This is a genomic window from Lactobacillus sp. M0396 (assembly GCF_016101625.1).
Classification (GTDB): domain Bacteria; phylum Bacillota; class Bacilli; order Lactobacillales; family Lactobacillaceae; genus Lactobacillus; species Lactobacillus huangpiensis.
The window spans coordinates 230,686-346,028 of record NZ_JACFQE010000002.1 but is presented as its reverse complement, the minus strand read 5'-3'; the positions used below and the strand labels follow the sequence as shown (position 1 = coordinate 346,028).

General features: G+C 35.0%; 98 protein-coding genes, 1 tRNA gene and 2 pseudogenes (2 of these 101 only partly in view). 44 read left to right on the top strand and 57 right to left on the bottom strand.

The features are described from left to right. On the bottom strand, nucleotides 1-624 hold the 5' portion of the coding sequence (locus H3T43_RS04105; protein WP_198212817.1) for an ABC transporter permease. 495 nt of this gene lie to the left of the window's left edge; 624 of the gene's 1,119 nt are visible here — the first part of the coding sequence; the start codon lies at nucleotides 622-624; its stop codon lies off the left edge, out of view. 157 nt (nucleotides 625-781) lie between these two features. Here H3T43_RS04105 and H3T43_RS04100 point away from each other — a divergent pair, with 157 nt between their 5' ends. After that, a complete protein-coding gene (locus H3T43_RS04100; RefSeq protein WP_198212816.1) occupies nucleotides 782-1,021 on the top strand; it encodes a hypothetical protein in 240 nt (79 codons plus the stop codon). A gap of 254 nt (nucleotides 1,022-1,275) precedes the next feature. Next, entirely contained in the window at nucleotides 1,276-3,513 is a 2,238-nt protein-coding gene (locus H3T43_RS04095) for a BspA family leucine-rich repeat surface protein (RefSeq protein WP_198212814.1), read from the top strand. 151 nt (nucleotides 3,514-3,664) lie between these two features. Here H3T43_RS04095 and H3T43_RS04090 read toward each other — a convergent pair whose 3' ends face one another. The 5 genes from H3T43_RS04090 to H3T43_RS04070 form a co-directional block, all read right to left on the bottom strand. Further along, nucleotides 3,665-5,236: an ABC transporter ATP-binding protein gene (locus H3T43_RS04090; RefSeq protein WP_198212812.1), complete on the bottom strand. Its 1,572-nt coding sequence runs from the start codon at nucleotides 5,234-5,236 to the stop codon at nucleotides 3,665-3,667. Nucleotides 5,237-5,413: 177 nt separating this feature from the next. Then, nucleotides 5,414-5,881 carry a hypothetical protein gene (locus H3T43_RS04085; RefSeq protein ID WP_198212810.1) on the bottom strand — a complete coding sequence of 156 codons (468 nt, stop codon included), beginning with the start codon at nucleotides 5,879-5,881 and terminating at the stop codon, nucleotides 5,414-5,416. After that, on the bottom strand, nucleotides 5,868-6,083 hold the full coding sequence (locus tag H3T43_RS04080) for a helix-turn-helix transcriptional regulator (protein ID WP_198212842.1): 216 nt from the start codon (nucleotides 6,081-6,083) through the stop codon (nucleotides 5,868-5,870). Before H3T43_RS04080 ends, H3T43_RS04085 begins: the two co-directional genes overlap by 14 nt. 126 nt (nucleotides 6,084-6,209) lie before the next feature. Then, entirely contained in the window at nucleotides 6,210-7,166 is a 957-nt protein-coding gene (locus H3T43_RS04075) for an NAD(P)-dependent oxidoreductase (RefSeq protein ID WP_198212808.1), read from the bottom strand. A gap of 518 nt (nucleotides 7,167-7,684) precedes the next feature. Then, a complete protein-coding gene (locus H3T43_RS04070; protein WP_198212806.1) occupies nucleotides 7,685-13,438 on the bottom strand; it encodes a S8 family serine peptidase in 5,754 nt (1,917 codons plus the stop codon). A gap of 294 nt (nucleotides 13,439-13,732) precedes the next feature. On the opposite strand from H3T43_RS04070, the gene H3T43_RS04065 reads away from it, so the two are divergent. Then, a complete protein-coding gene (locus H3T43_RS04065; protein WP_198212804.1) occupies nucleotides 13,733-14,638 on the top strand; it encodes a peptidylprolyl isomerase PrsA in 906 nt (301 codons plus the stop codon). A gap of 386 nt (nucleotides 14,639-15,024) precedes the next feature. On the opposite strand, the gene H3T43_RS04060 is transcribed toward H3T43_RS04065, so the two are convergent. Beyond that, on the bottom strand, nucleotides 15,025-15,297 hold the full coding sequence (locus tag H3T43_RS04060) for a hypothetical protein (protein WP_198212802.1): 273 nt from the start codon (nucleotides 15,295-15,297) through the stop codon (nucleotides 15,025-15,027). A gap of 607 nt (nucleotides 15,298-15,904) precedes the next feature. On the opposite strand from H3T43_RS04060, the gene H3T43_RS09590 reads away from it, so the two are divergent. Both H3T43_RS09590 and H3T43_RS04050 read left to right on the top strand, forming a co-directional pair. Beyond that, a complete protein-coding gene (locus H3T43_RS09590) occupies nucleotides 15,905-15,991 on the top strand; it encodes a hypothetical protein (RefSeq protein ID WP_198212840.1) in 87 nt (28 codons plus the stop codon). Between the two features lie 320 nt (nucleotides 15,992-16,311). Beyond that, nucleotides 16,312-16,428 (top strand): IS3 family transposase, encoded by a 117-nt coding sequence (locus H3T43_RS04050; RefSeq protein WP_198212800.1) that lies wholly within the window; start codon nucleotides 16,312-16,314, stop codon nucleotides 16,426-16,428. Between the two features lie 47 nt (nucleotides 16,429-16,475). Here H3T43_RS04050 and H3T43_RS04045 read toward each other — a convergent pair whose 3' ends face one another. Continuing rightward, nucleotides 16,476-17,147, bottom strand: coding sequence for a hypothetical protein (locus tag H3T43_RS04045; RefSeq protein WP_198212798.1), 672 nt, complete (start codon nucleotides 17,145-17,147; stop codon nucleotides 16,476-16,478). Between the two features lie 1,252 nt (nucleotides 17,148-18,399). Between H3T43_RS04045 and H3T43_RS09585 the strand changes: the two genes are divergently transcribed. Continuing rightward, a complete protein-coding gene (locus H3T43_RS09585; RefSeq protein ID WP_198212838.1) occupies nucleotides 18,400-18,624 on the top strand; it encodes a transposase in 225 nt (74 codons plus the stop codon). Between the two features lie 195 nt (nucleotides 18,625-18,819). Here H3T43_RS09585 and H3T43_RS04035 read toward each other — a convergent pair whose 3' ends face one another. Continuing rightward, entirely contained in the window at nucleotides 18,820-19,281 is a 462-nt protein-coding gene (locus H3T43_RS04035) for a type II toxin-antitoxin system PemK/MazF family toxin (RefSeq protein WP_198212796.1), read from the bottom strand. Between the two features lie 2 nt (nucleotides 19,282-19,283). Then, nucleotides 19,284-20,108, bottom strand: a complete 825-nt coding sequence (locus tag H3T43_RS04030) for a DUF3800 domain-containing protein (protein ID WP_198212794.1) — start codon at nucleotides 20,106-20,108, stop codon at nucleotides 19,284-19,286. Nucleotides 20,109-20,641: 533 nt separating this feature from the next. On the opposite strand from H3T43_RS04030, the gene H3T43_RS04025 reads away from it, so the two are divergent. Then, the gene (locus tag H3T43_RS04025; protein ID WP_198212792.1) at nucleotides 20,642-20,995 is read left to right on the top strand and encodes a hypothetical protein; all 354 of its coding nucleotides are present in this window, start codon (nucleotides 20,642-20,644) and stop codon (nucleotides 20,993-20,995) included. A gap of 187 nt (nucleotides 20,996-21,182) precedes the next feature. Here the strand turns inward: H3T43_RS04025 and H3T43_RS04020 are convergent. Then, nucleotides 21,183-22,321: pseudogene (locus H3T43_RS04020) on the bottom strand (ATP-binding cassette domain-containing protein). 1,627 nt (nucleotides 22,322-23,948) lie between these two features. Between H3T43_RS04020 and H3T43_RS04015 the strand changes: the two are divergent. After that, entirely contained in the window at nucleotides 23,949-24,137 is a 189-nt protein-coding gene (locus H3T43_RS04015) for a hypothetical protein (protein ID WP_198212790.1), read from the top strand. Next, nucleotides 24,127-24,362, top strand: a pseudogene (locus tag H3T43_RS04010) (IS3 family transposase); the annotation flags it as partial. The gene H3T43_RS04015 and the pseudogene H3T43_RS04010, both read left to right, overlap by 11 nt. Before the next feature lie 139 nt (nucleotides 24,363-24,501). Here H3T43_RS04010 and H3T43_RS04005 read toward each other — a convergent pair. From H3T43_RS04005 to H3T43_RS09375, 3 genes are all read right to left on the bottom strand, one after another. Next, nucleotides 24,502-26,025: a hypothetical protein gene (locus H3T43_RS04005; RefSeq protein WP_198212788.1), complete on the bottom strand. Its 1,524-nt coding sequence runs from the start codon at nucleotides 26,023-26,025 to the stop codon at nucleotides 24,502-24,504. 116 nt (nucleotides 26,026-26,141) lie between these two features. Beyond that, nucleotides 26,142-26,339, bottom strand: a complete 198-nt coding sequence (locus tag H3T43_RS09380) for a hypothetical protein (protein WP_370520776.1) — start codon at nucleotides 26,337-26,339, stop codon at nucleotides 26,142-26,144. A 1,313-nt stretch (nucleotides 26,340-27,652) separates the two neighbouring features. Next, complete coding sequence (locus tag H3T43_RS09375) at nucleotides 27,653-27,904, bottom strand: hypothetical protein (RefSeq protein WP_232350256.1); 252 nt, start codon at nucleotides 27,902-27,904, stop codon at nucleotides 27,653-27,655. Nucleotides 27,905-28,718: 814 nt separating this feature from the next. Here H3T43_RS09375 and H3T43_RS09370 point away from each other — a divergent pair. Next, the gene (locus H3T43_RS09370) at nucleotides 28,719-29,150 is read left to right on the top strand and encodes a hypothetical protein (RefSeq protein WP_232350255.1); all 432 of its coding nucleotides are present in this window, start codon (nucleotides 28,719-28,721) and stop codon (nucleotides 29,148-29,150) included. A 319-nt stretch (nucleotides 29,151-29,469) separates the two neighbouring features. Here the strand turns inward: H3T43_RS09370 and H3T43_RS03985 are convergent. Next, nucleotides 29,470-29,542 (bottom strand) — tRNA-Thr (locus H3T43_RS03985). A gap of 154 nt (nucleotides 29,543-29,696) precedes the next feature. On the opposite strand from H3T43_RS03985, the gene H3T43_RS03980 reads away from it, so the two are divergent. Beyond that, complete coding sequence (locus H3T43_RS03980; RefSeq protein ID WP_198212786.1) at nucleotides 29,697-30,398, top strand: MgtC/SapB family protein; 702 nt, start codon at nucleotides 29,697-29,699, stop codon at nucleotides 30,396-30,398. Nucleotides 30,399-30,515: 117 nt separating this feature from the next. Further along, nucleotides 30,516-31,715, top strand: a complete 1,200-nt coding sequence (locus tag H3T43_RS03975; protein ID WP_198212784.1) for a DUF2974 domain-containing protein — start codon at nucleotides 30,516-30,518, stop codon at nucleotides 31,713-31,715. Nucleotides 31,716-31,791: 76 nt separating this feature from the next. Here the strand turns inward: H3T43_RS03975 and H3T43_RS03970 are convergent, their stop codons facing one another. The 14 genes from H3T43_RS03970 to H3T43_RS03905 all read right to left on the bottom strand — a co-directional run bounded on the left by H3T43_RS03970 (nucleotide 31,792) and on the right by H3T43_RS03905 (nucleotide 48,764). Continuing rightward, complete coding sequence (locus H3T43_RS03970; RefSeq protein ID WP_109585634.1) at nucleotides 31,792-31,950, bottom strand: CsbD family protein; 159 nt, start codon at nucleotides 31,948-31,950, stop codon at nucleotides 31,792-31,794. Between the two features lie 168 nt (nucleotides 31,951-32,118). Further along, nucleotides 32,119-33,498 (bottom strand): replicative DNA helicase, encoded by a 1,380-nt coding sequence (gene dnaB, locus H3T43_RS03965; protein ID WP_034978646.1) that lies wholly within the window; start codon nucleotides 33,496-33,498, stop codon nucleotides 32,119-32,121. A 36-nt stretch (nucleotides 33,499-33,534) separates the two neighbouring features. Then, complete coding sequence (gene rplI / locus H3T43_RS03960; RefSeq protein ID WP_034978644.1) at nucleotides 33,535-33,990, bottom strand: 50S ribosomal protein L9; 456 nt, start codon at nucleotides 33,988-33,990, stop codon at nucleotides 33,535-33,537. A gap of 12 nt (nucleotides 33,991-34,002) precedes the next feature. Next, nucleotides 34,003-36,024: a DHH family phosphoesterase gene (locus H3T43_RS03955; protein ID WP_198212782.1), complete on the bottom strand. Its 2,022-nt coding sequence runs from the start codon at nucleotides 36,022-36,024 to the stop codon at nucleotides 34,003-34,005. Between the two features lie 253 nt (nucleotides 36,025-36,277). Beyond that, nucleotides 36,278-36,520: a 30S ribosomal protein S18 gene (rpsR, locus tag H3T43_RS03950; RefSeq protein ID WP_034978630.1), complete on the bottom strand. Its 243-nt coding sequence runs from the start codon at nucleotides 36,518-36,520 to the stop codon at nucleotides 36,278-36,280. Nucleotides 36,521-36,542: 22 nt separating this feature from the next. Beyond that, a complete protein-coding gene (gene ssb, locus H3T43_RS03945) occupies nucleotides 36,543-37,064 on the bottom strand; it encodes a single-stranded DNA-binding protein (RefSeq protein ID WP_198212780.1) in 522 nt (173 codons plus the stop codon). A gap of 54 nt (nucleotides 37,065-37,118) precedes the next feature. After that, nucleotides 37,119-37,412 (bottom strand): 30S ribosomal protein S6, encoded by a 294-nt coding sequence (gene rpsF, locus H3T43_RS03940; protein WP_034978626.1) that lies wholly within the window; start codon nucleotides 37,410-37,412, stop codon nucleotides 37,119-37,121. A gap of 201 nt (nucleotides 37,413-37,613) precedes the next feature. Beyond that, a complete protein-coding gene (gene gyrA / locus H3T43_RS03935) occupies nucleotides 37,614-40,100 on the bottom strand; it encodes a DNA gyrase subunit A (RefSeq protein ID WP_198212778.1) in 2,487 nt (828 codons plus the stop codon). A gap of 9 nt (nucleotides 40,101-40,109) precedes the next feature. Next, on the bottom strand, nucleotides 40,110-42,074 hold the full coding sequence (gyrB, locus tag H3T43_RS03930) for a DNA topoisomerase (ATP-hydrolyzing) subunit B (protein ID WP_034978623.1): 1,965 nt from the start codon (nucleotides 42,072-42,074) through the stop codon (nucleotides 40,110-40,112). Further along, nucleotides 42,064-43,203, bottom strand: coding sequence for a DNA replication/repair protein RecF (gene recF, locus H3T43_RS03925; protein ID WP_198212776.1), 1,140 nt, complete (start codon nucleotides 43,201-43,203; stop codon nucleotides 42,064-42,066). Before recF ends, gyrB begins: the two co-directional genes overlap by 11 nt. A 5-nt stretch (nucleotides 43,204-43,208) precedes the next feature. Further along, the gene (gene yaaA / locus H3T43_RS03920; protein WP_052060258.1) at nucleotides 43,209-43,418 is read right to left on the bottom strand and encodes a S4 domain-containing protein YaaA; all 210 of its coding nucleotides are present in this window, start codon (nucleotides 43,416-43,418) and stop codon (nucleotides 43,209-43,211) included. A gap of 227 nt (nucleotides 43,419-43,645) precedes the next feature. Then, nucleotides 43,646-44,776 carry a DNA polymerase III subunit beta gene (gene dnaN, locus H3T43_RS03915; protein ID WP_122051700.1) on the bottom strand — a complete coding sequence of 377 codons (1,131 nt, stop codon included), beginning with the start codon at nucleotides 44,774-44,776 and terminating at the stop codon, nucleotides 43,646-43,648. Nucleotides 44,777-44,948: 172 nt separating this feature from the next. After that, nucleotides 44,949-46,316, bottom strand: a complete 1,368-nt coding sequence (dnaA, locus tag H3T43_RS03910; RefSeq protein WP_198212774.1) for a chromosomal replication initiator protein DnaA — start codon at nucleotides 46,314-46,316, stop codon at nucleotides 44,949-44,951. A gap of 606 nt (nucleotides 46,317-46,922) precedes the next feature. Further along, a complete protein-coding gene (locus tag H3T43_RS03905) occupies nucleotides 46,923-48,764 on the bottom strand; it encodes an FAD-dependent oxidoreductase (RefSeq protein WP_198212772.1) in 1,842 nt (613 codons plus the stop codon). Nucleotides 48,765-49,170: 406 nt separating this feature from the next. Between H3T43_RS03905 and H3T43_RS03900 the strand changes: the two genes are divergently transcribed. From H3T43_RS03900 to H3T43_RS03860, 9 genes are all read left to right on the top strand, one after another. Continuing rightward, nucleotides 49,171-49,458 carry a hypothetical protein gene (locus H3T43_RS03900; protein WP_198212770.1) on the top strand — a complete coding sequence of 96 codons (288 nt, stop codon included), beginning with the start codon at nucleotides 49,171-49,173 and terminating at the stop codon, nucleotides 49,456-49,458. A 169-nt stretch (nucleotides 49,459-49,627) separates the two neighbouring features. Continuing rightward, nucleotides 49,628-49,768, top strand: coding sequence for a 50S ribosomal protein L34 (gene rpmH, locus H3T43_RS03895; protein WP_198212768.1), 141 nt, complete (start codon nucleotides 49,628-49,630; stop codon nucleotides 49,766-49,768). Nucleotides 49,769-49,820: 52 nt separating this feature from the next. Further along, entirely contained in the window at nucleotides 49,821-50,189 is a 369-nt protein-coding gene (gene rnpA / locus H3T43_RS03890) for a ribonuclease P protein component (protein ID WP_198212766.1), read from the top strand. Between the two features lies 1 nt (nucleotide 50,190). Then, nucleotides 50,191-51,054, top strand: a complete 864-nt coding sequence (locus H3T43_RS03885) for a membrane protein insertase YidC (RefSeq protein ID WP_198212764.1) — start codon at nucleotides 50,191-50,193, stop codon at nucleotides 51,052-51,054. 104 nt (nucleotides 51,055-51,158) lie between these two features. After that, nucleotides 51,159-52,544 (top strand): tRNA uridine-5-carboxymethylaminomethyl(34) synthesis GTPase MnmE, encoded by a 1,386-nt coding sequence (gene mnmE, locus H3T43_RS03880; RefSeq protein WP_198212762.1) that lies wholly within the window; start codon nucleotides 51,159-51,161, stop codon nucleotides 52,542-52,544. Between the two features lie 10 nt (nucleotides 52,545-52,554). Further along, nucleotides 52,555-54,453: a tRNA uridine-5-carboxymethylaminomethyl(34) synthesis enzyme MnmG gene (gene mnmG / locus H3T43_RS03875; RefSeq protein WP_198212760.1), complete on the top strand. Its 1,899-nt coding sequence runs from the start codon at nucleotides 52,555-52,557 to the stop codon at nucleotides 54,451-54,453. A gap of 276 nt (nucleotides 54,454-54,729) precedes the next feature. Further along, nucleotides 54,730-56,541: a pyruvate oxidase gene (spxB, locus tag H3T43_RS03870; RefSeq protein ID WP_198212758.1), complete on the top strand. Its 1,812-nt coding sequence runs from the start codon at nucleotides 54,730-54,732 to the stop codon at nucleotides 56,539-56,541. Between the two features lie 109 nt (nucleotides 56,542-56,650). Continuing rightward, the gene (gene gndA / locus H3T43_RS03865; RefSeq protein ID WP_198212756.1) at nucleotides 56,651-58,036 is read left to right on the top strand and encodes an NADP-dependent phosphogluconate dehydrogenase; all 1,386 of its coding nucleotides are present in this window, start codon (nucleotides 56,651-56,653) and stop codon (nucleotides 58,034-58,036) included. Between the two features lie 91 nt (nucleotides 58,037-58,127). Continuing rightward, entirely contained in the window at nucleotides 58,128-59,684 is a 1,557-nt protein-coding gene (locus tag H3T43_RS03860) for a ClC family H(+)/Cl(-) exchange transporter (RefSeq protein ID WP_198212754.1), read from the top strand. A 103-nt stretch (nucleotides 59,685-59,787) separates the two neighbouring features. On the opposite strand, the gene H3T43_RS03855 is transcribed toward H3T43_RS03860, so the two are convergent. The 5 genes from H3T43_RS03855 to H3T43_RS03835 form a co-directional block, all read right to left on the bottom strand. Continuing rightward, on the bottom strand, nucleotides 59,788-61,122 hold the full coding sequence (locus H3T43_RS03855; RefSeq protein ID WP_370520779.1) for an MFS transporter: 1,335 nt from the start codon (nucleotides 61,120-61,122) through the stop codon (nucleotides 59,788-59,790). Between the two features lie 195 nt (nucleotides 61,123-61,317). After that, entirely contained in the window at nucleotides 61,318-61,542 is a 225-nt protein-coding gene (locus H3T43_RS03850) for a hypothetical protein (RefSeq protein ID WP_198212750.1), read from the bottom strand. Between the two features lie 146 nt (nucleotides 61,543-61,688). Continuing rightward, nucleotides 61,689-62,999, bottom strand: a complete 1,311-nt coding sequence (locus H3T43_RS03845) for an NCS2 family permease (RefSeq protein WP_198212748.1) — start codon at nucleotides 62,997-62,999, stop codon at nucleotides 61,689-61,691. Between the two features lie 139 nt (nucleotides 63,000-63,138). After that, nucleotides 63,139-64,584 carry a DASS family sodium-coupled anion symporter gene (locus H3T43_RS03840; RefSeq protein ID WP_052060254.1) on the bottom strand — a complete coding sequence of 482 codons (1,446 nt, stop codon included), beginning with the start codon at nucleotides 64,582-64,584 and terminating at the stop codon, nucleotides 63,139-63,141. A gap of 100 nt (nucleotides 64,585-64,684) precedes the next feature. Further along, nucleotides 64,685-65,992, bottom strand: coding sequence for an NCS2 family permease (locus H3T43_RS03835; protein WP_198212746.1), 1,308 nt, complete (start codon nucleotides 65,990-65,992; stop codon nucleotides 64,685-64,687). Nucleotides 65,993-66,218: 226 nt separating this feature from the next. On the opposite strand from H3T43_RS03835, the gene H3T43_RS03830 reads away from it, so the two are divergent. Further along, a complete protein-coding gene (locus H3T43_RS03830) occupies nucleotides 66,219-67,010 on the top strand; it encodes a Cof-type HAD-IIB family hydrolase (protein WP_198212744.1) in 792 nt (263 codons plus the stop codon). On the opposite strand, the gene H3T43_RS03825 is transcribed toward H3T43_RS03830, so the two are convergent. From H3T43_RS03825 to H3T43_RS03805, 5 genes are all read right to left on the bottom strand, one after another. Beyond that, on the bottom strand, nucleotides 67,007-67,861 hold the full coding sequence (locus H3T43_RS03825; protein WP_198212742.1) for an amino acid ABC transporter substrate-binding protein: 855 nt from the start codon (nucleotides 67,859-67,861) through the stop codon (nucleotides 67,007-67,009). The genes H3T43_RS03830 and H3T43_RS03825 overlap by 4 nt on opposite strands. Beyond that, nucleotides 67,862-68,515 carry an amino acid ABC transporter ATP-binding protein gene (locus H3T43_RS03820; protein ID WP_034978572.1) on the bottom strand — a complete coding sequence of 218 codons (654 nt, stop codon included), beginning with the start codon at nucleotides 68,513-68,515 and terminating at the stop codon, nucleotides 67,862-67,864. 18 nt (nucleotides 68,516-68,533) lie between these two features. After that, the gene (locus tag H3T43_RS03815; protein WP_034978570.1) at nucleotides 68,534-69,175 is read right to left on the bottom strand and encodes an amino acid ABC transporter permease; all 642 of its coding nucleotides are present in this window, start codon (nucleotides 69,173-69,175) and stop codon (nucleotides 68,534-68,536) included. 240 nt (nucleotides 69,176-69,415) lie between these two features. After that, complete coding sequence (locus tag H3T43_RS03810) at nucleotides 69,416-70,105, bottom strand: deoxynucleoside kinase (protein WP_034978568.1); 690 nt, start codon at nucleotides 70,103-70,105, stop codon at nucleotides 69,416-69,418. Between the two features lie 12 nt (nucleotides 70,106-70,117). Further along, on the bottom strand, nucleotides 70,118-70,768 hold the full coding sequence (locus H3T43_RS03805; RefSeq protein WP_034978566.1) for a deoxynucleoside kinase: 651 nt from the start codon (nucleotides 70,766-70,768) through the stop codon (nucleotides 70,118-70,120). Between the two features lie 745 nt (nucleotides 70,769-71,513). Here H3T43_RS03805 and H3T43_RS03800 point away from each other — a divergent pair. Next, the gene (locus H3T43_RS03800) at nucleotides 71,514-73,142 is read left to right on the top strand and encodes an ABC transporter ATP-binding protein (RefSeq protein WP_198212739.1); all 1,629 of its coding nucleotides are present in this window, start codon (nucleotides 71,514-71,516) and stop codon (nucleotides 73,140-73,142) included. Nucleotides 73,143-73,387: 245 nt separating this feature from the next. Here the strand turns inward: H3T43_RS03800 and H3T43_RS03795 are convergent, their stop codons facing one another. From H3T43_RS03795 to H3T43_RS03770, 6 genes are all read right to left on the bottom strand, one after another. Beyond that, complete coding sequence (locus H3T43_RS03795; protein ID WP_369792478.1) at nucleotides 73,388-73,918, bottom strand: Asp23/Gls24 family envelope stress response protein; 531 nt, start codon at nucleotides 73,916-73,918, stop codon at nucleotides 73,388-73,390. 14 nt (nucleotides 73,919-73,932) lie between these two features. Beyond that, a complete protein-coding gene (locus H3T43_RS03790) occupies nucleotides 73,933-74,115 on the bottom strand; it encodes a DUF2273 domain-containing protein (protein ID WP_034978562.1) in 183 nt (60 codons plus the stop codon). A gap of 11 nt (nucleotides 74,116-74,126) precedes the next feature. Beyond that, nucleotides 74,127-74,681 carry an alkaline shock response membrane anchor protein AmaP gene (amaP, locus tag H3T43_RS03785; RefSeq protein WP_198212737.1) on the bottom strand — a complete coding sequence of 185 codons (555 nt, stop codon included), beginning with the start codon at nucleotides 74,679-74,681 and terminating at the stop codon, nucleotides 74,127-74,129. A gap of 155 nt (nucleotides 74,682-74,836) precedes the next feature. Beyond that, on the bottom strand, nucleotides 74,837-75,562 hold the full coding sequence (locus H3T43_RS03780; protein WP_198212735.1) for a glucosamine-6-phosphate deaminase: 726 nt from the start codon (nucleotides 75,560-75,562) through the stop codon (nucleotides 74,837-74,839). A 159-nt stretch (nucleotides 75,563-75,721) separates the two neighbouring features. Beyond that, nucleotides 75,722-78,067, bottom strand: coding sequence for an ABC transporter ATP-binding protein/permease (locus tag H3T43_RS03775; RefSeq protein WP_198212733.1), 2,346 nt, complete (start codon nucleotides 78,065-78,067; stop codon nucleotides 75,722-75,724). A 98-nt stretch (nucleotides 78,068-78,165) separates the two neighbouring features. After that, complete coding sequence (locus H3T43_RS03770; protein WP_198212731.1) at nucleotides 78,166-79,254, bottom strand: YdcF family protein; 1,089 nt, start codon at nucleotides 79,252-79,254, stop codon at nucleotides 78,166-78,168. Between the two features lie 205 nt (nucleotides 79,255-79,459). On the opposite strand from H3T43_RS03770, the gene H3T43_RS03765 reads away from it, so the two are divergent. Further along, nucleotides 79,460-80,137, top strand: coding sequence for a CPBP family intramembrane glutamic endopeptidase (locus H3T43_RS03765; protein ID WP_034978552.1), 678 nt, complete (start codon nucleotides 79,460-79,462; stop codon nucleotides 80,135-80,137). Between the two features lie 74 nt (nucleotides 80,138-80,211). Here H3T43_RS03765 and H3T43_RS03760 read toward each other — a convergent pair whose 3' ends face one another. The 3 genes from H3T43_RS03760 to cbpB all read right to left on the bottom strand — a co-directional run bounded on the left by H3T43_RS03760 (nucleotide 80,212) and on the right by cbpB (nucleotide 83,554). Next, nucleotides 80,212-82,080, bottom strand: a complete 1,869-nt coding sequence (locus tag H3T43_RS03760; protein ID WP_198212728.1) for a heavy metal translocating P-type ATPase — start codon at nucleotides 82,078-82,080, stop codon at nucleotides 80,212-80,214. A 137-nt stretch (nucleotides 82,081-82,217) separates the two neighbouring features. Beyond that, complete coding sequence (locus H3T43_RS03755) at nucleotides 82,218-82,790, bottom strand: hypothetical protein (protein WP_198212726.1); 573 nt, start codon at nucleotides 82,788-82,790, stop codon at nucleotides 82,218-82,220. Nucleotides 82,791-83,068: 278 nt separating this feature from the next. Then, nucleotides 83,069-83,554, bottom strand: a complete 486-nt coding sequence (gene cbpB / locus H3T43_RS03750) for a cyclic-di-AMP-binding protein CbpB (RefSeq protein WP_187154162.1) — start codon at nucleotides 83,552-83,554, stop codon at nucleotides 83,069-83,071. A gap of 570 nt (nucleotides 83,555-84,124) precedes the next feature. On the opposite strand from cbpB, the gene H3T43_RS03745 reads away from it, so the two are divergent. The 9 genes from H3T43_RS03745 to H3T43_RS03705 all read left to right on the top strand — a co-directional run bounded on the left by H3T43_RS03745 (nucleotide 84,125) and on the right by H3T43_RS03705 (nucleotide 91,269). After that, nucleotides 84,125-84,442, top strand: a complete 318-nt coding sequence (locus H3T43_RS03745) for a hypothetical protein (RefSeq protein WP_198212724.1) — start codon at nucleotides 84,125-84,127, stop codon at nucleotides 84,440-84,442. A 113-nt stretch (nucleotides 84,443-84,555) separates the two neighbouring features. Beyond that, nucleotides 84,556-84,708: a teichoic acid D-Ala incorporation-associated protein DltX gene (locus H3T43_RS03740; protein WP_198212722.1), complete on the top strand. Its 153-nt coding sequence runs from the start codon at nucleotides 84,556-84,558 to the stop codon at nucleotides 84,706-84,708. Nucleotides 84,709-84,723: 15 nt separating this feature from the next. After that, nucleotides 84,724-86,238: a D-alanine--poly(phosphoribitol) ligase subunit DltA gene (gene dltA, locus H3T43_RS03735; protein ID WP_198212720.1), complete on the top strand. Its 1,515-nt coding sequence runs from the start codon at nucleotides 84,724-84,726 to the stop codon at nucleotides 86,236-86,238. Continuing rightward, a complete protein-coding gene (dltB, locus tag H3T43_RS03730) occupies nucleotides 86,238-87,482 on the top strand; it encodes a D-alanyl-lipoteichoic acid biosynthesis protein DltB (protein ID WP_198212718.1) in 1,245 nt (414 codons plus the stop codon). The genes dltA and dltB overlap by 1 nt, the downstream gene beginning before the upstream one ends. 28 nt (nucleotides 87,483-87,510) lie before the next feature. Beyond that, a complete protein-coding gene (dltC, locus tag H3T43_RS03725) occupies nucleotides 87,511-87,750 on the top strand; it encodes a D-alanine--poly(phosphoribitol) ligase subunit DltC (RefSeq protein ID WP_198212716.1) in 240 nt (79 codons plus the stop codon). Next, a complete protein-coding gene (dltD, locus tag H3T43_RS03720) occupies nucleotides 87,743-89,050 on the top strand; it encodes a D-alanyl-lipoteichoic acid biosynthesis protein DltD (protein ID WP_198212714.1) in 1,308 nt (435 codons plus the stop codon). Before dltC ends, dltD begins: the two co-directional genes overlap by 8 nt. Further along, nucleotides 89,050-90,024 carry a serine hydrolase gene (locus H3T43_RS03715; RefSeq protein WP_198212712.1) on the top strand — a complete coding sequence of 325 codons (975 nt, stop codon included), beginning with the start codon at nucleotides 89,050-89,052 and terminating at the stop codon, nucleotides 90,022-90,024. Before dltD ends, H3T43_RS03715 begins: the two co-directional genes overlap by 1 nt. A gap of 235 nt (nucleotides 90,025-90,259) precedes the next feature. Next, nucleotides 90,260-90,403, top strand: coding sequence for a hypothetical protein (locus tag H3T43_RS03710; protein WP_198212710.1), 144 nt, complete (start codon nucleotides 90,260-90,262; stop codon nucleotides 90,401-90,403). A 158-nt stretch (nucleotides 90,404-90,561) separates the two neighbouring features. Beyond that, the gene (locus H3T43_RS03705; RefSeq protein ID WP_198212708.1) at nucleotides 90,562-91,269 is read left to right on the top strand and encodes a DUF975 family protein; all 708 of its coding nucleotides are present in this window, start codon (nucleotides 90,562-90,564) and stop codon (nucleotides 91,267-91,269) included. A 68-nt stretch (nucleotides 91,270-91,337) separates the two neighbouring features. On the opposite strand, the gene H3T43_RS03700 is transcribed toward H3T43_RS03705, so the two are convergent. Next, the gene (locus H3T43_RS03700; RefSeq protein ID WP_034978516.1) at nucleotides 91,338-91,571 is read right to left on the bottom strand and encodes a hypothetical protein; all 234 of its coding nucleotides are present in this window, start codon (nucleotides 91,569-91,571) and stop codon (nucleotides 91,338-91,340) included. A 149-nt stretch (nucleotides 91,572-91,720) separates the two neighbouring features. Between H3T43_RS03700 and H3T43_RS03695 the strand changes: the two genes are divergently transcribed. From H3T43_RS03695 to H3T43_RS03675, 5 genes are all read left to right on the top strand, one after another. Next, on the top strand, nucleotides 91,721-93,016 hold the full coding sequence (locus tag H3T43_RS03695) for a PTS sugar transporter subunit IIC (RefSeq protein ID WP_198212707.1): 1,296 nt from the start codon (nucleotides 91,721-91,723) through the stop codon (nucleotides 93,014-93,016). A 4-nt stretch (nucleotides 93,017-93,020) separates the two neighbouring features. Continuing rightward, nucleotides 93,021-93,887: an alpha/beta hydrolase gene (locus H3T43_RS03690; protein WP_198212706.1), complete on the top strand. Its 867-nt coding sequence runs from the start codon at nucleotides 93,021-93,023 to the stop codon at nucleotides 93,885-93,887. Further along, complete coding sequence (locus H3T43_RS03685) at nucleotides 93,887-96,418, top strand: excinuclease ABC subunit UvrA (protein WP_198212705.1); 2,532 nt, start codon at nucleotides 93,887-93,889, stop codon at nucleotides 96,416-96,418. Before H3T43_RS03690 ends, H3T43_RS03685 begins: the two co-directional genes overlap by 1 nt. Before the next feature lie 205 nt (nucleotides 96,419-96,623). Further along, on the top strand, nucleotides 96,624-98,720 hold the full coding sequence (locus H3T43_RS03680; RefSeq protein WP_198212704.1) for an ATP-dependent Clp protease ATP-binding subunit: 2,097 nt from the start codon (nucleotides 96,624-96,626) through the stop codon (nucleotides 98,718-98,720). Nucleotides 98,721-98,973: 253 nt separating this feature from the next. Further along, on the top strand, nucleotides 98,974-99,996 hold the full coding sequence (locus tag H3T43_RS03675) for a branched-chain amino acid aminotransferase (RefSeq protein WP_198212703.1): 1,023 nt from the start codon (nucleotides 98,974-98,976) through the stop codon (nucleotides 99,994-99,996). Between the two features lie 110 nt (nucleotides 99,997-100,106). Here H3T43_RS03675 and H3T43_RS03670 read toward each other — a convergent pair whose 3' ends face one another. Beyond that, nucleotides 100,107-100,664 (bottom strand): TetR/AcrR family transcriptional regulator, encoded by a 558-nt coding sequence (locus H3T43_RS03670; protein WP_198212701.1) that lies wholly within the window; start codon nucleotides 100,662-100,664, stop codon nucleotides 100,107-100,109. Nucleotides 100,665-100,765: 101 nt separating this feature from the next. Between H3T43_RS03670 and H3T43_RS03665 the strand changes: the two genes are divergently transcribed. Then, a complete protein-coding gene (locus H3T43_RS03665) occupies nucleotides 100,766-101,515 on the top strand; it encodes a sulfite exporter TauE/SafE family protein (protein ID WP_198212699.1) in 750 nt (249 codons plus the stop codon). A gap of 90 nt (nucleotides 101,516-101,605) precedes the next feature. On the opposite strand, the gene H3T43_RS03660 is transcribed toward H3T43_RS03665, so the two are convergent. Together H3T43_RS03660 and H3T43_RS03655 are read right to left on the bottom strand one after the other, a co-directional pair. Then, nucleotides 101,606-103,456, bottom strand: a complete 1,851-nt coding sequence (locus tag H3T43_RS03660; protein ID WP_198212697.1) for a glucose PTS transporter subunit IIA — start codon at nucleotides 103,454-103,456, stop codon at nucleotides 101,606-101,608. A gap of 30 nt (nucleotides 103,457-103,486) precedes the next feature. Continuing rightward, the gene (locus tag H3T43_RS03655) at nucleotides 103,487-104,950 is read right to left on the bottom strand and encodes a glycoside hydrolase family 1 protein (RefSeq protein WP_198212695.1); all 1,464 of its coding nucleotides are present in this window, start codon (nucleotides 104,948-104,950) and stop codon (nucleotides 103,487-103,489) included. A 274-nt stretch (nucleotides 104,951-105,224) separates the two neighbouring features. On the opposite strand from H3T43_RS03655, the gene H3T43_RS03650 reads away from it, so the two are divergent. After that, entirely contained in the window at nucleotides 105,225-106,115 is an 891-nt protein-coding gene (locus H3T43_RS03650) for a DUF3737 family protein (RefSeq protein WP_198212693.1), read from the top strand. 5 nt (nucleotides 106,116-106,120) lie between these two features. Further along, nucleotides 106,121-107,287, top strand: coding sequence for a MalY/PatB family protein (locus tag H3T43_RS03645; protein WP_198212691.1), 1,167 nt, complete (start codon nucleotides 106,121-106,123; stop codon nucleotides 107,285-107,287). A gap of 405 nt (nucleotides 107,288-107,692) precedes the next feature. Here H3T43_RS03645 and H3T43_RS03640 read toward each other — a convergent pair whose 3' ends face one another. The 4 genes from H3T43_RS03640 to H3T43_RS03625 form a co-directional block, all read right to left on the bottom strand. Continuing rightward, the gene (locus H3T43_RS03640; protein WP_045928807.1) at nucleotides 107,693-108,178 is read right to left on the bottom strand and encodes a hypothetical protein; all 486 of its coding nucleotides are present in this window, start codon (nucleotides 108,176-108,178) and stop codon (nucleotides 107,693-107,695) included. Further along, entirely contained in the window at nucleotides 108,171-108,989 is an 819-nt protein-coding gene (locus H3T43_RS03635) for a DUF3100 domain-containing protein (protein ID WP_034978475.1), read from the bottom strand. The genes H3T43_RS03640 and H3T43_RS03635 overlap by 8 nt, the downstream gene beginning before the upstream one ends. Before the next feature lies 1 nt (nucleotide 108,990). Next, complete coding sequence (locus H3T43_RS03630) at nucleotides 108,991-110,256, bottom strand: M20/M25/M40 family metallo-hydrolase (protein WP_198212689.1); 1,266 nt, start codon at nucleotides 110,254-110,256, stop codon at nucleotides 108,991-108,993. 1,732 nt (nucleotides 110,257-111,988) lie between these two features. Further along, complete coding sequence (locus tag H3T43_RS03625) at nucleotides 111,989-112,633, bottom strand: NAD(P)H-binding protein (RefSeq protein ID WP_198212687.1); 645 nt, start codon at nucleotides 112,631-112,633, stop codon at nucleotides 111,989-111,991. A gap of 156 nt (nucleotides 112,634-112,789) precedes the next feature. Here H3T43_RS03625 and H3T43_RS03620 point away from each other — a divergent pair, with 156 nt between their 5' ends. Further along, a complete protein-coding gene (locus tag H3T43_RS03620) occupies nucleotides 112,790-113,230 on the top strand; it encodes a MerR family transcriptional regulator (protein ID WP_034978461.1) in 441 nt (146 codons plus the stop codon). 93 nt (nucleotides 113,231-113,323) lie between these two features. On the opposite strand, the gene H3T43_RS03615 is transcribed toward H3T43_RS03620, so the two are convergent. Further along, on the bottom strand, nucleotides 113,324-113,689 hold the full coding sequence (locus H3T43_RS03615; protein ID WP_198212685.1) for a DUF805 domain-containing protein: 366 nt from the start codon (nucleotides 113,687-113,689) through the stop codon (nucleotides 113,324-113,326). A 160-nt stretch (nucleotides 113,690-113,849) separates the two neighbouring features. Here H3T43_RS03615 and H3T43_RS03610 point away from each other — a divergent pair, with 160 nt between their 5' ends. Continuing rightward, nucleotides 113,850-114,737 carry an SDR family oxidoreductase gene (locus H3T43_RS03610; protein ID WP_198212683.1) on the top strand — a complete coding sequence of 296 codons (888 nt, stop codon included), beginning with the start codon at nucleotides 113,850-113,852 and terminating at the stop codon, nucleotides 114,735-114,737. A gap of 145 nt (nucleotides 114,738-114,882) precedes the next feature. Beyond that, nucleotides 114,883-115,343, top strand: the 5' portion of a protein-coding gene (locus tag H3T43_RS03605; RefSeq protein ID WP_198212681.1) for a GNAT family N-acetyltransferase. The gene runs 25 nt beyond the window's last position; the window shows 461 of its 486 coding nt (coding positions 1-461); its start codon is at nucleotides 114,883-114,885; the stop codon falls past the right edge of the window.

The following is a 115,343-nucleotide window of genomic DNA, read 5'->3' as shown; positions in this document are numbered from 1 at the left end:
TTTAACCTCATCTTCTACACGATAAGGGATATTGCGTAAAACCGTATCATGATCCAACTTAACCATCCACACATCATTAGAAATAAGCAAAATATAAAAGAAAATAAAAATAGCCACAAAATTGAGAATATAGATTAAATACGTTGCTGATGCCTTTGAATTCATAACTGCAGGTATATGATGACGATATAGATATTTATACGTAACTAATCTTTGATGCAATTGATATTTGGGTGGAACATTCAATGTGCTGGCACCCAGATAATTATTGCGGTAGCCATCTAACATGGTTTGAAATAAAGTGATCGATCCGTCTAGATAAGTTTGCGGATCACTTAAAACTTCTCCATTTTGCAAACTGGCAATGCTGCCTTCCTGGGCGTTTAAATTGTCATAAGTCTCTTTATATTCTTGTTTGCGTAATAGACTGCTGTCAAAATAACTGATATTAACCTCAAGAGAATCATAGTATGAGCGCCACTGACGGTAGTTATCTCCCAAGTTTTGAGCTTTAACCACTAGTACAAAGAGAACCATGAATAAAACCAAAGCGCCCATTAACAGAATATTTTTCTTTGATTTGCGTGCAATATTAAAATTTGCCTTAAAATAAGTTCTCTTCATGGAAATGCCTACCTGATTTACAAAAATGAAAAGTAATTAACAATGATTTTATCATATTTTATTCAGCTTTATTATAGCTAAAAGCAAAGTTAGTTTCTTAAGCACCATTTATAATAAATTCGGCACAATTGCATCAACGATAATAGGGGTTAAGAAAGTGGTTAGCAACTTCACTTGGTTCAAGAGACAGCAATCCTCAATAGTAAAAGTAAATCATATTGTAAGTCAATACCTGGCTGATCATAAGGCTGCAATTAAAACTCCGGTTTTAAAAAAGTTACTAAAAATACCAATGCTGCTACTGTATTTGTTTAAAACTGTAGAAAAGCAAAAAGAAAGTCTATTTGTTATGTTTGCTAGACTATTACTGACAGCTATAGCAATTTTAACTAGTTAGCTTAACCATATGTGCAACGAAAAATGACGAAAGAGTGTTTCATTCAATACTTAGACATTAAAATAATTGTATTAATATATAATATATATAAATAGTTAGTAATTAAAAACACTCTAACTATTTTGCGTTGCTTTAAGTATTCTTACATCTGTTAAAATATATAAGTGCGTTTAATTATTAATTACTATAATAAATATGATAAACTCCATTTAGGTACATAATATACTGTTTTTAATACATGAAGGTTAAGTATAATGAATAAGAACAAGGAAAAATTGCTGCTGGGTGGGCTTGTGGTCAGTCTCGGCTTACTAGGTAACAGTCCACAAATAGTTAAGGCAGACCATCTTGCTGCTTCTCATCTTGTATCTGGAAATGATACAAAATCTAATATAGATTCACAAAATCCTATTGCTACAAATGAGGATAATGACCAAACAAATACTGCTGCTGATAGTAACTCAAAAGATCAGACAACTTCATTAATTAGTGTGCCGGTAATTTCTACGAAAAATAATGAGAATTCTGATGCAGATGCTAAAGCAGCCTATCAAAAAGACGTGCCTCCTGCAGTTACACATGGTGAAAATGAACAGCAAAAGATTGCTACAAAAGCCAACTTAATATCATCTGATAGTAATGGTGCTCATCTTACATATGATCCTGATCAAGAAGTTGCCACTATTTCTGGTAATATAACAGCTGATAGTAATGATGTACCTAGAACAATTAGCCAATTCTTTCTCACTAATAAACCCAAAAAGATTGTTATCGACGGACCTCTAGCTATCAAGGGATCTGCGGCTGGTCTCTTCAGTGATTTAAACGACTTAGAAGAGTTTGAGGGCTTATCTAACTTTGACACAAGCCAAGTTACGAATATGGCCTCTATGTTCTCTAATGATAAAAATTTAAAAAGTCTAGATTTGAGTAGCTTTAATACGAGTAATGTAACTGATATGAACAAGCTTTTTAAGTCTTGTTCTGCCTTAACAAATCTTGATGTTAGTTCGTTTAATACAGCAAAAGTTAAAGACATGAGTACTATGTTTAACCTTTGCACAAGTTTAACCAACTTAAATCTGAATAATTTTGATACTAAAAATGTTGAAAACATGAATTCTATGTTTTATGCCTGTCGAAACTTGTCGTCTCTGAGCATTAGTAACTTCAATACAGCAAAGGTAACGGACATGACTGCTATGTTTGGCATGTGCCTTAAGTTATCAAATTTAAATGTTGCTAGCTTTGATACCAGCAACGTTAAGCAAGCTGTGGGCATGTTTTTATATTGTATGAGTTTGAACCAATTAGATGTTAGCCACTTCAACACTAGTAATATTACTAGCACGAACGGAATGTTTGCCTTTTGCACCAATTTAGCAAAGATAGATGTTAGTCACTTTAACACGGACAAGGTAACTGACATGATGGAAATGTTTTTAGGAGATAGCAGCTTAACCAGTCTTGATATCAGTAATTTCAATATGAACTCTGTTACCAGTAGCGATAATATGCTAAATGGACTGACAGGTTTAAATTACTTAAAGCTAGGTGCTAAAAATTCTCTACCAAGTACTGGCTTAGACACGCCAGGAATTTGGGTTAATGTCGGTGATGGCTCAACAGGACATCCTCAAGCACTTAAAGACAAGCGCTGGACATCTCCACAACTTTTAACTAACTATAATCCAGCTAAAGACGCCGATACTTACGTGAGATACAATGCGGCTGTTATTACACATTATCAAGACCAAGACAGTAACCAACTAGCACCTAATGATGTGCAAACAGGTGGATTAAACACTCCATATACTACAAAGCCGAAAGATATTACTGGTTACACTTTAGCAGAAACTCCTGCCAATGCCAGTGGTAGCTTTGCTGATAATACTATAACTGATGTTGTTTATCTCTACAAAAAAGCTCCTACCAAGCTGCCAGTAAATCCTAATGTCCCAAGTAAAGCTGCTGATGTGATTGTTCACTACCAAGATGAAAATGGTAACGAACTTACTTCCGACATTGTTTTAAGCGGTAACGTTGGTGACGGGTATACTACTGGAGCCAAAGATCTTGCAGGCTATACTTTAAAGTCCAGACCGACGAATGCGACTGGATTCTTTAGTCCACAGACTCAAGATGTCACCTATATTTACACCAAAAACAATAATAATCCGAGTGGTAATAACCCGACTAATTCTTCTACCAAACCAGAAAAACCAAATAAACAGAAAAAGCCAACCAGGCCAAAGCCACAAAAAGCAGTTTCAAAACAGCATCATGTAAAGAAAACGGGTCGGCGATTCCAGATTATTCGGCATTCTACTATTAAAAGCCATAACTTAAGTAGTACTTCTAAACGCACTAATGTATTGGCCAAGACTGGTGAAAGTAAAGAAAGCAATTTCATGATAATGCTCACGGGCATAATTGTCACAGGAACAGTTGCTGTAATTGGCTGGTTTACACGTAAACGGAAAGGAAAATAAATATATTTAGTCAGTGGCAGTACTACTAAAGTCACTGTATTAAAAATAGCTGGAAATAATTTAGATATATACTTGGTGTCATAAAAAAGCTTACTTTATTTTTACAAAAAGTAAGCTTTTTATTTACCATACATTTATTTGAAACCATGTTTTAAATATAATTATTAAAGTCAATTACAGCATCATAACGCTTTAATTCTGCTGGCTCATAATGGTGAATAACCTCAATAAAAGTGAAGTCTGAATCAAACAAGTAATCATGAATCGCCTGAGAAGTTGCCTTATCTAATGAGGCATTGACTTCGTCCAGTAATAAAATTGGTCGTTTGGCTAAGATAGCCCTTGCCAGTTCAATTCGGGCTAACTGACCACCCGATAATTGGTCAGCATTATCACCTAATTGGTAGTCAAAACCTTTTTCTTTAACCAGCTGTCCCAGTTCTAAATGATCACAAACTGCTGTTACTTCTTCTAAGGGGATGTCTGCACCCAAAGTAAGATTAAACCACAATGAGTCGGCAAAGATGACCGCGCTTTGGCTTGAATATGCAAACAGGTTGGTAAAAGAGCCTGGTTGTACTGCTTTTTGATTAAGCAAATCTTCTTGTGCTTGGCCGTAATCACCATACATTAAATATTGGAGCATGGTGGATTTACCAGAGCCAGATGGTCCAATGACCGCAACTTTTTGTCCTTTTGCAACTGCAAAATTAATTTGACTAGCTAATTCTTTATCCTGCCGTTTTAAAGTCAGATTTTTCACTTCTAATTGCTTAAAGTCATCAGTAGCAACACCGTTTTGCGGTTTTTGCTCACCTTTAGCAATAAACTGATTGATCTTGTTAACGATACCCTTAGTGGTAGATAAATTGTTTCGTTCATTTAAAATTTGCAGGATAGGATTAACGAAAGAATTAGAAAGCTGAGTGATGGCAAATAATGCTCCTAATGTTATTTGACCATTGACTACCAATAATGTCCCAAAAGCAAATGGTAGTAAAAATGCACTGGCAATCGCAATAATATTAAGGTAGGTATTAGTATTATTATTCAGCACATTCATTTTGGCCAGTTTTTCTTCCAGACGTTCAACCGCACGCTTATTTTGTTTAACAGCATTGTCTTGCTTGCCGTATAAATTAAAAGTTCCAGTGCCAGCTAAAATATTTTTGGTTTGGCTGACATACTTGTCGTTAGCCTTAGTCCAATCACCTGAAGCCTTTTGAATTGGTTTTTGGAAAAAGTTGGACACAATTGTAGGGATCGCTGAGCCCACGAAATAAATCAAAGTAACAAACCAGTTTAAATATAAAGCATAACCCAGCGCCAAAATAACGGTATAAGTATAGATCAGAATTTCAATTTCAGCTTCATAACGATTAGTTTCTAATAACTTAAAGTCGTTAGTTAAAAAACCTAAATTAGCACTATCTTCTTCTTTATTTAGCAGCATTCCCTTTAACACTTTAGTTCTCAGCTTAGTGTTAATCTGCTTAACTGCATCGGTTTTTAAGTAATTAAATAATAAGCCTGAAATTAAGATTAAAGTCAGCGCTACTATGATCTGCGTCACTAAAGAAGGTAAGACTGAAAATTGTCTCTTAGTTGCCATATTGATCAAATTGCTAAGCATATAAGCAGCAAAGATATTTAAAGTACTGTATATCAAACCGAAAACATTGAGCCAAAAGAATTTTAAATGTGAATAGTTATGGTAAATCATTATTTTTCTCCCTCAGTTTTGTTAATAATTTTTTCATTCATTAAAGATGATAAATTAATTAAACTTGAGAAGAACCGAGATTACAATACTATTTAACTAAGAGGTCACTATCAGGAAAGCAAGTGGAAAAATTTTTATACTAAAATGCAAAGTCGCTTGGATATTATTTAGCAGTATTTATGTCTCATCAGTTTCTAAGTTCATTGGTAATACCTTAATCATTTCGATTAATAATAATAAGTTCCATAAGACGCTTAAAGTAGCGACAATGGTTGTCAATATTATGACCAGTGTCGTAAAGCCTTGAGCTTCAAACATGAACGCCGCCCCAGTCATAAAGATTAGGCTCAGAATATAAATTAACCAGTTAGCTATTTTATACATTTGGTGATCAGTTTTTACTGCAATAAACTCATCACGCTCGTCTTCATCATCTTTATCTGTGCCCACAGTTTTGGCTTTATAATAAAGATAAAAAGCAAAACTAATAGCAAAAACTGCATAAATAATATTTTTCGGTATATCGGTTTGCCTGCGGTGCTGCAGAACCTCTAAACTGATCAGCACTAACTCAAGAAGTGCTAAAAATGTAAAAAAGCATGCTGCGAAATAATATTTGATCTTTCTTTTCTTATTCTTCTTCATTTTCTACATATTCCTGTAAACAAAATAAGGTTTCAATATCGGTCCTAAAAACTTGCGCTAGTTTATACGCCAAGATGAGCGAGGGTTTGTATTTACCTTTTTCTACTGAGATAATCGTTCGTTCAGTAACACCCACTTTGACAGCAAGTTCACGTTGCGTTAAGTGCAGCTTTTTTCTATTTTCTTTAACTAAATTTGTGATAATCTCACCTTCTTAGTAATGTGAAGTATGCTTCATGTAGTTAGCTTCATATTATATTACTGTAAAAGAAAAAAAGCCAAGTAAAAACTTGGTTTTTATTCATGATTATTTTTACTAATTAAAAGATCACTTATTAACTTGGTTTAATGGCTTATGATCCCGCAAATATGAAATGAGATTTTGTGAAGCCTCAGCCGCAATATTCGTGCGGGCAGACAGTGTTCCTGAACCTGCATGAGGTGACAAAATCACATTATCTAGTTCACATAAAGCTTGTGGCACTTCTGGTTCAGTTTCATATACGTCTAAACCTGCTCCGGCAATATCACCGTTCTGCAATGCGGCAATTAAATCATTTTGTTTAATCAGCTTACCTCGAGCAACATTGATGATATAAGCTGTCTTTTTCATCTGCTTAAATACTTGAGCATCGAAAACGCCTGTTGTAGAAGGGGTTGCTGGGGCGTGCAGGGTAATCACATCTGCTGTTTTAACAAGAGTATCAAAATCTACATAATGAACATTCTTTTTTGCTTCTTCTTGAGAACTTAACTGATGTCTGTTATGGTAAATGACTTTCATGCCAAAGACTTGGGCGTACTTGGCTACTTCAGAGCCGATACGCCCCATACCGTAAATACCAAGCGTTTTTCCCTGGAGTCCCGTCCCCATATTTTCCGGTTTAGAAACATCAACCCATTTTTCAATGCGAATGGTTTTATCATAAAAATGCAAACGTCTCATAGTTGCTAGAATTAGGGCAAATGTCATTTCAGCGGTGGGAATAAGAACGCTTTTAGGACAATTGGCAACAACAATTCCTTTTTGCTTTGCATAGTCAATGTCAATTTTGTCATAGCCAACGCCACTAGCAGAAATAATTTTCAAGTTAGTTCCGGCATCAATTAATTCACGGTCAGCCTGTGTCCCCATGAGTATCAGACCTTCATACTCAGATAGATGTGCTAAAATCCAGGCTCTACCTTCTTTTTCTGGTTTACGGGTCACAGCAAAGTTTTTTCTTAACTCCGTTAAACCAGCTTCTGGCATTCTTCCTGTTACTAAAACTTTTATGTTACTCATATTCTAACCCTCCCTTAGTTTGTAAGCTTTTTTCTCTAGATTGATCATTATCTATAAAGCTTTAAATTGAATTTTCACGTTAATGTTAATTATACTTTAGTATTTGTCTTTCATCAAAAAAGCCTGACAATATTTAAATCTTGTCAGGTATTTTATCTTGTATATTTTCTGTTAGATTTATTAATTGCAGTGGCACTTTTTGGGAAATGCGCAAGATTTCTAAAAAAGACTACCAGTTGATTTATTATGCTAATTCAATATTCAATCTGACCTGATATGAATCCCGAAATTAAGACAAAATTTTTTTGGGGGTTAGTATTATTTGCTTAGTTAAGTCGCCTTTCTCAATACAGTCTGTTATCGAACGCCCAAAAATTATGAGATACATAGCAGATTTTCACGACAAAGAACAAGCAAAAAACGATCAAAATACTCAATTGAGAATTTTGATCGTCTTTTAAAATCTGGAAACTATTTTCTTATATAAGTTTTATATGATAAGACTAGTTATGGATCAACTATTTTACAAGATCAACTTTATAAAAGTTTACGCTCTTGATGTATTTACCTTCGCCAATTCTATAAGCTGTCTTCTTATATTTCTTTAAAGCCTTATATTGATCACCGTAGACGGTCACAGTAGTACCCTTCTTGAGAAGAATACGTGATGTCTTCTTACCATTAGACTTGTAAACGTAAGAGTTTCTCTTCAACTTAGCCTTGGTACCAGTAACATTTCTTACACGAACATATTCATCCTCATCTACTACCTTGTAGAAATGTTGACCATTAAATGTATAAACTTTTAGTTTATCATTTTCAACTACAAAGTTAAGGAAGCTATATGCCTTGGCAGTCTTAGAGGTCTTCTTAAGATCCTTAGTGTAAAGAACAGACTTGAACATTACCTTAGTTGATTTACCCTCTTCTTTGGCATCCTTCTTTTCCTCATTAGCCTTATTCTTATCTGAAGCAGTTGTATTTGCACTTGCTTGTGAACTAGAATTATTAGAGCTAGGAGTGGCATTAGTTGATGGAGTTGATTCAGTACTCTTAGCAGTTAAACCTTTTTCTGCTTTAGCTAATGCATCAGTTGCAGCTTGGACATCTTCCAGTGTAGCGTCTTTGTTTGCTAAAGTATCTTTCGCTTTGTCTAAAGCTTCTTCATAAGCCTTCTTAGAATCATCAGTATAGCCACTCAAATCTTTCTTTTCGCCAGCATCAACATTAGTTTGAAGTTTCTTCTTTGCTTTTAGCAGATTATCATCTGAAGTATCTTTTTCTTTATCAGTCAATGCCTTTTCTGCTTTAGCTAATGCATCGCTAGCAGCTTGTACATCTTTTAATGTAGCATTCTTATCTGCTAAAACATCTTTAGCCTTGTCTAAAGCTTCTTCATAGACCTTCTTAGAATCATCAGTGTAGCCACTCAAGTCTTTCTTTTCGCCAGCATCAAAATTGTCCTGAAGCTTTTCTTTAGCATCAGACAATTTCTCGTCATCTGCACTAGGCTTGGTTTTCTCATTAAGATCCTTGACCTCTACAGATTTAACATCAGATTCATTGCCATATTTATCAACAGTCTTGAATTCAACAGTTCCATTTTCAGTGACTTTGAGTCCGTCAGCTGGCACATCTTTGAATGTCTTGCCATCATCAACACTATAAACTACCGTTGCATCAGGTTCCTTGGTAGTAGCTTCAATGAGAGCAGACTCGCCATCTTTTGCTACAATTTGCTTTATATCAGGCTCATCTAAGACCTTTTCTGGTTCATAGTAAACGATTAAAGCTTGAGTAGTTTCATTCCCTTGAGAATCAGTTACTTTAATATTAAAAGTATTCTTACCCTGTTTCAATTCAGCTTCATACTTAAAGTTCTTCTTGAAGCCTTCCTCGCTGTGGAAGTCTACATCACCCCAAGCAGATTCAATATGATTATTATTGATTGATAGTTCATAGTAGTTGTAGTCATCAGTGACAGTACCAGAAATTGTGTATTTATCCTTGTTAGTGTAGACAGGACCATCATTATCCAGGGCTAAATCAGGTGATTCTGCATCTACATAGAAACTTAGTCTCTCTTGAGTAGTTTCTCTAACAGTTGAGTCACCAATCAAAGCAGATACAATCTTAGCACCGTGAGTACCAACATTTAAAGTTACTTCAAATGTCTGATCAGAATTGATCTTGACGTTCTTACCATCGATTTGCAAAGTAGTAGTTGGTCTCTTTACCTTACCAGTAATAGTCAACTCGCCAGTTTTAGGATCATAATTTTTGGTATCAGCGCTAACGTTGTTGGTACCCCACTTGATGCCGTCACCGAATGTAACGTCATTGCTCTCTACAGTTGTTTTACCACGATCACTAGACTTAATCTTTTGCTCAACACTGGATGAATTACCATCTTCATCAGTTGCTACAATATTAAAGTCATTTTCACCAAAGTGTACTGGTAATTCAATAGAGAAGGTATGATCAGCACCCAGATCAACTGATACGTCATCTTCGCCATTTTGCTTAATTACTAATGACTTAGTATCAGCACTGACCTTACCTGAAAGCTTAATGGTAGCTTCAGAGGTTTGTGCTAATTCAGCTGATGAATCCTTGCTTGCATCGTAAGTATCACTCTTATCAACGGTTAAGCTTTCAACCTTAGCTGGTATAAGACTAACTGTAATTTCTTTTTCTTTAAGGACGGTCTTATGGTCAGCATCAGCATAGAGAGTGACCGTTGTCTTGTAATCATCCTTAGTAAGTGGAAGATTAGCAACAAATGACTTGTCATCTTCACTTTCGATATCTAAGTCGTGAGTCTTGTCATACTTATCAGTATAAGTACCATATACCCTACTTGGATAAGTACCTGTGAATACAAAGAACTTAGTGTCAGGTTCGTATCTGTCAGTTGTTGAAGAGATCTTATCTGGTAACCCACCGCCTTTAAGAACCAAGCCATAGCCGGTTTCACCTGGTTTATTGCTTTCACCTGAAGCAGTTCCTGCATTTGAAGCATTATCAAATAGTGCTACAGCAAAGTCATTAGTACCTGCTTGTAAAGCTTTTACCTGCTCAGGAGATAAGTCGATTTCAATCTTTTGGAAACCATCTTTATCTGCCTTAGTAGTTGGATCGTATGTTAATTGACTTGAGACACCATTTATAGAAACATTAGCGTCACCACTTAAGCCACTAAGATCATCCTTGGCTTCGGCAGACAAGTAGTATCGAGTCTTTTCTTGGCCATTGTTATCCTTTTCTGTACTTGATTCTAGCTTTAAGTTCTTTAATAAAGGTTTAACACTATCCACCTTAACGGGAATATCGTAATGCTGTTCTGTATTTGTGCCATCAACGGTAGCAGAAATTCTGTAAGTATATGTTCCATCAGGCACTTTAACTGTCTTGTTAGCTTGTTGGTCAAAGTATGTACCGTCCCACTCAGGAGCTTCATCAAAGTAAGTGTATCTTTGAGCTTGTGCGTAATAGTAAGTCTTAGTAGCATTACTCAACGAAGCTAAAGTATTGATTACTTTGCCATCTTTATCCAAAATTTGAGCCTTAACGTTATTAGCATTTCTGTATAAATAATAAGTTGGTTTAAACCATTGGAATTGAACATTATTCGCAGTAGAAATTGCGAATTTTGAAGAATCAAATACATAATTACCGTTTTCATCAATGCTTAAACCTGGGTTACCATTAAAAGAGTCATTACCAGCGGTTACAATAGTACCCAAGATATTATTGTAAGGTTGGAATACATCTGGATCATTTAAGCTAGCAAAGATAGGTAGATCTGAACTTGCCCAGTCGCCAAAGAATCCCATGTATGGTAAACGTAATTGTGAACCGTCTGATCCATTAAAGTTCAAGAATCCTTCAACATACTGATTTTCTTTAAAATCAGTCGGCAGTGCTAATGTAATAGTAAGTTCCTTAGTTGAATTTGCAGGTACAACTACGTAATCATCAGTTTGAACTGAAGCATCATCAATTTTCTTGTCATACAAAACTGAACTACTATCAGTAGCAGAAGTATAAATATCCGATTCTTTACCATTATTGTTTAGCTTATAAGTTAAATCCTTATTTGTTCTATTGGTAAACTTAACTTGGAATTTAAGATTTCTATCTGTGAAGCTCTTAAGTTCAACACCTGGATAGCCGTTGCTACCAACAACGGTTGAAGGATTTTTAGCCAATGCCTGAATAGCAGCTTGTGCATTGATGAACCCAGCACCTTGTCTACGAGGTGAGACAATCACATTATCATGACTAACATCAGGTTGAATACTTGCAGTATTCATTTCCAAAGTTTTGATAAATGCTGTTCTTTCATCTGGACTCATCTTTTGATAAATTTCATAGAAAGAACCCTTTTTATCATTCATTGCTTGACTTACAAGTGCTTGTGTACCAGCAATAAATGGAGAAGCCATAGAAGTACCTGACATGTTAGTATAGCCATTATTATTTTGAGTTGACCAAAGATTTCCACCTGGTGCTGAGATATCTGGCTTAAATGCCAAATTAGAAACAGGACCATAGGAAGTAAAGTTAGACATTAAGTCCGTCTTAAGGGCTGAATTATCTAATGGCTGCACAGCAATGCTTACCTTTAATGCTTCATCAGGATGATTATCAACATATTCTACTAACTTGCTTCCAGCATCCCCTGATAATCCAACAGTAGGGAATCCAGCATTGAGCTGCATGTTAGTTAATGCACCAGCTTGATTATTAACAATGACTAAACCCGCAGCCCCTGCTTCCTGTGCAAATTTTTGTTTATCAGTAAAAGTAAGAGTCCCACGCTTAACGATAGCAATTTTACCCTTAACATCTGATGTATATTGATTTGCAGAGCCTATACCTAATTGTCCATTGTTATCTTTAACAACGTAGAACTGCTTGTCATTAAAGAATGAACGATCAGTACCTCCTGAAAGTTGAGTAGTTTCTGGGCCTAATATTACAGTTTTACCATCAGATGAAGTAAAAGTTATACCATCAGTAGTAACTTTATTATTCTCTGCTGATGCAACCGTTGTGGCAGTTCTGGCAGTACCCGGACTACCTAAAGTTCCCATATCTGGATTGCCATAATATGCCTTATTGTTTCCATCAGCTTTTGAGTTTGAGGTCCCAGAGTTACCAGCAGAAATTACAGCGGCAGTACCTGTCTTAGTAGCACGGTCAACAGCTACAATTTCTGGATCATCATCAGTTTGCTGACCAGAAGTAGAACCTAGGGACATGTTCAAAACATCAGCACCAAGTTTAGCTGAATCATCAATTGCTCCAATGATGTTAGTAGAATCAGTAGTAGCAGAACTAGCTGAATTAGAAAAGGCCTTCATTGCTAATAATTGCGCTTCTGGAGCAACACCTACAACCGAATTAACAGAATCTGAAGTACCATTGGCAGCTACGATACCTGCAACGTGCATACCGTGTTGCTCGCTAGGATTATTATCAGTAATATTGTCATTGTTATCTGAATAGTTATGACCATATGGGACCTTTTCAGTAAAGTAGCGCCCATAACCAGCTTGTTTTGTGAAGTCAGCAACCTTTTCTCTAGTTAATTTCGCTTTAGATTCATCACTCAACCGTAAATCCTTATGATTAGGATCAATACCTGTATCGATGATAGAAACTACAGTGCCTTCACCTTTGTATTTATAATTATTCCAAACTGCTGAAACATTAGCCATATCATCAGCTGAAGAGTCATTAGCATAGTAGACTTTTGCCAAAGTTACTGATTTAACGCCTGGAATGGCTCTTAATTTTTGAATATCTTTAACCTTTGCTTTAGTAGCAAAACCGTTAACTACATAACCATAGCTTTTGCCAATTGCTTGGTTGGTAATTGCCTTTACCTTTGCTTTAACTGAACCTTGTTGTGCAATTACTTGTTTTGTAGCCTGTTCAATTTCTGCACTACTTGAATTTGTGCTTACTGAACCATTTGTAGCTGCAGGTGCAATAGACAATTGAACAATTACATCAACATACACAGTTTGCTTTTCGTCAGAAGTTAAATGCTTAAGATTAACTCCTTTTGCAGCTAATTGTGCTTCAATTGCTTTGTTTGTTATGCCCACTGTAGCTGACTCTGCTGCTTTAGAGCTGTTTGCAACAGTTTTTGTTTGACTGTCAACAGTAGCTTTAACGTGCTGTTCAGCATTAGAGAATACAGATACGACAGATAGTGCAGCAGCACAAACTAGCACTCCCACATACTTATTTCTTTTCATAGCTAGTCCCCCAACTTAATTAACAATAGTGTGTTTGCCTGATTAAATTAATAACATTATCAATTAATTAAATATTATATAGGATAAAATTAAAAATAACAATTGTTTTAGTAAAAAATATTATTTTTAATTATTTTAATTTCTTATTTTTGTAATTTATGGACTGCTTTGCCCGCTATTTTGGTAATCTCTTGTTTATTGCTTGTTATTTTTTGTGATTTTATTGAATTAAAAGTTGCAATCTGTTTTAATATTTTTAATAATTAGATGAAAATCTTCATTGGAGGAGATAAAATGAACAAATTATTAAAAGGTGTAATAACTGCTGTAACTGGCATTTCCTTACTGAGTTTAGCAGGTTGTTCAAAATCAAATAATACAGAAGTTGCTCAATATGGAAAAGATAAAAAAATTACGCAACAAGAGTTTTATAAGGAACTTAAGTCAGCTCCTTCAAGTAAAAACGTTTTAGCTAATTTGTTGATTTATGACGCTCTAAAGGCCCAATATGGGGAAAAGTTGAATTCTAAAGAAGTTACTCAAGAATACAATAATTATAAAGAGCGCTATGGCTCACAATTTGATGAATTTTTAGCACAAAATTCATACACTAAGTCATCTTTTAAGAGAATGATTCAAATTAACCTACTTAGTGAAATTGCATTGAGGTCTCAAATAAAACCCACAAATAAAGAATTAAAAGCAGTGTGGAAAACATATCAACCAAAGATTACTGTGCAGCATATTTTAGTAACTAGTCAATCAACAGCTAAAGAAATTATCAATCAATTAAACAATGGGAAAAGCTTTGCAAGTTTAGCAAAAAAGTATTCTGTAGATAGTTCTACCAGCACTAATGGCGGAAAATTAGCACCTTTTAATCAAGAAAATAAGAATTGGGATTCTACTTTCAAAAATGCTGCATATAAGCTTAAAAATGGTGAATATACCAACACTCCAGTAAAAGTTACTAATGGCTATGAGATAATAAAAATGATTAATCATCCAGCTAAAGGGAGTTTTGAAAACAATAGAGCAGAACTAACAAATAACCTTTATGCCAAATGGGCTGCAAATTCTACTGTTATGAGAAATGTAATCAGCCAAGTTTTGAAAGACCAAAACGTCAAAATTACAGACAAAGATTTAAAATCTGCATTGAATCAATACAAAGGATCTACAAAATCAGGATTAAATTAGAGTTTTGTTGCTTATAAAATCTAGTTGAACACTTACCAACAATTCAAAGTTTCTTTAAATGTCTAATCAATCAGTTCAAGTAATAGTGAACTGATTTTTCTTTTTCAAATAACGGTCTTATTATTAGTCGTGTAGCATCTGTAAGTGATAACAATGTCAATCGGGGCTCATCTAAAATGTATAATTATAAATATCATTATAATCACAACTATATTTATAGTTTAAATGTAATTTACAATATTCACACAATAATGCATTTGGTAGTTCTGCTATTGATATTTACTAAAGCCGGCAATATCAAAACCACAGTATTCTTGGACAACAAAATGCAGGTAGTTCAATTGAACTACCTGTCTTCATCTTGCTATATTTATAATCAATACTACTTAACAAGGAACTTTATTTTTTCTTTTCTTCAAAAAACGAGTTATTGCTGTATACATAGCAATGACCATAACTACAGATACATAAACTGTACCCAACATGATTTCTGTGAACCAAAAATCCTTTATTGCGCTTGCCTCATGGACTCCAAAAATCATAGTACCAAAACTATAATATGCAGAAAAAAGTGTTATCAAAACTAGTCCGACCACTATAATCAGTAATAAACTTGTTAGCCAATCTAAAAACTTTTTAATAGAATTCAAACTTGTCACACCTTCCATTTCGCTAGAATACATAGCAAATATTTACTTAAAATAGTTTAATTTCAAAGTTTGTTGCTGCTCTTAATTTCGGCTTTGCTTACTAAAAGTATTTTTTGCTATCTGGACTAATTATTTTAATAGCCATACTTACTGATATGCTTAATCCTTTGTTTTAAGATATAAATATAATTTTAAAACTTTTTTATTATAGACACGTATCTTATGGTTAAAGACAACGATTTATAATCTGCACTGAATCAATACAAAGGATCTACAAAATCAAGGTCAATTTAGAGTTTAGTTGCTTATAAAATCAACTTAAACACTTACTAAAAGTTCAAAGTTTCTTTAAATATCTAATCAATCAGTTCACGTAATAATTAACTAATTTTTCTTCAAATAACTAACGATATTATTAGTAGTCGTGTAGCATCTGTAAATGACAGCAATGTCAATCACAGCTCATTTAAAATTATAAATATATTTATAATTTTAAATTTAATTTGCATATTCACCTATTTTTCACACAATAATGCATTTGCTATACTTAAAATAGAAATGTTTTATGGCCAAAAATATAGATACCATAATCTGCAAGAACTAATTAACAGAATACATTCGCTACTATAACGAAGAAAGAAATAAAGAGAGAGTAAAAGGTCTGACACCGAAAAAATATCTGGTTCAAGCCTTAAAGAAATGATATTAACTTTTTGTCCTCAGTATATCTCGTTGAGAAAGTTATTCTCTTTTTTCTTCGACATTTTATCTATTCCTACTATTTATTTACAATTACTTATATTAAAATATGTTTTCTTTGTTTCAAAAGGTAAATATATTTGTGAAACACATTTCATTTTTTCAGAAAAGCTATTAGTTCAGACAGAGAAGCCTATACTAAAGCCTACTTATCAGCATACCTTTAAATTACAGGGAAATACGAAAAAGAATGCGGCACAAGAATAATTCACTTGATAATGGTTTCATGGAGAACTTCTTTTAACTCTATAAACAAAACGCTCTATGACCATGAAAATTGCTATCATAATCAACACTACTTATTACAATCAAGAACGGATAAAACTTAGACTAAAAGACTTGACGCCGATTGAATATCGACATCAAGTCTCAACTAAGTAATTGAACTCATCAGTTCAGTTTATGGACACCACTTCAAATATTATAAATTATTTTTCTATATAATATTTATTTATGTACTCACTTAGATTCTTTTCTTTACACAAATTTACAATATTGTTCTTCTTCTCTCCTGTAAAAAATTGATCTATTATCATATTGTATTCTTCTACTTCCCAATCTTCTGGTTGAATTACTTCTTGAATTTCAGGTAGTTTATTTTTTAGTTCCTTTACTATTTTATTTTTCTGTTTTTCATCTTCAAATATTACAACATCTCTTAATAGTTGAGTTTTTTGTCCACTATCTGCAGCATAGCAAAAACCGTTATTCATATAAAAAAATAGTTCTTCAATATAATACTCTAATGAATTCCTCAATAGGAAACGAAAAGATAAATCATCTTCAATTGATTTTTGATCTAATGAATCTTCTAATGGACGAACAGTAAGGAATCTTGAATCATCTAAAAATGCTACTGGAATTTTTTTCATTAGGGAATTTCTATATTTTATTTCCAAAGTTGCTGGAATTACGCTCTTTTCTTGCTGAGATAACGAGTATGACTCCACCAATTTTTTATTAATACTATCTTTTATATCCATACAATAATTTGTATCAGGCTTATATGAAAATCTAAATTCGTTATCATCATATTTCCAATTATCTTTTTCAGATAATTTGGCTTTATATTCTTTTTGAAGTGTTTCGCTTTCTTTCATTTTATCTCCCTACTCAATATATCTTCATATCCAACTTTTATACTAAATGAGTTATATAAAATATTTAAATAATTATATCATAGAGCTTTAATTGTGTGTAAGAGAATTTATCATAATTAATTTTTTAGTTCTGCCTTTTAAAACACATATAATCATATAAACTAAATGAGAAGCATAACTTAAGCAATTTACTAAAACTAAAAAAGTCGACTATTCCTATTTTAAACTTTTGTAAGGCTAGCATTTTACTTGTTTTCTGATTTCTTTCGTGCTGAGTAATTCATAAATGATCATAATTTTAAACTTATTGTTTCCTGGCATTAAGTCGTCTTTGCCCTTCTGTAAGTTTAGAATTAAACTTCGCATTTGATTGCCGTTTGTGTCCAATTAACGAATAGTTTCATCACCATCATGCGCACCCGAATTTCCAGAAGCTCTAATAGCATCCTTTATTTGAATAACATACTCTAGTTGATAGGAGTTAAACGACCAATCATATCAAATAGTCTTTCACTAAGATTTTTTAAAACATGTTTTCTTATTAATCTTTCTAGCAATACTCGAATAAGTGCTTCTAAAGATCTCAAAGATAAAACAAATACACTTCCAGCTTCACAAAAAATCTCTTAATAATCAGCTTTGCCCAGAAAAACAATGTCGCTGTCAATACGGTTCACATCAGTTTAGCAACAGCTATGATTATTTACCTGAGCACCTGACCTTTGACGAGTTTAAAGACGTGAATCGCACTTTACATTTTGTTTGTCATGATGCCGACAGGCACGAGGTAGTTCAGATTCTAAGGACGAGCTATAAAAAACAATTATTGTCTTCTTCAAAAAGTTTCCTCCAATGGCTTTGCAAGGTATCAAAACTGTTTTTATGGACCTGAATTTTTACTATCAGGACATTGTTAGAGACGCTTTCCTTACGCTGAGATCTTCATTGACCGTTTTCACATGCTTCAAATGCATACGCGCTCTTTCAACTTTCTGCACGTTAAAGTCATGGAGAAATTCAAAAAGACCAGTAAGGAATACAGACTGCTTAAATTTCCTTAGAAACTGTACCTCAAGAATACTAGGAACTTGACCGGATTCATCCGTAGTATAATTGACACTACAAAGAGACTTTGATCGTCAAAGATCCGTAGGCAAACAAAAAAGTCATTCATGCTAAAAAAGACGTCAGCAGCCAAATACACTAAACACTGTTAATTTTTAAGCATAATCTTAAAACGGTAATCAACTGAATAACATCGAATTATTCCAATCGATGCTTAGAATATTTCAATCACAAAATTAAACAAATTAAGCGCATAGCTTTTGACTATGCCAATTTCCACAATCTGCCAGCAAGGATTAGATTGGAAAAATCAGGTAAAAGGAAAAGAACCAAACAGGTTGTTAGCTGCTTAGTTCTTTTCCTTTACTCTTTATCAACAATATTTGACAAAGATCATTTAATAAAAAACTGAAAGATAATACACTTCTCCGTTTTTATTTTAAAAATAATCCATCTAAAAAGATGGCTCTATTGAAGCAAATGCTCCAGATCCGATATCATTTAAATTAATGATATCGGCGTTCGTACTATACGAACTGTCATATACTAGCCCTAATAAGAGCTAAATACTTTGCATAAATTATTATATATAATTATTGCAAATAAATCAAGAAAAAAATTTATTTAATTTCAAAATAATATTCTTTAAATCGTCTTTATCCAAATTGCCAAGATATTTTAAAATTCTTGCTTTTGATATTGTTCTAATTTGCTCACACTTGACACATGAGTCAAAATCTAAAAAAGTATATTTTGATTTATATAAAAAGTATTGACTTGAATATTTTGGTCTATGCGTTTTTTTGTTAATTACCAGTGTTTTAGTTATTGGTAAAGCTACTACGTTATCAGAATTTAAATTATTAGTTCTGTTTGAAACTATTAAGCCCGGTCTTTTTTTATTAATCTCGCTTCCAATATTTTCTCCGAAATTAATCAAGTAGATGGATCCTCTAATTGCATATCTTTGATGAACCATACTTTTACAATTAATACAATTTTTAGATAAGTTTTCTTTTTGTCTTTCCCAACTACGCAAATTACCAATTTTGTTCTTAACTTCATTCATATTTATTCACCATCATTATCTATTATTTTTAAACCTCGACCATTAAAATATGGATAGCCTATGATTTTTTTCTCCATACACTTATAAATTTTACTTTCCACATTAAAACTCAATTTTCTATAAACAGCATAAGCCATTAAATCAGCGAATTCTAACATAAAATAAGAAAGGTGGTCATCAGAAGTTCTTTTGGGATTAAAATATATCCCATGATTAACTGAACTAAAATTTGATCCAGGAATATAATATGTCCCTTTTTTAAAAGTATTAGCAGCGCTTCTAAGTAATTGCTTGTCTGCACCACCATTTCTAGACTCAAATAATAATATCCCTTTTTCATTATTTTTAACGTTAAACGAATATCTTTCAAGCATTAAGGCTAGAGCATATTCATAAATAGGATATGGATTAGTATATTTTTTAACATGAGCAGTTTTATTTATACAAATAGATATTGCTTTTATTGAACTATCACAGATAATTTGACATAAATCATTTAAAAAAGCATCATAATTTTTTATATATTTTTTTGAAAAAGCATTATCACGATGTCTCATTTCTTTACTGTGCAAGACAACCTTTTTGCCATAACACATGCCATCTTTTGGCCAATACTTATTTTTTAGGCCAATTATTTTTTCTTTTACATTTATCATTGTATGAAGATCAAAAATTATACCTGATAACACAAACCAAACTGGCTGTTCATTATTTCTCAATAAGTTTCTTTTTATACTCTTAATTTCGCTAGTCCCTGACTCATCAAGGGCCATTATGTAGTCTATATCTTTTGGCCATTCTTTGAGGAGGTAATCATAAGTTTCCATTATTTTTCTTTCTAAATAATATACCCTATATTTTAATTATTTTGCTTTTGTTATTTAACATAAAAATTTAAAGTCTCAAAAGTTAAACAACTTATATTATATACATATATTATACACAAAAAACATATCCAGAAAAGCAATTTTTTAATCTGAATAATTTTTGCTTTCCTAATACTATTTTACATTTGTCATCTTATCAATTTTTATTACTATTCAGATCATCAATATGATTAAAAATACTTTTGAAAAGAGAAAAGATAAAAAAGACTGCTATAACTGTACTACAGTATTTGTGATCTTCAAAAATAGTTCAAATAATTATTAGGATTATTAAATTTGATCGCTCAAAAGTTAAAATAAAGATTTAGAAATAATAATGCGAAAAAATCATACATAACAATATACCTCATAAGTATAGTTTAGTTAAACTTACTAAAAAGTGAAAATCATATCATTATAAGGGATTTTGATATCAATATTTTTTTAAATAGAATTTTTTTGCCAGTACATTACTTTTTTGGATTAAGTGATCAGTGGCAGTTGACTATAGATTTGTAAGAATAGTTGAACAAAATACCGTGTTAGGTCTACTTCCAGCTGGCAAGCATAAACAAAACATTCCTTTAAAAAATATATCTGATGCTTCAATTGATATATCTTACTCCGTTAAAGACTTAATTTTTTGCGTGATTATAGCAATGACTGGATTGGGAATGTTTAACTCTGATACAGCAATCGGTGTTATTATCTTATTAATTGGTATCGGAATCTTTTTAAATGGTATTATGACTAAATTATCAATTGAAAAGGGTGGCATATCATACGAAATATCTGTTCCATTTTATAACAAGCAAAACATGATTGATATTCAACATGCTATTGAGTAAGCATTGACAACAGACATATATAAAACAGATCAAAGCTTATACCATTACCGTTTAGCAGAAGACAATGTAGATGAAGTAAAATAACAATTTAATAGTTTTAAAATATAAAATATAAAATAGATAAAATCTACGTTTATCAATAAAGTAAACATATGTTTTATCTATTTTTTGTTATATCTATTTATACCTATATATAAGCATCCTTTTGTAAATTATACATATTGCGATAATCAGCATTACTCCTGATTAATTTTTCGTGTGCATCCAAAGCTGCAGTAGGTTCATCTAAGAACTCCATTTGAGCATTAGTATACATGTCCCGTGCAAGTGCTATTCTTTGCCACTGTCCTCCTAAAAGTTCTGTACCATTGGCAAATTCCTTACTTAAAATTGTATTTAAGTCAATCTTTTTATCTTTAAGCAATGTTTCTAGTCCTACCTTCTTCAACGCAGATTTAATTTTTGCGTTACCGCCTGGACGAAAAACTGCTACATTGTCGGCCAAACTCAACTTAAATTTAGAATAATCCTGAAAAGTGGCGGATAAATTTTGTCGGTAATTTGCAAGAGAAAATTCACGTAAATCATTACCATTGAGTTCGCTTCTTCCCTTACTTGGATTATAAAAACGAAACAATAATTTTATTAAAGTTTACTTGCCCGAACCATTTTTACCAACTACAGCGATTTTTCCCCTTGCTTAATTTGAAAATTCAAATCATGCAAGACTTCATTTTTGGAAAACGGATAGGCAAATGAAACGTGCTCTAATTTAATTTGTTTAATCGGTTCGACTATTTTTTTAGTACCACTTTGTAAGTCATCATGGTAATCCTCAAAGCGCTGATATTTTTCTACCCTTAAAAGTGAATCATAAAGCAGGCTGGATTACTGCTACTCCAAATATGATCAAATTGACTGGTCGCCACGAAGCATCATCTTTTAACATCTTTAAATCATCATAGTAAGAATTGTCATCAAAAATGCTAAGAAACTTCAAATCTTGGGATTTAGTCATTAAGTTGACATTGATAAAGCCCGTTAATTTATCAGTTAAAATCCCGTGAACAGAAGTAGCTATCGGTGCAATAGCTGCGTTAAAGCGGTAGCTATAATCCAAATTATTAGATTAACAACAAAATTTTGGTGATTAGAAACATCATTAATGACATTTTGTCCTGTATTGACTGCAAGAACGGATGCAATTGCTTGGAAAGGAGCCAATAAAACAACAAAAGCAGCTAAACTGCGAGCTGCTTTAAAAAATAATTTATAAGTTGCCAAGAACAGATCGAAGTAATGTTGAAAAGAGTGTAACTTTTTCATAGTTAATTACCCTTCTAATTTTCAAAAATAATAACTTTTTAAATTAAAAAATTAGAGATAACATAATTAATTCTATTTGGGCATGATTACTTTTAGCAACTCACTAAATATTGGTAATTTAAGCCAGAATTATGCAAGTGAAAAATGCTATTTGCAGAAAAATAATTTCCTACAATAAATGTCAGCACTCTTTATGCCAGTTTCCACTAATAAAATTAAAAATAACGAAATTAGGCAACGTAAACCATTGGCGCATTTTGCTAAATGCGTCTCAATAAGTTCTTGTCTAAATTATTTCATGTTACCTCTAATTTATAGTGGGTATACTGGCTTCATCTGTGGTTGCTTGCTTTCTATTGTAATTAAATTAATAATAATCTCGTATTGCGAAAAAGCAATGCAAGATGTAATGATACTAATTTATACTTTCTGCCACAAATTGACTTTCATAAAAAGTAGAAAAATCTCTGGAATTTGCGGTGCAAAATAATTAAATTTTGCACCGCAAACTTGTTTACTGCATCGAAAAATATTTATTACTACACAAAAAGTGGTTATAAATCCCGTTATATCAGCCTAAAAGTCTACCTAAGAATTTTTGCACGGAACAAAGTTAAAACATATTCCTTATCATGTACATAATTATCTTTAATAAAGAAAAATAACCTCAAATTATCAACGAAAATACTGATAATTCAAGGTTATTTTACTAATTTTATCCTTCTAAATGCTGAATAAAAGCAGATAACCCTTAGTTAATACCTACTGTTGATTCAACTTATCTTACTGCTTTTATAAAAACCGTGTGGCAGAGCAGTATTTAATAATATATAGTCTGATAATTGCTTGTATCATTAAGTATAAAATAATAATGAAAAAATATAATCAAAAAAATAAACTGCTAATCCTTTAGTAATACAAAAAGTTAGCATATCACATTACAGATTAACCCAACTAACTCATTAGCAGACCGGGAAAAGCTTTTCTATGACTGAGTAGAAAGACAAGCTCGACAATTATTTAATACTGGTAAAGATTTAAATCGCATTTTACAAAATCAAGATAAAAAAATATTTCTTTTCTTATATCTAAAATAATGTATTTCTCAACTAATAAAAATATACCTTTTTTAGTCCATGGAGTCGGTCGCCATTATAGACATAAAAAAGTCACATTTTTCTCCCGCATGGCTAATTCGAGATGCTTCTCAACAACGTCTTTCACTTTTAATTTCTAGAATACGAAAAAATAAAGTCGTAGATCTTAAAACCACCGATTTACAAATAGAGAGCCTGGCTAAATTAATTGTACAATATAGAAAGATTGTCAAATCATTTGAATGGGATACATTGAGAGATGTATTTATAAACAGATTAGAAGGATCTAGACGATCACTACAAGGTCATACTCTGGAAAATTCAATAAGATTGGCAGTTTCTACAACCATTCAAACATATACAAGTATCTTTTAAATTATGGAAAATATAAAGTCAAACTTGAACCTAAACAAGGAAAATTTGGAAATGATACTATGGATGTAGCAATTGAGCTATCAAATTCTTAAAAAGCTTTTCACATATATTTTCCAATAAAATCTCTAAAAACTGAAGGAGGAGGACATTATCATTTGTTTTCTAGAGATATTATGACACCAATCTCCAACATTAAAGAAGCAGAACCAAATTCTAAATTTGTAGTTGTTATTGTAGCAGAGAATTGGGACGAAAAAGATTTACAAATAATTTCTAATTCTATAGATTTAATATTTCATTTCAAATTGCATCCTAATGAGTTTGAAGCTTTTGATGAAGATTAAGCAAAGCATATCGCGCAAGGGTAATTGCCACGATAATGCACCGGGAGAAACAATCTTCAACCTAATGAAACGGGAGAGCTTAACCGCATTAAGATCAGTTCACTAGCAGAAATGCGGGAAGTACTGCGTGATTACGTTTACTGGTTCAACCATATTAGAAAATCAAACAAACTAAAATACACGACTCTGATTAAATATCGGAACCGTGTATTGGGTCTTGTGTAATATTAAAATGTCTAACTTTTTAGTTGCACTTCGAACAAGTCTTGATTTAATAGGATTTTTATTTTAAGTAAAGTCTAAAATTAGTTTAAAATAGATTTTTCCCAGACACTTAAAAATCTCAAATTTAACATATCGACTTTTATATATTTTGAAAATAAACAATAATGTTATGAATTAATGGTTCAAGATTTTCCCATTGTCCAATAATAGAAACTATCAACGCTATAACAGCAATTAGTAAACTACAGCCAGAATGTCTGGAGTGGCTTTTTTCTTTCTTAGAATCATATTTAGAAGTAATTATTTTTTGCTTTTGGGCAACCAAATTTTCTACTTGCTTTGTTCTTGCATTAATTTTGTATATTGATTTTTTTAAATTGCTTACAATTCTTCGTAGCTGTTTTTGTCCATATGCACTATTCGACATTTTGATAAATTTATCTTTAAAGGGATATATTTTTACCACTTCAAGTAATTCGTTATATTTTAAAATCAATTCTGAATAATCATAATTTTGTTTGACAATTGTCCTATACATTTTTGCTTCAGATATCGTATTTAAGTTATTGTTTAAATATTTTTCCTGTAATTGTTTTTTCTTTATAATAACTGCAAAAATGGAAGAAATTTGCCCAAACATATACCATTGTTTTATTACTTTATCCCAAATTTCATCTATGTTTTTATCATCTTTACATTCGGAACTTACTAATAAATTTAAGCAATTATAATCCTGATCTAACAACTCATAGGACTCATCAACGTATAAAAAATCACATACTTTATTTCTTAAATGCAATGGAATTTTATATCCATTCATCACTGGAATATTATCAAAATTACCATTCGAATAATTTGCTAAATATTTTGAATTTATTTTTGAATATAGAATACTTACTGCAGGAACACCTAATTCGTAAAGATATGTCTTAATTCCTATTTCTTCATTTATAAAATGTAAAAAGCTCCATTTTATTCTCGCTATATCTTCAGAAAACACTTTATTTTTTACAATATAATCAGCATAAACATTAGTAGATGCAACTTCTTTATCATCTACTTTAAAAAAATAAGGAAATACATTTCTAGCAACATTATTTTTGCTTATATTGCTCTTTAATTTTTCCTTAGTTGATTGTTTAAATTCTAAAATAAATTCCACACTAACCATAGAAGGAGTTAAGTCATTAAAACAAATTATAAGGTCAGTAAAATCTTCAAATCCATCGTTAAATATAATAGGGTGCAAATTCGTATAGGATTCACTATAGCCCATCCAATTGTTTATTGAATTAACACAATCTTCTATCTCATCCTTCGATATAATTTTAAAGAAATTCTCTTCACTAACATTAAAATAATTTTTTAACTTATACATACAGTCTAAAAGATTATCTAAATTTCTTTTTTCGATTATTTCATTTATTATTAAATAATCTGGCTCAAATTTAAAATCATCTGTGGCATAGGGCTTATCATTATTTTCTCTGCCATTAATTAAAGCCTGTAATACTTCTTTAGATTTTTCTTTTTTTGATTCATCTTTTGTTTTCCTAATCTCTCGTTTTATTATTTTTTCAGCACGCTTTAAATCTTTTTTATCTTGTAATTTTTTAGCTTCCATGCCCCAAATTTGTTGAGACCTTTTTGGTAATTTCTTCATAATTTTTCTATTTCAAACTAACTAATATCTATTTTCAACTTTATTTGCATTCGCCATTATCAGTTTCTCTCGTACAATATTCTTACTTTATTCCTTAGTCAAAGATACAACTTTTCCTAACTTTTATCTTCATCAACATGCACATAAGTGCGAATAAACATTTTCAAAGAATGCCCTAATCTGTTTGCTACCCAAGGGTATGACATACCTTGGGTATTACCTAACTTAGTTGCTACCGTGTGCCGACAAGTATACATACTAACATTTAAGTTCTGATTATTAACCCCTACCTTCATATTCAATTGCTTCAACATGTCATTCATGCTTTTTTGAGAGATTGAATATCCAAGTGCACACAAGTTGTAATCTGTGATATTCAATAAGATACAATCGTTAGAATTAGTTAAACCATTTTCCTTTAGAAGTTCTCACTGGCTATATTGAAACTTATTCAATAACTGCAAAAGTGGTTCAGAAAGGGAAAGGGTTAGTCTAGATTCTCCATGTAGTCGACTTTTTAAATGTCCGTTAAGATGCTTTTCTTTTTCATTCCAAGAATCATTAATCTGAAAAACCTTAAATTTTCCGTCACCTATAATTTGATTTCATTTTAAAGTTTAAATCTCTTGAGGTCGCATTTCAGCATCTAGAACTATCAAAATTGCAATTCGAATTGTCCAATAACTTATTCTAATTACTTTCAATTCCTTATAATTATATCTTTAATATCTTCAATCTCACTATTACTAAAAACATATTTTTTAGCAAGCATACTCATTTCATCACGTCTAAAAAATTTTGTTAATGGTCTCATAGGAACAGAATTTTTCAAGATACCGTATTCTTTTAAAGTAGAAAAATAGCTTCTTAAATTCTGTAACTGCCTGTCTGTCGTACTATGCGTTTACACATAATTTCTAGCAAAACTCCGCATATCTTTTTCTTTAATATCTTTAACCTTTTTCTTTCCAAAATACTGAGTAACTAGTTTAACAGTATATGGCTCTTTCTCCTAAAAAAGCATAGCAAGTTACTATGCCTTCTAATTAATGTTGACTACTTACTAATAACCATTATTGCACTTCTTTCAAAACATAATATTTACGTCCTTGATTTTCCAGTTGATGATAAGGCCAAGTGTTTTAATCAGCTTAAAAAAGTAAGTATAGCTAATACCTAATTCCTCTGCTATTTGTCTAGCATTGAGTAACTCTGTGCCAAACATATTAGTACTTGCCTTTCTGTTTATCTCCCTAAACTAATTCCTCCTTCAAATATTCTAAATATTCCCCGAAGTTCAAGCCCTATGTAGAATTTGCAATAGTTTTAGTATCAGAATATATTTTATCTAAATAGTAATAATGACCACTGTTACAGTAAACACCCCAGCAAGTAAGGATAAATATTATCTGTAGTTAATATTAAAATATATTTTCCTAATTCTTTAGCTAAGCGATGTTTAAACTCTGCCTCTACTCTAATCGAGTTTTCACAACTTCTTGCTCTGCTTTTTATCATATATCCTCAAAAAAGCATCACTTTTTCCGCTATCGGCATACAGCGTTTGAGCTTCAAGATAATTTCAATTATCTTGATGTGATTAAAATTATTCTTATTCCTTGTCTGTTTAGAACAAACGATTCTTTATGCTTTGTTGAATAGTTTCATTAACCGAAAAGCCGTAATTAATTAAATCTATAGCTATATCTAGTCTAGAAATATGTCCCAACACTTCATACAGCCATTCAATTATTTCTTTCCAATTAACTGGCCAACTAACTGAAAGTTCGTGTAACTCAGCAGGACTTTCATATAGCGCTTTGTCTGTCGCAGTACAGTCGATGTGTATTCCCATATCTTTTCTTGATTCATTCCACATTACGGAGATATTTCCACTCTAATCCTACGCAAGGAATAGTCTTAGTTTCATCGCTTGAATCTTGCTCCTCTTCTGTTTTTCTCGTTAAAGGTGGAAAGCAACTCACCTTGTTTTGTTATATTATTGAACAATATAGATATCTTTTTTTCTGTATTTTGTTTCCAAATGTGGTTATTTATATATAAATAAGATATTTATAACTACATATAATATACAATTTGAAGAATCATTGGAAGGCGCTAATGATCATGAAATAATTAATAATGTTAATTTAATTATTCGTATGCAATTAGCAGAAATTATTATGAATCAAAATGATAGTAATTTCATTAACGACTATAAAGAATCTAATACTAAACTAATGGATGAGTTCTACAATAAAAACAATGCATATATGTTAATCCCTGCTATAGACCATCAAATAGAAATCTTAAAAAAGTATCGAAAGTCATTCTTAAATCATGGGTACTTTGAAAGCCAAAAAAGTAAGTAATAAAGCTTGTCATTTTTAATAAAATATATCTTATCAAGAATAATTAATACTACATAATCATTTGGGTAAAATATGAATCAATTCCAATATAATTTTTCAGATTATAACTTAAATACTGCAATAACTATCTCTAAAGAGCAGTTTAAAATATATTCTCAGTTAATTAAAATATTAATTCCATTGGAGAACATAGTCCAAACATATAAGATGACACAAAATCAATATACTGAGCTACGAGCAGTACCACATATTATATAGAATCTTCCAATTTTAAGTGAACAAGGATCAGATTTAGCCGTTCAGAAAACAACCATTTACATAATGGTTAATCGCATGTTCATAGATAATTGTAAAAATTTAATAATTCAATTAGATAATTTAAATCTTAATGCCCTAATTAACTCACGTGAGAAAACTCCATGTGAAGAAAATTTACGTGTATTACGTAACTATGCAAATCATGCAACTATTCCAATATCTGGATTAACTACAGAATCATCAACTAATAGTGAACCAAAGATAAGACCTACAATAAAAAGAAATGATTTAAAAGGTCATTTCAATAAACATGATAAATCAATAATTAATAATTGGTCCGAAAGTGAAATTGAAATTATGTCAGAAATCACCAAGGCTAATACGATTATTCAGAAATTGATTAGAGCAATTATTCAAGAATTTGTTAAAATACGAATAATTGACAGGGAGATAGAGCAAATAAAATCGGATAAAAAATATGGAAAGGTATTTTGATTCCAAAAAACTATAGGTGGTTTCCCTCTCCCCTTATCAAGTGATCCAAAAGTAGCCTATACAGATTCTTTATTATTAAAGCTAGTCATTTCTTCTATAATCATGATGTAGAATGTGGTTAATTTACAACACTTTATAACCTTTTGCCAAACAGATGCCACATTAATAATTCTGTGTGGCATTTTTTGTGGTAAAACAAATATTCATATCTATTTTTAAATCTACACAAATATTTTTAGGCAACAAAAAAGTCTATCATATCAGGCTCTTTTGAACTTAAATGATAGACTTAAAAAACTATAAGTTGTTTTTTACTAAATGCTGACTAGAGGATTCGAACCTCCGACCTCATCATTACTAATGACGTGCTCTGCCAACTGAGCTAAGTCAGCATTGTCATATATCGACAACGATATTAATTAAAACATATTCTAAAAGTTTACGCAAGCATTTTTTGACTTTTTCCCAGTTTTTGTCATAACTGTCATTTGGCGCGCTTTTTTAAGAGTATAATATAAGAATAGATTTAGAAATGGAGTGGATGTAATGGCAAATTTAGCATTGATTAACGCAGAACTCCCATGGCTATTGAGAATTGTAGTAGCTTCTTTGTGCGGAGCGTTGATCGGTTATGAACGTGCGATTCAAAGAAAAAGTGCCGGAGTGCGGACACATATTGTAGTTGCCTTTTCTTCCGCGCTATTTATGATAGTTTCAAAGTATGGCTTTGGCGATTTATTAAAAATGTCAGACGTTGCTTTGGACCCTTCCAGAATTGCTGCGCAAATAGTTTCAGGTATTTCATTTATTGGTGCCGGTACAATTTTAATTAAAAAGCAACAGATTTCCGGTTTGACAACTGCTGCTGGTATCTGGGCAACAGCTGCTATCGGGATGGCAATTGGTTCTGGTTTATACTTTATTGGTATTTTAGCAACTGCCTTGCTCTTCGTTATCCAGATGATGTTTCACGATGATGCCATAATTGATAAAATTATCATGCATATCAGGTTCAACATTCAGATAGAAGCCGTTAATAAGCCTGACATCCTGCACATAATTGAACAGGAGCTTGAGACAAATCATGTTGAAAATGTTTCCGTAAAAATACTTTTTGTCAGCGACGAAAGAATCATCTTTTTTGTAGATGGTATTATTAACAATAATATTGATGAAAATGATATCATTATGGCTCTGCGCAAGTATCCTGACATCAAGCGCATTAGTTATGCCAGTATAGATAAATAGAGCAAATTACTTTTTAAGCAATAGTTAATTCTATTGTTTTTTTTGCATAATTTTTATCTTAGCTGAGCAAACTCACTACAATATTGATATAAACTTTTTTGTGAAAGGAGAATTTATATGGCTGGACCACTTGATTATTTACGCTGGCGTGGTGACTTAAGCTTCTCAGAAAAACCATTCAACAGTGTAGATGCTTCGCTATTGTCATCAATTGTTTATTTGCCGGCTGATAGTTCTGCCACTGGTCATACTTTAGGAGAAGTAGCTGAAAAACTGTATAAGCTGCCCTCTTTTCAACATCAAATGTATGCCGAAACTGCAACCGAGGTTATGTTATTACCAGAAAGTCCTAGAATTGGCAACATTAAAATTTTGGATTGGACTGATAGGCTGGAAAAAGAACCGCATCCCTTGCAATTTACTGCTGTCACCTTTTTTATTGATTCAAATACCATAGCCATTGCCTTTCGGGGAACCGACGGCACCATGATCGGTCTAAATGAAGATATGGGCATGAATTATTTACCGGAAATTTATGGTCAAGAAGTGGCCGCTAAGTATCTTGCTGAAATTGCACATAAATTTAGTGAACAGCAAATTTATCTCTTAGGTCATTCAAAAGGAGGCAATTTTGCTCAATTTGCTTTAAGTGCAGTTAGCCCTGAAATACAAAAACGGGTAATAAAAGCGATTAGCTTTGACGGGCCGGGCTTTTTCCATAAAGTGTATACGAGCAGTGGCTTTACTGCTTCTATGCCGAAAATGAAAACCTACATCCCTCAAGGCTCAATCTTTGGTGCAATGCTGGATCATCCTGAACAAGTATTGGTTGTTAAAAGTACTGTGCCTATGCGCAACCAACATGATCCGCGCCGCTGGTCAGTAGGGCGCGACAGTTTTACCCTGGCTGACGGGTTATCGTCAGGCAGTCGTGTTATCAGACATGCTCTTATTAATTTTAATAATTCAATCCCTGATCAAGAAAGAAGCGATGCTTTTTCTGATCTTTTCGAGGCATTTGAAAATTACGATATTGATGAATTACACCAGCTAACTAGTAATAAAATAGTAGGAACTTATCGCTTTGGCCGCGCCTTTTTATCCTTGGAATCCGAAGAAAGAAAATTGCTGACACAGGTACTAAGCAACATCTGGAATTCATATAAAAAGAACATGACTCTACCATTGATGAACAGCAACTATGAACTTTATCCTAAAAGTAATGATTCTAATAAGGCTCCAGTCTTTTATGAATTTTACGATCCGGAACGTCCCAATATCAAGTTGCCAAAAAGCATCCAGCGTAAATTACGGTAAATTGTTTCATGTGTAACCCAAAAAAGAGGCTGAGAAAACATTTAGATTTCCAGCCTCTTTTTTGTTAATTAAACAATTATTTTTTCATTTTATCCTTAACGTCATCAACTTTGTCTTTGACGTTTTCAGTAGCTTCTTGAGCTTTGTCTTTGACATCACCGGCAGCTTGTTGAACTTTGCCTTTGACTTCTTTAGCTTTACCAGCTACCTTGTCTTTAAAACCTTTATCAGCCATTTTAATCGGTCCTTTCCCAAAAAATTAGCGAAATTTTGCTATTCACACCTTAATAGTACAATTTAGTAGAAATATTGTCATTAAAAACGCCTTATTTTTTGTTAAAATATAGTATAAATCAAAAAGCCACAGTGTTTTCCTTTAAAACACCGTGGCTTTTATTAATTTCTATTCGTTTGGCTGATCATGACTATAATCGAGGTTCGAAAAGCGATTATAGGGTTTAGAAAACATTAATTTCACTGTGCCCCTGCTACCAGAACGGTTCTTTTCAATGATAACTTCCACTTCACCGTTATCATCTTCAGCTGATACCTCTTTATTTTCTTCGCCCTCTTCTTCATCACGGTAATAATCATCACGATAAAGAAAGGAGACAATATCGGCATCCTGTTCAATTGAACCTGACTCACGAATATCGGACAAAACTGGTCTTTTATCCTGTCTCTGTTCAACTGAACGCGATAATTGCGATAAGGCAATAACCGGCACATGAAGTTCTTTAGCCAGTTTCTTCAATTGCCGTGAAATAGCGGAAACTTCCTGTTGCCGTGATTCACTGTGCGGACCTTCAATCAACTGCAAGTAGTCAATGACAATTAAGCCTAAATTGCCTTTTTCTTTAGCTAAGCGGCGAGATTGAGCCCTGATTTCACTCATCTTAATACCTGGAGTGTCATCAATATAAATATTAGCTGTTGCTAAAGAACCCGATGCCGCAACCAGCTTAGGCCACTCATCTTCGTCCAGTTGGCCAGTCCGCAAGTGCTGCGAATTAATTAATCCTTCTGAAGCCAGCATTCTTTGCACTAACTGTTCTCCACTCATTTCCAAGGAAAACATTGCCACAGTTTTATCAGTATGCAAACCAACATACTGGGCAACATTAAGCGCAAAGGAAGTCTTTCCCACTCCGGGACGAGCAGCCACAATTACCAGTTCATCATCATGAAAACCCGTAGTCATTTTATCCAGCTCGACAAAACCAGTAGGCAAACCGGTAACCATATTGCCATCTTCAGGAATATTGTTAATTTCATCAATCGTGGAATTAACAATATCCTTGATGTTACGAAAACCATTCGCATTATTTTCCGATGAGACATTCATAATCTCGCTTTCGGCGTTATCTAAAATGTCAGTAACATCATCGGAATCCTGCATTGCAGTCGTAATAATTTTTTGACTGGCAGAAATAAGTCGCCGCAATAATGCTTTGCGGTGTACAATTTTAGCATAATAAGTGACATGAGCAGCCGTCGGAGTCGCCATGGCCAGCTCAGAAACATAAGCAATGCCGCCAATATCATCAAGCTGATTTTTCTTAGTCAGTTCATCCTGCAGCGTTAACGGATCAATTGCATCCTCACGGTCAGATAAATCAAGCATAGCCTGGAAAACCAACTGATTTGCTCTCTTATAAAAATCATCCGGCTGAACCTCAGCACTGGCATCAGCTATTGCAGCAGGATCTATAAAAATTGCGCCCAGAACCGCTTTTTCAGCTTCATCGTCATGCGGTATCTGCTGTGAGACAATATTATCCATTAATCACGCCCACTTTTTTCAGAATTCAACTAAAGGCTAATCCTGTTCAGTAACATGGACGCGGATTTTGCCTTCCACGCCCTTAAACAACTTAACTGGTACATTGGTGTAGCCCAATGATTTAATTGGTTCAGGCAGGTTTAATTTGCGTTTATCAATTTTAATACCAAATTGCTTTTCTAAGCCCTCGACAATTTTTTTACCAGAAATCGAGCCAAATAATCTAGAATCTGAACCGGCCTTAGACTTAAAGTTAACTACTGTTTCATCCTTATCTAGTTCGGTCTTGATTTTTTCAGCTTCAGCTTTTTCAGCTTCATAAGTCGCTTTTTCGTTAGCAGCAACTCTTTCCAAAGTATGCATATTTGCTTTAGTAGCAGCTTTGGCTAAGCCCCTCTTAAATAAAAAGTTTTGGGCATAACCATCAGGAACATTTTTAACTTCACCGCGTTTGCCCCGGCCTTTAACATCTTTAGTAAAAATAACTTTCATTGTGCTCTCCTTTTATTCATTTTCTTGTTCATAAGTATCTACCGCATCCATCAATTTGGCAAGTGCCTCCTTAACAGATATCCCTTTAATTTGGGTAGCTGCATTAGACAAATGGCCACCGCCACCAAGTTTCTCCATAATTAACTGGACATTAATATCACCCATTGAACGAGCAGATATACCAATTGTGTCCTTATTCCGCCTGGTGATTGCAAAACTGGCTTCAACATTTTCTAAATCAAGAGCCGTATCTGCTGCTTGAGCCGTGACGATAGGATCAATTTCCTTGTCATCTGGACCGCATAAAACAGCCATTTTGGGCTTGATCATTTTTAAGCTGCTGACCAAACGAGTACGCTGCAAGAAACTGTCTATATCTTCTTTCAACAGTTCACTAACCTCCATCGTGCTTGCACCGATCGACCGCAAGTAACTGGCAGCATCAAACGTCCGAGTACCAGTACGCAAAGAAAATTCTTTCGAATCAACCGTAATTCCCGCCAGCATTGCCGTAGCATCAAGGTCAGTTAACACGCGCTTGCCGGAACTTGGCTGCTGGTATTCAACCATTTCAGTCACCAGTTCACAGGCTGATGAGGCATAAGGCTCAACATACGTCAGCATTGGATTTTCAGGAAATTCTTCACCGCGACGGTGATGATCAATAACAATAATTCTATCTCTTAACCGATCATATAGTTCTTTCGCATAAGTAATAGAGTATTTCGAGTGATCAACCATAACCAACATGGACTTGTCAGTCACTGCTTCCAAGGCATCCCCAGGAGCAATAAAAATATCATTATCTCCCTTTACCTTTTCCATTTTAGCAACTAAACGGCTGACATCATAATTGGTTTTATTAACATCTAAGACAAAATTTGCCTTCACATGGTGCAGACGAGCGATTTTAACAACGCCAATGCCACTGCCGATTGAGTCCATGTCAGGGCTAGCATGGCCAACTACAAAAACGCGGTCTGCCTCTTTAAACAGCTCACTAATCGCCTGTGAAACCATTCTGGCTCTAACTCTGGTTCTTTTCTCCATCGGATTCGATTTACCACCAAAGAAACGAGCAGCCTTGCCTGGTTGACTGAGAACAACTTGATCGCCGCCCCTGCCTAACGCGAGGTCAAGGTTTGACTGCGCTTGATCAGCTAGTTCGGTAATCAAGCTGCTACCAAAAGCAATACCAATTGATAAAGTTAAAGGCGTATTATTACGACTGGTTTCCAAACGCATTTTATCCAAAACAGAAAACTTGTCTTTTTCCATTTTAACCAAATCTTGCATGTGTAGTAACAACAAAAAGTGATCTTCATCAATACGCTTAAGATAGGCATTAAAATTTTTAGCATAATCACTCAAAGTATTCTGAACATATGCACTAGTAGTCGTTAGCTCCTGATCATGCATTGTTTCGCTTAATTCATCGTAGTTATCAATAAAAATCTGGCCAATGGCCAATAATTCATTATTGTATCTTTCTTCGATTTTGGCATAACGCGTAATATCAAGTAAATAAACAACACCGAGATTGTCCTGAATAACCATCTCAAATTGATGACCATCCCAATTTACTACATGATTCTCAGCTGTTTTGGCCTTCAATGATTCATCAATCAATTTATCTAGTTCAGGATCAACAGAAGCAATTGTATGTCCAATTAAATCTTCATTTTTTAAATAAAGCTGCAGGTAAGGATTAGCCCACTGAATTTGCCGATCCTTATCATAAAGTAAAATGCCCAAAGGCATTTTAATCATTGCTTCTTGCTCGCTGCGCTTAATCCGGTAAGACAAACTAACAGCAAAATTATTCGCATTGCCGGCTAAGATATATGCACCATAAACAACACATGCTACAGTCAAAATAAAGATCAAAACCATGGCCAAGCCAAATAATGGGTTCATGATCATTGCCACGATACTACCCAAAAGCGATAACGCTAAAATAATAATGACTGAAGCCGTGAGCCTGGAATCTTTAATAAAAGCAGGAAATTCAAGCTTACGTAAAAAATCTTTCATGTAAGGTCCTTCCTAAAATAATGTATAATACATCATTATTATTATACATTGTATTCTCTGGATAAGAAACTACGCAATATTCAGGTTTTAACTATCCTCTTACCTGCAAAAATTACACTCTTTAAATACTGTTGCTATGATATTTCATTTTAAATCTTACGAAGCAAAAAGCACCAAGCCATTATCAGCTTGATGCTTTTATCTTTTTCACTTTACAACCAATATTAGTGCAAAGCTATTTTTTATTTAGTTACTAGTCTTCAGTAACAAATGGCAACAAGCCCATAATGCGAGCTCTTTCAATTGCCTTAGCTACCTTACGTTGATTCTTAGCGCTAGTGCCAGTGACACGACGTGGTAAGATTTTACCTCTTTCAGAGATAAAACGTTTCAACAAATCAACGTCCTTGTAGTCAACGTAATCAATATGGTTGGCAGCAATGTAGTCAACCTTACGACGACGATGAGCGCCGCCGCTTCTTCTTTGTTGAGCCATATCCTAGGTCCTTTCTGTTAATTTAGAATGGTAAATCATCATCAGAAATATCAATGGTATCACCTGAACCTGCAAATGGATCCTGAGTATCGTCTGGTCCATTATTAGCGGAGTTATTCTGGTTAGATGCTCCCATGTTAGGGGTATTATTAGCATTCTGATTACCAAAATTGCCATTATTATTTGGTGTATAACCACCATTTTGACCACGGGCTTCACGATCTTTACGTGATTCAAGCAATGCAAAGTTGTCAACGACAACTTCTGTTACATATACTCTTTGCCCATCTTTATTATCGTAACTTCTGGTTTGAATTCGGCCATCAATACCAACAAGTGAACCTTTAGACGTAAAATTACAGAAATTTTCCGCAGCTTTGCGCCAAATGACACAACTGATAAAATCTGCACCTCTCTCGCCTTGTGCGTTTGTATATTGACGATCTACAGCAAGAGTAAACGTAGCAACCGAGATTCCGCTCCCAGTAGTACGCAATTCAGGATCACGTGTTAAACGGCCAACAAGTACAACTCGATTAATCATACTTTAGGTCCTTCCTTTCCTAAATCACGAAAACGATAAAGTTTTTGTTATTAATTATCCAACTTTAACGGTCATTGAACGTAAAACAGCAGTATCAATCTTGGACAAACGGTCAAATTCGTTAACTGCGTCAGCATTATCAGCAGTGAAAGTCATAACGTGATATAATCCCTCACGATATTTATTAATTTCATATGCGAAATGACGCTTTTCCCAGTCTTTTGACTCAACCATCGTACCACCGTTATCGGTAATAACCTTATCATAGTTTTCAACTAATGCCTTTTTTGATTCTTCATCAATGTCAGGCTTGATAATATAAGTTATTTCGTACTTAGTAGTTGTCATACTAGTGCACCTCCTTCTGGACTAAATGGTTCTTGCTAAAAATCAAGAACAAGGAGTAATTTTATTACTCGCAATCTCTAATTCTAGCACATAAACAAAAAATTACCAAACTATCTTCACGTGATCCAATAAGAAATTTTTATTTCTTACTAGTAAGTACGTAAAATAATCTGATAATTTTTAAAAGTTTTGATTTAGTAATTAATCTTGCTCTTCATCAGTTTCTTCTGAAGCTGCTACTTCCTGGTCTTCTTCAGCAGGAACAATTGCAAGACTTGCAACTTTATTGTTGTCATTAACTTTAATCAAGCGTACACCGAGAGTGCTGCGACCTGTTTGAGAGACGTCATTTGTCTTGAAGCGAATCATGATGCCATCATCAGTGATAACCATAATATCCTGCCTGCCATCAATCACTGTTACTCCTGACAATGGACCATTTTTCTCGGTAATATTTGCGGTTTTAATACCTTTACCGCCACGACCCTTTGTTGGATATTCAGAAGCCGCTGTTCTCTTGCCATAACCTTTTTCAGAAATGACCAAGACTTCATCACTATTCTTAACGACGCCAGAACCAACAACATAATCATTTTCGCGCAAATTAATTCCGCGAACACCGGCAGCAGTTCGACCCATAGATCTAACAGTTTTTTCATTAAAGCGTACTGCATAACCTAAGTGAGTGCCGATTAAAATATCCTGACTGCCATCTGTAGCCAAAACGTTATTCAACTCGTCGCCATCGCGCAATGTCAATGCAATTAGGCCGCTATTGCGAATATTGCAGAATTCACTGACATGTGTACGTTTGACCGTTCCCATCTTCGTAATAAAGAACAGGTACTGGTCATCGGCATCTTCAGGAATATTGACGATTGTCTGGATCTTTTCACCCTTTTCCAGTTGCAACAAGTTGACTATTGGCAATCCTTTGGCAGTACGGCCAAATTCTGGAATTTCATAGGCTTTCTTAGAATAAACTTTGCCCTTGTTGGTAAAGAACAGCAACGTATCATGCGTGCTTGAGTAAATTAGATTGGCAATGAAGTCGCCATCTTTAACGCCCATGCCTTTAATACCTTTGCCGCCACGATTTTGGGTCTTGAATTCAGTAATTGGCATCCGCTTAATGTAGCCACTATGGGTTAAAGTTAGTAAAACATCTTGTTTTTCAATTAAATCTTCATCTTCAATTGAAACAACTTCACTGGCACCAATTTTAGTCCGCCGATCATCACCAAAGCGCTTTTGAATATCTAACAATTCATTATAAATGATCTCATTAATTCGCTCTGGTTTTGCCAAAATATCTTTATAATCAGCAATCTTGGCTTGTAGTTCTTTGTATTCAGCCTCAACCTTGTCACGCTCAAGACCAGTTAACCGTACCAGTCTCATGTCTAAAATAGCTTGTGACTGCTTGTCATCAAGACCAAAACGACTGATTAAAGCAGCTTTTGCAATATCACTTGATTGACTCTGACGAATTATATGAACAATTTCGTCAATATGATCAAGAGCAATCTGCAGACCTTCAAGAATATGAGCCCGAGCTTCAGCCTTTTCCAACTCAAATTTAGTTCTGCGAGTAACAACATCTTCTTGGTGTTCCAAGTAATATTGCAACATTTGCTTGAGGCTGAGAAAGTGTGGTGCACCATCGACAATTGCTACCATATTCATGCCAAAATTAGCCTGCATTTGTGTCAGCTTAAACAAGTTATTTAAAACCACACTGGCACTGGCATCACGGCGGATATCAATAGTAATTCTCATCCCCGTTTGATCCGATTCATCACGCACACCGGTAATACCATCAATTGTTTTAGCACGTGCTAAATCAGCAATTTTCTTAACCAGTTCTGCTTTATTGACCAAGTAGGGTATTTCAGTGACAACTATTCTTTCACGGCCACTTTTTTCAGTTTCAATATTAGTATTAGCACGAACAACGATATTGCCTCGACCAGTTTCATAGGCGCGATAAATGCCACCGCGACCCATGATAGTACCACCTGTAGGAAAATCTGGACCCGGGATTGCCTTCATTAGTTCTTTAGTAGTGACATCAGGATTGTTCATTAGCATGTGCAGGCCCTTAATCACTTCTGATAAATTGTGCGGCGGAATGTTGGTAGTCATACCAACCGCAATACCACTAGTACCGTTAACTAATAAGTTTGGTATTCTAGCCGGCAAAACTACTGGTTCATTTTCAGAATCATCATAATTACGTTGCCAATTAACAGTGTTTTTATTGATATCCCGCAGCATTTCAACTGCAATTTTGCTCATGCGCGCCTCAGTATAACGCATTGCGGCTGGTTCATCACCATCAACTGAACCAAAGTTTCCGTGACCATCGACAAGCATATAGCGGTAGCTGAAATCTTGTGCCATATGAGCCATTGCTAAATAAATTGAGGAATCACCGTGAGGGTGAAACTTACCCATAACTTCCCCAACGATTCTGGCTGATTTTTTGTATGGTTTATCTGGTGTAACTCCTAGTTCACTCATGCCATATAGAATCCGGCGTTGAACCGGCTTCAAGCCATCGCGTACATCGGGTAAAGCCCGTGCTACGATAACGGACATGGCATAATCCAGGAATGAACTATTCATTACGCTGGTCAAATCAACGTTTCTTATTCTGTGATCCTGACCTTGATTGTCGTTATCCATTTAAACCTCCTATGCATCCAAGTTTTCAACGTATTTAGCGTTAGTTTCAATAAAATTGCGCCGCGGTCCTACTTCATTGCCCATAAGCAATTCAAATACTTCATCGGCATTTTTAGCGTATTCCGGACTTACACGGTCGAGTCTTCTATTTTCAGGATTCATGGTTGTATCCCATAGCTGTTCCGGATCCATTTCACCTAGTCCCTTATAGCGCTGTACCAGCGGCTTAGGACTTGGTTGTAAACTACCTAAATAGTCATGCAATTCTTCATCAGTATCTAAGTATCTGACCACTTTGCCTTGGCGCACTTGATATAGAGGCGGACGTGCAATATAAACGTAGCCTTTTTCAATCATCGGACGCATGTAATTATAAAAGAGGGTTAAGAGCAAGGTCCGAATATGAGCCCCATCGACATCAGCATCTGTCATAATGATTAACTTATGATAACGAGCCTTAGAAACATCAAAGTCTGCACCAAAACCGGTACCTAAAGCTGTAAAAAGTGAACGAATTTCTTGGTTAGCCAAAATACGATCCATTGAAGCTTTTTCAACGTTCAGAATTTTACCACGGATCGGCAAAATTGCCTGAGTTAATCTTGAACGTCCTTGTTTAGCAGAACCGCCGGCAGAATTACCCTCAACTATGAATAATTCAGAAATGCTAGGATCATTACTGGTGTTGTCAGCCAACTTACCAGGCAGATTGGCAATTTCTAGTCCTGATTTTTTACGTGTAACCTCACGAGCGCGTTTAGCAGCTGTCCGAGCACGTTCAGCTAACTGAGCCTTTTCAACAATTTTGCGACCAACCTGAGGATTTTCCATTAAGAAACGGTTGAAAGTTTCAGAAAAAGCATGATCAACGGCTGTTCGAGCGTCTGAATTGCCTAATTTAGTTTTAGTCTGGCCTTCAAATTGAGGGTTAGGATGTTTGACAGAAACTACAGCGGTCATTCCTTCCCGAATATCTTCTCCTGAAAGATTATCATCACTGTCTTTTAACAATTTGGTTTTATGGGCATAATCATTAACTACGCGCGTTAAAGCTGTCTTAAATCCAGCCTCATGCATTCCACCTTCATAAGTATGAATATTATTGGCAAAGGTCATTAACGTTGTTTTATAACCTTTTGTATATTGCAAAGATACTTCAACGTTAATATCGTTGTCGTTACCTTCTACGTAAATTGGTTCATCGAATAATACTTCTGTGTCACGGTTTAAGAATGACACATATTCCTGAATACCACCTTCATAGTGGTAAACATCGGTTTCTGCACTATCTTTTCTTTTATCGGTAAAGGTTAATTTCAAGCCTTTGTTTAAAAAAGCCAATTCACGAATTCGGTTTTTGAGAATTTTATCATCAAAAGAAGTAGTTTCAGTAAAAATATCAGGATCTGGGAAAAAGTGCACTATTGTTCCATGTTCAGATAAGGGCACGGTTCCAATCATTTTCATTTCATCAACTACGCGACCACGACTAAAGTCGATAAAATACTTTTTACCATCACGCATTGTTGTAACGTCTAGTTTGGTTGACAAAGCGTTAACGACAGACGCACCAACTCCGTGCAAGCCACCGGATACTTTGTAGCCACCTCCGCCAAATTTACCGCCTGCATGCAGGACAGTAAAAACCGTTTCAAGTGCCGGACGACCGGTTTTCTTTTGAATATCTACCGGAATTCCACGCCCATCATCTTGAACGGTAACACTGCCATCCTCATTAATAGTAACTTCAATCTTGCTGGCAAAGCCTGCTAAGCTTTCATCAATACCATTATCTATTATTTCCCATACTAAATGGTGTAATCCCTGAGAACTGGTTGAGCCAATATACATTCCTGGACGTTTACGAACTGCTTCAAGTCCGCCTAAGACTTGAATCTGACTGGCATTATATTTATCGGCTTCTTTTTCGTATTGCTTAATTTGATTAAGATTTTCTTTGTTATTATCTGCCATGCAATTTCCCCTCTTCTAAATAAATTTGTCCAGATTTTATGCGGTATATTTTCGGCTTTTTAATTATTTCCCAGGAAATACCCTCAAGATCTGTTGTCGTAATAAATGTTTGCGTTTTTCCGTGGATGTAGTTAAGTAGAGCACTTTGACGGTTATGATCAAGCTCGCTCATTACATCATCAAGCAATAATAATGGATATTCGTCAGTTATTTGGTGCACAAGTTGTATTTCTGCTAGTTTGATGCTAAGTGCTATAGTTCTTTGTTGTCCTTGGGAACCATACAAATGTGCATCTTTTCCATCAAGCTCAAATTCAATGTCATCCCTGTGAGGTCCACTTAATGTCGTACCTTTGAGGATTTCAACCTTTTTATTTTTCTGAAAATTATTTAATACTTTATGGTAAACTTCTTCGACACTGTCTTTTGCAGAAATTTCCTTTACTGATGGTCGATAAGTTACCTCAAATTTCTCTGCACTGGTACTAATATGCGCATATGCATCTCTAGCATATTGGTCTAGGTAGTTTAAAAATTGAAAACGGCGAACAATTACTTCTGCAGCAACTCCAGCTAATTGATCAGATAAAACCTCTAAAAACAGGGTATCATGCGTATCACCTTTAGCCAGTTGCTTCAAGTAATTGTTTTTTTGCTGCAAAACCTGTTTATACTTCCCCGCAAAATAAAGGTATTCTGCACTAATTTGACCAAACTCTTGATCCATAAACCGACGTCTTAAATTAGGAGCACCTTTAATCAGGTCTAAATCTTCCGGAGAAAACAAAATAGCATTCAGCTCGCCAACATATTTAGATAATTTTGCTTGTTCAACTCGATTAACCCAAACTTTTTTGCCCTTGGTAGTAATTAAAACCCGCAAGGACAAATCAACTTGACTTTTGTAAATGTGCCCGGAAACATTGGCATAATCTTTGCCAAAAGCAATCAGTTCTTTGTCATTACTAGTTCGATGAGACCGAGTTAAAGCCAAAAAATAAATTGCTTCAAGCAGATTAGTTTTGCCTTGAGCATTTTGTCCTATAAAAATATTCACATTAGGATCAAAATCAACCTCAAATTGCTGTAAATTGCGGTAATTTTGGGCAATAAAATGCTTGAGATACATTAATGCTACCGCAATTCGTAAGTTTCTTGATTAATTTCAAGCTTATCGCCAGAACGCAACTTCTTACCCCGGCGATTTTCCTTAATTCCGTTTAATAAAACTGGATTATCCTGCAAATACCACTTAGCCTGACCACCAGAAGAAATGATACTTTCTTTTTTTAAAAATTGACCCAGAGTAATATATTCACTCGTTAACTTTATTTCTTTGATCATAACCACCTTCGCCACTTTAAATACCTATAATAAGTATATTCGTTTCACAAACAAAAAACAACTAAAAGCCCATATAAAGCCATATAAACGGATTTTTCCAAAATAAACAATTCATAGTGATCGACATTAAAAATAAGCCAGCAAGCTTTTTCGGTCGATTACAAAAATTTGACTACAAAAAAAGTCATCAAATGATGACTTTTTAGCTTTTGTGGTTTTGACAATGATTAAAATGTTCTAACTGGTGTAATTAATTGAACAAAATCAATATCAGTTTTATCTGGATTGACAGTAAACGGACGCAATGGCTGCGTGAAATCCATAATGACAGAATCTGTTACTGAAGCTTTTAGTGCGTCTCGCAGGTAATCCGGGTTGAACGAAATCTTTAGATTGTTACCTTCAAGTTTCTTAAAACTAACGTCTTCTTCCACATTACCAATTTCTGCTGACTCACCGGACAATTTTGCACTTTGTTTTTCGGTATCTAGCGTTAAATCGACCACATTATTGCGTCCTGCATGTGTCAACAGACTTGCCCGGTCTAATGCACTCGAAAGTTCCATTAAATCAAATTCTACAGTTGTTGTACTGTCAGTCGGAATTAAGCGCTCAGTATCAGGATAACTACCTTCAAGTAAGCGTGAATAAAACAGAATGTTGCCAATCTCAAAAAGTACTTGATTTTCACCAGGACAAACTTTAATTTCCGGATCGGTTTCACCAATAATTCGTGCTAATTCAAGTAAACTTTTTCCAGGTATAATCAGATCCGTTTTAGCTTGCGGTCCATTTTCCAAAGTCAATGCTCGACTAGATAATCTGTGTGAGTCTGTTGCTACAGCATGGATTTTGTCTGGACTAAAAGTAAAGTGTACTCCGGTTAACACTAAACGGCTTTCCTGTGTCGCAACTGCAAATTGGGTTTCATTGATTATTTCACGAAAAGTTTTCCCCGAAATAACAAAAGAGGACTCGTCTGGAATTTCCGGTAATCTTGGATAGTTATTGGCATCTAAACCATTGATAGTAAATTCACTGTTTTCAGAAATAATTTGTGTTTGAAAACTTTCTTTAACTTCTAATGAAAATTCTTTTCCTGGTAACCGTCTGATAATTTCACTGAAAAAACGAGCTGGTAAAACGATTGAACCTGTTGATGCAACTGTTAAGTCTTCACTTACCGGTATTTTAATCTCAATTGAAATATCAGTGTCACTGCCTGTTAGAAGTAATTCATCTTCAGTCAGATTAATTTTAATTCCACTAAGAATAGGAATAGTTGCTCTTGAAGAAATTGCATGCATTACGTTGTTTAAATTGTCTAAGAAAAGATTTCTGTTTACTGTAAATTTCATTTGGTGCCTCCTGTTATTTTGTCTGTTTCCTTTATTTTAATTATATATTTAATTAGTAGTATTAGTAGGTCCTGTGATTTCTGTTGAAAAGTTACACAGTTCTTAAAAGAACGTAATTATTACGGTTAAGAAGATGTGAACAAGTTCGTTACTTATCCACAATTAATAACTTTTAGCGATCAAGCATTTGTTTTAAATCAAATACTGCAGTTTTGATATCAGCATTTGTTTTAATTTCCCGACTGATTTTTTCGTAAGCATGCATCACTGTTGTATGATCTTTGCCACCGAATTCCTGTCCGATTTTGGGAAGACTGGAATCTGTCAATTCGCGTGACAAATACATTGCAATTTGTCTGGGAACAACGATCTGTCTAACGCGCTTTTTTCCTTTCAATTCATAGGTTGAAGTCTGGAAATAGTTAGCAACAACTTCTTGAATTTTAGAAATTTGCAGTCCCTGATTCTTTTGAACTAGTTTGAGATCTGCCAAGGCTTCTCTAGCCAAATTAACATTGATATCTTCATGTTCAATTGTGGCATGTGCCTGAACTTTTACCAGAGCCCCTTCAAGTTCACGAATATTAGTATCAACTTGGGAAGCTATATAGTCGAGTGTATTATCATCTATTATTAGATTCTCAGCCTCTGCTTTTTTACGTAAAATCGCGATGCGTGTTTCCAAATCAGGTGGGGTAATTTCGACTTGCAAACCCCAGGTAAAACGAGATACCAGTCTTTCTGATAGGTCAGGAATTTCAGTAGGAAGGCGATCACTCGTCATGACTATTTGCTTTTGATCATTGTAGAGAGTCTCAAAAGTATGGAAAAATTCTTCTTGAATACCCTCTTTTTTAGCGAAAAACTGAATATCATCTACAAGCAACAAATCGCAAGTGCGATATTTTGCACGAAATTGATCTTGAGTTTTGTTTTTGATTGAGTTTATAAAATCATTAACAAAAGTTTCGCTTTGAATATAAACGACTTTGGCATTGGGACGCTCTGTCAGCATTTGATGTCCGATAGCTTGCATCAAGTGCGTCTTTCCAAGCCCTACGCCACCAAAAATAAAAAGAGGGTTGTAAAAACTGCCCGGACTGTCAGCAACTGCCAAGGCTGCACCTGCAGCCAATTTATTGCCTTCACCCTGAACAAAATTGTCGAACGTGTACTTTTCGTTAAGCTTAAGATTACGGACAAATGCATTTTCCATTTGAGGTCGTGCACTTTCTGACATTGAGTCTGTTTTTAGCTTAGGTGTTACAAGGCGCTCAGTACTGTTGTCACCTTCAATTTGAAAAACCGGCATGACTTCAATATTGGCATAGCCGTAGGCAGATTGAATCAGTTGTGAGGCCAAATTTTTTTCCCAATACCCTTTGGTTACGGGATTTTGCACGGCAATTTTTAGTTCATGAGTTTCCTTATTATAGGAAATTGGTCTTGTATTTTTAAACCATGCGTTATAAGCAACTTCATTAAAATGTTCACGCATCTCGCTATTAAAATGATGCCAAAATTTATTAATGTCAAACAAAATAATTCCCTCCGCATACGTTAAGCAAAACTTATTTTACCATCTAATAAAAATGTTTTCCACAAGTGCACAAAAAGAATTCAGAATCAACAAGCTGTGGATATAATTTACAGAAAAATACACAAAAACTAAGTAAATTTAAAAAACTTTTTGCTTATTTACATAAGCAATTGTGGAAATCTTTTGCTATAACAGCAGTCTTTTTAACAAAGTGTGAAACATAATATCCACATGGTGTGTAAAACTTTTTAAACAGGTTGTAGATTGTGGATAAAGTTGTGCAAAATACTGTGACTTTGATTTTGTGGACAATTTTAGAGCTTTTATTTTAAACAAATAAAGCAAAGGCTAATTAGAAAATTACTTCTTGTCTTAACATAAAATAAAAAGTAATAAATGCTAATACAATTAACAATTGTTACTTTTAAAATTCTTTCTGTTAATAATATAAAGCTTATACTTGCTTTGTCATGAACCAGCATATAGTTCTATGAATAATTATGAAGAAAATGTGTAAGTCTATTAAAACTTGTAAATGAATAAAAAGCGTTTCTACTATAATAAAATTAGTAAAAACGCTTCTTCAATTTGTCTAAAATTAATCTTTTAATATTCTGACGAGCCAGTTGTTGCATCGATTTGCTCAGACGTTACATTGACATCTTCTACCAAACCGGATAGAACTCTACCAACTTTGCGTCCTGAATGCATTCCTTCTGCAAGTGCTGTGCCTGATGATGGGTAATAATTTGCATTCCAACCACCAGAATTGCAGCCGATAGCATATAGATGTGCAATCTTTTTGTCATTATGATCAACTACTTCATAATTAGTGGTTACTTTTAAGCCGCCAATTGCTCCAAAATTGCTATCCTTGTGAGCGTAGGCATAGAATGGAGCATGTAGTTCGTGCAAGCCTTCTTTACGACCAAACTCTTTATCTGCACCACTTACAGCGTTGTCATTCCAGGTTTCTAGTTGTTGTTTTAAGTTTTCAGCTGGTACGTTGATTTTAGCAGCTAATTCTGCAATTGAGTCTGCTTTAAACATTTGACCGGAATTAATATCCTTTTGTGTGTCTGCATCAGATTTCCAGGGTGTAAATGGAGCAGAGAAAGTCGATGAATCGAAGATCTGCCAAGTTGGCTTGTTCCAAATTAATTCTTGCTGATAAGTAGCACGAGTTAGATAACCGTAGGTAGTATCTTCGTTGATGTAACGTTTACCGTTGCCATTTACATAAAACATTGGTGGTGTCGGCAGATTATCTGCTGCACCTACATTGCTCTTGAAATCAACATCCATCGAGCCACCTAAGCCTTCAGTTGCAGCGTTAAGTGCTAATCCCATTAAAATGCCGTCACCGGTATCATATTTAGAATTAGTCAAGGCATGGTTTTTAATATCACGATATTGTTGCGGAGCAAATTCTTTAGCTAATTTTTCATTATAGTCAATACCTGCAGTAGCCAGGACTACTCCTTTATTAGCACGATAATAACTAGTTTTGCCTTTGTAATTAGTTACTACGCCAGCAACTGATTTGTCAGTATAGCTGTTGGTTACTAAATTAATTACAGGAGTATCAAAGAAAATCTTTATTCCCAGACGTTCAGCTTCTTTTCTTACTGCATCAATCATTACGCAGCCACTGCCTAAACCGCCACCGTGCTCATAAACGTGAATTCTTTGAGCAAAGTAATCTTTGTTTTCATAGGGAATAACTCTGTGACCGTAGACGGAGGTCCACTTTATCCCTAAAGTTGCCAGCCATTCAATATTATTAGCAGAATCTTCAGCTAGTTCTTTTATCATCTGAGGATTTACTCTGCCTTCACCTGCTTGAATTAACTCTTGAGCATGTAGTTCGGGATTGTCATTTTGATAATCTGTAAACTCTTTTTGATATTTATCGCCAGAACCTTGAATGACACCAGCGGAATAATTACTGGTTCCACCGACCATTCCTGTTTTTTCAAAAATAACTACGCTATTACCATGCTTTTTGGCTTCAATAGCAGCTGATAATCCGGAGATACCTGAACCAACAACAATCACGTCATAGGTATCATCAAATTGCACTTGAGATTCGATATACTTGTTATTGTTTACTTTGGCATAAACCGGATAGTTAGGCTTCTTACTCGGTTTTACTTTAGGATTAACGGCATCGTCTGCGGTTAATTTTCCTTGAGCAACTTCTAAAGCTTTATTTACACCATTAACAACTGCTGAGGTACTTACTGAAACTGATGTAACAACATCAACATCGGTACTACCAGCTTCTTCAATTCTGTTAATCATTGTTGGTATTGCATAGGATCCAACCGTATATGGCTGGACACCGTCAACAGCAACTTTGATTATTTTACCATCCTTTAATGTAACGTTACTGGTTAATAAGCTGTGAAAGCCTTGAGCAGCACCTTTAAAAACACCACTTATCATAAAAATCTCCTTTTTTATATCAAAATTGTTTTAAGCGCTATGGAAAACGCTTGCCTACAAAGATAATTTTATCATCAATAAGTAATAGAATGATTAAAAAATAGTAAAGAATGTGAAGTATTGTGTAAAATAAATTGATCTTAAAATGATGTTATTGCGGCAACGTAAGTTGCTATTTTAAAGTGATTTCAAAATCGATATCATGATTTTATTGTAAACAGTAATTATTATTTGAAGTAATTTGTGAAACGCAAAACAAAATTATAGTAAAACTTGATTATAAAGAAAGTAACATTACGATTGAAGGAGTAAAATTATAAGTATGCTTTTTATTTGATACAATTAATAGTGCTGAATAGTCTAATTATTTGCAACTAAAAATATTTCTTTATTGTGAGGTACCAATATGAATTATCAAGATTATGTTGAGTTGGGACTGAAAGATGACGGCAACTTAAAGGTGATACTAAAAGGCAGTGTTGAAATCAGTGCACATAAAGCAGAAAAAGTGGGTGTTGTTGGTGTGGTTTATATTACGCAGAGTATTGAACGGGCCAGGCAAAAGCTGGAGGAACTGACTGCCAAACAAGCAGAAGGAGATTATTACATGGTTTATAGTTGTCCGTTTGATACCGATTTGCCAGCGCTTGGACATTATCCATCAATTGAAATTACTAAGACTGATCTGTTATAGAAAGTTGGAAGAATTTTTCAGGGTCAGTTTAAGCCAAGTCACAAATTATTCCTAAATTGGTAATTAATCCTGATGTTTTTTGTCTTTTTACTTGGTTTTTTACTTTAATCATGGTATTCTAGATATTAAATTGTGCAGTCTGCATACAAAAAATTGGAGGTGTAGTTTAATGACAACTAAAAGAACTTACCAACCTAAAAAGCGTCACAGTTCAAGAGTTCATGGCTTTATGAAACGGATGAGTACATCTAATGGCCGTAAGGTTTTGGCTAGACGCCGTGCAAAGGGTAGAAAAGTCTTATCTGCTTAAACCACTGAAATCCCAGTGGTTTTTTTAATTTATAAGAGTGGAATGAAACGTTTTGAGAAAGTCTTATCGCGTTAAAACAGAAAATGATTTTCAAACAGTTTTTAAATCAGGTAATTCAATAGCAAACCGGGCTTTTGTTATTTATCAACAAGACAAACCAGAAAATGAACATTTTCGCGTTGGTATTTCTGTTGGTAAAAAAGTCGGACATACTGCTGTAGTTCGTAATCGCCTCAAACGTTATATTCGTGCTGTTCTTACGGAAAATAAACCTTTAATTAAGCCACATATTGATTTTCTAGTGATTGCTAGACCGTATGCACGCAATTTTAGATGGGATGATGTTCGTAAGAACCTCTTGCATGCACTCTTTTTAGCCAATATAATTGAAGAGATACCGAATAAAGTTGAGGAAGATTAGAGTGAAAGACATTTTAACTAAAAAGAATGTCAAGCGTCTACTTGTATTGCTGACAGTGGTTGCATTAGCGGTTGTTTTAACAGGTTGTGCATCAACTGGCAAGCTAAAACCAGTTTCACATACAAGTGGCAGCTGGTGGGATCGCTGGGTCATTTATTACATGTCCACGTTTTTATTGTGGCTGTCGAAGCTGATTGGCAATAATTATGGCTGGGCAATTATTATCTTTACGATTATTGTACGGCTAATTTTGTATCCACTTAGTGCAATTCAGATTAAGAGCACTACCAAGATGCAGAAAATTCAGCCGGAAATAGATGCTTTGCGTAAGAAATATCCTGGTAGCGATACAGAGTCGCGTACTTTGCTTTCGCAGGAAACAAATAAGCTCTATAAAGAAGCTGGGATTAATCCCTATGCCGGATGTTTGCCTTTAATTATTCAGATGCCAGTTATGCTTGCATTATACGGAGCGATTGCTCAAACTCCACAGCTCATGACCGGTCACTTTATGTGGATGGATTTAGGTAAGCCTGACCCATACTTTATTATGCCGATTTTATCAATGATTTTGACATTTGCGTCAACATACATTAGTCAACTTTCAATGCCAAAGGAATCACAGACTTGGTCATCAAAAATTATGACTTATGGTATGGCAATTATGGTTGGTGTAATGGGTATATATTTCCAGTCAGCTATTGTAGTTTACTGGGTAATTTCCAACCTGTTCCAGGTAGTTCAGACTTTCATTCTGCAAAACCCAATTAAGTATCGGCGTGAACTGGAAGAAAAAGAACGCCAGGAACGCGAACGAAAACGGCAGCTAAGAAGAACGTATAAACGATTAAAACGTAGAAAATAATGTTAATCTAAATTAATGATTTAGATAAAGTAGTCAAAGTGCTTTATCCATCGTGATTATTCATGGTGGAGTAATGCGCTTTTTTTATTGAAAAGGAGAAAATCATGGCACAAACTTTAACGGAGTTTGATACAATTGCAGCAATTTCAACGCCAATTGGTGAAGGTGGAATCTCTATTGTCCGCATGTCTGGTGAAGAAGCAGTTAAAATTGCCAATAAGGTTTTCAAGGGTGCTAATTTAATTAAAGTGCCAACACACACTATTCACTATGGTCATATAGTTGATCCAATAAGCGGGCAAGTCATTGACGAAGTTATGGTGTCTGTGATGCTGGCACCTAAAACATTTACCCGTGAGGACATTGTTGAGATCAATTGTCATGGCGGCATTGTTGTCACTAACCATATTTTGCAGCTATTATTAAAAAATGGTGCGCGCATGGCTGATCCTGGTGAATTTACTAAAAGGGCGTTTGTTAATGGCCGCATTGATTTAACTCAAGCTGAAAGCGTAATGGATATTGTTCGTGCTAAAACTGATAAATCCAGACAAGTGGCTGAAACTCAGCTGCAGGGTGGTTTGCTTGAGAAAATCAGGGCAATACGGCAGGAAATTTTAGATACACTAGCCAATGTAGAAGTTAATATTGATTATCCTGAATATGATGCAGATACTGTCACAGCCAAGCAGATAACGAGTGTTTCCCAGGCAGTTATTGCTAAAATAGACAAATTGCTTAAAACGGCAAATGAAGGAACGGCGTTACGTAACGGCCTGGCTACTGCAATCATTGGTCAGCCTAATGTCGGGAAATCATCTTTGCTTAATTATCTGACTCAAAGCGATACGGCTATCGTGACCGATGTTGCAGGTACGACCCGTGACACATTGGAAGAATATGTTTCAGTTGAAAGCGTCCCCTTAAAATTAATTGATACTGCAGGTATCAGATATACTGATAATAAGGTAGAAAAAATTGGGGTTGAACGTTCTAAAAAAGCACTGGCAAAAGCTGATTTAGTTTTGCTCTTGTTTGATTCAAGTAAGGAATTATCCTCTGAAGATTATGCTTTAATTGATGCTACTAGCGGGAAAAAGCGTATTGTCATTTTGAATAAAACGGATTTGGGACAAAAAGTTTCTGCTGCTCAGGTTAAAAAGTTGACCAAGAGTCCAGTAATCGCTATTTCAATCTTACAGAAACAAAATCTTGATCAGTTAGAAGGTGCAATTAAGGAACTGTTTTTCCAGGGTATCGAGAATTCTAATGATCAAGTTATGGTAACTAACCAGAGGCAAGTTGGTCTTTTGGAAAAGGCCAAAAAGCAGCTTCAAGATGTCGTTCAGGCATTAAAAGACGAAGTACCTTTAGATATTGCCCAAATAGATTTCAACGGTGCCTGGGATACTTTAGGCCAGATTACAGGTGAAAGTAGTCCTGATGAATTAGTTAATGAATTGTTTAGTCAATTTTGTTTAGGAAAATAGGTGTAAGTTAATGATTAAAAGTTATGACTCAAATGATTATGATGTCATTGTAGTTGGGGCTGGTCACGCTGGCAGTGAGGCAGCCATAGCTAGTGCCAGAATGGGCCAAAAGACATTGCTTTTAACAATTAGTCTGGATATGGTAGCATTCATGCCCTGCAACCCATCAGTAGGAGGTCCTGCAAAGGGTACGGTAGTACGTGAAATTGATGCTTTAGGTGGCCAAATGGGTAAAAATATTGATGCTACCTACATTCAGATGCGCATGTTAAATACGGGTAAAGGACCAGCTGTAAGAGCATTACGTGCACAGGCCGATAAATGGCAATATCATGAACAGATGAAAAAAGTGATTGAAGAAACGCCCAATTTGACTTTGCGACAAGCAACAGTTGATGAACTGATTGTCGAAGATGGTGTCTGCAAAGGCCTAATTACTAATACTGGGGCTAAATATCACGCTAAAAGCGTTGTTCTAACCACTGGTACGTCAGCTCGCGGCCGCATTTTTATTGGTGAATTAAATTATTCTTCCGGACCTAACAATACAATTCCAGCAATTAAATTATCAGAAAATCTGGAAAAATTAGGATTCAAACTGCGCCGTTTTAAAACGGGTACGCCTCCACGCGTTAACAGCAACACCATTGATTACTCTAAAACTGAAGAAGAACCTGGTGATAAAGTTCCGCGTCATTTTTCTTATGAAACTAAAGATGAAGACTACCTCAAAAATCAGGTTTCCTGCTGGATGACATACACCAATAAAACTACACATAAAATAATCAATCAAAATCTGACCCGGTCCCCGATGTTTTCAGGAGAAATTAAGGGAGTAGGACCGCGTTATTGTCCGTCAATTGAAACCAAAGTTGTTCGTTTTGCGGACAAGCCTCGTCACCAGATTTTTCTGGAACCGGAAGGAAAAAATACTAAAGAAGTTTATGTTGGTGATTTTTCAACCTCAATGCCTGAAGAAATACAGCTAAAGATGTTGCATTCTGTTGCTGGCCTTGAAGATGCGGAATTGATGCGGCCTGGTTATGCTATAGAATACGATGTAATCGATCCCTGGCAGTTAAAACATACCTTGGAAACGAAAAATATCAAAAATTTATTCACCGCTGGACAAATGAATGGTACATCCGGCTATGAAGAAGCAGCGGGGCAAGGACTAATTGCCGGTATTAATGCCGCTTTGCGAGCTGCCGGTCAGCCTGGATTTACATTAGGTCGTGATGAAGCTTATATCGGCGTTTTAATAGATGATTTAGTAACTAAGGGGACAGAAGAGCCTTATCGTTTATTGACCTCAAGAGCGGAATATCGCTTGATTCTGCGTCATGATAATGCTGATTTGCGGTTGACGGATTATGGCTACCAGCTTGGTTTAATATCTGAAGAACGTTATTCCCAGTTTTTGGCAAAGAAAGAACAGATTGCTCAGGCAGCTAATGCAGTTAAAAATATTACGGTTCATCCTACTAAAGAAGTACAGGACTACCTTGCAAGTATAGGAGAAGAGAAGCTCAAAGCCGGTGTTAAAGCAGATGTTTTCTTGAGAAGACCCAAAGTTAGGGTAGCGGATATTGAACGCTTGACGGGGATGCATATTTCAAATGAGCGTTATGTCAGAGAACAAATTGAAATCAACATTAAGTATGCTGGCTATATTAAGAAGGAACAACAACAGATCAATAAATTGCACAAACAGGAGGCAAAGAAAATTCCAGCTGACATTGATTACGGTGCAATTGATGGCCTTGCAACAGAAGCACGTGAAAAGTTTGCGAAAATCAGACCTGAAACAATTGCCCAAGCCGAACGTATTTCGGGGGTTAATCCGGCAGACATGGCAATTTTGAGTGTTTATGTGCAAAATGGTCGCTATGTTAAAATTCATAAATAAATTTAGTAAAAACTTAAAAGTTGTAAAAAATATTTTTCTTTAAATAATGCACACAAAAGAATACACAAATTTTGTGGTAATGATCAAGTAATCACAAATATGATTATTGTTATTATCTAAAAGTTATAAAGTAATTGCTTAACTTTGTGAAGATAATATTTTTACAAAGCGCTTACACCTTGTGCTAATCGTTAATTTTGGTCACTTGAAATTGTGAAATTATATGTTTTAATACAATATGTAAGTAAACATGTATTTAAGGAGATGCACTTTAAAATGGCAAAAATTAATGGCGCAAATGCCATGCTCCAAGTTTTATTGGACTGGCATATTGATCATATTTATGGTTTTCCAGGTGGTTCATTTGACTCAACAATGAATGCTATCCATGACTTTAAGGGTAAGATGAAGTATATTGAAGTTCGGCATGAAGAGGCCGGTGCTTTAGCAGCTTCAGCTGAATATAAATTAACTGGCAAGGTCGGTGTATGCTTTGGCTCAGCTGGTCCTGGTGCTGTTCACTTGATGAACGGTTTGTATGACGCAAAATACGACAAGGTTCCTATGGTTGCTATCGTAGCTAACGTTCCAACTGGTCGTCAGGATATGGATTTCTTCCAGGCTTTTGACGAAAAGCCTTGGTTTGATCCGGTTGCTGTTTGGGATCACCAAATTAAGCGCGCAGATCAAATCCCTTCAATGATGGATGAAGCAATCCGTCAAGCTTATGCCAAGAAGGGTCCAGCTGTCTTAATTCTTCCTAAGGATTTTGGCTGGGACAAGATTAATGACAATTTCCGTGTAAATTACAATGCATTGCACGCAATTCCTAATTATGCAGCTCCAAGAAAAGACGAAGTTGAAGCAGCTGTTAAGCTTCTTGAAGAAGCAAAGAACCCAGTTGTATACTTCGGTCTAGGTATGAAGGGACATGGCGATGTCTTAGAAAAATTCGCTGAAAAATTCAAGACTCCATTAATGTCCTCAGTTATGGCTAAGGGTGTCGTTGAAGATAAATTCCCAGCTTACATGGGTTCAATTGGTCGTGTTGCTCCTAAGCCAAGTGATGATATTCAAACTCATGCAGATGCCGTTATCTGGGTAGGTAATGACTCACCATTCTCATTGTTCTTCTTTGACCCTAAGGCTAAAGTTGTACAAATTGATGTTGATTCAGAAAAATTAGGCAAGCGTCACGCTGTTGATGTTCCAATTTTGGCTGATGGTGCTAAGACTTTACAAGCTATTATTGACGCAGGTCAAGCTCGTGAAGAGTCACCACTTTACAAAGCTGCTATTGCAGACCGTCAAAACTGGGAAGAATGGGAGCACAGCTTTGATGATTCAGACGAAATGCCAATTCGCCGTGAGCCAATTTTTGACATCATCAACAAATACGCTGCTGATGATGCACAATTTGCTATTGATGTTGGTAACATCAATATTGACTTCCAACGTTTAGTAAACTTGCATGATGACCAAACTTGGGCAACTTCAGGTTTGTACGCAACTATGGGCTTTGGTTCACCAGCTGCACTTGCTGCTGCTACTGCTCGCCCAGAACGCGAAGTTTGGAACTTGAGCGGTGATGGTGGTTTTGCCATGATGAGCCAAGAATTGTTGACTGAAGCTCGCTACAACATGCATATCTTAAATGTTGTCTTTACAAATGACACTTTGGGTTACATTGAAGCTGAACAAGTTGATGAATCACACCAACCATTATCAGGTGTTATTATGCCTAATAACGATTGGGCTAAGGTTGCTGAAGGTATGAACGTGAAGGGTGTAACTGTACGCACTAAGAAGGAATTCGAAGACGCAGTTAAAGAATTCAAACAAATGGATGGACCAATGTTAGTTGACATTAAGTTCACCCATGACATGCCTTACTCAACTGAATTGAATACTCTTGATGACCCAGAATTCGTTAAGAAGTATCAAGCTGAAGGTTTGAAACCATTTAGCTATTTTGCTGACAAGTACGGCTTGGTAGAAGATGCAGCTTCAGGTGCTTCAGAAGCTGAAGAAGAGGAGCCTGAGCCAGAACCAGAGCCTGATACAACTTCAGGTGCTTCAGCTCACTAATCACCGTATATATTGGTTTGAAAAAAGCGAAACTTTTGAAAGTTTCGCTTTTTTGCGGTCTTACAAGTATAATGATAGAGTATGAAACTTAAATGATGGAGGACTATAAATGCAACAGTTTGGGATTATAGGCTTATCTGTAATGGGTAAGAACCTTGCTTTGAATGTAAGAAATAATGGCTTTTCCGTTTCTGGTTTTTCTATTGATAAACCAGAAGTAGACGCTTTTGCTAAATATGAAGATGATAAGTTGAAGCCAACATATTCTTGGAAAGAATTTGTTGATTCTTTAGAGAAACCACGTAAGATTTTAATCCAGATTGCGGCTGGTAAACCAGTTGATGAAACTTTACAAAAATTATTACCACTTTTGGATAAAGGCGATATTTTGCTTGACGGAGGTAATTCAAACTTTCACGACACTAACAGGCGCTATCATGAAATGGAAAAACATGGTATTCACTTTATTGGCATGGGCGTTTCAGGCGGTGAAGAAGGTGCTTTAAATGGTCCTGCATTGATGCCAGGTGGAGATGAAGATGCTTATAAGAAAGTAGCTCCGATTTTAGAAGCAATTGCAGCTAAAAATTCTGAAGGTCATCCATGCGTTAGTTTCATTGGGCCTGAAGGCAGTGGTCATTATGTCAAGATGGTACATAATGGGATTGAGTATGGTATCATGCAGGAATTTTCTGAAGTATACGATATCTTACGTAAAGTGGCTGGAAAAACAAATGATGAAATGTCAGCTATTTTTGCTAACTGGAACGAAGGGTTGGTTAAAGCTTACCTCAGTGAAATTACTGCTGAAGTTTTAAAGCAAAAGGACGATTTAACACCTGATCATGTAATTGATCATATCCTGAATATTGCTTCTTATAAAGGTACAGGAAATTGGATGCTGGAAGATGGCGTACACTTAGGTGTTCCAATCAGTGTTATTGCAGAAGCTGTTATTAGCCGTTTCATGTCCAAGGCCACTACACGTGAAGGCAAGGAAATAAAGTGGAACGGTGAAGTTCCACAGGACTTAGTTGATAATTTGGGTAAAGCATTGCAATTAAGCCAAGCTGTTGCTTATGCTCAAGGCTTCCAACAATTAAAAATGGCTGCAGATGCATATAACTGGGACTTGCGTTATCCGGCTATTGCTCAATCATGGGAAGCCGGCTGTATCATTCGTTCATCAATGCTAAAAGATATTGAAAAAGCATTTGCTGAAGGTAAAAAACTCGACAACATGTTCCAGGACCCTTATTTCAAGAATTTGATGAATAAAAACATTCCTGCACTCCGCGCTGTGATTGAACTTGCTACTGAAGCTGGTATTCCTACTCCAACATTGAGTGCCTCACTAAATTACTTGGAATCAATATTTAACCCAAGTCTACCAGCAAACTTGATTCAGGGTCAACGTGATTACTTTGGAGCTCATACTTACTTTAGAAATGATCGTGATGGCGTTTATCATACTGAGTGGTATGAAGAAAAATAAATTGTTACACGTGTAACTACTAAAACCAGTTAAAGCTGAGACTTAACTGGTTTTTTGCTAATGTTAAATCATATTAAAAAGCGGAGGTAATATGAAAGATAAAAGAGAACAAATAAAACTTCTACTGGAAGCTATGATAGTTGGACTGTTCAGTGGCTTTGTAGTGGGCTTCTTTCGTTTTGGCATAGGAAAGATGACTGAGCTGTGGCTTAACTTGTTTCACGTGGCACATCGGAATGCATTATGGTTCATTCCGATTGTTATTGGACTTGCTTTAGTAGGATTAATTGCCGGTTATTTTGTTAAAAAGTATCCTCACGTTGGTGGATCAGGCATTCCTGAAGTTAAATTACAACTTGCAGGAAATTTAACTTTAAAGTGGTGGCCCACATTGTGGCGTAAAGTTATTGGTGGCATTTTGGTAATCAGCACAGGCTTGTTTTTAGGTCCTGAGGGGCCTTCTTTACAAATAGGTTCAACTATCGGTCAAGGCATTGGAGAGGGCACTAAGGAGTCAAAAACAAACTCTAGGGTGTTGCTAGCGACAGGAGCAGCTAGTGGATTAGCTGCAGCTTTTGGAGCGCCATTAAGTGGTGCTTTATTTGTACTTGAAGAAGTTTTTCATAATTTTTCTCCACGAATTTGGTTAAATGCACTTGCAGGTGCTTTAGTGTCAGATTTTGTTGTTTCAAATATTTTTGGTCAAAAACCGTCTTTGTCCCTTGTTTATCGCCATAGTTTTCCAGTAAAACTATATGGCTACTTACTTGTCTTAGGTTTAATTTTAGGCTTATTGGGTCATCTATATAAAGTTGGCTTATTTAAAGGGAAAAAGATATACGCAAAAATTACTTTCTTGCCAAGTTGGCTGTATGGATTAATTCCACTGACACTATTAATTCCGATCGCTTATTTTTGGCCCTTAATCACTGGACCTGGTAATCGTTTAATTTTAGCCTTGCCACATATTATTCGTCATAGCAGCTGGAAAATAGTTGGTCTACTGTTGTTTTTCTTTATTGTGAGAATTGTTTTTTCTATTATTTCTTACGATTCAGGACTACCAAGTGGTATTTTCTTACCCATATTGACAATGGGAGCTGTGATTGGTGCCAGTTATGGCCTGATGTTAGTTCAATTACATTTATTGCCGGCAAAATTAGTGATAAACTTGGTTATTTTTGCAATGGCCGGATTTTTTGCAGCTGTGATTCGTGCTCCTTTCACGGCAATAATGTTAATTACTGAAATGGTAGGATCGTTACTCCATTTAATGCCACTAGCGGTTGTAGCTTTCATTGCGCTTTTGGTTGATATGCTCCTGAATGGTGACCCAATTTATGGTACCTTGGCTCGTGCGATGTCATCGAAAAGTAAAAAAGATGTTCCTATTATATCTGGTAAAACTGATCAACTGACTGTGCCGATTTATGAGGATAGCCGTCTAGCAGGTAAAGAAATTATGCAGGTGAAATGGCCTAAACATACATTGATTAAGGCAATATATCGTGATGGTCAATATGTAGTTCCCAATGGCCAGTCTATAATTAAAGCCGGTGATTCTCTGGTTTTAACTCTTGATGCAGGTCAGCGCGGACATGTTTTTAGTCAGATAAAACGAATGCAAAAAGTAAAATATGATGGCTAAAGGGTGTAAAGAAAATTATTAGATAAATTTCCATTTTTATAACAATTTTAAAAGCTAATAAATCTACGTTTTTAAACATGATCTATTTAGCTTTTTTATTATATCAAATTTTATTTTTTAGATATTTAGGTGAAGTTTCTGGTGCCCAGATTAAACAAATGACAAAAGCAAGAAAGAGAACGCAAGCACAAACAAGCATTGCTAAGTTGGATCCACCAAGTTCTGTTAAAATTGGCAATAAAAATGTACCGGCAGCAGCGCCAATGCGACTAATTGTAATGCAAGTTCCCACGCCACTTGCTTGAACTTTAGTGTCAAATAATTCTGTAGGATAAGGATAGTCAAGTACCAGACCTGAAGATAAAATGACTGCAAAGATTGAAAAGATAACTATTTTAATTAAAGAAGAAACGTGAGGCATTAATGCTAGAATTCCTATTAATAGTGCAGATAATAGAAAATTACTGATTAAAAACAAACGGCGACTGAGATGATTAAAAAGATAAATGCCTAAAAATATTCCAACTAGCATGCTGACATTGTATAAATCTCCTGAAACTTTAGGATTGCTAATGTCCATGCCTTGCAAAAGAATTGGTAGGAAAATACTGATTCCAAAAAATGCAAAGGTTTGGCAGGCGTAAAAACTTCCTCCCACTAATGTACTGCGTAAGTATTTTTTACTAAAAAGAACTGTCCATGAAGTTTGTCCAGCCTTTTTGGAACGCTTAAAGTGACGTGAGATGCCCCATTTATGACCTAGTATTCTACCAATAAGTCTGTTCGCGGCTTTAATTTTACCTTTGCTGGCAAGCCATCCGGGTGAAGGTGGCAATGGAAATAGGCTGCGAAAGAGTGCAGTAATCAATGCTGGAATAGCACCTGTTGCTAAAATGATCTGCCAGGTATGACTACCATAGCCTACCAAATATGTACCGGTTAAGTATGAGGCAATGAAGCCTAAAACCCAATAGATTAACAAATGACTCTGCCTTTTGCTGTCTTCGCCTTTAGGCAGCCATTCAGTCAATAGAGCATTTCCAGCAGTATAATCAATCGCCATCATCAGTCCAATGCCAATCCTGATTAGAAATGTTAAAGAAAGACTGGTTGTCAGAGGATGAAAAAGAGAAAGAATTGCTAAAACATACATATTGCTCATCAATAATTGACTGCGACCAATTTTATCAGATAAGCGACCAATCAGAGCACTGCTGGATAAGCCTATCAAACCACCGGCTCCAATTAATCCAGTCCACATGTTACTAATTTGAATGTATTTGGCAGCACTGTTCATAGCTACGCCGGTAATTCCTAGTGAGAAGCCACAAGTAAATTGCCCTAAAGCAATTGCAGTCATTACGCGTAAATGAACTTTTGAAAGAGGTGCCTTTTTATAATCTTTTTTAATTGTTTTTGTCTTTTTTTCTTTCATGATAATAGACTAAATACGAGCTACTTAATCTACTTTACAACTTCCCTTTCATTGAATGAATTAACTGCTACTTAACATAACAAATTTTGACGATTCGTGCAAAAATAACCTAAAATTAATTAAAAGCAAAAATTCATTTTTTAAAAATTAAAATGAATATAACTAAAACTAAGGCTGCAAGGAGCCAAATACTAAAATTTACCACTGCTTTTGCAGCATTTTTTTATCAAGGTTAGTGTGATTAATCAAATATTCGCAGGCAAATATCAAAAAGCTGAATGCGACCAGCCACAAAATGGCACAGAGTCTTCCAGCAATTGAATAAGGGAAAAAGCCAGAATTAAGACTGGTTAGTAAAGCAACAACAAAAAACGTAACAGTGCCAATATAGCGGCTAAACCATTTCTCTTTAGTGTTGGACATGATAATTTACCTTCTTTCAGGAATAAAATGTAAATATTTTTATGAATTATAATAGTAAATAAATAAAAAATAAAGTGTAATTTATCAATTAAGTATAAACAAAAAGGCCACTTCTAAAAGTGACCTTTGTAATTAGACAGATATTCTTACATATTTGTGATCAGGAAAAAGAGGACAAATACGACTAATAGAACATACATCATTGGTGAAACTTTCTTGGCTTGTTTAGAAGCGATCATAGTAATCGGGTAAGCAATCATGCCTAAAGCTAAACCGTCTGAAATGCTGTAAGTTAATGGCATACCAACTACTGTCAAAAACGCTGGAAAGGCAATTTCAAACTTATCCCAGTCAATTTTCTTCAGGTTGCCTGCCATGAGCACCCCAACAATAATTAACGCTGGAGCAGTAACAGTAGTAGGGATAACTGCCAAAAGTGGACTAAAAATCATTGAAATCAGGAAAAAGATTCCTACAAAAATTGCTGTTAATCCTGTACGACCACCCATGGCAATTCCTGCACTGGATTCCACAGAAGTTCCAAGTGGAGCAGTTCCTAAGACAGCTCCTTCGACCATTGCCAGCGAATCGGAAATAAAGGCTTTTCCAATACGGGGAATTTTACCATTTTCATCAACCATACCGGCTTGTTCAGTCATGCCAATCAGAGTACCCGCAGTATCGAAAAATGTAACTAATAAAAACGTCAAAACCACCATAAATAACTGAGGGGTATTAATGTCTTTTAAATGAAAAACAGCTTGACCAAAAGTAGGTGCAATACTTGGCGCACTGGCTATAATACCTTTGGGAACCGCAACCTGACCAATAATAACTCCGAATATAGCAGTTACTACCATGCCGATAAAAATTGATCCAGGGATATTCATTGTCATTAAAATTACTGTTAAGGTTAAACCGAAGAGGGTAATCCAAACGGCTGGTGAATTAAACTTGCCTAAAGTAACTAAATTTGAATCGCTATTGACTATTAGTTTGCCGTTTTGTAAACCTATAAATGCGATAAATAAGCCAATTCCAGCTGAAATAGCATATTTCAAATCTTGTGGAATAGCATCAACTACTATTTCACGTAATTTCAAGACTGTTATCAAAATAAACAAGATAGACGCTACTAAAACAGCAGCCAAGGCTGTTTGCCAGTTAATATGCATTCCTCCACAAACATTGTAGGCAAAAAAAGCGGCACTGCCTAGTGTAGGAGCTAAGGCTACAGGATAATTTGCTACCAAACCCATAATGAAACAGCCAATTGCAATTGAAACTGCGGTAACTGTAAAGGCTGCTCCTTTATCAATACCAGCTGCGTGTAAAATGTTAGGGTTAACAAAAAGGATGTAGGAGAGACTGACAAATGTGGTTAGTGCAGCTACTAATTCACGTTTAACAGTGGTATGAGCATCGTTTAAATGAAAGACTTTGTCTAATGTCGTCATTTTTTCCTCCAAAAATATTTAAATTATAAAGAACTAATATATCTAGTATATAACTTATTAATTCAGAAAAGCCATGTAAAGCAAAGAATATTTCCGGGGAAATAAAAAAAGCAAATCTGTACAGATTTGCTTTATCAGTTTACCACATACCAATTAGTTTCATCCAAGCTAATCCGATTATGCCATAAACTAAGATATAGAAGATACCGAATATAAAACTCAATTTCCACCATTCATCTTGTTTTACATAGCCGGAAGAAGCTAAAACTGATGCAGCAGGACTGGAGTAATGAGTAGTAGATCCCATGATTGCTGAAAACAGTGCTAAGAACTGTGCCGCTAGTAATTTAGGTGCTCCAGCTGAAATAGCTACAGTTAAAAGTGGCAGGTACATTGCTGAATTGTGAGCTGTAGCACTTGCAAACAAATAATGAGTGTAGAATAAAACAAGTGCTAAAACCACTAAAACTAACAGCCAGTTAAGACCTTTCATTGCACTGGAAATACTAGTTGATATCCACCCAATCAAACCAAATTGAGTTAGTTTTTCAGCCATGAATACTAAAATAGATAACCAGATCAAAATGTTCCAAGCTCCGGTTTCACTTAGCAAGTCTTTAGGTGCTAATACACCTGTAAGAAGTAAAAGTGAAACGGAAATGAATGCAATTAATGTAGCATCTATTCCTAAAGTACTGGAAAGCATCCAGAGTACTAAAGTAATTGCAAAAATAACTGCCATTAATTTTTCGGGCAAAGTAAGTTTGCCCATTTTTGCCAATTCACCATCAGCCCATTCTTTAGCATTAGGAGTTTCCTTAATTTCTGGCGGATAAAGTTTATAAACAAAATATGGTACAACGAGTAAACAAATTGCTGCAGGGACAATGCTGGCCATTAACCATGGCATCCAGCTAAGAGTCACGCCAGCTTTACCAGCAAGTGCAACAGCGATTAAGTTGGGTGCGCAAGCAGTCATAAATAATGATGAAGTAATAATGTTAACTTGAAATTCCGTAAAAGTTAGATATGCCCCCATCTTTTTACGTGATGGGTCATTGGGCTTAGAGTCAAATGTATTTGCTAATGATTGAATTAATGGATATACTACGCCACCTGCTCTAGCACCGTTTGAAGGAGTTGCAGGAGAAACTATTAAGTCAATAGCACCAATAGCATAGCCTAAGCCTAAGGATTTATGACCAAACCATTTAACAAAATATAAAGCAATTCTCTGACCTAAGCCGGTTTTTACAATACCACGTGAAATCATAAAAGCCATAACGATTAGCCAAGCAGATGAATTAGAGAATGCGTCAATGGCACCTTTTGCAACAACTTTACCGTTAACAACTTTGTCGGCAAGGGGTGCAAGCCCAAGGCAAATTGTAAGAGTAAAGCCTATTAGAGTAACACCGCTAATAGCTATTGGTAACGTAATACAACCAATGATAGTTCCAATAAATATTGCCAGCATATGCCAGGCTTGAACTGATACTCCCGCAGGACGAATTGGGGTTGTAAACCAGATAATAAGACCAAACAATAGTGGCAATATAAATTTTTTATAATCTATCGTCTTCATAAAAGACTCCCTTCTTAATAAAAAGCAAATATATTAGGTAAATAAATACCCCTATATTTGCTTAGTTTAACATATTATTCGTTTAAAACAATCAGTAAGTTTAAAAATTTAATACCCATAAGAATATGATGAATACGAAGAAAAGTATCCACATCATTGGTGTAATTTCTTTTGTTCTCTTAGCGGCAACCATACATATAGGATATGTTATTAAACCTAGAGCTAAACCGTCTGAAATTGAATAAGTTAAAGGCATACCAATTAAAATTAAGAAGGCTGGAACAGCAATTTCCATTTTATCCCACTGGATATGAGCAGTATTTTGAGCCATCAAAACCCCAACGATAATTAGTGCCGGAGCGGTGACGTGAGTAGTAAATAACCCTAAGAGTGGGCTGAATATCATTGAAATTAAAAAGAAAATTGCTACAAAGACAGCTGTCAAGCCTGTTCTACCACCAACTGCAATACCGGCACTAGATTCGACAAATGCACCTACTGGTGAGGTTCCTAGAACTGAACCAACCATCATAGCAGTGGAGTCTGAAGCCAATGCTTTGCCTACGCGGGGCATCTTATTGTCTTTCATAAAGCCAGCTTGTTGAGCTAGACCAATTAAGGTCCCAGCAGTATCAAAGAATGTTACTAAAAGAAAAGTAAGGACAACAACCCACATCTGTAAAGTATTAATGTCCTTAATATGAAAAATTGCTTGACCAAATGATGGGGCAATGCTTGGAGCAACAGAAATTATTTTAGTGGGTAAAGAAATCTGTCCTGTAACTACACCAAAGATGGCTGCTAAAACCATTCCAATAAAAATAGCACCTGGTACATTCAGGATCATTAAAACAACAGTAACAATCAGACCAAAGATAGTAATCCAAACGGCTGGATCATGAAGAGAACCTAAACCAACCAAAGTTGATTTGTTTGCTACAATTAAGCCACCGTCTTGCATTCCCAAAAAAGCGATAAACAAACCAATTCCAGAAGAAATTGCGAATTTTAGATCAGAAGGAATAGCGTTAATTATCATCTCACGTAGCTTAAACATAGTAATTAAAATAAAGATGATAGATGCGACAAAAACAGCAGCTAAGGCTGTTTCCCATGAAACATGCATGCCTACGCAAACGGTATAAGCAAAAAACGCATTGATTCCTAAGGCTGGTGCTTCTCCAATAGGATAATTGGCAACAATTCCCATTATTGCAGTACCCAAGGCACTAGCTAAGGCAGTTGCTGTGAAGACTGCTCCTTTATCCATGCCACTTGCTCCCAGAACACTGGGATTAACAAATAAAATGTATGACATGCTGATAAAAGTTGTTAATCCAGCAAGAAACTCAATTTTTACATTAGTTTTATACTTATCGAGTTGAAAATAACTCTTTATAAAGTTCATCTAACCTCTCCTAAAAATATTGTTCGCGTTTTACATTAAATTTAACGCCTTTAACAGTTTATCATTCATTTAAAGTAATGTAAATACGAATTATATGTGTAAAAATATAGTAAAATAAATACAATTTGCAAATAAAAGCACGTTTGATTAAATTGACCAACTAATGCTTTAATCGGTAAAATAAACATAAATCAGTAGCGGATTATACATCCTGTTAGGAGAAAAAATGGGAATACTAATTTTTTCGGATATAGACGGCACATTAATCAACTCAAAGCAAGAAGTTACACCGAAGACTAAACTTGCTATTCGTAAGCAGCTTATTAAAGGCAATGTATTTGTACCAGTTTCTGCACGTATGCCAAAGGCAATCATGTCTGTTGTAGGAGAAATTACTAGATCATGTCCGATGGTCGCATACAATGGAGCATTGGTTTTGGATGAAAAGGGTCACGTTCTCGCTTCGCATTTCATGTCTTCTTCAAAAGCTGCAAGCATTTGTGCTTATATAGAACGTCAGAATAATGGCGTGGTGTGGAATGTTTATAGCGATGATAATTGGTATTATTTCCCAGGTAATAATAATAATTTGGTTGAAAATGAAGAAAAAATTGTTAAATTTAAAGCACAACCCAGTTCAATTACTGAAATAAAACGTCTTGAGAATGTACATAAAATTTTGCTCATGGGAACACCAAGCTTATTAGATGATACTCAACAGGAACTTAGAAAGCTTTATCCAGAATTCTATATAGTGAAATCTGCCGCAAATTTGTTAGAGGTTGTTGTTAAACGAGTTTCTAAAGGTCAGGGAGCAAAAGTAATAGCCCAGTCTTTTGGCATAGAACTAAAAAGGTGCTGGGCTTTTGGAGATAATTATAATGATGAAAAAATGCTTCAATCAGTTGGTCATCCTGTAATAATGGGGAATGCACCACAAGATTTGAAAAAGAAATTTAAAACTACTTTAGATAACAATCACGATGGAATAGCTGCAATACTTGACAATTTAAATTAATCCTTTTTTGTTTGAAGTAAAGGGGATTCAGCTTTGTTACCAAACCATTTGTGATTAATCTTTGTTAAAGTGCCATTTTTTGCCAGCTTTTCTAAGGCATAATTGATTTTCTTATGCAAGGTTAAGTCGCTTTTTCTCATGCCTACACCAAATTCTTCTTTTGGAAAAGGACTTTCGATCTCAGTAAAGTTTTCCGGGTGTTTTTGCCGTGAAATGTAATAATTTGCATAGGTGCTATCTATCAGCAAGCCTTGGATGCGACCTGCATTTAGATCTATAAATGCATTAGTGAAGGAATCATAAAGGATAGGATCCTGATTTTTAATATGATTTTTAAAAACTTTCGGATATTTCATTACGTCATTATAGCCGGAAGAGCCAGTTTGAACGCCCAAAGTCTTATTTTTCATTGCGGCAATGGTATTAATTTTATTCTTTTTAAGACTTACTAATACCTGAGAAGTATATAGGTAAGTTTTACTAAAACTTACCTTAGCTTCACGCTCTGGGTTTTTGCTAAAACCATTCCATATAAGATCAATTGTGCCGTTTTTTAATTCGGTAGTATTCATGGACCAGTCAATTGTTTGAAAACTGACGTTAATACCATATTGTTTAAAAACAGCATTTGCGAGATCAACGTCGTAACCAATTAACTGACCATTTTTTTGTCTAAAGTCCATGGGCACAAAAGTATCATCTACACCAACTGTAACATAGCCGCGTTGCTTTATATGAGACCAGTTGTCAACTGCATTAGCTTTTCTATTAACTGATATGCCACTGCAGGCAGAGATAAATAAAGTACAGATGAGCGTTGTTATGAGGGCTAAGAGGCGCTTTGTTTTCACTTATATTACCTTCTTATCATCTAATGCTTTTACTTTGAATACCTGATCAGCCACTTGACTGGCAAATTCCATGTCATGAGTGACAATAATTTGCGTCATGTTGTTATTATTTTTAAGTTTTAAAATTATTTCTCCGACTTTTGTTCTTAAAGCAGGATCTAAAGCAGAAGTGGGTTCGTCATAACATAGAATATGGGGTTCCATTGCTAGAGCACGTACAATAGCTACTCTTTGTTGCTGACCTCCAGAAAGCTGATAGGGATAGAGCTGTTCTTTACCAATTAAATCTAGTTGTTTAAGCAATTTTCGCGCACGGGCTTGTGCCTGATCTGTACTTTCTTTTAAAACTAGTGTTGGTGCCAAAGTAATATTTTCGATTACAGTTAAATTGGGGAAAAGCTCATAGCTTTGAAAAACTACTCCGATAATATGACTTTTGCTATCAGGAGCGGCTGGGTCAAACTTTTGCCCATCCCACAAAAAATCACCGGAATCAATTTTTTCTAAACCACTTAAGCAGCGCAGCAAAGTAGTTTTTCCTGCTCCAGATGGTCCTACAATGGCTAAAATTTGTCTGTCAGGAATAGTTAAGTTTAACTTGTTTAAAATCGTACGAGAGCCAAATTTTTTAGTAATGTTTTTAAGTTCTAACATAGTATTGTTTCCCCTAATTTACTTCCACTTTGCAAAATTGTGTTCAATTTTTTTCAGCAAAAATGATGCGATACCTGTCATTAATAGATATATTATACCGACTATCACTAAAGGAATTAGCGTTACATCTCTTGCTGTAGCAACATTGCCAGCACGTAAGAGTTCACCCAAACCAATGACATAGACTAAAGAAGTATCTTTAACTAAGTTGATCACTTCATTGCCAATTGAAGGTATAACTATTTTGCTGACCTGAGGAATAATAATATGGGTCATTGTTTGCCAGTAATTTAATCTTAAAACGCGAGCACTTTCGTATTGACCTACAGGGATTGATTGAAAGCCACCACGGAATATCTCAGCAAAATATGCCGTATAGTTTAAAATAAAAGCGAAAAGTGCTGCATCATAGCGTTCAAAAATGATGCCGACTATAGGCAAACCATAGAAAATAAAAATTAATTGCAGCAAAAGAGGGGTACCCCGCATAATCCAAATGTAAAATTTTAAGATTAACCTTAAGGGCTTAAAATGCGAAAGCAAGCCTAGGCTGACTATAATTCCCAAAGGAATAGAAACAATCAAAGTCCAAAAGAATAAAATTAATGTCATCTTTGCACCTGAAATTAAAGAGGGCATAATTGAAAGGATATAGTTCATTTTTTCTCCTTTTTACTGAAATTAATTTGATTAGAGAGACTAATAGGGCAACTCTTTTAATACCAGCTAAATTATATAAATTGATTAAAAAAATATGTGAAAAAATATATGTTTTAATCATAACATAGTTTTCGAAATTTTATTTAATTAATATAGAAATTTGTAATTTGCTGATAGTTAGTTTAATAAGCATGACATGAAAAAAGCCACTAGCTGTAGCTAATGACTCTTTAAAATGATTTATTGTTGCTCGATTTGAATAGCTGTAGACTTGTCCCAAGACTTAGGTAGTTTGCCCATTTCTTTTAACTTGGCAACGATTTGATCTAGTACAATTTCTCTAGCATGATCATCAGTAATGAAGTCTAGTTTGTCACCATCTATTTCTATTTTAGGAGAGTAATCGTATTTTTCATACCAGGGTTTGTAGTAACGCAAAAGTCTCTTATAGTAATCTTCCAGCGTTGCGTCGTAGCTCAGCTGTTCATAAGGACGTCCTCGTTTTTGAATCCTTTTAATCATAGTGTCATATGAAACCTTAATATGAACAAGCAAATCAGGATTTTTCTTTGGCATGTGCTTAAGTTCACCCATCATATTATTGAGCAGTTCATAATATGTATCAACTTCTTCTTTAGTAGCCCGACCAATGTCTGCATTCATTTGGAAGAAAAGGGCATCTTCATAAATTGAACGATCAAGAACGTTATTATCATCGGTTAATGCATCCTTGATACTACGAAAACGAGTGTTTAGGAAAAACACTTGGAGTAGAAATGCATATTTTTTAGGATCAGCATAAAAAAGTGGCAATACAGGATTGTTATCAACACTTTCATAAAAAGGTTTAGTTCCTAAATACTTAGCTAAAATACTGGTTAAACTGGATTTACCGGCTCCAATTGGCCCGCTTAAAACAATAACTGTCATCACGTTCCTTCTCTATTCTAAATTGCCTATTGCATGCAACTTGTCATCAATTTGACTTAAAACTTCTTTTTTGGCATCTTCATCGCAAATGAAATCATATTTATCGCCATCAATTTTGATCTTAGGAGATGCATCATATTTTTCGTACCAAGGCTCGTAATACTTAATTAGCCTGGCATAGTAATCTTTTAAACTGGGATCTGTACTGATTTGCTCAAATGAACGTCCACGTTTTTTAATGCGCTTAAGCATAGTATCCAGGGAAACATGAATGTAGATTAGTAAATCGGGTTTTTTGCTAGGATTGCCCGGCGTGTCTTCCATCATATTTTCTAGCAAACTATCATATATTTTAAATTCAGTAGGGTCTGCCACTTTACTATCTGCATTCATTTTGAAAAATAGTGCATCTTCATAAATCGAACGATCAGAAACACTGTTTTTTTCTAGAATTGCCTGGTTAATTTGTGCTAAACGGTGGTTAAGCAAGTAGATGTTGAGCAAAAAAGTATAGCGTTTCATGTCTTGGTAATATAAAGGAAGAACAGGATTATTATCAACTCCCTCGTAAAAGGCTTGTGTACCTAAGTGCTCAGCTAAAATACTAGTTAAACTGGATTTACCGGCTCCAATTGGCCCACTTAAAACAATAACTTGGATCACGTTCTTTCTTAAATACAATATATAGATTCTTATTTAGTTTAATACGAGATATAGTGGTAGACAAGGAAAAAGTAAATTTAAATTGTAGTGAAAAAGTCAAGTGATTTTGTATAATACAGAAGTAAAAAGTTGTAGATATTGTCAAAATTGAAAATTTGAACTTATGATTTTAAACTGTGTTACACGTGAAACTAAAATAAATCCTCAAAATTAAACTAATAGTTATTAACTTGCAATAGAGTTAGAGCATGATGGAAATATTTATTCTATAGCAAGCCGTACAGCTTGCATTTAGCTTTTTTATTGTTAAAGCAAACGAAGCTGAAAGCAGTTGTATAATTTAATTCAATTAAAACATGATAATGATATCTCAACTATGAAACAAAATTTTTTTAAGAATATAAAGCAGTTGCACTATTTATATACTGTTGCGAAGAAATAATTCTAAATATAAAAATTAAAAATAGATTGCTTTTATATTATAAAAACCATAAAATGATAAATAAATTATAAAGATAGTAGAAAATGCTTCAAATAAAAAGGGCAAATTAGTATGTTTCAGGCCGTAATTGGTACTTAGGGGATTTTTAGAAGGAATGCTAAAGCCCACAATAATTAAATTATTTGAGAGCCTGCAGCTTTGAAATAGGTCAAAGATTAATGTTCTTTGCAAACTGTTTCTCTCAGGAAGATATGTCATTTTAGTATTAGCTCTAAAAATAGATGTTTTGACAGGAAGTAAATCATGGACGATACTATAACAAAATTTTCGCTTTGGGCCTACATTAAACGTAATTCAGGCATGTATGTAATTCTGGCCATTTTCTATTTTGGCCGGAATTTAGCACAAATTGCTGCCAGCATTTTTAAAGGTAATGCACTTACTGCTTTGACTCAGCATAATTTAAACGGCTTTATTGTTGATACAGGTTTAAACTTGCTTAGCTGGGGCTTTTTTCTGATTTTCTTTTTTTGTAGTTCACGGTATTCCGCTGTAATCATCAAGGCTGTCGATAATTCCATTAGGAGCGCATTAGCCCATATAATTGGCCGTCAAGAGTATGAAGGCTTTAACAAACACACGGAAGCTGATTATGTTTCCTGGTTTACTAACGATATAAACCAAATTAATCAAGATGGCTTTTTCAGTTTAGAGCAAACATTTAGTAGCGCACTCCTAGGCATTATTGCCAGTGTCATCCTGTTTTTTTACCATCCACTCTTATTTGTAACCACTTTGGTTTTTGCTGTTATTATGATTTTATTTCCCCGTCTTTTTAAGAAAAAGCTGGAGGAATTATCACAAAAACAAAGCAAGCAAAATGAGGTATTAACGTCAAAAATAACCGATGTTCTTGAGGGCTTTGTCAACCTGCTCACGCTTGGTCAGCAAAAATTGCTCAATAAAATAGTTCTTGCGGTATCAGATAAGACCGGACAGGCTCGGGTTAATTACATTACAGAAATGTCCTTTTCTAATGCACTGATTAACCTGATTAGTGTATCTGCTCAAACTATTTTAACTGTTGAATCCGGATATCTGGCCTTTCACAATCAGGTTCCAATTGGTGCTATTTTAATTGTTGGTTCAATGTCCGGGAATGTCTTTGGCAGCTTGACAGAAATCAGTATTGATCTAACTTCAATTCGGGCAGTTCAGCCTATTTTTGACAAATATAATAAATTGGCTAATAAACAGGAAAAAACTGGGGATAAGAATGTTGCTCCTTTGACCCAGCAAATTGCATTTAGCAATCTTTCATTCAGCTATCCCAATAATGACAGACCTATTTTAACGAATGTTGCCGGCAGCATTAAGCAAGGGGAAAGAGTGGCCATTGTTGGTCCGTCTGGTTGTGGCAAATCAACCCTTGTAAAATTAATTGGTGGTTTGTTAACAGGCTATCAAGGTTCGCTGACTTGGGATAATGATGAATACAGCGAACTTAATTTTAGTTCGCTGCACAAGCAGATTGCTTACATTGACCAGTCTGCCTATATTTTTGACGGCAGCCTGCGTTATAACATCACTTTAGATCGGGAGACAACTGACAAAGAAGTTAATGCTGCAATTACGCGTGCCGGTCTCGAAGAGTTTGTTGCTGACAGTGCCAACGGTCTTGACACTGTTTTAAAACATGCTGGTAATAATATTTCAGGTGGTCAAAAGCAACGAATTGCGCTTGCACGACAGTTACTTAATAATCCGCAAGTTATCTTAGCCGATGAAATTACTTCAGCAATAGATGAAAAAGATGGCCAGAAAATTGAACAAAGTCTGCTTGATTTGGACAGCATCACTTTAGTCTACATTTCTCATCACTTGCGACCGGAAATCAAAAAGCAATTTGATCAAGTGATTGAATTGGGATGATAGAATAATACATCTTTTAACAACCAATTAAATAAGCTGGTGAAGCCTATTTTCGAGATTGGTAAAAACACCTACTAATAAGTATGGTTAATGAAAACAAATCAAACAGATAATTAGGTTTACCTAAAATTCAGGATAAATAAAAAAAGGGAAACCATCAAAATTGAGGTTTGCCTTTTTTGTGTAAGTATTATGATCTTTTTCTAGAATCTGCCACATAAATTTGTCGATTGAGATTGAAAATACTATTTAACTCTAGATTCTTTAGATTCCTTTTTCTTTTCTTCGGCTTTATCTTGAACTTTGTCTTTTTGATCGGTAATTTTTTCCTTTGTGTCCTGAGCAGCTCCAGTGATGCGGTCTTGTAAGCTGACAGAATCTTTTTCGTGTTGCTCTTTAGTTTTAATATCAACTACTGTGACGTTAACTTCAACAGTATCAAGACCGGTCATTTCTTTAACTTTTTCTTGAATTTTTTGCTTTATTTGATCGTATAGCTTAGTAATATCAACGCCATATTCTGCAACTATTTCAATGTCAACAGCTACTTGTTTTTTACCAACTTCAACATTTACACCTGAAGTGACATCATCGCTGTTGACAATTTTATCAGCGATATTTGAGAAAAAGCCACCGTTAACAGTTAACAAACCTTTAATATCTGATAAAGCAATGCCAACAATTTTTTGAATTACTTTTGAATCGTATTTTAAGTCACCTTTAACTTCTGGTTTTGAACTACCTTGATTTGAACTTGATTGTACCATATTGCATATACTCCTTATATATATTATTTATTCTGTAACATTTTTTTGAATACCGGCCAGTAATGTCCAACTAAAAAGCCACAGACTAACATCACGATTACAAAAATAGTTTTAAAAAATCCCAGTACCAAAAAGCAAAATGCCAGTAACACACCAATTACAGCACCGCTTATTTCTGGGAGGTATTTTTTATATTCTTCTTTCATTTTGACCTCCTTCATTGAACGCGCTTTTCAGGTTTATCTCCTTTGTGATAATTGATAAACTTGATTTTAATTTTTGGTTTTTGTTCAATTCCTAGCAACTGCTTCAGGTTCTTTTTTAATTCTTCAAGGTAATCATCAAGTAGGGCAGCAATGTTTTCACCTGGACCAAGATCTCCGCCAATTTTAATTTTAATCCGGTGTTTCGTAAGTTTAGAACTAACTTTTGCATTATTTAAATAAGGCAAGTCAGCAAGTGAATTCATTACATAGCTATTAATGGCTTTTGAAGTAACCTTAACTTGACCATCACGTTTATGAATTAAATTAAAGTTTCTCTGGACTGGCCAGAATAGGATGACAATTAAACTAACAATTAGTATTATAAAAACAATTATACTGATACCAATTAAATACCAGGCAAATATAGGATTAAGAGAACCTAAATGCGGTAATTTAATCTTTAAATATTTTTGCCAAAAACTACTGGTTTCCCATATTAAGTAACAAGGCAAAGGTAGCAGTAACAACATGCATAATACCAATAGCCATTTTTTACTCCTTTTCAACTTATCACCATCCTCTCATGGTTCACCTTAATAATAATACGGATTATTTTAACAGACTAACAATATGCACCATATGTATACAATAACAGCATGCGAAATAGTACACAAAAAAGCGATGCTTTAATGCACCGCTTTTTTAATATAATTTGAGTTAATTAATTGTTGTAATTTGTACTTAACTTGCTTGCTGCAGCTTGATCAACAATAAGAGTTACATTTTTATGCTTTTGCAAGATTGAAGCTGGGACTTCTTCAGTTACTGAACCTTCAACCATCTTTTGAACAGCTTCAGCTTTATTATCACCAAAAGCCATAATGACGATTTCTTTGGCAGACATAATATTTGCAATACCCATGCAAATTGCTGATTTAGGTACTTCGTCAATATTATTAAAGAAACGAGAGTTGGCTTTAATAGTATTCTCTGTTAATTGTACTTCGTGTGTAACAGAATCAAATGATGTACCTGGTTCGTTAAACGCAATGTGGCCATTTTGGCCTAAGCCTAATAGCTGAATATCAATCGGATTTTCAGCGATAATTTTATTATAGTCAGCAGAAGTTCCTTCTGGATCTTTAATAGCTTTAATACCATCAGGAATATATGAATGCTTGAATGGCTTTTTATCAAACAGATTTTTTTGCATAAAATAGTGATAGCTTTGATCATTATCAGGAGTTAAACCTACATATTCATCAAGGTTAATACTAATTAAGCTACTATTGTCTAGATTGCTCTTAGTCCACTCCTGGTAGAGAGTCACAGGAGTTGATCCAGTTGCTAATCCAATAACTTTACTGCCACTGTTAATACTATTCTTAAATATTTCAAAACCTTTTTTACTGCCGTTAGTCTTGTCACTTGAGATAATAACTTTCATTTTATTTGCCCCTCCATAATTGTTATCTCAATTATAAATTGGTATATGCCAATTTGTCAATAAACTTGATAATAATAGCAGGCATTGTTTTTGGCAATTAAAAAAGTTCAACTAATGTTTGTTTCACATGTAACTTTAATTGAACTTTTTAAGATTGTTTTATTCGCTTCTTAAAGCAATAGCAGCATCTTTTTTAGCAGCCATACGTGCTGGCAGGTGTCCGCCAAGCATTGTCAAAACCGTTGAAATAATGACTAATATCAAAGCATGTACTGGATTAAGTTGGGCGACGTTAGCTAAATCTGTGATGGAGTATAAAAGACTGTTAATAGGGAAGACTAGCAGCCAGGCTACGACTACTCCCAAAACTCCAGCAAAGACACCTAGAATGAATGTTTCAGCATCAAACACTCTGGTGATATCTTTTTTACGGGCGCCTAAAGCCTTTAAAATACCAATTTCTTTCGTTCTTTCAAGGACAGAAGTATAAGTTAAAATGCCGATCATGATCATTGAAGTTACTAACGAAATAGCAGCAAATGCAACCAATACGGTAGTAATCCCGTTAAGTAACCCACCAGTCATTGAAGTAACGGCACTAGACATGTCAGTATAAATGATTTTATTCTTTCTTTTTTTACCACGATTCCATTTATCTAAATAATCAAGCACTTTATCTTTAGAATCAAAATCGTTAGGATAAATCATAATACTCGTTGGAATGGTTGAGCCACCAATTGTTTGCAGCATCTGTTTCTTTTCTCGAGCATTCATATCTTGTCCGGTCATTACATTTTGTTTTGCCTTCTTCTGGGCTCGTACTATTTCTGATTTTTTATTTTTCTTGATAATGTTTTGAGTTAGCTGATCGCTGTATGCAATTCCTGAAGACAGGAGTGCCATAGAATTCTCATCTTTTGGTCTAATGACGCCTACAATTTGCATTTGGGTTTTGCTATTGTCATACATAGAATTACTGATTTTTTGAGGAATAAACATCCCTGTTGGCAATTTTTGGTAATAGTCATCGTTGTCGACAACTTTAAATTTCTTCCCAACAAATTTTTGATAATTTAACTTCTCACCAGCTTTGGCTTTCAAACCTAAGTTTTTAATAATATTAATGTTTAATTTGTTTTCGTTATCTGTTACTAAAACCAAATCTGTAGCCTTATGCGGCCATGCACCAGACAAAAGTTGATAATTTTCTTTAAGGAAATTGCTTTTACTGGAATTAAATGTAGTAGGAAACACTGATGAGCCTAAGCCGGTGGCACTAATTGCTTGCATTCGCATTTGTGCAGCTGCCTGAGAGCTATCTGAATTAGCTGAAATAGGAGAAAATTGGACACGCTTAATTTTATTTTTGCTGCGAGTGAGCAAATTCAGGTTAATCCCACGCTGATAGGAAATATTGTTAGCATAATTGGGATTTATTTTTTTGACGTAATTAACATATTTTTGATTAATCTTATTTTGATGAGTGGATTCCTGCATCTTGTCTTTTTCAACGGTTAAATAACCCCGGTTTTTAACGTTCTTTTCAGATTCGTTCCGGTCTGCAACGCTGCTGGCGTCAGTAGCAGTTTGATTGATGGTCACGGGATATTTAGCTAGTGCTTTACTCATAGTCGTATCAATTTGTTTTTGAAAGCCATTGGATAACGCTAAAACGATGGCAATAGAAATAATACCGATACTTGAAGCAAAAGCAGTTAAAGTCGTTCTGCCCTTTTTAGTCATAATATTGGTAAAGCTTAATTTGATAGCATTCCAATATGACATTTTTGTACGCTTTAATTTAAAAGTATCTTTTTCTTCTTCCGGAATAAAAGGATTGGAATCATTTAAAATTTTTCCATCTTGAAAGTTAACTATTCTGGTCGCATATTCCTGAGCTAACTTGGGATTGTGCGTAACCATAACTACCAAGCGATCTTTTGATAGCTCTTTAATTAACTTCATAATCTGCTCAGAGGTTTCAGTATCAAGAGCGCCGGTAGGCTCGTCGCAAAGTAAAATATCGGGATTATTAGCTAAAGCCCGGGCAATAGCTACACGTTGCATTTGACCACCGGATAATTGGTTAGGATTTTTAGAAATATGTTCTTTCAAACCGACTTGAGTTAAAGCATCTACTGCTCTTTTGTGTCGTTCTGACGCAGAAACTCCGGATAAATTCATTCCTAATTCAACATTGGCAATAATTGACAAGTGTGAGATTAAGTTATAATTTTGAAAAACAAAGCCGACAGAATTATTCCGATATGCATCCCAGTCAGTTTCCTTAAAATTCTTAGTAGATTTGCCATTAATAATGAGATCACCGCTATCATAGCGATCAAGTCCGCCGACAACATTTAATAACGTAGTTTTACCAGAACCACTGGGGCCTAAAATTGCAACAAATTCTTGGTTACGAAATGATATAGAAACATCGTCAAGTGCATGAGTAACCGTATCACCGACATGGTATGATTTGCGTAAATCTTTTAATTGTAGCATGTCTTTTTCTCTTTCTTTTAATAATTAATTAATAAGAGATAGTTTAACATTTATGCAAGAGTAACGCCAAAATATGATGGTCATTATCTTTGAATTATTTAGTGGATGATACCAGTAAAATCAAATAGAGCATAAATAGCGAAGAAAAGAATGATTAAAAATATGGCGACTATATGTCGTTTCTTTTTAAGCAGTAAAACTGCAGCAAATTCACGCACAATTGCGTTAGGTAGAAAGTAAAGACGTGTATAGCATCCTACACCATTTGCTTTTAGACCAGCTGCTTTTGCATAGAGAGAAGCCCTAAAAATATGATAATTGTTACTAAAGAATTTTGCCTTGTAATCTTTACTGCCGAAATCTTTTGCAGCTACTTCGGCTGAAAATTTCATATTTTGGTATGTATTTTTGGAATTATCTTCTAATAAAATGTCTTTTGGTTCTATACCGCGAGCTATTGCATATTCTGTCATTGCTTGAGCTTCAGAAACTTTTTCATCTCCACCTTTACCACCAGACATAATAAATTTAGGCATTTTCCGTCCTTTAGTGACTTGCTTTTGAGCATATTCAATAGCACGATTAATTCGACTGGCTAAAAGTGGGGTGACTTGTTCACCGTGAGACAGCCCCGCTCCTAAAACGATTAAATAGTCTTGGTTATATTGTCTAGGAACAATTTGGTAAAAGGTTAAATTAACTAAAAAGTTGTATGCTACAAAAAGAAGGTAGTCTAATATAGCTGTTGGCGCATATAGCAAAATTCTAACCCAAGAGGGCAAATTTCTAAAAGGTCCAACTAGTGCAACTAACCAAACAACAATAATTCCAATACCAATAAAAAGAGTTAATAAGTTTGATAGGGTATGACTTTCACGTTTCCATACGATATAAGCATTCCATAGAAAAAATAGCCATGAAAAAGCTGCTAACAAAGTAATTGTTGCTACAAATAACACTATCAGAATTTCGTATGTCAGAATGAGAGGTCTCAAACTGGTAGATAGAATCATTACGGTCAGCCAAACGCCAAATGCCAATAAAAAAATAGTAAAAAGAATGCCATTAAGCAATCTTCTGGGTTCTTTTAGCCAAGAAAATAAAAAAACTGCAAAAGTTGCAAGCATAATAAGTGAAAGAATTATAAATGAACGGTTTTGATTTAATACTTCAAAAATTCTAATCATAGTATCCTACCTTAGGTTTAAAGCTAAGTCTATTATAATAAAGATGAATAAAAAGTCATAGTAAATTAAAATATGATAGAATAATAAAGTTATTTCCCAGGAAATAGCTTATCATCATAATTGAAATTAAATTTTTAAAGTTAAGATGACATTGTGCAAAACGGTCGAAGTTGCTTTTACTTATAGTTTGAAAAGAGTGAAATGAATGAAAAATTTTTTCTATTTTTTGGGGAATGTAATTACAATAATAGCCTCTTTTATAATTTATAGCGTAGTGCAACAATTTTATTTTTACCCTCACAGGTTAAGAAGAGAACTGCATTTAGGAAATGTCTCTTTTATCCTGCTAACGATGATAATTACAACAATAGCTTTATTAATAGTGCTTTATTTATACCGCTTGCAATTAAGACATAGAAATGAACGTAATTATAATAGCAGACCACATTGGCAGTTTAAGAAGATATTACTTTCCCTTTTAGGCGTAATAATGTTGATTATAGTTAGTGCGACTATACAGTTGGCACTGGGTTTTAATTCGGATCAAACTTCAACTAATCAGAATCTTTTAGATCAATTTTCTCATCAGGCAGGAAACTTTTTTCCAGTGATGGTAATATTTATAGGCCCAGTATTTGAAGAATTTATTTTTCGGGGCTTTTTCTTTAACACTTTCTTTTACAAAAATACGAATTTAAATAAATGGTTAGGTATTCTTTTCAGTGGACTTATCTTTGGATATGTACATGATCCTGGACTTACTAAATATATACTGGTTTATTGGGCATTAGGCTGTGTATTAGCCTGGGTTTACACAAGTACCAGAGATCTGCGCTATTCAATTTTATCTCATATGATTTTTAATGCATTAGGATTCGTATAAAAAGCCTGGTAAACTGATGCTTAATAGGCTATGCAGTTTATCAGGCTTTTTTAATGTAAGAATATTTTTGAAAGTTAATTTGTAGTGCTAATTCCTGTTTGTTCTGGATTTTTAGGAGTAGTTTTTGCTAAAAGAGCCAAGCTAATAGAAATCATATCAACCACTTCCTGCAAAATTGCTCCCCAAAATGCAGGGATAATACCAGTAAATGCAATTAGCTCGATGATAACTACGATGGTGATAGCAGTTAACACATCTATATTGGCAACTTTCATAGTGTGTTTAGAAATTGCTACGGCATCATTGATTTTGGATAAGTCGTTTACCATGATAATTGCATCTGCACTTTCACTAGCAGCAGAAGCACCTTTTGCTCCCATGGCTATGCCAACATCAGCAGCTGACAAACTAGGGGCGTCATTAATGCCGTCACCAGTCATAACTACTGGTCTCTGATCTTGAGGCACATTTTTAATTGCAGCAATCTTTTCAGCGGGCAACAAACTATAGCGTATATCATGCACTCCAACTGTTTGGCCAATTTTATCAGCCACATCTTTGTGGTCTCCTGTCAACATCATAATGTGTGCACCACTTTGACGTTTCAAACGTGCTATTGTCTCAGCACTTTCAGGACGAACTTGATCTTTAAATGTAATATAACCGGCATACTTATCGTCAATTGAAATATAAACTGCAGTAGCATTGACTGTTGCAGCTTTTTCTTGTGGTTTAACATAATCCAGCTTGCCAACTTTAACTAAATGTCCCTCAACGATGCCGCTAATACCTTGACCAGTTGATTCTTTGATATTTGTTGCCGGTTTTAAAAGGTTCTTATCAGCTACATTAACCAGTGAATTAGCAATAATATGACTAGATTGTTGTTCAACACTGGTAGCGTAACTTTGCAGGGTTTCTGGACTATAACTACTATTATTGGCAGGTATTATTTCATCAATTACCAACTGATTTTCAGTTAAAGTACCTGTTTTATCGAAAGCAAAAGTTTTTGCTGTAGCTAGTTTCTCTAAAGTGGGACCGGACTTAACTATAATATGATGCTTGGACATGGAACTCATGCCGGATACCAGTGCAACTGGTGCGGCAATTAGTAATGGACAAGGTGAAGCTACAACCATGACTTCTGCAAAGTTGACCGGATTGCCCGAATGGATCCAGGCAGCGATTCCTATTACCAGGGAAATAATGGTAAATGGGACAGCGTAGCGGTCAGCCATTTTTACAAACTTGGCCGGTTTTGCCTGCGATGATTCGACAAGTGAAACAATTGTCTGATATTCAGAATCACTCGCTTTTTTAGTGACAGCCATTTCTACTGCCACGCTGCCATTAATCGAACCAGACATTAATTCATCACCAGTTTTTTTAGCAACCGGCACAGATTCTCCTGTTAATGATGACTGGTCAAAACTTGATTCACCACTAACTACTTTACCATCAACTGGAACTTGTTCACCTGGTTTGATTAAAACGTGATCTCCAATTTTTAGTTGTTCAACGTCAACAGAAACGAGTTCATTGTTCACAATTTTGTTGGCAATAGTAGGTGAATTGCTTAAAAGAGAGCGTAATTCTTTATCTGCTTGTCCAGTAGCATAGTCTTCTAATGTTTGGCCACCAGTCATCATGACTAAAATCATCCATTCAGCCCAAATGTCACCAATCAATATAGTGGAAACAACTGCGATAACAGCTAAAATATCAACGCCATAGCGTCCTGATTTAAAATCACTGGCAATTTCGGCAAGTAAGGAAATTGCCATCATGATACCCACAATATCGATTAATACTGCCTGAATAGGGAACTGCAAGTTTCCTATTTGAAAAAGACTTTTGGTCTTTAAGCCGAATTGGCAAAAAAGACCTATTATCCCAATTGCTAATACAAGAATAAATTTCCATTGGCGTTTAAAACTCATTAATAGTAGCCTCCCGTAAGTTAAACTAATTATTATGTTTTCTATTTTAACACTAAATACTCAATTTTATTTAGAATAAGTCTAAATTAGATGCAAATTAATATAAAAAAAAGAGGGTAATTTTTACCTTCTTTAACTTAGTGATCTTTTAGTTTAATAATCTTGTTGAACTGAGTTTCGGTTTTTACCGGCTTAGCTTTAGACGTAAATTTAGAATTTTTAATTTCAGGGAAATCATTTTCATCCTTAGAGGGTTGAATATGAAAAATTTTAGTCCTTCCTAAAGAATCAATTATATCTGTAGATGACATTGTAATAAAGTTGTCATTGTCACCATGGTCATCAGTTTCTGCAAAATAATGGTTAATTTTTGCAATTCCTTTTTCTGAAAAATGTTCTTCGTGAGCCAAATCAAGAAGAAGGGCATGCAAACGAGTAGCTGATACCAATTCATGCTGCAATATTATAAAAATCCAGGAAAAATTGGAATCCATTGATTTAAAACGTTTTGTAACTTTGTCTTTATAGAACGCATCAGTGATTTTAGTCGCTTCTTCCATATTATTTGGGTTTTGTGCCAGCCCCTTTAGTTGGGACACCAATTCAGATTTCTCTTCAAGTGAAAGCTCTTGATCATTTGGGTAAGTCCAATTTTTTATAATTGCGCGTATCAAAAATGTCAAATGCGCAGAAATTGTTTTACTTGCCATAATAGTGTTCTTCTTTTCTGATTATTTAAGGAGTATCTATTGATTCTTGTTAACTAATTCAGCAAAGCGCTATTTAATTTTAAAAGCAAAATGATTATAATTAATAAATATTTATATATAATAAATATAAAATTGAAATCAATTTTTAACATTGTATTAACCAAATAGCTGGATTACCAAATAAAAGTACCGGTATCTCCCTATTAATGATTATTATAACTTAATTTGTAATAAAGTACACTAAAAAGGAATAAACAAAAATAAATTTTAAGTATATTTTATAACAGCTTATCTTTGGTAATTGGGATCACCTTATATTCTTTCTCAAAATTATGAGAAATGTAATTAAAAGCTTTAATCCATTCACGTCTGGTTAATAGTCCTTGGAAAACACCATCGTCATCAACCACAGGCAAAAAAGCATTGTCAACTAACAAATGAAGTTGAGTTTCCAAGGTAGTCTGAACAAAGTTGATTTTATCAAATTTGGTTTGCATAACATCACGAACTAATAATTTATTTAAAGGTTCAAGTGAAATCCTATCAGTTTCCATCATTTTATCTGTGATCATTGCTAAGCTCAGTAAGCCAACAACACGGCTTTGGCGGTCAAGAACTGGAATTTTTGAATATTTTACACGCGTCAGAATCATAAATGCGTGATATAAAGGATTGTCGTCTTCAACAAAAGCGATGCGAGAGGCAGGGATAATGAAAGAACCTGATTTTTCTTCCAGTAAGTGTTTGATTGTGGGTGAAAACATTAAATATGAACCTTTCATAATAAAAAATAATAATTGTTCAAATTTAATCCTATAACAAAGAAAAAAGGCCCGCAAGATCTGCGAGCCTGTTAGTTTTCATCTACTTTGAAGGAGTAAGAATGAATGAAATAAAAAAGTGGGAGTATGTAGTAAGTATTGCTTTCGCTTACTACATAAAAAAATAATATCTCTAAAATATGAAGTTAAGTTAGAAAATCTCTTATAAAAGGGTAAAGAATTTCTTTAGAACAGTTTAAGACCATAGAAAAACTCACGTAACGCACGTGAGTCGAAAGGGATAGATATGAAAATGACCTGTAAAGTCATTTCGGTTTTTTCATTATTATACTTGGAGGAGTATGAATGAAAAACAAAAAGTTGAGTGTGATATAAGAAAAATGAATATCTTTCCTATATCACAATTATAGTATAACTATAAAATGTGAAAAAAGTATGACGAAAATCTCAAAATGCAAATTTTAAGTAACTACAAAATTGTTTGTTGCAAAACTCCTTGTTATAATTAGTTTTACTTTAGTTAAAAAAAGAATTGAAATTTTAAGGAGAAAAATGGGAAAACAAGATTATCGTAAAAAGATCATTTTTTGGCTACGTTTTTCTGGTTGGCTTTGTTTGTTGCCGGCATCTGCTTGGCTTTGGTTGTATCAGATGTTTAGTCAAGGTGCTTTAGGATACACGCTTTTAGGGGAACTTATTTTTACAGTCTTATTTGCTGTTTATATCTTGACAACTGCCCAAAGTGAACGCTGGCTAAAACCAACAAACATTTTTATCTTGTTAATGCTTATTATACTTTTTGGCTCATTTATAATTCTAATTCCGCTTTGTTTTGCTTATAACGATTGTCGTAAGTTGAATAACGAGTAATAAGGAAAAATATTTAAATTTGGTAAAAGTTTGAGAGGATTTTTTTAGTTACAAATCTTTAGTAGTACTATATTTGATAGAATATTTTATTAATATTGAGAAAGATATGAATTATGGCTAAAAAAGAAAAAACTGATTCACGTACTAAATGTGTTGGAAAGTTTGTTTTGACGACAATTATCTATTGCATCATTTTAATGGTACTGATTTATTTGTATCAGTATAGTGGGTTAACATCTGTTCACTTTATCTACAATGAATTTTAAAGCTGGTACACTAATATGATTGAAAATATAATTGAAAAAATTGATGAAGTTGCTCAGGCAGAGCCTGAACGTATTGCATATGACTATTTAGGTAAAACTAATACGTATAGTGATCTAAAAAAACGTTCAGATGAATGGGCTCATAAGATTGTAAGTTTGAATCTTTCTCCTAAGAGTCCAGTGATGATTTGGGGCGGGCAGGATTTTGAAATGATTGCCAGTTTTCTTGGTTGTGTTAAGTCTGGACATGCATATATTCCTATCGCCAGCTATTCAAATGCTGAAAGAATTGTTATGATTCAGGAAGTTTCTCATGCTGAAGCAATTTTAGCAATTGATGAACTGCCGAAAATTGATTTGCCAGCTATTAAAGTAGTGCGTCCTGCTGATGTAGAAAAAGGAGATTTTGAATCTGATCCTGCCATCTATGTACAGGGTGACGACAATTTTTACGTTATTTTTACTTCAGGCACAAGTGGTAAACCTAAAGGCGTGCAAATTAGTCATAATAACTTGCTCAGTTTCGTCAATTGGGAAATGGTGGACTTTGATCTGCCGGAACATCCTTCATTTTTATCCCAAGCACCATACTCATTTGATCTCTCAGTCATGAGTCTTTATCCTGCTTTAGTCGGGGCAGGTAAATTGGTGGCTCTGCCGCATGAAGTTACGCAAAATTTTGCTCAGTTGTTTCAGACTTTGCCTAAGCTGCAATTTAATGTCTGGGTATCAACGCCGTCATTTGCGCAGATGTGTTTTTTAGATAAAACTTTTACTGCTGCCAATCATCCAGATTTAACTCACTTTATGTTCTGTGGTGAAGAATTGCCGCACAATGAAGTAGTAATGCTAAAAAAGAAATTCCCCCAGGCGCGAGTTTTTAATACTTATGGACCGACTGAAACTACAGTTGCAGTCACTCAGGTAGAAATTACTGATGCTGTTTTAAGGAAATATGATCGTCTCCCAATTGGCAAGGCTAAAGCAGATACCAAAATTATTATTGATAAATCTAAAGGTGACCAGCCTGATGAAGGCGAAATTATTATTTCTGGGCCAAGCACTTCTAAGGGCTATATGAATAACCCCGAAAAAACAGCTAAAGCATTCTTTAAAAAACCGGGTGACCAATATATGAGCCACCGCTCAGGTGATGAAGGCTTCTTTGACCAAGATATGCTCTTTTACCGCGGCAGAATTGATTTTCAGATCAAGTTTAATGGCTATCGTATAGAATTGGAAGAAATCAACCACTATATTGGAATGAACAAGCTGGTTGATCACGGCGTAGCTGCACCAAAATATAATCAGGATCATACGGTTAAGCAAATTGTTGCCGAAATTAAACTCAAAGATGGGGTAAAAGAGCAATATTCTGAAGCAGAGATTACTAAGATGATCAGAGCAGATTTAGCTAAAGAACTGATGCCATACATGATTCCACAGCGTTATGTTTACCGTGAAACATTGCCGGTCTCGCAAAATGGTAAAGTTGATATTAAGGCTGTCATTAAGGAGGTCAACGAGTAGTGAACGCTAATTTCATTAACTTGCAGCCATATTCCAATCCGCATTATTTCGTGTATCTGATGATTGGCTTAATACCTATTATCATTGGGCTGTATTGGGGTCATCGCTTAAAAATCTATGAGGTTGTATTCTCATTAATTTTCTTGTTTCTCATTTTTGATGGTGAAAAATGGCAACAGGGCGTTAGTTTAATCATCTATATTTTGTTTCAGTTGCTGGTCACTTATGGCTATCTTTATTATCGCCGCCGCAAGAACAGTCCAAATAGAACCTGGGTTTTCTACTTAGCTGTAATTTTAACAATCGTGCCCCTGGTTTTGGTTAAAGTACAGACTGCTTTTCCGCAAGCTAAAATTCCTGGAGTTTTGGCTTTTCTGGGGATTTCTTATCTGACCTTTAAGACAGTTCAGGTCGTGATGGAAGTACGCGATGGCGCTATTAAAGAACTTAACTTGGGAACCTATCTTCGCTTTCTTTTATTCTTTCCGACCATTTCTTCGGGACCAATTGATCGTTACCGCAGATTTGCCAAAGAATGCGACACGGTGCCAAAGCGTGATCAGTATCTAAACGATTTAGAGCTGGCAACACGTTATCTGTTTCAAGGCTTCTTATATAAATTTGTTCTTGGCTGGTTCTTTGGTACCTATTGGCTGCCCCGAATCACCCGAGCTGCTTTAATTACAGGTACAGCAAATGGCGGCTTAAAACTATCCTGGTGGGTAGTAGCTTATATGTACTGCTACAGCATGTATTTATTCTTTGACTTTGCGGGCTATTCTTTATTTGCCGTGTCGATTTCCTACTTTATGGGTATTCACACCCCAATGAACTTTAACAAGCCGTTTATTTCGCAAAACATCAAAGAATTCTGGAACCGTTGGCATATGACCTTGTCTTTCTGGTTTCGGGACTACATCTACATGCGTTTTACCTTCTTTGCAATGAAGAAAAAGCTGTTTAAAAACCCAGTCAGGCTGTCGCAGGCAGCATACCTGCTCTTGTTCTTGGTGATGGGTTTCTGGCATGGGCTGACCTGGTATTATATTGTTTATGGCTTGTTCCATGCTTTTGCCATCATCATCAATGATTGCTGGTTGCGGTTCAAAAAGAAGCACAAAGATAAGCTGCCATCGAATAAATACACAAAATGGCTGGCAATTTTTGTAACTTTTAATGTAGTGTGTTTTAGTTTCCTGATTTTTTCAGGTTTTCTCAGCCAGCTTTGGTTTGGCTGGCAATAGGCAATAATTTTATTTAAGGAGTTTTAACATGGATACCAAAAAAGAAGTTTTAGCAATTTTACAAGATTTAACCGGTGAAGATTTAACAGAGAGAATGGATGAAAATATTTTTGCCAACGGTCTAATGGATTCAATGGCCAGTGTCCAAATGTTGTTAAATTTACAGGAAAAGTTCCAAATAGATGTACCAGTTTCTGAATTTGACAGAAATGAATGGGATACGCCCAATAAAATTGTGGCAAAGGTGGAAAATTTAGAAAATGAATAACAAACGCCGGCTGTGGCATATTTTTGGCCCGGTTCTTTGCGCATTTGTCTTGCTGCTGGTCATCTTTCTGATGCCGTGGGAGCGAACTTTTTCTAGGGATGCCATTTATCAAGCGGCTAATTCGCAAACTAATACTATTTTTAAGTGCTCTTTAATGAAACAGGATGCGTTTAAGGATGGGTACGTGCCTTTTTATGGATCAAGTGAATTATCACGGCTTGATCCATTGCATCCCAGTGTAATTGCGCAAAAGTATCGCCGCAATTACCGGCCATTTTTATTAGGCGGGCCAGGCAGTCAATCCTTAGCACATTTTTTGGAAATGCAGGGGACTGCTAAACAGCTTAAGGGCAAAAAAGCCGTAGTCATTGTTTCACCGCAATGGTTTACTAAAAAGGGTCAAAATCCGGATGCCTTCGCGCTGTATTATTCACCGCTGCAAGCCTGTAATTTTCTCTTAGGTATTAAAAAAGACACGGTGACTAACCGCTATGCAGCCAAACGTTTTCAGCAAATGCCTGAAGTGAAGGGCGTTATCAAACTGGGTATGAGAAGGATTGCCCACGGGCAAAAGCTAACGGGATTTCAACGCTTTTACTTAGAAAATCAGCGGCGCATGCTTAACAATGAAGATAAATTTTTCAGCACCTTCCAGCTGCGTGATCGCATTAGAAGGATCAATAAGCAGGCCAAGTTATTGCCGAATACGTATTCAGTCAAGGCTTTAGACCAAGTAGCAAGTCAGCAGGCTGCACTTAACACCAATTCTAACAATTTTGGTATTAACAATCGTTTTTATAAAAGGCGTTTAAATAAAAGGGTACTTGCTAAATTAAAAGATAGTCAGCGTCATTTTAATTATACTAAATCGGTAGAATACAGCGATTTTGAATTGATGTTGCATCAGTTTGCCAAGCAGCATACCAATGTGCTATTCATTATCCCGCCGATTAATGAAAAATGGTCTAATTACACTGGCTTGTCACAAACAATGTATCAGAAGGCCGTTTCTAAGATTAAATACCAACTGGCTAGTCAAGGTTTTGATAACGTTACCGATTTATCCAAGCGCGGTGGTGAAAAGTATTTCATGGAAGATACTATTCACTTGGGCTGGCGCGGCTGGGTAGCTGTTGACAAGGCAGTAAAGCCATTCATGGCGCAAAGTGATCTACCACGTAATTATAATATTCATAACTATTTTTACAGCAGAAAGTGGCAAAAAAAGCCATATCAGATTAGTTTGACAGATGAAAATCCGTTAAATGGCAGTTCAAAAGAATCTTTAAAAGGAAAATAGTGCGCCAGCAAATTGATGCCTTAGGAATCAAGGGCTCAATTCTAGTCATTAAAAATGGCAAAATAATGCTTAACTATGCTTTAGGCAATAACACTGACACTAGTTATCTAATTAATTCTGTGCAGAAATCTATGACGGCTGCAATTATTATGCGGCTCGTGCAGGAAGGCAAGTTAAGCCTGCAGGATAAATTAAGTGAATTTTATCCGCAAATTTCTGGAGCACAAAAAGTCAAAATTAAAAATCTATTAGCCATGACGGCAGGTCTTGATCTCAAACCAGGAGCAAAGTTAGGAAGAAAGCATTTTGTTTCTGACTCTGATAATATTCAGCATGATGCAGCTAAAACTATTTTTGAACCTGATTTATTAAATAAGTGGCATTATAGTTCACTAAATTATGTTTACCTCTGTGGTATTATGAGCAAAATAACGGGTCAAAGCTATGAGCGGTTGTTCCGCAATACCTATATCAGGCCGTTAAAGCTGAAACAAACAGAATTTTTGTGGTCAAGGCCAGGCAAAATTATTTCCAGTCATTTAGTGCCCGGAATGATTTACCGCAAAGGTCGCTATGACGTGGTTAAGCATAAGGCAGCTTTAAGGGGAGCTCGCAATGAATTAGGGGCTGGTTCAATAGTAATGTCTAATCATGATCTGGCCAAAGTTATACAATATTTACTAGCTGGTAACTTGTTAACCCAAAAGAGTCGTAAATTGCTTTACCAGTCTGAACCACCTGCTTATTATAATGGCGGCTTTTATAATAATATTAAATTAAAAACTAAAACTGCTAATGGTGCAGGAGAGGGTTATTATACCTTCATGCGCAGTACTAATAATGCTAAAACGCTAGTGATTATACAGTCTAATAAGACACGTGAGGGTGAATTTAACCAGTTAAAAAGTCAAATTAATCAAATCATGCTCGAACTACTTGGCCGTAAGGCTGACAGTGCAAATATAATTGGTTGAAACTTGTTTTTTGGTTAATTGCATGCTAAAATTTTGTTGTGTCACCATAGGGAAGTAATCATTTTCTCCGGTAGCGAAAATGTAAAATTTCTATAATGTGGTCAGTAATGGTGGCACAAACACTGTGTGAGCTTAGTTCCGATGTTGGTGGAACTAGGCTTTTTGTATACATGAAAATAATGATAAATACATTTATTAAGTACATTAACATACCCACATTATAGCTGGCATGAATTTGCCTATTATAATGAGCGTAGCTTTAAATAATTCACAGGAATATTTTAGTGAAGAAACAATCAAGAAGTTAGTTAATCAAGCAAAAGATTCTTTGGTTTATGTTAATCTTAGTAATAAAAATCTGGATAAAGAAGACGAATAAATATAAGTTTCTATAATGTGGTCAGTAGTGGTAGCACAAATACTGTGTGAGCTTAGTTCCGATGTTGATGGAACTAGGCTTTTTTAGTGTTTTCTTTGCTATCTGCCATTGCTAGGGGGTAAAATATATTTAATATATACTAGATAAGGAGATAAGTTATGAACAGAGCAGAACTAAAACTAGAAGCGAAAAATCAACTGCGTCATAACTGGGGCTGGGCAGTTATTATTGGTTTAGTAATGACCTTATTTGTTGGTTTCTTTTTTGCCAGGCCAGCAATAAATAATTCACTTAAGATTACAAATAATGTAAATGATGTCATGGGAACCGGCTCAATTGATTCACTGTTTAAACCTGCATTTTGGGCAGGTCAATTAGGTACTGATACGGGTTTAACTTTTATTGGCAGCTTTTTTATGCTGAGTATGGTAGTTACTTTCTTACATTTTGCTCGTGGAGAAAGACTAGGCTTTTTTAAAGGTATTTTTTCTGTTTTTACTGATGATCGGTTTGTACCAGAATTTCTGAATTATCTTTGTGAGTATATTTTTCAATTTCTGTGGTCTTTATTATTAGTTATCCCTGGCTTAATTAAGTCTTATTCTTATGCCATGACGCCCTATATTGTTAATGACTTGGTAGCAAGTAGGCAAGAGGTACATGCAACAACAGCAATTACACTAAGTCGTCAGTTGATGGACGGCCATAAATGGGAACTATTTGTATTAAATTTAAGTTTTATTGGTTGGTATCTTTTGAGTGTACTAACTTTTGGCATTGGTTATATTTGGCTAGTTCCTTATGAACAGACAACTAAAGCCAATTTTTACCGCAGATTAGCTGGTGATCGATATTTAAAAAATTAAATTGATAAATAACTAAAAGAGCAAGACATTCATTGTCTTGCTCTTTTTTTGTGTACCCATTTTAAAATTTAGTACTTGTTCAAGTCTTCAATACGCTCTTGAAACCATTTGCCAGCATATTCAGAATTAAAATCATCTGTTTTTTTGAGAGCATCCTTTACTTGACTGGAATTTAAGTGATCAATCAGGTAGGTCTTTAAAGCCTTATTAATCAGATCATTAAAATCAGTATCGTTAACTTCTAAATACTTTTCTGTTAGCTTTGCTACCTTTTCAGTTAATTCAATTTTCTTCCTGCTCATTTTCTCGCCTCTTAAAATACACTTTCATTATACCATTTTATTCATTACTAATAATAAAAAAGATAATGGTTGGTATTAAAATGGCTAGCATTAGAAAAATAGAGTATTATTTTATTTTAAATACAATAATCAAGGTTAGGTCAGATTTAATGAAAGAATATACTATCAATATCGTAGCACGTATGCAGGAATTCTCTTTTTTTCGTGCGACAAGACATACCATGGCAGTGTTAATGCCGATTGCAGTGGTTGGCTCATATTTTAAACTTTTTAATGACTTGGTTTTTACACCTAATGGACTAATTTATAATATATTTAGCCTGGATAAAGTATTATCTGATCATATTTGGTATGGTGGTTCTTTTGTTTGCCGTGGAATGGTAGAAATTACTTTTGGGGTGTTTGGTGTCTATGCCAGTTACTTTATGGCTCGTTACACAGCACGGCTTTATCATAAGGATTCAACTATGGCAGGTTTAACTGCTGTTCTAATTATGCTTTTTTGTTCATATGCATCCAGCAGTGGCCGCAATGCTCGCATGCCGTTTACTGCCAGTTTGTTACAAATTAATGCAGTTTTTATAGCCTTAGTTATAGGATATTGTGTGGGACAAATATTTCATTTATTAGGTAAAGACTTTTCCTACGTTAAAGATGAGGGAACAAAGATAATCCAAAAAAGGGCGGGGGATGCTGTTTTGCCTAGCGCTATTTCACTGCTACTGGGTATATTCTTAGGAATTATAATTTATGAATTACAACTTAAACTCCTTAATTCCACCAGTTTTAATGAAATTGTCAGTCGAGTTCAGACCACTAATAATTTTGGCGAAGTTTTATTGCTTTCAGCTGTGATTACTTTTTTAGATTGGTTAGGAATCGGTTATCCATTGCGCTCCTTATCAGGAACGGTTAATAATGCTTTTACTGCTGAAAATTTGACGTATACATTAAAACACGGTAATTCTTGGAATGTGCCGTATAAATACCTGGGCAGTTCACTCATTAACAGCTATGGGATAATGGGTGGTGCTAGCGTTGCTTTAGCCGTGATTGTATTGCTTTTAATAAGGCGAGGTAATAGAGAAAATGAAATAAATGCTAAAATTAATTTATTACCAGCTGCTTTTGGTTCTAACTTGGGATTTACAATTGGTTTACCTCTAATTTTAAATCCTGTGTTCGTATTGCCTAGTGTTATGATCCCGATTATTAATATGACATTGGCTACTGTGGCTATTAGCGTACATATTATTCCTGTGAGTGTTTATCAAATTTTAAAAGGAACCCCCGGAATTTTAGTTTCATTTTTTGGCACAAATGGTAACTGGTCAACGTTAATTTTTACATTACTGCTGTTTTTGTTGGATATAGTTTTGCTATTACCAATAATTAAAATTAATGAAAAAATTGATCTAAGAATTGCTTACCAGAAGAAGGAATGATCAGATGCGTAAAAATCCTAATTATAAATGGCTAATCTTGGTCATAATTGTTTTAATTATGCTGGCTGTCCCCAGTTTTTTTTGGATGAAAAAGGATAATAAATCAAGAGCGGAACTTAGCAAGTCGCTGCTTTCCCCAGTAATAATGGTTCCTGGTTCCAGTGCCACAACTGAGCGTTTTAACGATTTAATTGATGAACTGAATAAAACTACTCTCAACAGACACAGTGTAATAAAAATCAAAGTTTCACGTGAAGCAAAACTAACTTACAGTGGCTCTATTGGTAAAAACGATTTGGAGCCTTTTATTATTATTGGTTTTGACAACAATAAAGACGGTTATACAAATATTAAAAAACAGGCAAAATGGCTAAATGTTGCGTTTGAATCACTAATTCAAAACTATAAGTTTAATAATTTTAAAGCATTTGGTCATTCCAACGGTGGTTTAATTTGGACTTATTGGCTGGAACATTATTATTCTGAATATTCTGATAACATTAAGATAAAGAAGTTAATGACTTTAGGAACTCCTTATAACTTTACTGAAAGTAATATTAATAATCGGACGCAAATGCTGGCAGATTTTATTAAAAATCGTGCAACACTACCGCAATATTTAAAGGTTTATTCTCTTTCTGGAGGGAAAAATTATGAATCAGATGGAATCGTACCTGAAACAAGTGTAGCTGCCGGTAAATTTATTTTTCAAAATCAGGTTAAGAATTATACGGCAATGACAGTTACAGGTGAAAAAGCAGATCACTCAGATTTGCCGCAAAATAAGCAGGTAATTCAAGCAATTCGACAGTACTTATTAAAGAAACCAAATAGGCCATTAAAGCCTGCTAAGGGAAAGGAGAATCATTAATGAAATACCAAAAACAACCTACTAAAATTGAAGTAATTGGTGGTAGAGTTAATAATTTAAAAAACATTGATGTTGATATTCCACTACATAAATTTGTAGCAATCTCTGGCTTAAGCGGATCTGGTAAATCCAGCTTGGCAATGGGCATTTTATACTCAGAAGGTGCAAGACGTTATCTTGATTCCTTAGCAGCCTATACTAGGAGACGCATTAGCCAAGTTGGTCCTGCACAAGTAGATGAGGTAAAACATATCCCTTCAGCATTGGCATTAAGGCAGCGACCGGCTGTTCCTGGTGTGCGTTCGACCGTTGGCACAGTGACGGAAGTTTTTAATATCCTACGACTAATTTTTTCCCGATTAGGTTCACCCGTATGTCCTAATGGTCACAGAGTTCCACCAACCATAAAAATTGCGGAAGCAATGGATTTAACTGGGGAAGCAATGGGTCGCTTGACGTGTCCTACATGTGGCATACAATTTTATGCTTTTAGTGCTGAAGACTTTGCGTTTAATTCAGATGGTGCGTGTCAAAAATGCCAGGGTTTAGGAACGGTTGAGCAGATTGATGATAGTAAGATTATTGCTGATGAAAATTTAACGCTTGAAAAAGGTGCGGTAGCCACTTGGCAAATTCCCGGTCGAAATTGGATGTGGCGCATTGCCCGTGAATTAGGTGTACGTACTGATATCCCATATAAAGAGTTGAATGCTAAAGAAAAAGACTTTGTGCTTCACGGTAAAGAGCGGAAAGTCCCTATTGACTTGCCAACTTCAACTGGTCGGGTTTATCATCTTGATGCGTTATATGAAAATGCCTATAATGCAGTGGCTAACTCCCGTAAAACTACAAAGTCGGAGCGAGGATTGCAAAGAATTAATTCTTTTTATAAATTTAGTACCTGTCCTCGCTGTCATGGCTATCGGATTGATCCTAGTCGCTGGCAGCAGCTAGTTGCCGGCAAAAATATTGTTGAAGCTGAGAAACTGACTTTAGGTGAATTAACTCAATATATGGATGAGATTTTAGCAAGTTTGCCACAAGACATGCAAGACTTAGCAGAAAATTTAACGAGTGAATTGTTGCATCAAGTCAAACCTCTATTAAAATTAGGACTAGATTATTTGAGCATAGACAGGCAGGCAAGTAGTCTGTCTACAGGTGAACTTCAACGTATTCAGCTTGGCAGAACGTTGCGCACCGAAACTACAGGGGTACTCTATGTATTAGATGAACCATCAGTGGGCTTGCATCCTGACAATGTAGCTGGGTTGATTGATGTATTTCATGAATTGGTCAATCAAGGCAATTCTTTAGTTGTTGTTGATCATGAAACTTCCATTATTAATGCGGCTGATTGGGTGATTGAAATTGGTCCAGGTTCAGGTAGCCAGGGTGGTGAAATTATTTCCCAGGGAATACCTAAAGAGATAGAACATAATGAAAAATCCTTAATTGGACCGTATTTAACAGGTAAAGCACCATTATTTGTCAGACCCAGGGTCAATAAAGACCAAATCTTTAAACATGGCAAAATAAAACTTGATGTTACTGAGCGCTTTAACTTAAAAAACTTGCATGTGCAAATACCTGTCAATCGCTTAACTTCTGTTACCGGATTTTCAGGTGCTGGTAAAACTACTCTCATTCTAGATTCTTTGATTCCGGCATTAAAGGCACAAAAAAATAACAGTGAAAGACCTAAGTGGGTAAAGAGCTTAAACAATAACTATATTAAAAACGTGGTTAGTGTTGACTCTACACCAGTTGGTAAGAATCAGAGATCAACTGTTGCAACTTATACAGATATTATGGACAACTTGCGTAAACTTTTTGCCAAACAGCCTTTAGCTAAAAAGTTAAAATATCGCGCGTCTCATTTTTCATATAATAATAAAGAAGGTGCATGCCCTGCATGCGGTGGCACTGGTGTGATTTCACTTGATATCCAATATTTGCCTGACATGGTTGAAACATGTTCAGTATGTGGAGGTCATCGTTTCAATCAAGATGTCTTGCAGGTAAAATGGCACAATCTAAGTATTGCTGACGTTTTGGATTACTCGGTAGATGATGCCTTAAAAGAAGAAATTTTTCAAAAAGAGCCAAAAATTAATAAAACAATTACAACATTACATGACATGGGTTTAGGTTATCTTCATCTAGGGGAGTCTACTCCAGCATTATCAGGAGGAGAAGCACAGCGGTTAAAGTTAACTAGTCACATTCATCAAAGGCAAAAGGGCACTTTATTTGTTTTTGATGAACCGACAGTGGGACTACATCCACAAGACGTGAGAACACTCTTACAAGTGTTTCAAAGATTACTCGAGCAAGAAGGAACTATTATTACTATTACGCATGAATTGGATATTATGGCTAACAGTGATTATATGATTGATATGGGACCAAGAGGAGGACTACAAGGAGGAAAAATTATTGCAAGCGGATCCCCTGTGGATATTTCTCAAAATTCTGGTAGTTTAACAGGTAAATATTTGGCAAAGCAATTTAAATTATATCAAAAATAAAAGAATAGAGCCTAAAAAGTAGCTGAGAGCGCTGCTTTTAAGGCTTTTTTATTTTTGTGGAAAAATCAAACAATCTGTGGAAAAAGTTAATCAAAACTATTGCTTTCTGTGGATAACCTGCTATAATATTATATGTAAGCAATTAGCAGTCGAACGCTACGAGTGCTAATTACAAATTTATAACCTATCAAAGGGGTGTTTACATATGGCATATTTTGATAATGATTTTGATGATTTATTTAACGAATTAAACAATTCTTTCTTTAATAACACTAATGATAAAGGTGGAGCTATTCCTATTCACTATTCAAGCAGTATGAATATTTCACCGCAAGACATATCCCAAAACGGACAAATGGGGCAAAAGCAAGGACAAAAGCCAATTGGAGTTGATTTGGTTGAGCAAGCAAAGAAAAATAAATACGATCCTGTAATTGGGCGTGATGAACAAATTCAGGAAGTTATAGAGATTCTAAGTCGGCGCAAAAAGAACAATCCAGTTTTAGTTGGACCAGCAGGTGTAGGTAAAACTGCCATTGTAGAAGGATTGGCACAGAAGATCGCTGCAGGCGATGTTCCTGACAAGATGAAAGACAAACATATTATTGCAATTAACATTAATGATATGGTTGCTGGATCAAGTTTGCGTGGTAGCTTTGAAGAGCGCCTGAAAAAAGTGATTGACGAAGCTAAGAAAAATCCTAATATTATCTTATTTATTGATGAATTACATAATATTGTCGGAGCAGGGTCAACTGACTCTGAAAATAACAATGGTGACGCTGCTAATATTTTGAAACCGGCTTTGGCTAGTGGCGACTTGAATCTGATTGGTGCAACGACTACGAGTGAGTACCGCAGGATTGAAAATGATGCGGCCCTAGCACGTAGGTTCCAGCCTGTACAAGTTCCTGAGCCATCTGCTGCAGTGACTGTCAAAATTTTGGAAGGTCTAAAAGATAAATATGAAGCTTTCCATCATGTAAAATACAATGACAGTGCTTTAAAGCTGGCTGTTGAATTATCACAGCGCTACATTCAGGGACGGTACTTACCTGACAAAGCCATTGATTTAATGGATGAAGCAGGTGCCAAAAAGGGTCTCGACACTATTCCTGATGATGAAGCAACTTTAAAGAATCGGATTAAAAAGCTGGAAAGTGAAAAAGAAACTGCTGCCAAAAAGGAAGATTACAGTAAAGCAAGTGAGCTGAAAAAGAAGATTGAAGAGTTGCGCGACAAAGCTGATCATGTAGATAATGAAGCGACTCCACATGTTACTGATGAAGATATCTATGCTTTGATTGAAGCCAAGACAAAGATTCCAATGAGTGAATTGCATGCAAGTGAGGGACAAAAGAATCTTGATTTAGCTGAAAAATTAAAGAAAGTGGTTATTGATCAGGATAATGCGGTTGATGTCATTACTGATGCAATTGCCCGTAAACAAGTTTTTAAAGACAATGATCGTCCTACTGGTACATTCTTATTAACCGGACCTACTGGTGTAGGTAAGACAGAATTAGCTAAACAATTGGCTATTCAATTGTTTGGTGGTGAAAATCATCTGATTAGACTTGATATGTCAGAATATCAAGATCAGATGGCAGTTAACAAGCTAATTGGTTCTGCTCCAGGTTATGTTGGCTATGGCGAAGGCGGTCAATTGACTGAAAAAGTTCGTCACCAGCCATACAGCCTGATTTTGTTCGATGAAATTGAAAAAGCTAATCCGCAAGTGTTTAATGCTTTGCTTCAAATCATGGATGATGGCCGTTTAACTGATGCACAAGGCAGAACAGTCTCCTTCAAGGATACAATTTTGATCATGACTTCTAATGCAGGTTATTCCGACCAATTGCTAAAAGACGGTAAAGTAGATCATGATAAATTAATCAAGGCTTTGGAAGCATACTTCAGACCAGAATTTTTGAATAGACTTGATGCGATTGTGCCATTTAATTCCTTAACTAAAGATGATATGAATAAAATTATTGATATTTACTTAAGTAAAATGGCACATGTTTTGGCGAAAAAGAATGTTAAGGTTAACGTTTCTGATGAGACTAAAGCTTATTTAGCTGAAAAGGGCTATGATAAAAAGTTTGGTGCAAGACCTTTACGTCGGGTAGTTGAGCAGGACTTGGAAACCCCAATTGCTAAATTATTAATGAAAGAGCCTGATACCAAAGAAGTCAAGTTTACAGCAGATGACAAGCATGTTTACTTAAATGATGCTGCAGTATTAGACATTAAGCCAAAAGAAAAATCTGAAAATAACGATAAAACAAAACAAGATTAATGTTAAAAAGGGATCATTCAATAGAGGATGATCCCTTTTTTGCTTCTAGTTGTTTCATGTGAAACCTTCCATACAGTAACAAAATTGAATTTTTGTTTAATTATCAGAAATTCATATTATTTTATTAAGATTAATATGAATTCACTATTGACATCAACAAAAATATAGTTTAAATTAGGTAGCAATTAAATTATTATTAAAAAGCTAAAAATTATTTTTTAGCTTTTGTAGTTTTGTTATAGGGGACAATCAAATGAAACAACGAGTAGAAGACCTGGATTGGAAAAATCTGGGATTTAAGTATCGTGATCTGCCTTATCGATATGAGGCGAAATATAAAGATGGAGAATGGCAGGAAGGAGAACTGACCGAAGATTCATCCATGACCTTTTCTGAAGGCGCGGAAGTACTGCACTATGGACAAGAGGTTTTCGAAGGACTAAAAGCTTACCGTAGAAAAGATGGTAAGATCAATCTCTTTAGACCTGATCAAAATGCACACCGCTTTACTCTTTCAGCAAAGCGGTTAGCCATGCCGCCATTTCCTGAAGATAGATTTGTTGATGCCGTAAAACAAGTTGTTAAAGCTAATGAAGAATTTGTACCACCATATGATAGTGGCGCAACTCTTTATTTACGACCACTTATGGTAGGAACAAGTAAAGTTTTAGGTGTTGAAGCGGCCACTGAATATACCTTCCGCGTTTTTGCGGTTCCAGTTGGCGCATACATTAAAGGATTGAACCCTGCAGATTACGTTGTTAGTGAATACGACCGTGCCGCATATGCTGGTACCGGTCAAGCAAAGACAGCCGGTAACTATGCCAGCAGTTTGCTTCCGACAGTTGAAGCACATAAAAACGGTTTTGCCGATAGTCTTTACTTGGATCCACGTGAACATAAATATATTGACGAATTTGGTGGTGCTAACTTCTACGGCATTACCCAAGAAGGACAGTTTGTCACACCAAAATCAAAATCGATTTTGGTTTCTATTACTAAGCGCTCACTTTTGGAAGTCGCTAAGTGGCAAGGTCTAAACCCAGTTGAACGCCAGATTACCTTGGAAGAAGCGTTCAACATGAAAGAAGCTGGTGCAATGGGTACAGCTGCTGTAATTTCTCCTGTAGGTTCAATTACCTACGAGGGTAAAAAACATGTTATCTATAGTGAAACAGAAACTGGTCCAGTTACTAAGAAACTTTATAACGAACTGGTTGATATTCAGTATGGTAACAAGAAAGGCCCAGAAGGCTGGGTCCAAACATTGGATTAAGTTACAAATTGGGAATAAAAAAGGCGAGTCTTAGGACTCGCTTTTTTTATTTTAGTTTCGAAACAAAACCAAAGGTTTCGATACAATTTAGGTTTAATACTTCAAAACTTTTATTTTGCAATATCACTAAGGTTTTGTTTCAGCAATTTACGAAAACTTTTATCAGCTGGTAGCGATTTATCTGCAAACCAACCTGTTCCAACGTTGACAATATCTCCTATTGCTAAATCTCTAATGCATCTGCTTGCCAGTAATTGTTTTTTAGAGTCAGTGAACTCTGTTGCTATCATTTGATTAAAGATAGATTTTAGCTCATTAAAAGCTGCGGTAGTTTCAGGATAGTTATTAGTGCGTGGCATTTTTAAAACAAATTGAGTTAAGAGAAAATGATTCAGTGCTGTTTTGCGAAATGTCATTGCAAAATCAATAATTGCTTTCAGGCCAGCTTTGCCAAACAAATCTTTGCGTAATTGATCTGTTAGCAAGCTAACAGTCCACGCAACTATGGCGTAATTTAGTGTTAACTGATTAGGAAAATAATTATATAGAGCTTGCGATTGAGTGCCAAGTTTTTTGGCAATAGACGCAAAATTATTTTCTTTGTTGTCTTCAATTAACTCAATGCTTGTTTTAATAATTATTTCTTTAGACAAAATTTGTCGTGGCATTTTTAACTCCTTACTTAATTTGACTTTTACAATATGTAAACTATAATTACATATTGTAACTATAACATATAATTTTAAAAAAATTAAGAAGGTCAAATAATATGAAAATTTTTTTGCTGGGACTAATAGGGTTGATAATAGGAACCTTCGTTATTCTTTTTGGCGGTGGTGGAGCAGCCATTTACCTGGCAATATTGACCGGCTTATTTGGATTAAATGCTGCAACAGCATCTTCTACTTCCTTAGTGACAGCTTTGCCTTCATTAATTATTGGTGCAATTAGCTATTATCATCAAAGACAAATAAATACTAAAATAGGTAATCAAATGTTAATGACGGCAATTCCTGCTGTGATAATAGGCGCATTACTCTCAAAATATATTCCTGCCAAAATTTATAAATGGCTGATAGGAATCGTTTTGGTAGTTCTTGGCATTAATATGCTACTCAAGAAGAAAACGCAAACTGCCGCAACTGTTAAAAAAACGCAATATTCCAGGCTAGAAGCGGGTATGTATGGTATCTTAGGTGGCTTAATGGTTGGCGTTGCTGGCATGAGTGGTGGCGCTGTTATTATTGGCGGTTTATTTTTGCTGGGATTACAAGATTTTCAGGCTACTGCAACTTCAACTTATGTTCTGGTTTTTATGACTATCACGGGTGCTATCTTTCACATTGCAGACGGGCGAGTAGATTGGATTGCTGGTTTGCCTTTGATGATCGGTGCTATCATTGGAGCTGTTATTGCACCTAGACTTGCCCAAATTCTAGCTAAAACTAAAATCACACGCTACATGAAACCCACAGTTGGTGTCTTGCTGGTATTATTAGGCGTTAAGTCATTGCTCTGAGTCCTGAAAAATACGGTTTATTAGAATAAAAAACGTGATCCTGCTATAAAAACAGAATCACGTTTTTTGGTGTATATTAAATTCTTAATTCTATAATTGCACAGACATTATCTCATCAAAATCTGCGGCAGACTTATTTGGCAGTGTAAATTTAACATTCTTAACCTTGTCTTTTGAATTTGTGATTACCACGATGACAGTTGGATCTTTGCCACTGTCTTTAACTTGCTTAATATCCATGAATGCAATTTTTTGACCGGAAGCGACTTCATCACCTTTTTTAATAAAAAGCTTAAAAGGATTACCATTTAGTTCAACTGTATCAATTCCTAAATGTATTAAAACCTCTAGGCCATTATTTGTGGTGATACCGATACCATGCTTTGTTTCTGCCAACATAGTGACTTTACCTGAAACTGGAGCATAGATGCTGCCTTCAGAAGGCTTAACTGCAAAACCTTCACCCATTGTTTTGCTGGCAAAAACTGAATCAGCTACATCTTCCAATGGAATTACAACTCCGGCAGCAGGAGTACTAAAAGTCATGCTTTGTGGTGAGCTGGATTTTGTTTCACTTCTTTGAGCAACTTTTCCACCTAAAATTACTGCTACTAGAGCACTAGTTAAGAAAGCTGCTATTAAGCATATAATCATTAACAAAACATTGGTAAAGCCTTGACCCGCCTTGACATAAACAGGCAGAGAAGTGATGCCGGGCATTACAAATGCATAGCACTTAATACCAAGTAAAACGGTTAGCATGCCACCAACTCCGGAACCACACATTGCTGCTAGCATGGAACTTTTATGAACCACATTAACTGTATAAAGAGCAGGCTCAGAAATGCCTATAAAAGCAGAGAAACTGGTAGATAATCCTGCAGCACGCAATTCTTTATTTTTCATTCTTAAAGAAGTGCCAAAAGCTGCTCCAGATTCGGCCATATTGTGTACAAAAGAGACGGGCAATAAGTAATCATAACCTAATGTAGCGATATTCTGAATTTGAATAGGAGATGTTGATTGATGCATACCCGTTAAAACGATTAATGGCATGAAAAATCCTAATAAAAATCCTGCTAACAAACCAGCTTTTTGGAATAACCATACTATACCGTCAGCTAGATATTGACCTCCGTATGCTCCTAGTGGTGCCAAAATCCACATTGCAATTGGTACGGCGGTAATTAAAGTTATGGCAGGAACAACCACCAATTTTAATACGTCAGGTATAAAGCGGTCAACAAAGTGATAAATAATGGCCATTAGTCCTACGCCCAAAATAACTGGAAAAACAGAAGAGGCGTAGTTAAAGACTGGAATATTTAAGCCAAATAGCGTTAACCCGGAATGACCACTTGCTATTTTGGCAACAAATGTAGGATAAAGCAATGCACCGGCCATACAGATGCCAAGAAATTCATTTAATTTAAATTTGCGTGCTGATGAAATTGCCAGTAAGAATGGTAAAAAGTAAAAAGGAACATCAGCGATTAAATTAAATAGAGCCATCGTGGTGTTTTTTTCGAGTCCTGGTGAAATTGCTAGAACTATTGCCAAAATACCTTTAAGCATACCACCTGCAACTAATGCGGGTAAAATAGGTTGGAAAACACCTGAAATGACATCTAGAATTACTTTTCCAGTGATTTTAAACTTGTGCTTACCTTGATCTTGGCTATTATCATTTTGCTGAGGACCTATAATTTTCTCAATTTCTGCAAAAACTGAATCCACGTTTGGACCAATTACTATTTGATATTGATTGCTCTTGATAGTAGTTCCAAGAACACCTTGTAAATTATCAATTTTTTCTAATTTTGCTTTACTAGCGTCTTTGATTGTAAATCTAAGCCTGGTAATACAGTGCCAATAGTTATTGATGTTATTACTTTCACCAAGATAATTAATTATACTCTTTGCTAACTCCTTCTTTTCCATAATAATTTTTCCTTTCTGGTACTAATGAGACTAATTTTTGATATGTTCTTCAATCTTGTTCTTATACCAGTAAAGTGAGTCCTTTTTGTATCTTTTTCCTGTACCTTTGCCACCATTATCTAAATCGACATAGATTATGCCATATCGTTTATCCATGGTTAACGGACCGCAAGAAACGATGTCGATTATGCCCCACATAGTGTAAGCAATTAAATTTACGCCATCTTTTACAGCTTCATCTAATTGATCTATATGGGCACTAAGATATGCGATGCGGTAATCGTCGTGTACTTTGTGATCTGAAGTCAATTCGTCATGGGCACCAATACCATTTTCTGCAACAATAATTGGTAGGTGATAGCGATCATATATTTGGTTAAGAGTGAACCTTAAGCCAATAGGATCGATTTGCCAACCCCACTCGGATTCCTTTAAATAAGGGTTTTTCTTAGTCATAATCAGATTGCCTGCAGTTTGTTCCCAATTAGCTGCATTAGTTGAAACCTGTGAAAAGTAGTATGAGAAGGAAACAAAGCCAACAGTTCCGTCTTTTAACAATTCTTTATCACCGGGTTCGAAGTGAATATGAACGTTTATTTTATCAAAATAACGCTTCATGTATTCTGGATAGTAGCCCCTTGCTAAAACATCTAAGTAAAACCAATTTGAATACTGGTCATCTTGGATGGCTTGCAAATTGTCTTCCGGCTTTGAAGTAGCTGGGTAAGTAGTGAAACGGGCAATCATACCGCCAATTAGTTTTCCTGGCACAAGCTCGCGTCCTAGTTGTACTGCTCTAGCACTACATAAAAATTGGTGGTGTAGGCATTGGAAAATCTCTTGATCCATGTTCTTTTCTGTACCAGGTATTAAGCAAACTCCATCCCAAGGGGAAAACTTAGCAGCGTTTATTTCATTAAATGGCAACCAGTAATCTACCAAATCACCTAATCTTTTATATAAAACAGTTACATATTTTTCGAAAAATGAAATAATTTTTCTGTTTTTCCAGCCACCGTATTTTATGACCAAATTAACGGGGATGTCATAGTGAATCATTGTGGCGAAAACTTTTATCCCGTATTTTTTACACTCAGTAAACATGTCACGGTAATATTTAATTCCTTCTTCATTAGGTTCTTGATCGTCACCGTTGGGGAAGATTCTTGACCAACTAATAGAAGTACGAAAAATTTGCAATCCCATTTCTGCCAGCATTTTTATATCTTCTTTATAGTGATGATAGAAATCAATACCTCTTCTAAGGGGATAATATTTTGTTCCCTGATCTTTTAACGCTTGATCAAATTCTTCTTGTGAAAAAGGATTATTTTGGTGCTTATCTTCAATTTGCTCAGGTGTCCAGCTAGGATCTAGATAGCGTAAATCTTGTGTAGAAATTCCTTTGCCTCCTTCTTGAAAGCCTCCATCTGCTTGAGAACACGCAATTGCTCCTCCAAGTAGGTAATTTTTTCTATAGTTAATGTCTTCCATATTAGATGGCCTTTCTACATAGATAGCAATAATATTTGATTTGAATTTGATAATAAATGTAATAATTATTTAATAACCTTATCATATAGCTTACAAATATACAATGAATTTTTAACTAAATGATAAAATACATACGGAGCCAATGATATGCTTGTTATAACTATTTGTAATAAAGGAACCTAATCAAATAGCATTTTAAGTTGGAAGCTTTTCAGAGGATAATAAAGAATTAGGGTTTTTCCTGGTAACAATACAAAAGAGAAAAGAGATCGGAATGAATATTATCAAAAATCATTTTTTTGAAGGTGAAAGAATTCTTTTTGGACTAAAAAATTCACAACTGGCAGGAATTACTTTTGGTGAAGGTGAGTCGCCGCTTAAGGAAGCCAGTAAAATTGATATCAAGGATTCTATCTTTAAATGGAAATATCCATTATGGTATGACAGGGACATTAATGTGGATAATACTGTATTTGAAACTATGGCGCGAAGTGGTATATGGTATATCAAAAATATTTCTATTAAAAATTCGGCTTTGCAGGCTCCAAAATTATTTAGGAGAGCAGAAAAAATAGTCATAGACAATGTTCATTTTGCTAATGCTGCAGAAACGATGTGGACCTGCAAAGATATCAGAATTACCAATAGTCAAGTTAACGGTGACTATTTTGGTAAAGACAGTCAAAACATCTATCTTGACCACGTTAGTGTTATTGGTAATTATGCTTTTGACGGAGCTAAAAATATTGAAGTACATCACTCCACTTTTATTTCTAAAGATGCTTTTTGGAATTGTCAAAATGTTGCTGTGTATGATTCGATAATAGATGGTGAATATTTGGCATGGAACGGACAAAATATCAAGTTTATCAATTGTAAAATTGAAAGCGACCAGGGGCTTAATTACATCGACCATCTGGAATTGAAAAATACCAGTTTAATTCATACTGACTTAGCATTTGAATATGTTTCTAATATTAATGCTGCAATTTCAAGCAAAATTGACAGTGTGAAAAATCCAATTTCTGGTAAAATTTCTGCTCCTGCAATTGGTAAATTAATTTTAGATCCTCAAAAAATAACTCCTAGTGAAACTGAAATTGATTGTGCTAAAATTGATGCGAAAGTTAATCATTCAGATGAAAATCAGAAACCGAAGGATTAGAAATAATGGATAAGTATGATTTTGTTAATGCACCAGATAGAAGAGATACAGATTCAGTCAAATGGCATGTCAAAAAGGGTGATTTGCCAATGTCAATTGCTGATATGGATTTTAAAACAGCACCCGAAATAATTACCGCAATGAAAAGGAAAGTTGATCGCGGTGTTTTTGGCTACGAGTGGCCTGAAGATGACTATTTTAAAGCGGTGGCTGACTGGTACGAAAAAGAACATAGTCATCGGCCTCAGCAGGAATGGATGATTTTTACTACAGGGGTGGTACCCGCAATTTCTGCAATTGTAAGACGAGTTTCCCACATTGGCGATAACGTTTTAGTCCAAGCTCCTGTATATAATGTTTTCTACAATTCAATTGAAAATAATGGCCGACATGTTTTATCCAATGACTTGCAATTTGATGGCGAAAATTATGCAATCAACTGGGATGATCTCGAACAGAAATTAGCTTTACCTTTGACAACACTGATGATTTTTTGTAATCCTCATAATCCCATTGGTAAGGTATGGACTCAAAAAGAAGTGCAAAGAATTGCAGATTTATGCTATCAGCATCATGTAGTTCTTTTATCTGATGAAATTCATGGCGACTTGGTGCGCAAGGGCCCAGACTATACCACAGCTTTTTCAGTGAATAATCCTGCACGCGAAAACGTTGTTTCATTAGTTTCACCCAGTAAAACTTTTAACGTTGCTGCACTACACGCAGCAACAGTGATTGTACCAAATAGTAATTTGCGCGCTATGGTTAATCGCGGTCTTAATAGCGATGAGGTAGCTGAACCAAATTTGCTGGCTATTCCTGGAACTATTGCTGCCTATGAACATGGTCACAACTGGCTAGAGGCATTGATTAAGCAATTAAATGTTAATTTCACTTATGCTGAAGAATTCATCAATAAGAACCTTCCACAAGTTAAGGTAGTTGCAGGCGCAGCAACATACTTAATTTGGCTTGATGTAAGTCAAATTAGTAGCGATTCGCAAAAATTAGCGGAATTCTTAGAAAAAACAACCGGTCTGGTTTTATCACCCGGAAGTATTTATCGCGGAAATGGTCACGACTTTTTGCGTATGAATCTTGCTTGTCCCTTAACAATGGTTAAAGATGGCTTAGAACGGTTAAAGGTGGGACTGACAGATTATTTGGCTTGAGAGCTTTAAAAAGGCAACTATGGTAATTATCATAGTTGCCTTTTTATTGTCTAAAAATTTTAAGCGGATCAAAAATATTTATAGTATTTTTAAATCCTTAAAGATGTTGAAAACATATGCTTCTAAAAATTGTATTGTTTCATGTGAAACTGGGAAAGGAATGAACCAAATAGTTAAAGGAGACAATTGTGTATTATTTCCCAGGAAATATTGCCAAACTAGGAAATAACATTAAAAATTTGATTTAAATCTGTAGTTAAAAATTAAAAATTGCAGATATCTTTGTAAAATGGAATATGTAAATGGCTTTTCTTCAAATTTTTATTAAATGATATATAAGCAAAAATAAAAAGCCGTTTAAACTAATTAAAGTTATCGCGACTTTTGGTTTTTTAAAAACTACTTTTAACTAAGATTAAGGGCAATTTGTGAGATTAAGGTGTCCATAAAGTACATACCAAAGAAAACAAAAATTGCGACGATTAAAATCTTCCAGCTTATTTTAGTCAATTCTTTCAAACGGTGGGTAACTGATATTCCAGCAAATGCTAGAACAGAGGTTGTTAGTGAAAGGAAATCTACAGCATTAATAACACGAACACAGTAGGGACTAAGCAAACAAAAAATCAGAGAAACAATTGAAACCCAGCCTAGAATAGGGAAGCCCTGAATGATTTTCCAAGGTACTTTTTTCATCAGCATACTGATAACTATGCCTAGTAGTGAAAAAAGCCATAACATACCTAAACCAATGAATGTGTCAGTAGTAATTGGTGTGCTTTTGGGATTTCTAATTAATTTAACCCATTGAACAAATAATACTAAGCTAACACTAAGTAAAAGAATGACTGCATCTTTAAATAATTCATATAAATTGTTTTCTTTAGTCATGATCTGGATAAACTTCTTTCTTTTTGTCTAGTAGGCTGGTGATGTGTGTGTACATGAATCTTTGCAGAGGCACTGCTAGGAAGTACATGATATAAGTGCCAATAAAACTAGTTAGCAATTGACTGGCTGCGGCAAAAGACAAAATAGTGTCACTGTGTTTTGGTACCAAAGCTGCTAAAGACGATGAAGCTGCAGTCATCATTGAACTAGAACCAACACCGGCACTCATTGCAACAGCTTTATAGTTAAAGCCCATGCCTAGAAGAAGTGGAGCAAGGATTGAAAAGATAATTGAACCAAAAATGGTACCAATTAAATAAATTCCAAGTACGCCACGACCTTCAGGGGAATTTAGCGTGTATTTTTCACTAATATATGCTAGTTCACCTTCACGGCCTAAGCCTAAGGTTGAACCTATAGCTTCTTCTCTTAAGCCAAGTAATAGCGCTACAGGTAAACCGAAGATAATCGTACCTAAATTACCTAATTCGTGGACTAGAAAAACCCAACCAACAGAAATAATTTCGTTGATTTTAGGGGCCACATTCGCTCCATAACGTGCCATTAAAGGCAACATGATAAGAATCATGTATTTACCTGCAAATTTCACCCGTTTATCATTGTAAAGTTTTTTAATAGGCTTTGCTGGGATTAAATAAACTAAAATAGCAATAATTACCGCAAATACTAGAGGTAAGATAGAGATTTCAATTTTGCCGATTTTAAATACTTGGGTACTAATCATTTCAGAAACCGTATCTATTAACAACACTAAAATGATTAGCGGACCATATGCTTTTAAATATTTCATTTTATTTTGCCATCTTTTCTAATTCAGTTAGATATTCTTCTTTTGTTTTCTTATAAGTTTTTACCTGATCTAAGTTATTTGAAATCTTAAGAATACTGTTAAAGACAAATTCAGGGAAAATTGCTAGTACAAATTCAGGATCAACTAAAGTAAAATCATCACCATGAATTGTTCCGTTCCAACCGCCATAACCGATTTGAATGGTTGGTATTAAGAAACTAACATCTCCGATATCACCTGCTGCCATTGTGTAGCCCCGGTCTTCTATTAAACCAGGAATTTTTTCATTTGCAGAAAAGACGTCTTTCACTATAGCACTCATACTCTTACTGGAAATCAAAGGCAGGTAGCCAACTTGCCGTTCAGATTCAACAGAACCACCAAGTGCTGATGCACAGCCTTCTGCTGCCTGTTTAAAACGGTTCATTAGTTTTTGTGCGTTGTCTATGTCAAAAAATCTTAAGTCCGTACCCATTTTAATATGATCAGGAATTACGTTAATTGATTCATGATTTTCTCCAATAAATACTGGATTGAATCTTATACGATTGGGATCCTTAATTTGTTGACGTTGCAAAGCTAAAGCAGTATTGAATAGTGTTGCTATGCTTTGAGCATTAATACCTGCATATGGAGCGAAGGCTGCGTGACTAGCTTTGCCATAAAAATCAAAATATTCAAAATTAAAGCCTGCGAGATCACAATTAATTTCGATAGTTCGTTCATCAAAATCTTCACCTATTGCATGAACTGAAATACAATAGTCAATATCGTCAAAAATACCCAGTTTGATAGCTTCTTGCTTACCACCGAAGTAATCTATTTTGCCTGCCTCTTTTTGTTGTTTTCTCCAAGCAAGATCGACGAACTCTTCAGATGGAGTGAAGATAAATGCCAAATTAGCACCAAACTCTTTAAGTCGGTGATTGGTAATTATTTCATTCATAATTGCCAGTGCGGTAGTGACTTGTGTATAATGGCCACAAGCTTGAGCAGCACCAGTATTCGCATCTGCTAATTTGTGATTAGGCTGGTAGAGTGAATCTATTTCAGCGATAACTCCAATAGTTTTCTGGCTACCATTAGTTAACGTTATTTTTAACCCTGTATCTAGATAATGTTCGATTTTTAACTCAGGACTAATTTTGTTAATTTCATCTTCAATCCTTCTAGATGTATTAAATTCTTTATGACCAAGTTCTGGATTATGAAGTAAAAAATCGGCAATTTCAGTTAGTCTAGCATAGTATTTTTGAAAACTTGACATTGTATCCTCACTTTTTGTTTGATTATTATCATATGTGACAATAATAAGAATAAAATAAAATTAGCAACTATGCAAGAACGAAAATGTTATTTTATGTTATAAAAGTTCGTATTTTATCAAAATATGTAGCTAGAGGACAGGTGTTAATATTTGGACGAAAAGAAAGAGTAATTACAAAATAATGTGACCCCCCAAATTTAGGACAAATTTGGGGGTATTTTTATGGCTAAATTAGCTAAGATAAAATTAAGATTTATCAGCTTTAGCTTGATTAAATTGGACTTAGTGAATTAAAGGTTGGACTAGCTAATATTAATTACTTGCAACCTTGATTGCAGGTCATGGTTTATTTTTGCTTTCAAAAATTTCGGCAACATATAGTTGAATTTATTAAATATGCAATAAACCACTTTTTTATATTTTGAAAAAGTAAATTATTGAAATTACTAAAAAAGCAGATAAATCACATTTTGATGATTTATCTGCACCCGAAATTATAGTTTAAATGTTGTTTTTAGAACAGAAATAGTCAAGAGCTTTATCTGTAAAAGTAAAAAATATAAAATATATTGCAATACAAATTAAAAATATCAGAAGATTTCTACCACTAGCCCAAAATGGCTAACAATTCGGTAAAAATTTTTCAATCAAAATACTGCTTATCATTATGGAGAAGAGGTATGCAAAAAAACTGATAGAGTTTAAAGTATTTTGGCTTACTTCTAGATCTTTTTTGATTTGCTGTTAGTTTTTGTTTATTTGTTTCCATAATTACACTCTATTTTTTAAACATAAAAATTGCAATTAGACTTAAAGCTAAAGCAGTCAGTTCTGAGATTGCTATTTTCTTAATTTAAAATTAATCATTCCTTTGCTTTTTAATTTTTGTACCGGTACCTTTTAAATTATATAAAAATTTTAATCATAGACAAGTGATTAATTTAATATAAATATTATTTATCTTATGATAATTATATCAATATTTTATATACGATTAAGATAATGTATATTATAAATATTGAAAAAGCTGCTACTAGATCGAGCTAATATACAAATTAAAGTAAATAATTGAATTGCTTTTATAATAAAAACAGTTACTAAATTACTTATTATCATTTAACTGAATAAATTTTTCAGTAGATACTGGCAAAAGTTTGGTTTGTAAATGTAGTTAGACTCAGTAATAGTCAGCTACTTGTTTGCTGGAAAGGTAAAAATATATCAGTTAAAGAATTACAGATTATACAGACTTTTATCACTGGATTAATGAACCATAGTCAATTTTTGTTTCATGTGAAACTTAATTATAATATGTACGCTTCCTCGATATTCTGAGTAATACCCAGTTAGCGTAATGAACGTTAAGATAGTCTGACTGATAAACGCTATTTATAAAATGACCTTCATTGAGATGATTACCATCGAATCTTGCTAAACAGATTGAACATTGACCACGACCATGTGTAAATGATGCAATCACAAAGTCTCCAGCTGAATATCAACAACATTTTTTGCCCATTTTTTCAGCAACGCTCGATGTTTCATGCTTCGTAGTTGAATTTGCAGAAAATTTTGATATACCACAGAATCACAATAAATCGGATTCGTATACAGAGGAACGAACAACTTTTAAAATTGCATCATTTTCTGGTTGAAGTTTGGGCATAGGACATTCTTTTAATTCACTTTGATTAGTTTAATAAATGCTCCTGTTTTCATTTATACTGACTCTTTAGTAAACAGGTCGATCTTTTCCCTGTGTATCTGGATCGGCAATTCCAATGCTGTCATTATCATATAATGCAGGATTTCGAACAATTTTTAAAATTGCGTCTGCAATGCTTTTGCGTGAACCTGAAACACCAATATAAGGTTCATTATGAGTAGTAATAGAATATTTGATTTCATTACGATCATTGAGCCAGGGTAAACGTAAAGTAGTATAATGCAAGCCAGATCTTGCTAAAAGTTTGTCCGAGTTAATGGCAGCCTGTAGTCCTGGCATAACAAATTGATGATTCCACCGGCCAAATTCACCTCCAACTTCGTTATATATGCCAAGAATGTTAACAAAAATTACACGTGAAACATGGTTAACTTTCATCGCTTCAATTACGTTTTTAGTGATGGTGTTATCCTTAGTATGATCTACAACGTCAACGAAAACTAAATTTTGTTTATACATGGCTTTATTGACAGCTTGGTTGTTATTTAAATCAACTTCCATTATTCGGGCTTTGGATTCCAATGAAACTAAGCGACGAGGATTACGCAAACCCAGAGTTAAATTGATATCTTGAAAATTATCTTCAGAAAGTATGCGGTTTTCAACGATTCGAGCTATTTGACCATTAGCCGCTAAAATTAAAAAATTCATAATTACACCCCTTTTTGTAATTAATGTTCAGTATAATGGGTTCGAGCAACTCTAAGTCAAATTTTTTAATAAATGTCGTTTAGTTTAGTTGAGAGTGAAATATAAAAATTAAGTGCTTTATCCTATCTTGGTGAAGTTGCTAAAAAGGAGATACTAATGAAAAAATTTAGAATTAAAGATGTCAGCGAATTGCTGGGAATTAGTACATATACTTTACGCTACTATGAAAAAATTGGTTTATTAAAGTTTGTTAAACGTGATGAAAATGGAATTCGTGAATTTGAACCAAATGATCTGATAGTGATTAGTACGATTATTTATCTAAGAAAAACGGGAATGCCACTTAAGGAAATCAAAAATTATCTTCAACTAGCAGAGAATGGTATTGATACGGTTGAACAGCGCAAGGAAATGTTTTTAAAACAGAAACAAAAAGTGAGAGAACAAATGAAAGTACTGGATAAATCAATGGAAGTAATTAATCGTAAGCTTAATTTTTATAATGAAGCTGCGAAAAAACATAGTATGGACGTATGCAGGGATGAGCGCAAAAAGTGGTTAGCGGAAATATTGTCTGGAAAAGAAAAAGTGCAATAACTGCACTAAAGGTACATTATTACACATAATTTATATTATTTAAGTTTAAACAAAGCAACTTGGGCAGGTTTGAAGCAAAAGATTAACATTATTTTAATCGTAATTATTTGCTTTTGACGGCAGCAACATTAGAATAATAAACCAAATATCTCCAATTATTGGTACTATCATAATTAGAACCCACCAGCCAGAGCGATTGGTATCATGTAAACGGCGAAAACGCAAAGATAGCATTGCAATCCAGACAACGAAGGAAATAATGAGAGAACTAGTCTTAATACTCCAGTCACCCCAATTATAAATATCATTAATTGAATGGCCTAACAAACTTTCAACTAAATGCATCAACACAAAAGCGAGAATCCAGTTTATAATTACTGGCCACCAATATTCTGAACGATTGGCAGTGCCAGAAAAATTAAAAATATTCTGCCAGAACTTTTTATATGATTTAAACATTAAATATTTCCTCCTATTTATACCTAATAAACTAATCATAAAGCATTGTATTGGAATGAGCAAAGATAATGTTCTTATGTGAATTAATAAGCAATATTTTTGTTTTATTATTATAAAAGCGGTATCTTGAAATTGAATTTATTGAAGGGAGAAAGTACAAATGGACAATAAATTATCAGACCCATTAAAAAGTTATTATCATGATGATATGCCTAAGCAATCACAAGAATATCCTGGACTGCAAAGCAAAATGGATCCAGCACCTGCAGGAGATATGGCTGACTATGAAGGCCATGGTTTATTGAAAAATAGGCATGCTCTTATCACTGGTGGTGATTCAGGTATTGGTCGTGCAGTAGCAATTGGTTTTGCCAAAGAGGGAGCCGATGTAGCTATTCAATATCTGCCAGAAGAAGAATCTGATGCAAAAGATACCGCTGAGTTGATTGAAAAGGCTGGTCGTAAAGCAGTTTTGTTGCCAGCTGATTTCCGCAAACGTGGCGAAGCTGAAAAAGTTGTTAAAAAAGCGGTTAAAGAATTTGGTAGCATAGAATTACTAGTAATGAACTCAGCTATTCAGCAACATGCTGATGGCTTGGCAAACTTGTCACTTGATCAAGTTCACGATACTTTTGAAGTAAATATTATCTCGATGTTTGAAATGGCTAAAGCAGCTGTACCGCATATGAAACCGGGCAGCGTAATTTTAACTTCAACTTCTTTGCAAGGTTTCAGTCCAACACCAATATTGCTTGACTATGCCGCTACTAAAGCCGCAATTGTCAGTTTTTCAGTGAATTTGGCTCAGGATTTGGCTCCTAAAGGAATTCGCGTTAACAGCGTTGCTCCTGGTCCAGTTTGGACTCCTTTGCAGGTTTGTGGTGGTCAGCCAACTGATGCTCTGGCAACATTTGGTCAAGAAGAACCATTAAATCGTGCAGGTCAACCTGATGAAATAGCCCACATTTATATTTTCTTAGCTTCTAATTTAGCTAGTTATGTTACTGGACAAGTTTATGGTGCAACTGGTGGACAAGCAATTAATTAAAGATAAACAATAAAATCTTAGTTTCCGTTTTTGCTTCTGTGTGAGCAAAAGCGGATTTTTTTAGCTAAATTTGCCTTTTGGATGGGTTTTCAGTATATTTAATAATTAATTAGACTTTAATATCTAAGAGTATAGAGGTGAAGAAATGAATAAAAGCATTTTTCAAAAGATATCATTGTTGTCACAAAAGAATGCCATGATTATTGCAGATGAATGGCATTACAGCGGGCAGTATGCTTTTTATGATATGAAAAATGATCAAGAAGACTATGACGAAATAATGTCTCCAGAGTTACGCAAAAATAATTACTTTCAAGTTTTGGATACTGACGACAACTTAGTTGCTTTCTTTTGTCTTGATCAAAATGAACAAAGAGAAGAGCAAGTTGAAATAGGATTAGGATTGGCTCCCAAATTGACTGGTCATGGGCTAGGCAGTGAATTTATTACTGTTATTGAAAATTTTGTCAAAAATAACTATGACTATAAAGTAATTGTTTTATCCGTTGCTGACTTTAATTTGCGTGCGATTAAAGTCTACCAAAGAGCTGGCTATGTCAAAAGAAATACTGAAATGGTACATTCAAATGGTGGCATCTATAAGTT

Coding starts and splice junctions, on each gene's coding strand:
- H3T43_RS04095 (WP_198212814.1), top strand. CDS start 1,276: ATGAATAAGAACAAGGAAAAATTGCTGCTGGGTGGGCTTGTGGTCAGT.
- H3T43_RS04090 (WP_198212812.1), bottom strand. CDS start 5,236: ATGATTTACCATAACTATTCACATTTAAAATTCTTTTGGCTCAATGTT.
- H3T43_RS04085 (WP_198212810.1), bottom strand. CDS start 5,881: ATGAAGAAGAATAAGAAAAGAAAGATCAAATATTATTTCGCAGCATGC.
- H3T43_RS04075 (WP_198212808.1), bottom strand. CDS start 7,166: ATGAGTAACATAAAAGTTTTAGTAACAGGAAGAATGCCAGAAGCTGGT.
- H3T43_RS04070 (WP_198212806.1), bottom strand. CDS start 13,438: ATGAAAAGAAATAAGTATGTGGGAGTGCTAGTTTGTGCTGCTGCACTA.
- H3T43_RS04065 (WP_198212804.1), top strand. CDS start 13,733: ATGAACAAATTATTAAAAGGTGTAATAACTGCTGTAACTGGCATTTCC.
- H3T43_RS04050 (WP_198212800.1), top strand. CDS start 16,312: ATGACCATGAAAATTGCTATCATAATCAACACTACTTATTACAATCAA.
- H3T43_RS04045 (WP_198212798.1), bottom strand. CDS start 17,147: ATGAAAGAAAGCGAAACACTTCAAAAAGAATATAAAGCCAAATTATCT.
- H3T43_RS04035 (WP_198212796.1), bottom strand. CDS start 19,281: ATGAATGAAGTTAAGAACAAAATTGGTAATTTGCGTAGTTGGGAAAGA.
- H3T43_RS04030 (WP_198212794.1), bottom strand. CDS start 20,108: ATGGAAACTTATGATTACCTCCTCAAAGAATGGCCAAAAGATATAGAC.
- H3T43_RS04005 (WP_198212788.1), bottom strand. CDS start 26,025: ATGAAGAAATTACCAAAAAGGTCTCAACAAATTTGGGGCATGGAAGCT.
- H3T43_RS09380 (WP_370520776.1), bottom strand. CDS start 26,339: ATGTTGAAGCAATTGAATATGAAGGTAGGGGTTAATAATCAGAACTTA.
- H3T43_RS09375 (WP_232350256.1), bottom strand. CDS start 27,904: ATGTGGAATGAATCAAGAAAAGATATGGGAATACACATCGACTGTACT.
- H3T43_RS09370 (WP_232350255.1), top strand. CDS start 28,719: ATGGTTAATCGCATGTTCATAGATAATTGTAAAAATTTAATAATTCAA.
- H3T43_RS03980 (WP_198212786.1), top strand. CDS start 29,697: ATGGCAAATTTAGCATTGATTAACGCAGAACTCCCATGGCTATTGAGA.
- H3T43_RS03975 (WP_198212784.1), top strand. CDS start 30,516: ATGGCTGGACCACTTGATTATTTACGCTGGCGTGGTGACTTAAGCTTC.
- H3T43_RS03970 (WP_109585634.1), bottom strand. CDS start 31,950: ATGGCTGATAAAGGTTTTAAAGACAAGGTAGCTGGTAAAGCTAAAGAA.
- dnaB (WP_034978646.1), bottom strand. CDS start 33,498: ATGGATAATATTGTCTCACAGCAGATACCGCATGACGATGAAGCTGAA.
- rplI (WP_034978644.1), bottom strand. CDS start 33,990: ATGAAAGTTATTTTTACTAAAGATGTTAAAGGCCGGGGCAAACGCGGT.
- H3T43_RS03955 (WP_198212782.1), bottom strand. CDS start 36,024: ATGAAAGATTTTTTACGTAAGCTTGAATTTCCTGCTTTTATTAAAGAT.
- rpsR (WP_034978630.1), bottom strand. CDS start 36,520: ATGGCTCAACAAAGAAGAAGCGGCGGCGCTCATCGTCGTCGTAAGGTT.
- ssb (WP_198212780.1), bottom strand. CDS start 37,064: ATGATTAATCGAGTTGTACTTGTTGGCCGTTTAACACGTGATCCTGAA.
- rpsF (WP_034978626.1), bottom strand. CDS start 37,412: ATGACAACTACTAAGTACGAAATAACTTATATTATCAAGCCTGACATT.
- gyrA (WP_198212778.1), bottom strand. CDS start 40,100: ATGGATAACGACAATCAAGGTCAGGATCACAGAATAAGAAACGTTGAT.
- gyrB (WP_034978623.1), bottom strand. CDS start 42,074: ATGGCAGATAATAACAAAGAAAATCTTAATCAAATTAAGCAATACGAA.
- recF (WP_198212776.1), bottom strand. CDS start 43,203: ATGTATCTCAAGCATTTTATTGCCCAAAATTACCGCAATTTACAGCAA.
- yaaA (WP_052060258.1), bottom strand. CDS start 43,418: ATGATCAAAGAAATAAAGTTAACGAGTGAATATATTACTCTGGGTCAA.
- dnaN (WP_122051700.1), bottom strand. CDS start 44,776: ATGAAATTTACAGTAAACAGAAATCTTTTCTTAGACAATTTAAACAAC.
- H3T43_RS03905 (WP_198212772.1), bottom strand. CDS start 48,764: ATGATAAGTGGTGTTTTTAAAGGTGCTGCTCAAGGCTTTCACAGCTTA.
- H3T43_RS03900 (WP_198212770.1), top strand. CDS start 49,171: ATGAATTATCAAGATTATGTTGAGTTGGGACTGAAAGATGACGGCAAC.
- rpmH (WP_198212768.1), top strand. CDS start 49,628: ATGACAACTAAAAGAACTTACCAACCTAAAAAGCGTCACAGTTCAAGA.
- mnmE (WP_198212762.1), top strand. CDS start 51,159: ATGGCACAAACTTTAACGGAGTTTGATACAATTGCAGCAATTTCAACG.
- mnmG (WP_198212760.1), top strand. CDS start 52,555: ATGATTAAAAGTTATGACTCAAATGATTATGATGTCATTGTAGTTGGG.
- spxB (WP_198212758.1), top strand. CDS start 54,730: ATGGCAAAAATTAATGGCGCAAATGCCATGCTCCAAGTTTTATTGGAC.
- gndA (WP_198212756.1), top strand. CDS start 56,651: ATGCAACAGTTTGGGATTATAGGCTTATCTGTAATGGGTAAGAACCTT.
- H3T43_RS03860 (WP_198212754.1), top strand. CDS start 58,128: ATGAAAGATAAAAGAGAACAAATAAAACTTCTACTGGAAGCTATGATA.
- H3T43_RS03850 (WP_198212750.1), bottom strand. CDS start 61,542: ATGTCCAACACTAAAGAGAAATGGTTTAGCCGCTATATTGGCACTGTT.
- H3T43_RS03845 (WP_198212748.1), bottom strand. CDS start 62,999: ATGACGACATTAGACAAAGTCTTTCATTTAAACGATGCTCATACCACT.
- H3T43_RS03840 (WP_052060254.1), bottom strand. CDS start 64,584: ATGAAGACGATAGATTATAAAAAATTTATATTGCCACTATTGTTTGGT.
- H3T43_RS03835 (WP_198212746.1), bottom strand. CDS start 65,992: ATGAACTTTATAAAGAGTTATTTTCAACTCGATAAGTATAAAACTAAT.
- H3T43_RS03830 (WP_198212744.1), top strand. CDS start 66,219: ATGGGAATACTAATTTTTTCGGATATAGACGGCACATTAATCAACTCA.
- H3T43_RS03820 (WP_034978572.1), bottom strand. CDS start 68,515: ATGTTAGAACTTAAAAACATTACTAAAAAATTTGGCTCTCGTACGATT.
- H3T43_RS03815 (WP_034978570.1), bottom strand. CDS start 69,175: ATGAACTATATCCTTTCAATTATGCCCTCTTTAATTTCAGGTGCAAAG.
- H3T43_RS03810 (WP_034978568.1), bottom strand. CDS start 70,105: ATGACAGTTATTGTTTTAAGCGGGCCAATTGGAGCCGGTAAATCCAGT.
- H3T43_RS03800 (WP_198212739.1), top strand. CDS start 71,514: ATGGACGATACTATAACAAAATTTTCGCTTTGGGCCTACATTAAACGT.
- H3T43_RS03790 (WP_034978562.1), bottom strand. CDS start 74,115: ATGAAAGAAGAATATAAAAAATACCTCCCAGAAATAAGCGGTGCTGTA.
- H3T43_RS03780 (WP_198212735.1), bottom strand. CDS start 75,562: ATGAAAGTTATTATCTCAAGTGACAAGACTAACGGCAGTAAAAAAGGT.
- H3T43_RS03775 (WP_198212733.1), bottom strand. CDS start 78,067: ATGCTACAATTAAAAGATTTACGCAAATCATACCATGTCGGTGATACG.
- H3T43_RS03770 (WP_198212731.1), bottom strand. CDS start 79,254: ATGATTAGAATTTTTGAAGTATTAAATCAAAACCGTTCATTTATAATT.
- H3T43_RS03765 (WP_034978552.1), top strand. CDS start 79,460: ATGAAAAATTTTTTCTATTTTTTGGGGAATGTAATTACAATAATAGCC.
- H3T43_RS03760 (WP_198212728.1), bottom strand. CDS start 82,080: ATGAGTTTTAAACGCCAATGGAAATTTATTCTTGTATTAGCAATTGGG.
- H3T43_RS03755 (WP_198212726.1), bottom strand. CDS start 82,790: ATGGCAAGTAAAACAATTTCTGCGCATTTGACATTTTTGATACGCGCA.
- cbpB (WP_187154162.1), bottom strand. CDS start 83,554: ATGTTTTCACCCACAATCAAACACTTACTGGAAGAAAAATCAGGTTCT.
- H3T43_RS03745 (WP_198212724.1), top strand. CDS start 84,125: ATGGGAAAACAAGATTATCGTAAAAAGATCATTTTTTGGCTACGTTTT.
- H3T43_RS03740 (WP_198212722.1), top strand. CDS start 84,556: ATGGCTAAAAAAGAAAAAACTGATTCACGTACTAAATGTGTTGGAAAG.
- dltA (WP_198212720.1), top strand. CDS start 84,724: ATGATTGAAAATATAATTGAAAAAATTGATGAAGTTGCTCAGGCAGAG.
- dltC (WP_198212716.1), top strand. CDS start 87,511: ATGGATACCAAAAAAGAAGTTTTAGCAATTTTACAAGATTTAACCGGT.
- dltD (WP_198212714.1), top strand. CDS start 87,743: ATGAATAACAAACGCCGGCTGTGGCATATTTTTGGCCCGGTTCTTTGC.
- H3T43_RS03705 (WP_198212708.1), top strand. CDS start 90,562: ATGAACAGAGCAGAACTAAAACTAGAAGCGAAAAATCAACTGCGTCAT.
- H3T43_RS03700 (WP_034978516.1), bottom strand. CDS start 91,571: ATGAGCAGGAAGAAAATTGAATTAACTGAAAAGGTAGCAAAGCTAACA.
- H3T43_RS03695 (WP_198212707.1), top strand. CDS start 91,721: ATGAAAGAATATACTATCAATATCGTAGCACGTATGCAGGAATTCTCT.
- H3T43_RS03690 (WP_198212706.1), top strand. CDS start 93,021: ATGCGTAAAAATCCTAATTATAAATGGCTAATCTTGGTCATAATTGTT.
- H3T43_RS03685 (WP_198212705.1), top strand. CDS start 93,887: ATGAAATACCAAAAACAACCTACTAAAATTGAAGTAATTGGTGGTAGA.
- H3T43_RS03680 (WP_198212704.1), top strand. CDS start 96,624: ATGGCATATTTTGATAATGATTTTGATGATTTATTTAACGAATTAAAC.
- H3T43_RS03675 (WP_198212703.1), top strand. CDS start 98,974: ATGAAACAACGAGTAGAAGACCTGGATTGGAAAAATCTGGGATTTAAG.
- H3T43_RS03670 (WP_198212701.1), bottom strand. CDS start 100,664: ATGCCACGACAAATTTTGTCTAAAGAAATAATTATTAAAACAAGCATT.
- H3T43_RS03665 (WP_198212699.1), top strand. CDS start 100,766: ATGAAAATTTTTTTGCTGGGACTAATAGGGTTGATAATAGGAACCTTC.
- H3T43_RS03660 (WP_198212697.1), bottom strand. CDS start 103,456: ATGGAAAAGAAGGAGTTAGCAAAGAGTATAATTAATTATCTTGGTGAA.
- H3T43_RS03655 (WP_198212695.1), bottom strand. CDS start 104,950: ATGGAAGACATTAACTATAGAAAAAATTACCTACTTGGAGGAGCAATT.
- H3T43_RS03650 (WP_198212693.1), top strand. CDS start 105,225: ATGAATATTATCAAAAATCATTTTTTTGAAGGTGAAAGAATTCTTTTT.
- H3T43_RS03645 (WP_198212691.1), top strand. CDS start 106,121: ATGGATAAGTATGATTTTGTTAATGCACCAGATAGAAGAGATACAGAT.
- H3T43_RS03640 (WP_045928807.1), bottom strand. CDS start 108,178: ATGACTAAAGAAAACAATTTATATGAATTATTTAAAGATGCAGTCATT.
- H3T43_RS03635 (WP_034978475.1), bottom strand. CDS start 108,989: ATGAAATATTTAAAAGCATATGGTCCGCTAATCATTTTAGTGTTGTTA.
- H3T43_RS03630 (WP_198212689.1), bottom strand. CDS start 110,256: ATGTCAAGTTTTCAAAAATACTATGCTAGACTAACTGAAATTGCCGAT.
- H3T43_RS03625 (WP_198212687.1), bottom strand. CDS start 112,633: ATGAATTTTTTAATTTTAGCGGCTAATGGTCAAATAGCTCGAATCGTT.
- H3T43_RS03620 (WP_034978461.1), top strand. CDS start 112,790: ATGAAAAAATTTAGAATTAAAGATGTCAGCGAATTGCTGGGAATTAGT.
- H3T43_RS03615 (WP_198212685.1), bottom strand. CDS start 113,689: ATGTTTAAATCATATAAAAAGTTCTGGCAGAATATTTTTAATTTTTCT.
- H3T43_RS03610 (WP_198212683.1), top strand. CDS start 113,850: ATGGACAATAAATTATCAGACCCATTAAAAAGTTATTATCATGATGAT.